This window comes from uncultured Helicobacter sp., assembly GCF_910577135.1.
Lineage (GTDB): Bacteria > Campylobacterota > Campylobacteria > Campylobacterales > Helicobacteraceae > Helicobacter_C > Helicobacter_C mastomyrinus.
This window is the reverse complement of the sequence record NZ_CAJTLL010000007.1, coordinates 1-108,898: the sequence shown is the minus strand read 5'-3', so window position 1 is coordinate 108,898 and position 108,898 is coordinate 1. Positions and strand designations below refer to the sequence as shown.

Below are 108,898 nucleotides of genomic sequence, written 5' to 3'. Positions count from 1 at the left end.
CATAAAGAACTCTCAAAATGCGATTATGAAGAAATAGTCAATGCCTATGATAATACTCTGCGCTATGGAGATTGGGTATTGGCACAAATGATACATATTTTACAAAAAAGCTCTATGCGCTCTATGCTGTGGTATGTGAGCGACCATGGGGAGAGTTTAGGGGAATTGGGGCAGTATATGCACGGGGGCTTAGGCTATAATCTTGCACCAAAATATCAAAAGCATATCCCTTCTATTATGTGGTTTAGCACACAATGGGGACAGCTTCCTAACCTCGCTTTAAACCACATAAATACCACTTTAAACCACGATTATGTATTTCATACATTGTTACATATATTGGGGATACAAACGCAAGATTATGATGAGAATCTTGATATTCTTAAGCCATAGTGTTGGTTTTTGAGCTGGATATTTTGCTCCATATAAAGAGAAATAACAAAAAACCTTGGAAACAACTACAATTAACACAAAAGCATCAGAGGCAAGATACAAGCCTCTTGCTCAAGAAATATCCTTGACAAAAAAATAAGGTTGTATTATAATAGCGCCCTTTTATGTCGGGGCGTAGCGCAGTCTGGTTAGCGCACTTGGTTTGGGACCAAGGGGTCGAAGGTTCGAATCCTTTCGCCCCGACCATTGCTTCTTTTTATATGGTGGGTGTAGCTCAGCTGGTTAGAGCATCAGGTTGTGGCTCTGAGGGTCGTGGGTTCGAACCCCATCACCCACCCCATATTTTATAACTTTTCAAATGCGTTCGTAGCTCAATTGGATAGAGCACCAGACTTCGGATCTGGGGGTTAGGGGTTCGACTCCCTTCGGGCGTGCCACATTATCGCTTAAAATCGCTACTATTACTATCAAAACAATCAATCTATCGGTCAATAAGTCTTTCAAAACCCAAATAAGATTTAAACTTAAATTTTACAAAAGAAATTCTAGCGGATTACAAAACCAAATCTTTAGTATTTATATAAGAGAATATTAAGAAAGGGAATAACCTCCCCTTGTTGCAGAGGAGGAAAAGAAGTTGAATATATCTTAATTAGTTAAGAAGTCTTAAGATATTTTGCTGGATAGCATTTGCTTGAGAAAGTGCATAGCTACCAGATTGAGCAAGAATATTGAGCTTACTAAACTCTGAACTTTCAGCCGCAAAATCTACTTCACGAATGCCAGATTCAGCAGCCTTAACATTCACTTGAGTAATAGTGATGTTGTTTACTGTGCTTACCATTTGCCCTTGAACAGAACCGAGGTCAGCTCTAATCTTATCAAGCATTTTTTGCGCAGATTCTGCAATATCCATTGTTACCATCGCACCCCTAAGACTTGTCACACCAGCGCCAAGGTCTGCACCACCACTTGCGATAACGGCATTGTAGTTTGCGCCTGAAGCAGATTTTATATCAGCGTTAAATACACCAGTTACATCTCTAAGATTCGCTGTTGTTTGAGCAACTTTTGTTTCATCAGTATAACCTGTTGAGCTGATATTTACACCAGAAATCACAATATCTCTTGCATCAGTTCGCACTAATGAAAGGCGTCCATAGTTAGTAGAGCCATTTGTGATACTTTGCCCACCGTTGAGAGTCTGGATAGCCTGATCACCTTGCCCCTGGACTGCACCAGTCGCCCTCAAATCAATACCGCGTCCATCTGTGCTTCGTAAATTTAAGCGTCCAAGGTTGTCTGTGTAAGCTTCCACACCTGTGTGCATTGTAGCTGCGTTGAAAGCCTGCACTAAACGACCATCGCTATCATTTTTCTTAATTCCAATAATATCACCAATTGAGATACCATTAATCATTACGCCTGCTAAACTTCCACTCGCAATAGATACGTCCGAAGTAGTAATCGCATTTGCTGTGGCACGAATACCTGTCTTATCGGAGTTTTTATTGATAACTTCAGTCAAAACACCTAGACCTGTCCCTGCAGATGAAGAAATTTTCACAGATTCTAGAGTTACGTCATTTACACCATCTACATTCTTAAATGTTATAGTAACATCACCAGAAGCTGTCACTAATGCTCCTGTCTCAATACGCACTTGCCCGATTTTATCAGAAGTAGTCGCACCAATAGAAGCTTTAATAGATTGGTTAGAATATGCACCCACTTGAAACTCTTTATTAGAAAATGCACCAGAGAGCAATGCCATACCATTATAAGTAGTTGTATTCCCAATATTATCCAAACCTTCAATCAAACGTTTAATGTCCATTTGAATCATTGAACGTGATTGCGTGCTTTGCCCATCTTGAGCTGCTTGAACAGCTTTAGTTTTGATAGTATCTAGGATTTTGATTTGCTCATCCATCGCTTTATCCGCGATTTGAATAATCCCCATACCATCATTTGTATTTCTAATAGCTTGCCCCAATGCACTTGCTTGAGAACGCAAACTATCAGCAATTGTCATACCTGAAGCATCATCTGCAGCCTTATTAATACGAAGACCTGAACTCAATTTCTCCATTGAATTTTTAAGATTATATTGAGTAAAGGTAGATTGAGCGTGCGCGTTAAGCGCATTAACGTTAGTATTGACTTGAAAAGCCATAGTAACTCCTTTATGTATTTTTTCCTTAGAGGCGTCCCTGCCTTTAGGTTGAAATACATATCGTTCTACAACAAAAAAACTTTAATTATTTTCAGCAATTTTTTCTCTTTTTAGACATTAGATGATACAAAAGCATAGAATTAAGGTTACTTTTATGGACACTAGAGAGATAAAAATAAGCACTCTTACCGTTTATTTACATAAGTAGTAACCTTGTCATCGCATAATAATCTCTTATAAAGTTTAAAATAAAATTATCTTTTTTGGAGGATACAAACACATGGAAGACATCTTCGACCCCAAATGCTTAACAATGAGTGTGCTTGCCTCACCAAGTATGGCAAACTTTAGCGGAGTAATGCACGGAGGAGAGCTAATGAAGCTCCTCGACCAAGTCGCTTATGCGTGTGCTACGCGATATTGTGGCTGTGGTGTGGTAACTATCGGTGTAGATGGTATGGTGTTTAAGAATCCTATTCCTATTGGTTCTTTAGTGATTTTCCTCGCTTCTGTGAATTATGTAGGGAGTAGTAGCTGTGAAGTAGGGATCAAAGTGATTAGTGAAGATATTAAAAATCGCTTTGTGACACATTGCAATAGTTGCTATTTCACAATGGTAGCCATTGATAGCAATGGCAAAAAGGTGCAGATTCCCCCACTTAACCCCACTACTGAAAACGAAAAAAGACGTTTTGAAGAAGCAAAAAAACGCAAAGAATTTAGAATGAAAATCAAAACAAACGCATAAATATTACTTACAAGACCTAGGCGTTGCTCTTTTAATAATTTCATTTGCCTCATTAGGTAAAAGGCGATTGTTTAGATATGTCTGCATATGAGGGAAAAATGTAAGTAGCACAGGTAATATCTCCCCTGTATTATCTGCTTGCTTTAACGCACTCAGTGCATTTTCATCATTATGAAAAAGAAATTGATTAAGATTCATATCGGCCACTTTTAAGCGATAGTAAATATTGCCATCGGCTGTTTGCTCTAAGACTCGAGAGGGTAGAATATCATCAACCACGAATCCGTTTTCTTTATCAAAATACAAATTATATCCACAAATCTGCTCCTTTGCCTCAAGCACAGCCAAACGCTCACTCACATCTAATTCCTGCGCATAACATTGCTTATCAGCCACGCCCAAAACCATAAAAGTATCAAAATCGATTAAATGCCTTGAAAGCGGTAATTGGCGGAATTGCTCTATATCAAAAACTTCATCAAGCCGAATTTGAAACATTTCTGGGGCAACACCCTCAAAACCTTGCATTTTGTAAGCTTGGTATGTCAAAGCCAGCATAAAACTTATATCGCTTGGATTAAGACATACATCTTTGTGCTCCTCTGCGGTATTTTTCTCTTTAGACATAATACTTCTAATATGTGCATTTTCTTGCGGAGAAAGTACAAGTGGGATTTTTACATAACCTTCTTCTTCCTTTGGTCTATTATCCACAAATGTAATGGCTAGAAACTTACTCTTATCAGTTTGTCCTAAGATAAAAAGCGCATCTTGATATAACTCCTTATCCTTTTCACTCATTACATCATTATATTGTGATATTTCAGCTCGAATAAGACGCAATAACTCTTCAAAATAAACCTGATCTTTATACGTTTGAGACAAAAAATACGCACCTATAAATATCGAAGATATATAGTTTTGGAATAAAGCTGCATCAAACCGATGTTGCGTAATTTGATAGGATTTAAAATCTTTTTGCAAATAGTCTAGCGCTAAAGGAATATTGCTCTGCCCATTATCATCTAAAAACATTAAACTCAAATAATCAAGCCCATAAAGGTAATTTGCTATCAATGTGTTGCTATACACATTCTTCAAAGGATTTTGTGCAATGCTGATGATATCTTGGACTTGGGGGCTATTAAAGCTATGCGTTTTAAATATCTCATAAGCATTTTTTAAATGCTCAATATGTGAATATATATCATCATTGTCCGTTAAGGATGTATTTAAGGATTGTGGATACTCAAGGAGTTTTGCCAAGATTCTATCCATAGGGGCTTGTTGTTTGAGAATCTCTTCCTTAAGAAGAGAAAAAGCCTTTTGATATACATCAAAATGTTCTTTTAAAATAAAATCTTTATATTGCTCTAGGTCTGATTCTAGGCTCACACGTACCTGATGCGTGGCTAAATGCTCCATATTTTGATTGATTGCATCTAAATGATATAAGCCATAAAGGGCTAAAAGTCGTGCTTGGATTTGGGATTCTATAATCGTGCTTAATGTACCGCTTCCCTTGGCGCTTTGATATTGCTGCTTAAGTAGTTTATCAAATTCACTACTATCACCCTTATTGTCATTCAAAAACAAAAGACTAAGAGCAAGGACTATATCTGTATCTAAACGTTCTAAAGAAGGGATTTCCATATAAGGCTGTGCTGAAGTGGATAGCACATTCCATTCTCTCTGTGTGCCCAAAACACTCTCAAGCAAAGCGCTCTCTATATAATGAGCCCGATTCTCCTTATATGCTTCATAAAGAAGATGGTAAATTTTATTGCGTTGTTCATCTATGGGTGTAAATTGTGTGCTATCGGCTTGTATCTCTCTAGTATCAAAAAAGTGCGTATTTCCGCTTAAAGGTGCATACTGCATAAGAATTTTATCCATAAGGGCATCCAAATTCTCATTGCCTTGGAGTTTAAAGGGTATTTGCCCTTGCTCCTGTGTAGATGAATGCTCCTCTTGGGTTTTACTCTCACCACAAGCCATAAAGCATAAACTCACAATTATGCCTCCTAACATATACATAGCAAATGTTTTCATCGTTTCTTTCCTACTTCACAATCTCTAAAGTAAAACTATGTTCCTCATCACCCACGCGAACGCGTATATCAACCTCTCCTGCCTGCAATACCGAAGGTGAATATATCACAAATCCTCCTCGTGGCATACCTTTAGGTTCTAACGTATTTTTTTGCAATGCGCTTGAGATAATGATAGCACGTTTAGCCCTTTGCCCCTCAAGCTCTATTCGCCGCTGCATTCTCTCACGCGCAGAAAAAACCATATCATTATAAATATAGAATCCTCCTCCCCAATACCCACGATAAATAAAGGGCGAGGCTATCACAACAGATTGGCTTGGTACAGGAGCAGGCGGGATATAAAGATGATAAGATTCTATAATATAGCTATAATCAAAACTGCCACTTTTTATCTCCTCATTGCTTAAAGATGGTAAAAGTTTGCCATTTTGATAGAGCAATACATTGTTTCTATCAAAAATTACTGATTGAGCAGAAAGATTAGCAGCAGATACAAAAAGCGCTAAGGGTATGCTACTAGCACTTCCCACTTTATGCTGCCCTACTTCAAGGCGCACTTTGCTTTTTGTCTTTATGGAATCCACTATCTGCACCCCCTCATTATACAAGGATACATTTGAAACTTCGAGTTTATAAGTCGCACAGGCACTAAAAGCAACACCACACAAACTAAGCAGAGAAAAAAAGGTTATCCTGCATAATGTGTGCTTCATATACCGCCTTTTATCTAGTAATCACTCTCTTTAGCCTTCGCCCCGCCTATACAAAGTAAAATCATAGAAAATAGATTTGCCACCGCCGCACCTACAACAAGTGCTGTAGCGATTTCAATATCCCCAAAAACTTGCAGAAAAATAAAAGCAGGTATGAGATGAAAGTCTGCCACAAGTGAACTAGCAAAAAGCTCAGCTGAAAGGCTATTTTTCACCCCTATACGCAAAGTTGTAGCGATAAAATTAATCGCTGTGGCAATAAAAAGTATAATGATATTATTCTCATACAAAAAACCAAGTGTGAAAGTCAAACTCATCAAGCTAAAAAAGACAAAAAATACCCTACCCCAATCCATACCTTACTCCTTTATAGACGACCTTGCTCATACATCGCACGTAATCGCTTCTTTTCCTCTTGCTTTTTAAGCTTATTAGCTTCTTTTTGATAATACTCATCTAAATTAAATCCAAAGAGCAATGCCAAACGTGGCGCAACAAACATAGAGCTACAAGTAGCCACTATCACGCCCACCAGCATAGGCAGCGAGAATCCTACGATGATTTCACCACCAAAAAGATAAAGTGTAAGCACCACAAAAAACACTGTGAGAGATGTAAGCAATGTCCTTGAAAGCGTGCAAGAAACCGCCTCATTAATCACATATTTCATATCTTTTTGACGCTTAATAAGCATTTGCTCACGAATTCTATCAAAGATAATAATCGTATCATTAATAGAATAGCCAATAATCGTAAGCAGTGCGGCCAAAACATCAAGATTAAAATCCACATTTGCCAATATCACCGCACCAGAGACAATAATCACATCATGCACGAGTGCTAACACACCAGCAAGTGAGAATCTCCACTCATAGCGAAATGAAATATAAACCATCATCGCCACAAGCGCGAGTGTCAAGACAATAATACCATTTTTCTTTAATTCATCGCCCACTTTAGGACCTACAGAATCCACCCTACGTAGTTCAAAACTCCCACTTGGCTCTAAAAGGGTTACAATATCCTTAGAAATATCCTCATTGGCTTCACTTGGGGTATAAGGGATTTTAAGCAACACCTCCTCCTTAGAACCAAATTCACTTACTTGAGAATTTTTAAATCGCTCATCTTGGGTGAGTAATTCGCGGATTTGTGGCAATGGCGCAGCCCGTGTGTATTGCAACTGCACGATAGAGCCTCCAGCAAAGTCAATGCCTAAATTAAAGCCCTTCAAGCCAAGTAGCACAAATGAAACAATAATCAAAATGCTTGATATAACTAGCCCATAGGAGCTATATTTGACAAAGTCATATACTTTTACTTTCTTAAAAATCTCCATTATTTGCTCCTTAAAGGTGCTTGTGCACTATCTTTAGGAGGGAGTGTAATCCCAAACCACAAAGGGATATTCCCACTCTTTGTAATCCAACCCAAAATAGCCTGATAAATGCCGTGTGTGCCGATAATAGCTGTTAAAATAGACGCGCTTATACCTATGCCCATAGTGATAGCAAAGCCCTTTATCGCTCCACTTCCAAAGCCATAGAGCAGCACAGCGGCAATAAGCGTAGTGAGATTAGAATCAAAAATCGCCCTTGAAGCATTCGCATAACCCATTTCTATGGATTTTGCTATACCAAAGCCCCCGCGTAATGCCTCGCGGATTCTTTCATTGATAATAATATTTGCATCAACTGCCATACCCACCGTTAAGACGATGCCTGCCATACCCGGCAATGTCAAACTCGCACCAAAACACGCCATTACAGCAATAATCAGCACAATATTCACAAATAAGGCAATTACAGCAATCACTCCTGCAAGTGCATAATACATCATCATAAAGACAACCACTAATGCAAATCCGCTAATAAGCGCAATCATTGACGCCCGAATAGAATCTTCGCCCAAGCTTGGTCCCACACTTCGCTTTTCAAGCACTTCCATTGGCGCAGGTAATGCTCCACTTTTAAGCGCAATGGCTAAATCGCTCGCTTCCTCTATGCTAAAACCTCCACTAATTTGTCCGCTTCCTCCGCCGATTCTCTCACGTATCACAGGTGCAGAATACACCTTGCCATCAAGCACAATCGCCATACGCTTGCCTACATTCGCCCCGGAAAATTCGCCAAAAATCTTTGCGCCTTTCGCATCAAGGCTAAAGCTCACAATGGATTGATTATTGTGGTCAAAAGCTGCACGTGCGTCTGTAATCATCGAGCCATCAAGTATAGGCACAGCTTTGAGTAGAATCACTTGATTAGATTGTGCTTTTTTAACACGCACATCATATTCAAGCGATTCTATTTGTGCTTCAAGATTCATATATTGCGTATTGTCCTGTGTGCGAGAATGTGTGGGAATACTTGCCATTTCCTCTTTAAACATAAGAAGCTGCTTTTCAAGCTTTTGCAACTCACTTGTATTAACAAAGGGCAAAATCACATCATTATATTTTTGCGCCTCTAGCTCACTCATCGTGCTTACTCGTGCATTACGCTCCTCATCTACTGCCATCATTTGCAAATGCGCGGGCTTAGCAATCAAATCCCTTGCCCTCTGTTCTTCTTCTATTGTCTTAATACCGGGGAGCTGCACAAGTATATTCTCTTTGCCTTGCTGCGTTACGCTTGGTTCACTCAAGCCAAACTCATCAAGGCGATTGCGAATCGTGCCAATAGCTTGAGCTATGGCACTACTTTGAATCTCCTCTTCATATTCAGGTGTGAAAGTGATAAAATACCTACCCTCTCGCTCATTGATATATAGCCCATTAATTCGAGAGAGAATGTCATCAAGCTTAGGTTTTTCATCAATATCAAAAAGCTCAAAGCTCACGCTATCCTCACTTGCCTTAAGATTATCAATGAGAATCTTCTCACGTTTTGTATCAAAATCAATCTGTGAAGCGAGGGAGGCAAATCGCGCTTTAATTGCCTCTTGTGTTTTCACACCCAAAAGGAGGTTTAGCCCACCTTGCAAATCAAGCCCTAAAGAGATTTTACGTCCGCTCATATCGGTAAAAGAGGGCAGAGAAAAAAAAATCCCAAGTAATGCAGCAATTATAAGTGCTAAAAACCTATAATTGAAGCTCTTTTGAGTCGTATGAGAGGGCTGGATATGTTGCTTTGCCATTTACTATGATTCTTGGGTTGTATCGCTCTCATCAAGCTTATAAGCGATGAACTCACGAGAGAGACGAACAATAGTATCATCATTTAAGCGCACACTAAAAAATGTCTTTTCAGGCTTCACAATCTCACAAATCAATCCCCCTGTGGTAATAATCTTATCACCCTTTTGCAATGCGTTAATCATCTCTTGATGTTTTTTTCTTTTCACATTTGCCGGGCGAATAAGAAGTAGATAGAAAATCGCTATAAAAAATACGATAGGAAGTAATGACATTAAAGTCTCTTGCATTCCACCTTGACCTTGCATAAGTAATCCTTTGAGATTAAAATAAAGAGGCTGATTCTATCTTAGAATAGTTAAGATTTAGCTTTGTTTGTGATGAAATGATTTACTACCAAATACAGAGAGCCTAAGATTCCAGCTATACTTGAGGCAAGTAAAATGGCTATTTTTGCCACATTGGCAGATTCTATTTCATCAAAGGCAAGGTTTGAAACAAACATAGACATTGTAAAGCCAATACCAGCAAGCATTCCTGCGCCAAAAATATGACTCCACGATACACCGTGAGGACGAGCGGCGATTTTACATTTTTCGCATAAAAATGTAAGGGCTAAAATCCCCACAGGCTTACCCACAACAAGCCCAAACATAATGCCTAGCATAATATGGTCGATGTGGAAATTCACCTCCCCGCGAATATCTACACCTGCATTAGCAAAGGCAAAAAGCGGCATAATAACAAACGCACATATAGGCTGTAAGGCATGTTCTAAACGCAAAAGCGGATTTTGCACCTTGCTAAAATCTCTTCCCGCCTCATCAATAGCACTCATTTGCTGTGTATCAAGCAAAATATTTTTGCGCTCTTTGTCCTTACTCTCAAAAATCTTTATCATTTGCTGCACGACTTCAATAAACTCTTTACTTTCGATTTTAGGCTTCACGGGAATACAAAATGCTAACGCCACTGCCGCGATAGTAGCGTGAATCCCACTATGATGCACACAAAACCACAATATAATCCCTATACCGATATACACGCCTAAATGACGCACACCGATATGATTCATAAAGCTCAGAATGACAATAATCACTACGGCTAAACCTAAATACATCAAATGCAAACCTTCAGGCGAGGGATAAAATATTGCAATCACAGCGATAGCGCCCAAGTCATCGGCCACAGCAAGTGTTACCAAAAATACTTTGAGGGCTAAAGGCACTCGTTTGCCAAGTAGTAAAATCACGCCTAAAGCAAAGGCGATATCTGTCGCCATAGGGATTCCAAAGCCGTGATAAGAGGGCGTTCCCATATTAAGGGCATAATAAATAATACCGGGTGCGACCATACCACCTATTGCCCCAATAACCGGAAAAGCCGCCTTTTGAAACCCGGATAAATCTCCAAAGAGTATTTCACGTTTGATTTCTAGCCCCACCATAAGGAAGAAAACTGACATTAACACATCATTAATCCAATCGTGAATGCTAAAGCCATAGAATCCTCCAGCAAAACTAAAGCCAAAGGGCTGCTCCCAAAATGTGTGATACAAATGCGATAAGGGAGAGTTTGCCACAATCATTGCACTCACAGCACAGAAAAAGAGAAAAATACCACTAAAAGATTCTGCACGAATAAAACTACTTAAGGCTTGTGAAATTCTATTTTGTTTAGGTTTCATCTTTACTCCTTTATTGTAGGCTTAAATGACACTTTGCGTATCTCTAAGCTTTTGAATCTCATCTTCAATTTTTTGATTTTTATTCTCCTCTATATATTCCTCTTGCTCTTGCTGATTTCTCGTGCTAACATATACTGCCAAAAGCCCAAGTATAGCCGCTATTGAACTTGCTACTAAAATAGAGATTTTAGACATATCAATACTCATCATATCATCTTTATAAGCGAGATTTGCGACAAACATAGACATCGTAAAGCCAATGCCAGAAATCATACCTACTGACAAAATATGCCCATAATTTAGATCTTTTGGACGTGTAGCGAGATTGAGTTTTTCTCCTAAAAAGCAAAATAGAAGTACACCTATGGGCTTGCCTACTACTAAACCTAAAATTGTGCCTAACATCACACTATTAAGACTAATATCAATGCCACTATGGAGTGATACTCCTGCATTAGCAAAGGCAAAAAGCGGTACAAAAAAATATGCACATAAAGGCTGCAATGCCATTTCAAGCCGTATAAGTGGATTTTGCGCATAGCGCGAGTAAGTACCTATGGTATCAAGCATATGCACTAATTGTGAAGTTTTTGCCATATCAATCTTTTTTTCCACATCTTGAGCGAATATAAAATTTTTAATATTTTTTAAGCTTCCTTTCCAAAAACCCATTTTTTCAACTTCTTTAGCGTGAAGAATATCGTCCCAGCCATTTGTGGCTACTTTCATCTTATCGAACTCTTTTAGCATATTGATAAAATATCGTCTATTCACACGTGTTCTTCCCGGGATTGCCATAGCTAAAATCACCGCAGCAATAGTTACGTGAATCCCACTATGATGCACACAAATCCACAACAAAATACCTACTAAAAAATACAGAGATAGATATTTGGTATCACGATAATTAAGATAAATAAGCACCCCTATAAGCAACAATGAAAGATAAATCCACTGCATACTAATATTATCAGAATAAAAAATAGCAATTACAGAAATTGCCCCTAAGTCATCAGCCACAGCAAGCGTTACAAGAAAAATTTTGAGAATCTTAGGCACTTTATCGCCAAGCAACATAATAAGCCCGAGTGCAAAGGCAGTATCCGTGCTCATAGCCACGCCAAAGCCGTGCTGATAGGCTGTGTCACTATTAAAATACAAATAAATCATTACCGGACAAACAATGCCACCAAATGCCGCAAGAAAAGAAAAACTCACTTTTTTGAATCCCGCAAGTTCCCCATAGAGCATTTCACGTTTCATTTCTAATCCCACAAGCAAAAAGAAAAAAGACATCAACACATCATTGATAAATTCCTGCAAACTCATTTTAAAGACAGAATCACCAAAAAATGCCCCAAACTCACTACGAAAAAATTCAAAATACAAATCAGCATAAGAGGAATTTGCTACAAGCATTGCGGCTATCACACAAAAAGCGAGTAGAATCCCCCCGAACGACTCGTGTGTAATAAAGCGATTTAAGCCCTCTTGCAACTTGTCTTTTACATACGAATGTCGGCTGGGCGTAATGGTTGCCTCTAGCATAGAGCAAACTCCTTTAGTTTTATAGTTTAAGAGATGATAATTGTGTGTAATCAATAATTATTTGAGCACATAAAAATTAGAAAAAAGTATACTAAAAAATACATTAAATTTTAGCACAAGCTTTTAAAAAATAGTATGTTTTTTGACAAAACTGCCTAGTGCATTTTTACCTAGTAATATTTCAAATTTCTTTTATAACAAAATAAACTAACAAGAACAAAGAGATGCTCCTAGCTACTTGAATTACGCTGCCTCATAATTTTAGCAAACCTAACTGCTTTTCTTGTTAGCTATCATTTAGTATAAAGAATGTTAAAAACAGGGTTTTACTAGATTTTTACTCACTTCCACCGATGTTATGAAACAAAGTAAATAGGCATCTAAACAAACTGCTTTCTTACAATAGTCTCACTATCAAACCTCAACAAGAGAGTATCTAATTCCTTATAAAATTAAGCATTTGCTAGGTATGCTTTTTTCGCATTGCTTAGCATAAGTTTTATGCGGTTTTCTTGATTAACTTTTGTCGCGCCCGGATCATAGTCAATAGATACAATATTGCTTTGAGGATTGCCCTCTTTGATAACCTTCATCATACCACGTCCCACAATGTGATTAGGCAGACAACCAAAAGGCTGAGTGCAAACGATATTTTCTACTCCTTGTTCAATAAGTTCGAGCATTTCAGCAGTGAGTAGCCACCCCTCACCCATACTCATTGCTTGAGATACATAGCCATCAGCAAGTTTCTTAGTATGCTTGAAAGGCGCAGGAGCTCTAAATACGCCGTGCTTCTTAATAATCTTAATCATATCTAATTGCTTATTGGCAAAGAACCAATACACCACGCGGTAAATGAGAGACTCTACAAAAGTGCCACCATACATTTTATTTCCCACAATCGTATCATTCACGCAATAGAGGCAAAAATCTAAGAATCCAGGTATTACGACCTCACAATCCTCATTCAAAAGGAAGTCTTCCAAATTATTATTTCCTAGTGGAGAAAATTTAATATAAATCTCACCTACAATACCTACACGTACCTTTTGCTTAGAATCCCTAGGAATTGAGGCAAAATCATCTAAAATAAGCTTTAAATCTTTTTTTAAAACACTATATTTTTTTAAACCCTCATTCGTGCCCTCTGTGGTAATACGACGCACCCATTTATCCACCATCGCATCCGTATCGCCTTTATTTTTCTCATAAGCCCGTGTTTGATTAGCAATATGCATTAACAAATCCCCATATAAAATAGCATTGAGGAAGTTTTGCAACATAGGACGGGTAACGCTAAAACCTTGATTGGATTCTAACCCGCTAAAATTAAGTGAAATCACAGGGATATTACCAAACCCAGCTTTGTTGAGTGCCTTACGCAATAAATAAATATAATTACTTGCTCGACAACCTCCACCTGTTTGCGTGATAAGCAAAGCGACCTTATCCAAATCCCATTTACCACTTTTAAGTGCGTCAATCATCTGCCCAATAACAAGCAAGGCAGGATAGCAAGTATCATTATGCACATTGCGTAATCCCTCATCTACTACGCCTTTTCCATCGTTATGTAGCAATTCAGCCTTATATCCGTGCAAATGCAAGATATTTACAAGTAATTGAAAATGTATGGGCAACATCATAGGCACTAATATCGTGTGTGTTTCCTTCATCTCCGCGGTGAAGGGGACGCGTTTAAGTTCTCTTTTATTTTCTGGCTTAATGATGAGCGATTGAGTATCAGGGCTTTGCCAAGAATTGATATGTGGTGTCATTTTTTGTGTCATAGACTATCCTTTGAAATTAAATTAGGCATTTTCAAGTATGTGGTGTGAACCAAGCAAGACCTTTGCTTTCTTTTGAGCCTGCTTTTCTTCCATAGCACCAAGCAAAGAGCGGATTCTGATCTTTACCGCACCTAGATTACTGATTTCATCGATTTTAAGCTGTGTGTAGAATTTTCCGTGAGATTCTAAAATCTCACGCACTTCATCAGTAGTGATGGAATCTATCCCACAGCCAAAGCTCACTAACTGCACTAACTCTAAATTATCATCACAGCTCACAAAGGCAGCAGCATTATAAAGTCGTGAATGATAGCTCCATTGATTAAGAATGTGAAGTTCTCCCGCTTCTGCTAAATGCCCTACACTATCCTCACTTAGCACGACAAGCCCCAAAGAGTTAATAAGCTTATCAATGCCGTGATTGATTTCTGGGTCAATGTGATATGGACGTCCGCATAGCACAATAGCTTTAAGCTTATTTGCTCGGGCAAACTGCAATGCCTTTTCCCCCTGCTCTTTAATATCACTCAACCATTCATCGCGCACCTCATAGGCTTTATTAACCGCTTGTAAGAATGCTTTTTTATCAACGTTTAGATCTTTTTTGAAAAATTCAAAGCCTTTTTTCTTAAACTCCTCTTTTTTATGTAAACCAAAATATGGATAGAAAAATTGCACTTCACGTAATTTATCGACATTGGCATTCAAAAGCTCGGGATAATACGCAACTACAGGGCAGTTGTAGCTATTTGTACTAGTATCTTTATGCTTCTCATCACCTGCAAAACTATAACTCATACAGGGATAAAAGATTTTATCCACGCCTTTTTTGAGGAGGTTTTCAATATGTCCGTGCAATAATTTAGCAGGATAGCACACCGTATCACTAGGAATAGTATGCTGCCCTATGGCAAAGGTTTTACGTGTGCTAACATCAGAAACCACCACTTCATAGCCTAGCTCACTAAGCAAAGTATGCCAAAATGGGAGATTCTCATACATATTAAGCCCTAAAGGAATGCCAATTTTTCCCTTTGTAAGATGTGATTTATCCATATTTTCATACGCACAGAGAGATTTGAGTTTATTGAGCTTGTAATCATAGAGATTAGGCAAGAAAAGCAATTTTTTGAATCCCAAAGGCTTATCACAGCGATTGCCCGAAATAAACTTTTTACCCTCGCCAAAGCGATTAATGGTTAGTTGGCAGTTATTACCACAAATCTTGCACACACTTGCTGTTGCAGTATGCTTAAATGACGATAGTTCTTCTTTATTCATCGTAGTAGAATGCTCTAAGCCCAAAGCCTTAGCGTATAATGCCGCGCCAAATGCACCCATTAAGCCACTAATCTTAGGACGCACCACTTCCCTACCGATTTCTTTCTCAAAGCTCCTTAACACCGCGTTATTGAGGAATGTCCCACCTTGCACAACAATTTGCTTCCCTAAATCATCTGCATCACGAGCGCGTATCACTTTATAGATGGCGTTTTTTACCACACTCATAGATAGCCCTGCGCTAATATCCTCAATACTTGCGCCCTCTTTTTGCGCTTCTTTAACCGAGCTATTCATAAACACCGTACAACGACTGCCTAGCTCCACAGGGTGCTTAGATTCCAATCCTAACTTTGAAAAAGTCTGTATATCATATCCCATTGATTTTGCAAACGTCTCAATGAAGCTCCCGCATCCAGAGCTACACGCTTCATTAAGCATAATAGAATCAATAGTTTGATTTTTGATATAAAAGCATTTCATATCCTGTCCGCCAATATCGATGATAAAATCTACCTTAGGATTAAAATGCTTAGCAGCCTTTAAATGCGCCATTGTCTCCACAAGCCCTGAATCAAGGGTAAATGCAGCCTTTATAAGCTCTTCCCCATAGCCTGTAACCGCACTGCCTTTAATGTGAATCTTATCACCAAAATGCGTATAAATGTAGTTGAGTTGAGAGGAAATCACTTCTACGGGATTGCCCTTATTAGAATTGTAGTATTGATACACAATTGCATTGTTATTATCGAGCATTACAAGCTTTGTTGTTGTGCTACCACAATCTATGCCAATATAAACATCAATTTTTTGATAATTATTTGCCTCATAGGCTTTCTCAATGTCTATTTCCTCTACATTTGCACTCTCGTGTCGCGCGATAAAAGCATCATAATCGGCACTTGAAGCAAAAAGAGGTTCAAGATATTTATTTGTCGAAGCAGCCTTTTTACTTGACTCTAATGCTGCAATCAGTGAGGCGCAAGTATAAGTTTTCTCTAAATTGCGCGCTTCAAGCGAAACGCCAATGGCTACTGCATATTGTGCGAAATCAGGGAAAATGGCGTGCTCTTCATCAAGTTTAAGCGTTTTGGCAAATCGCTCCTGCAAACCTTTATAATAAAAGAGTGGTCCTCCAAGGAACAGAATCTTGCCCTCAATCTTGCGCCCTTGCGCTAATCCTGTGATAGTTTGATCCACTACCGCTTGAAAGATACTCGCGCTAATATCCTCTTTATTCACACCTTGATTCAAAAGTGGTTGCACATCAGTTTTGGCAAACACACCACAACGTGAAGCCACAGGATAGATTTTTTGGCATTGAAGCGAGAGAGCGTCAAACTCTTGTGGGGTAACTGCTAGAAGCGTTACCATTTGGTCGATAAACGCACCTGTCCCACCTGCACACGAGCCATTCATACGTTCCTCTGTGCCACCTGTGAGAAATATAATCTTTGCATCTTCTCCGCCTAGCTCAATTACCGCATCGGCATCAGACACAAGATGCTTGACTGCTGTAGCAGTGGCAAAGACCTCTTGCACAAAATCAATCCCACTTGCTTTGCAAATACCAAATCCAGCAGAACCAGAAATGGCTACTTTAAGCTCCCTATCACCGACTATATCAGTGATTTTTTGCACGATCTCTATGCTTTTTTCACGCACTTTTGAATAATGCCTCTCATAAGATTGAAAGATAATTTCATCATTATCCATTAGCGCGACTTTTGCTGTTGTGCTTCCTATATCAATACCTAATGTTAAGCTCATAAATCCTGCCTGAGTGAAATCTTAAAAGGTCCCATAATACAAGAAAAAAATTAACAACAGCAGATTTTGAGAATCCCCTTATTAATGTGTATCCATACTGAAGAATCAATATCGATAAAACTTTTACATTTGTAGCAAAGGAGATTGGCATTTTGCAAAGCGATAAGTTCTTTTTGTCTAATAGAGGCATTAGATTCTAAAAGCTCTAACCACTGGTGAGAAAACACATAAACACTCAATGTGCTATTAATCACCTCTCCTTCACGCATTTGTTGTAAAATATACTTACACATTGGGCAAAGTTCAAGCGGATAATCATTATAAAATGCTACTTCACTCATACCCTGCTTAATGCTTACATTAAAAGCATTTTTCTTAGCTATCTTAGCGATATAGTGGCGGTTTGAGAGTGTTTGAGCTCTATTTACTAGATTAAAATTATTTTGTATCTCATCACACATACAAAAATGCAGTTTGGGTAACCCATAGGCTTGCGACTGCTTATAGCTAATACAATTTTCATATAAAAATACAGGTGTGAGGATACCATCGCTTAAAAGCGTATAAATAAAATAATGTCCAAAGACTATATCTAAAAGTCTCGTGTGAATGCCAGATTCATAAAGTGCATCTTGCAAAGTCTCTTTAATAACTGCTTTTTGAGTGTTTTGCAAAGTATGCAATGTCTTAGGGAGGAGCATTATGCCCCTCTACTCATACAATTGCGTTCGATAATATCACATAAAATATGTATGACTAAAATATGTAACTCTTGGATTCTGGGCGTATCATTATCAGGCATAATAAGATTAATATCACTCATATCATTAAGCTTCCCTCCATCGCGTCCGCTTAATCCTATAATGGCACAACCCATATTACGTGCTACTTGTGCAGCATTTAACACATTAGCGGAATTACCACTTGTAGAAATACCAAAAAAAACATCGCCCTTTTGCGCGAGGGCTTCTACTTGACGTGAAAATACATATTCAAAGCCATAGTCATTGCCAATAGCCGTAAGCGCGGAAGTATCCACACTTAGCGCGATACCCGCCAAGCCTTTGCGTTCTTGTTTATAGCGTCCTGTAAGCTCTGCAGCAAAATGCTGTGCATCAGCGGCAGACCCACCATTGCCACAGATGAGAATCTTCCCGCCTTTTTCTAAACATTGCGTAAGTAATGTAGCGGCTTTTTGCAACTCTGCTGTGAGAGAAAAAATTTTTTGTGCGCTTTGTAAATGTGCGTTAAATTCGGCTTCTATGAGTTTTTGCATAATGCACTCCTTTGTATGGATTCTATAATATTTGTTGTAGAATAGCCCTCTACAAAATCTATCAGCACGACTTCTTTAGCATATTCTTTGCCTACCACTTCTTTATTATGATAATCGCCACCTTTAACAAGCACATCGGGCTTAATGGCTTTGATAAGTTCTAAAGGCGTCTCCTCGCTAAAGCTCACCACACAATCCACACATTCAAGCGCAGCTAACATAAAGGCGCGATTTTCTAGGGTATTAATAGGGCGGGATTCACCTTTGAGGGCTTTTACAGAGCTATCATCATTAATCCCCACAATCAGCATATCACCTAGCCCACGTGCGCGGTCAAGGTAAGCCAAATGCCCCCTATGCAAAATATCAAAGCAACCATTGGTAAAGACGATTTTGCTTTGTTTCAAACCTTTTAATATATCGATGAGTTGGGCTTTAGAGACAATTTTTGAGGCTATATGCTGTCGTAAATTGGTAGATTGGGTATGGAGATAGGTCATAATCTCACTATGAGTAGCCACAGCACTACCTACCTTACCTACTACCACCGCAGCAGCAGTATTAGCAAACTCACACGCCTTTAATATATCACACCCACTGCTTAAAGCAAAGCCAAGAGCGGCGATTACCGTATCTCCCGCACCTGTTACATCATACACTTCTTTTGCCTTTGTAGGTATGCGCTCCATCGCATTATCTGCAAATACACCTATACCATCTTCACTTAGGGTAATTATTGAATGCGTGAGATTGCATATCTCTTTAAGCGCCATTCCTGCGTGGATAAGGGTAGATTGATCAGTGATATTTATGCCTGTGGCAAGTTGGGCTTCTTTTTTATTAGGAGTGAGCAGTGTCGCGCCACTATATTTACGATAATCCTGTCCCTTAGGGTCGCATAGCACGAGTTTAGATTTACTCTTTGCATAGTTGATAATAAATTGTGTCAGTTCCTCACTCAATAAGCCCTTATTATAATCGGAGATAATCACGCAATCCACCATATCAAGCACCGCGTGAAGCCGCTGCATAATATTATTTTGAATCTCATCATCAATAGGCTTTTTGCTTTCCCTATCCACACGTAGTACTTGTTGATTAGCGATGATAATGCGCGTCTTTTTGGTCGTAGGACGTGTGGTATCTACAAAGAGATATGAAATATCCACCCCCATAGATTCTAGCTTGTCCCCTAGCCATAACCCTGCATCATCACTTCCTACTACACCACATACAAATACCTTTGCATTGAGCGCATTCAAATTATGTGCGACATTACACGCCCCACCTAAGCGATTGCTCTCATCTTTGACATCTACCACTTGCACAGGGGCTTCGGGCGAGATTCTTTCGCAATTCCCCCACACATAATGATCAATCATCAAATCACCCACAACAAGGATTTTAGGACTTTTAGATTCTAAATGAAACATCAACTTACCGCCTTAGAGTTGCAAAAATATTTTGAATCTCCTTCATATATGCTTCAATCCCTTGCTCTAGGTTAAATCGTGGCGTATAAGAGAGATGTTCTTTTGTAGCACTTATATCTGCTTCTGTGTGCGTTTGGAAAAAGCTATAAGGATTCTCAAAATATTCTATTTCAAAATCCCCCAAATGCTCTTTAAGACAAGCCACAATATCATTAAAGCTTCTCGCCTCGCCACTGCCGACATTATAAATACCACTTTTAGCAGATTCTAGGGCTTTGACATTAGCTTGGACTACATCTTTGATAAATACAAAATCACGTTTTTGTTCGCCGTGCTTAAAAAGCCGCACTTTCTTATGCTCTAAGGCTTGGAGGGAAAGCTGCAAAATCATAGAGGCTGTTTTACCTTTATGAAATTCTCTATTTCCATAAACATTAAAATAACGCAAGCCTATAATAGGGCAAGAAGGGTCGCTCTCAAGGATTTTTCTCACATAATTATCCATACAAAGCTTAGAATAGCCATAGACATTTTCGGGTATTTCACCGCTACCTACGATATTTGGCGCGGGAGAATTACCATAAGTCCCCGCAGATGAGGCATAAATCATCATCGCTTGAGAGCTATTAGCAAGCTCAAGCAAATGCAAGAATGCCTCATAATTTGCCTTCATCACTAGCTCTTGATTCTGCACGGTAGTATCAGATATAGCAGCCTGATGAAAAATCACATCAAAATCATAATCTTTTAGCTTTTGCAAATCTCGCGTATTAGTAATATCCCCTACGATGATATTGCCTTTAAATTTAATAAGATTCTTAAAATGTCCTAGAGATGTAGGATTCCCACTAGGGAATAGCTCACCATCACGGAATTTATCAAACACATAAACTTGAGCATTGGGGTGGTGCTTTTGAAAATACATCGCAAGATTACTCCCGATGAATCCAGCCCCACCGGTAATAAGGATCTTCTTTTCTGCTAAATCATCATAAATATATTTCATACCTGCTACCTTTAGAGCGAATTTTGTGCTTTTATTATACTATGGAGTTCTTGCAAAGTGGCAACCTTTTGGATATTTTTGAGTGAATTATCCCCTATATCTTCTGTGCCTAGTAGAAATTTCCCATTGATATGGGCATTTTGCGCACATTGCATATCTGTGATTTTATCTCCTATAAAAAAAGATTGCGCCAAATTAATGGAGAAATCCCTACAAGCGGCTTCAATCATACCAATTTTAGGTTTGCGACAGGCGCAATTTGCCTCCGGTGAGTGCGGACAAAAATAGATTCTATCAAAGCCAAAGCCAATCTTTTCTATCAAGCATTGCTGCATATACTGATGGAGTCTCTCTAACTGCTCTTGCGTATAGTAACCTCGCGCGATGCCGGATTGATTAGTCATCACAAGCAAGAGATAGCCCTGTGCCTTAAGCGTAGAGAGAAGCTCAAAGATTCCATCACAAAAGATAAAATCCGTCTGCTTATACACATAGCCTAAGTCTTTATTAATCACACCATCTCTATCAAAAAACGCACATTTTTGCATCATTATCTCCTACACTCTACTCTTCTATCATTTTTTGCTACTGCGATTTTCACCGCGTTTGCAAAGTGAGTTTCAAAGGTTAGCTTCTCTATTTCTATACTATTATAACCAAAACACCGCATTACGCTAAGCGAATCCAAATTGCTATTTAAAAATGTTATATTGCTCAATTTAGACATTTAATAAGACGATGGGTTTTTAGCAAATGACAAAAACCATATAAATCTCTGCTTGCTGCCTTTATGTTTGCAAACTTAACAACACCCATAAAAACCCTTATTCCCTCAATGTAGTGCGCAAAAAGCCATAAAGAGCATTTTGCAATACAAAAATGGAATGCACAATAAGATAAATATCACTCTCTTTGAGTAAAAACCTCTCGTCTTCATCAGTTTTGAAATAATACGGTTTAGAATCAAGCATAGAACAAAGCATTTCATAGCGCACACGCAAAGCTTTCAAATCATTTTTCAAAAGCACATCGCACATATTCGCCTTAGGAGCAAAACTTTCACATAATAAAAATGTCAGTTCTTTGAGTTGAGAAAAATTATCTTGCAAGGTAGCAAATCCCTGCAAAATATGCTCTGTATAGCGTCTCTTGTCTTCCTTGCTTTGTCTAATAAGTATAAAAAGCTCATCAAGCTGCCGCACAAGCTGATTTTGATGGACTAGAATTTGGCTTTGGGATTGCTCTAAATCTATCATCAAAGCAGTAAAAGACTTTAGACATAGTATCGTTTGAGGGAGTAGCTCATCAGCACTATATCGCGGATAAAGTATCTTAGAAGCAAAAAAAGCAAATAAAAATCCTAGCAAAATATCACCAAATCGATATACAATAAGCGTAATAAAATCACTATCCACAAAGGCAAACATTAACACAAACTCGAGCATTAACACAAGCGACCATAGCACAAAAGGATAAGTCTTAAAATACACGACCAAAAAAAGATTAACGATAAAAATACCCAAGAGCAAAGGAGATTCCCACAATGTCAATACCAATATCACACCAAGTATTAAGCCACATAAGCTTCCTAAAATAGAATCTTTGCCCACTGTCTTAATCGTGCTGATATTAGGATGCATCATAGATACTACCCCAAGGGCAATCCACGCCCCGTGAGTGATATGAAAAAACTGTGCACAAAACATCGCACCACCTATTGCCCCCGCATAGCGAATCCCATAAAAAAATGGCATAGGGTTATCTTTAAGGGATTCATACATCTCTTTAAGGCTCTTGGGTGTAGTATTTTCTACAAAGGCAAGAGATTGCAAAGATGAAAGCTGTGTAAAGGATTCTATTTTAGAATAAAAGATTTTTAGCGCGTCAATCCATTGGGAGTTGGCATTATGCTTAAGCGCATATTGAAGTGAATGCTTGGTAATCATAGGTTTTTTGCCATAAAAGATATGTGAGAGTTCTTTAAGATTATAAGCCATTTCTTCTTGTGCCATTTTTAATGCTGTTTTATCTTTTAATACTACCTCATCGTGCAAAAAATAATAATTCATTAAATCTAGCACATAATACACACTTTCTAATTTATAAATATAAAAAAGGGCACGTTTGTGGTTTTTGATAAGATGAGCGTCTTTAATTTTAGCAGAAGTGGAAGTGAGCTTTGATTTAAGCAAAGAAATATGATTGATTGATTGCGTTTTGAGCGTTTCATAATTATCTGTACCAAGATTCTCACACATCATAGAGAGTTCAAAGAGTTGAGCGACAAATTGCGTTTGGACAAATCTCCCATACTGCCCAAAGGATATAAAAAGTCGCACACCAATGCTTACGCTCCCACCTATAAGGGCAGCAGTGATACACTGCCATAATGGTACTTCAGGGTGTGAGCCTACAAAGATGATAGCCACAAGTGCATTAATGAGAGCTAAAGTAAGCACCTTAGGCAAATCGCTATCATACACTTCACTTATACCAATACTAAAAGCAAGGAGCATAGAGGGCAAGATAAGCCATAAACTATCCTCCCATATACCAAAAATCGGTATAAGTCCACAGACAAAAAGCACAAACAACACAAGATATTTCCAATCCATATCTTTGTTGCTCTTAAATCCATTGAGAAAAAATACATACATTGCCATCATCACTGCCCAAATCAGCACATCGCTTCCTAGCAAGATATAGCAAAATCCTCCACTTATGCAAATAGCAATCATCGCCTTAAGGGCATAAAAGAGGCTAAAAAACCCCGCATCATAGACATAAATAAAACGTCTAAAGATGAGTTTGTAAAAAGCAGCAAGCATTATTTTTTGTAATAATCCCCACTTGCACTCACGCACTGCTGCGTGCATTCATTAGCATTGCAAATTGTGTGGCATTCTACACTTTGAAAATTACCAATGGGCTTCTTTTTGCCACTACATGCACTAAAAAATACAGCCAAAAACGCCACACATACGCCAATATATAAAGCTTTCATCACTTCCTCCTTATCAATTTCAAATACTTAAATTATAAGCAAGCTTAATTCCTAAAATATATTGTAATGCCATAGAGTTATAAATTTACAAATATATTTATTACGGCAAGGCTACTGCTTTGATTTTTCCCGCTTAGAAAATAATCCCCCCCCCCCCCCCTTTTTTTTTCCACAAACAAGGAAAAAGAAATAATATAAGCACTACAGGGAAGAGAGGGAGACTAAATCCACACAAGAAGTCTTAGCCTCCTTTTTCCATATTCTATATTATTGCTCGTGTATTCTTATTTTTAGAGTATTCCAATTTACACCCTGATTCATTGATATGACTATGTAATTTAAGCAAAAATATTTTATGATATATATTTTGCAATGGTTTTATAAAGGATATTTTATGAAAAAGGCGCTTATTACAGGTATCACAGGGCAAGATGGAGCATATTTAGCCGAATTTCTCCTTAAAAAAGGCTATGAGGTGCATGGAATTAAAAGACGAAGTTCACTTTTTAATACCGATAGAATCGACCATCTCTACCAAGACCCCCACGTTAATAATCGTAATTTCTTTTTACACTATGGTGATTTAACAGATTCTATGAACCTTACACGAATTATCGCTGATGTGAAACCTGACGAAATCTATAACCTTGCGGCAATGAGCCATGTAGCCGTAAGCTTTGATACGCCTGAATATACTGCTAATGCCGATGGCTTAGGCACGCTTAGAATCTTAGAAGCCGTGCGACTTTTAGGCCTAATAGAAAAAACCAAGATCTATCAAGCCTCTACAAGTGAGCTTTATGGATTGGTGCAGGAAGTGCCTCAAAGTGAAAAAACGCCCTTTTATCCTCGCTCACCTTATGCGTGTGCAAAGCTCTATGCCTATTGGATCACAATCAATTATAGAGAGGCTTACAATATATTTGCAAGCAATGGCATTTTATTCAACCACGAAAGCCCCATACGTGGGGAAACTTTTGTAACGCGTAAAATCACACGTGCTGTGGCTAAAATCGCTCTAGGATTACAAGATAAGCTCTATTTGGGGAATCTCTCTGCAAAACGTGATTGGGGACACGCAAAAGACTATGTGCGTATGATGTGGCTTATTTTACAAGCGCAAAAAGCTGAAGATTGGGTTATCGCCACGGGGGTAACCACAGAGGTAAGGGAATTTGTCAAAATGGCATTTGATGAGCTTGGCATTGAAGTGGGTTTTGAGGGTGAAGGCGTCAATGAAAAGGGCTATATCATAGCGTGTCACGGGAATTTTAAACTTAAAAAAGACACAGAAGTAGTTAGCGTAGATTCTCGATATTTTCGCCCTACGGAAGTGGATTTGCTTATTGGCGATGCGAGCAAAGCACGAGAGAAGCTAGGCTGGGTGCCAGAATATGACTTAAAAGCATTGGTAAAAGATATGGTGCAAAGCGATTTAAAACTTATGCAAAAAGACAAATATCTTCAAGATGGCGGCTATAAGATTCTAAGCTATTTTGAATAAAATCTTAAACACAAAATGAAAGGAGAGTATTATGCTTAGTCATATCAAATCAAAGCTTATACCTAGCAAATAGCACTTCAAGCAGCTTCCGTATATATTAAGAAAGCTCTATAAATATCGCAATCAATGGGCGTTTTTGGGCTTATCGTATGCTCAATATCTACAAGAGTGTTTGTTATCAATTACTATCATCAAAAGCCTAAAAAAGCACAATATACGTTTATTGATATTGGTGCAAATGATGGCATAAGCTTTAGCAATACCTATCTTTTAGAGACTTTTCCTAAAACACATGGAGCATATCAAAATTGGCAAGGTATCCTTATAGAGGAAAGCTTCTTCTTAATCGTCAAGGTAAGAAAAATACAAAATATAATGTCGCCTTGTGTGATAGAGACGAGGAAGTAGAGTTTTTGCAAGTAGAAGGGGCGGCACAAATGTTAAGCGGTATTGTGGGCGAATATGATGCAAAACATCTCTCCCGTATAGAGAGTGAAATAAAAGCTAGGGGGGGGGGAGCAATATTATAAAATACAGGGTATGCGATTTGACACCCTTATGGCAAAGCACCATGATACAACTGAAATTGACTATCTCTCTATTGATGTGGAGGGGGGGGCATAAAATCCTAGAATCGATTGATTTTAAGACATATCGTATCAATCTCATTGGGGTAGAGGATAATTATCCGCATACATCGGGCATTAGTGCCTTTTTACGCAAATGTAGATATAAAGAAATCGCCCATATTGGCTCTGATAGATTTTTTGAACGCACAAATAATTTATAAAAGAGGTGCTTTTAAATACCCTAAACTCTGCCTCAATACGATATATTGAGTTAAGCAAAAAGTAAAATTATAAAAGATTCCATCTTGGGGTTCATAGGCTAAAATATCGCCTCGCATAAAAATTAAACCATCTCATTATATTAGCTCCTTAGAGTATAATTACACTCCTAGCTAAGATAGGAGCAAAAGTTGCTTCTTAAAATGAGACAAAAACTTTCTACCTTATAGAAAATTCGTATTTTTACAAGTAGAAAACACCTCAACCATAACAAAAGCAGCAAATCTTACAAAGAAAAAATATATTTTTAATTTTAGCTTCAAAATCTACAAATGGCACTTTTGCTTTCTTGCAGAAGCAAGATTCTGTTTATTAGGCTACTTTAAGTTGATTAGCAAGAATAGTAAGTTTTGCAATCCTATGCTAACGCTTTTTAGTCTTACCCATAAGATGTGCGATTGAGCCCGCATAGGTGATATTTTCCACAGGGATAGAATCATCATTAAGAAACTCACACACGCCATCACTATTAGTTTGAAGTCGTGCATTTAATTCCTCTTCTTGATAGGCATAGTGCATATTCGCGCTTACCACACCTGCTAAAGATTCTAAATGTTTATTAATCGCCATTTCCTCCTCTGTGCTTGGGGCTTCTAGCACCACTATGAGCTGCGCTGTTGCTTCATCTTCGATATAAATCTCACAGCCCTTTATCTCCCTGATACTTGCTTTGACTGCGTTAAAACTATCTTTTGTCGTTTTTACCACAATGCTTGAGATATTCATCTTTGCTCCTTTAAGACTAGCTAATCAAGCGTCCAAATAATGAAATTTTTATCATCATTGCCTGAAATAATCGTCTTTTCATCATAAAAAATAATGCTATTAATAAGCGAGGTCGCACCTTTAAGTATATATTTTTCCTCTAATGTGGGAAGATGGATAAGGCTTATATCATTTTGCTCATTCTTGCTAAATGCCGCTAAAGTCGCTTGAGGTGAGATACCCACTGCATAGACAAGAAAATCACTCTTAACGCTCCTGGCACTTTTTAGGCTAAAGGTTGGCTTTGTATTTTGCGAGTTACTTTGTGAAGTGGTGGAAACGGGAGTATCAAAAGTATAAATTCCCATTTTTCTATCCACACCGGCTGTAAGAATAACATTTTGCGAAGAGGCAACTTGATAGTTATTGTCCTTGTTGATATTATCAAGCCGCGCGAGAATCTTGCCATTTGCCACATCTAACACATTTACCACACCCGATTCATCGGTGCTAAAAATAAAGGGCGCATTCACGCATAAGTTAGAAAAACCAGCTTGACTAGGCTGAGTAGTGTAGATAAAAGCAGCACTATCAATATCAAAAAGCCCGATTTCATTACTCAAAAATCCAACAACAAGCTTATTTTTATCAAAGGCAACGATACGTTTGGGCGAGGTTGTCGTAGTTAAAATCACTTGCATATCGCCCATAACAGAGAGCTTAAGTATCTGCCTACCTCCACGCGAAGATTCACTTAACACAAAAAGATTATTGCCATCAAAAGTTGTAATATCAAACACACGTGGCGCATACATATTGCCAAAATAATCTTCAATTAATGGCAATGTAAGTGTAGCCTTCTTTTGTGCCTTTTTTGCATTATCCATCTCATAGATATGCACCTCGCCCGAAGCATTGCCAACATAAATGAGATTCTTAAATATGCTAATATACGTGATAATACCATCAGTATGTATCACTTGTGCGTTTTTACTCTCAATAGTAACAGGCGCTGCCCATAAGGGCAAAGCCACCACGCATAGCACATATACAAAATAACGCATATAAGGCAATAATAAGCCTTTCATAAGCCTACTTTACGCCCTCATTAAGAACATCAAGGAGATTTGATGAGCTTTTAGCATCTTGTGTGCGGAATGTAGGGGTAAAGGTATTTGCAACCGCAGGGGCTACATCTGCTTGTGGCGTATGACACAATACACAATTAAATCGTGCAGCGGCCACCTCGCCTAAATCTTTGTTTGTCCGCAAGTCATAGGTATGTGAAGCAGGCACAGGTATTGCACCCAAATCAGCGGCAAAAGCAGGGTCGTGGCACATAAGACATTGATTGTTATCTTGTGTGATAGGCAGCATACCCTCCGTGCTATGTGGAATCATAGGCGGTGCATTCTCGTAGGAGCGCTCAATCCTCGTGCTTTCACCCGCCATAGCCTCACTATATCCATATTGAAGCAATGCCACATCTTGCTCATTTTGCAAATCCACTTTCCTTAAGCCAATTTCACTATCTTTAAGTGCTTTCTCATTAGAATCTCCACAAGCAGCAAACACCAATCCAAGCAATCCAACAATAAAAATTCGTATATATGTTTTCATTTTCTCTCCTTATGTGTGAAGTTTAAAATACTAAAATGCAGTGCATTATCATCGCACACCTCGATACATCTCCCACAGCGCAAACAAGTCATTGTTTTAAATGCACCATCTTCCTTGCCAACAGGCTTTAACACATCAGGCTCAGGGCATACTCGCACACATTGCATACATTTTGTGCAGTTTGCAAGTGTATGCTTCACACGCAAAAGTGCAAATTTGCCAATAAGACTATAAGTCGCCCCAAGCGGACAGATATGCCCACAAAAGCCATTTTTAACCACAAGCAAATCAAATAAAAATACCGCCAAAATAGCAAAAATACCAAATCCCATACCAAAAACTAAGCCACGATGTAACATAGAGATGGGGCTAATAAGCTCAAATGCCGCTACACCAAACAATGCGCTTAAGATTAAGCTTAAGGCTAAAATCACAAAGCGGCTTGAGCGTGAGAGGAAAACCATACGTTGGGTACGATTAAACCCTAGTTTAGCGCGTAAGAAATTTGCCAAATCGGTTATGAGATTGATAGGGCATACGAAGGCGCAATACGCTCTTCCCAAAAATACGCCATAAAGAGCCACTACGAGCAAAACACCCAGCCACACATCAAGCGCTAACCCACCACCAGCAAAGAATATTTGCAACGCAGCCAAAGGGTCGCTAAGTGGGAAGATTCCAAACCATTGCGCATAGCTTAGATTCCCCTGTGTGATATGGCTAAACACACTTGATTGCTTTGCTACTACCGAGCTAGAATCTCCAAGCAAAGATTCAACATTACCACCAAAGATAGCCACCTCTTCTTTGCTTTGCACGTTTTTAAGTATGCCAATAGAGTAATTACCTAGCACAAAGAGCGCGAGAATAAGTAATTGAGCCAAACGTCTAAGAAGCAGGAATCTCATTTTAAAAAGCTTCATTACAAATCTCCAAATGAACTATTAAGATAGTCCAAAGTCTCATTAGGCAAGGCTTTAGGCTTATTTTTTTGCTCTTTTAACTCAAAAAGCCGATTTTCATCGAGCTTATCCCAACCTTTGATATAGTTTGTCCCCATCTTGCCTAACGCCACACTACGAGGCAAAACAATGATGGTAGGCAACTCCGTCACACAAGCCTTTTCGCATTTACCACAGCCCGTGCAATAATCACTATCTACCACAGGTAACAAGAATCCGTGCTTTCCTGTACGCTCATTACGTTTATATTCCAACACAATAGCTTTATCTATAAGCGGGCAAGCGCGATAGCACGCATCACATTGAATCCCCGCATAAGCCACACAATGTTTAGAATCCACCACCGCCACACCCATAGTCGCATTATTAATGCTAGGCTCTGTGTATGCCACTCCAACCTCTGGCTTTTTAGGCTCATAAAGCCGCTTTATATCAAGCGCACTGGTAGGACAAGCTGCCGCACACGGAATATCCTCACACATATAGCAAGGCACTTTACGTGGCTCAAATAATGGTGTGCCAAGCGTAGTTTCATCATTTGATGTTGCTAGTCTTAATGTGTAAAATGGGCAAGATTCTACGCAAAGTCCGCATTTAATGCAATTAGCAATAAACTCCGCATCATTTTTACTCGCACCCGGTGGACGCAAAATATTGGCATTCCCGGCTTTAGCGACATTAATATATGCTCCCCATAAAAGCGCACCAAATAGGGCAAAACCAGTATTTTGCCCTATCTTTAGGAGAGTTTCTCGTCTTTTGGGATTGAGCGGTTCTTGCATTTTATTTGACACATTCTATCCTTATGCTTTATAGACTTTCACGGCACATTTTTTAAAGTCTGTTTGCTTTGAAAGCGGACAAGTCGCATCAAGACAGACTTTATTGATAAACACATTTTCATCAAACCAAGGCACATAGATAAGTCCTTTTGGTGGGCGATTTCTACCTCTTAAATCAAGCTTTGCTTTTACTTTACCCCGTCTTGATTCTACCCATACGATTTGATTTTGCTCTAGATTCTGTGCTTGAGCATCTTCGGGGTGCATATAGCAAAGTGCTTCAGGCACAGCACGATAGAGTTCAGGCACACGCATAGTCATCGTGCCAGAATGCCAATGCTCTAACACACGTCCGGTGCAAAGCCACATAGGATACTTCTCATCAGGCATTTCGCAAGGATCCATATAAGGACGGAGGAAAATTTTTGCCTTATTGTCAATACTCACCTTATCCTCATTAGGTGCTTTTAAATCACCGCCGGAGATACTCTTGCCCTTATTCCCATAGAATGCAAAAGCTTTGCCACTACCAAGTTTTTGTGCATAGAAGTCATATTTAGCATTAAAACGCCATTGCGTCTCTTTGCCATTGACCACAGGCCAACGCAAACCTCTCACACGATGATAGGTATCAAAGTCAGCCAAATCGTGTGCGTGTCCTAAGCCAAATTGACGATACTCCTCCCAAAGATATTTTTGGATAAAGAATCCATAGCCCTCAAACACCTCATCATTGCCACCCTTGACATTACGATAATCACCAAGAACTTCTGTATTTAGCTCATTTTTAAGCATTGAATCCTCTACGCTAAAGGCTTTTGCACGTTCATTAGCATAAAGCACATCATAGAGCGTATCACTCTCTTTGTAGCCCATCGTCTTAGCCGCCTCCAAAACGGGCTTAAGATTGAGCTTGTCATATTCTTTATTCCACACTTCAGCTAGAGTGAAACGTTTGGCAAATTCTGCCATTTGCCAAATATCAGGCATAGCCTCGCCGGGTGCTACAACTTGCTGTTTCCAATGCTGTGTACGTCTCTCTGCATTACCATACGCGCCCCATTTTTCATAAATCATCGCTGTAGGTAAAATAAGATCTGCAACTTTAGCACTCACGCCCGGATAACATTCACTCACTACGATGAAATTATCTTGCTCTCTTGCTGCGGCAATCCAATGGTTCGCATTAGCCGTATTTTGCCACGGATTATTTACTTGCACCCACGCCCATTTGATATTACCATCTTCTAAATCACGCATAATTTTCAAATAAGGTGAGCCAAGATTGCCATTGAGTGTTCCAGCGGGGAGATTCCATATTTTTTCTGTTGTTTCACGATGTTTAGGATTACCCACAACCATATCCGCAGGAAGCCTATGTGTGAATGTCCCTACCTCACGCGCTGTTCCGCACGCACTAGGCTGTCCTGTGAGCGAGAACGCACCGCTACCGGGCTTACTTTGCTTACCAAGTAGCATATGCACCATATAGCTTTGCTCATTCACCCAAGTGCCCCTTTGATGTTGATTCATCCCCATCGTCCAAAAGCTCACTATCTTACGATTTTTTTCAATATAATAATCGGCTAAGGCTTGAAGCTTTTGCTTGAAAGATTCTAAGCTTTCATCGACATTGCCCTTAGCAAGTTTTGCAACAAAATCAAGATTATAAGGCTCTAAGCCCTTTTTGAAATCCTCAAAGCCAATACTCCAATGATTCCCCGCAACAGCGGCTTTATCCATTTTCATCTCATCACCTGCCCTGATACCTAAGTATTGCAGGGTAACGCCCTCATCATCACTCACCACCTTTGATACTTCTTTTGCCACAGTATCGCGTTCCTCTGGTAAGAATTTAGGGTGATTGGGATTATTCCTCATACCATAGCCAATATTCACAAAGCCCGTAGTAAATACGCAATTTTCTCGCACAAAAGCCTCATCAACGGCATTGCACTTAATGATTTCTCTTGCAATGAAGTTCCAAATAGCCAAATCCGTGTTAGGCTTAAAGATGATTTCAATATCTGCTAAATCTGAAGTGCGGTTTGCATAAGTAGAGAGATTGATAATTTTTACATTACTATTGCTTAGCTTTCTATCAGTTACGCGACTCCATAGCACGGGGTGCATTTCAGCCATATTCGCACCCCAGGTCACAAAAGTATCGGTAAGTTCAATATCATCATAGCAGCCCGCTGGCTCATCAATACCAAAAGTTTCTATAAACGCAACCACCGCACTTGCCATACAATGCCGCGCATTAGGGTCAATATTATTACTTCTAAAGCCACCCTTGATAAGCTTTACTGCCGCATAGCCTTCTTGCACAGTGTATTGCCCCGAGCCAAACACAGCTATGCCTGTTGGTCCTAGTTCATTATAAGCTTTCTTAAAATGTTTTTCCATTTCATCAAAGGCTCTTTTCCAGCTAACAGGCACGAATTTGCCTTTTTTGTCAAACTCACCTTTATCATTGACACGCAAAAGAGGCTTGGTTAGTCTGTCTGCTCCATACATAATTTTTGCACAAAAATATCCTTTAATGCAATTCAATCCTCGATTCACAGGTGCTTCAGGGTCGCCCTTAACAGCCACGATTTTAGCGTGCCCATTGCTATCCTTTTGCGTAGCTACCATAATACCGCAGCCCGTCCCGCAGAATCTACATACAGATTTGTCCCATTTCCAAAGCTTTTGTGCATCTTGTGCCTCCGCACTCATCGCACTTGGAATGCTTAAGCCTACACTTGCCGCTGCTGAAGCTGCTGCTGCACTCTTCAAAAAGTCTCTACGCGAAAGTGTGGATTTATTTTCTTGCATTTTGCTTGTCATAAAACCTCCTTAAAATATCACTCACATTTGGGAATCTACATAGAAATCCAAATGATTGGATAGATTCTATCGTTGATTCTCATTTTAGGACATTGATAAAAATCAATCATAGTTAAAGATTCTCTTACTTTTCTACCCGATACCTCTATATATATTTATATATAATTTGACATCAAAAATAATCATATTGTTTTTAAGTGCCTGTTTTAGACTAGAGAATCTCTACCTTAAAAACTAACTTGATGAATGCGTAAGCAGTCATAAGTGTATCCTTTTGTCCTCGTAGCTTCGCTACTGCGAGATTTGTCCTTTTTTTGCAAAAGGACTGCATAGCGCATACGAGAGGCTTTGCCTTAAGCGTGCAAGACCTTTGCGAGGGCTTTAGCCCTGATAGCAAAGACATAGATAGTAAGGGTTGTTTAAAGTTGCAAAGAATATTTTGTGTTAATAGAGGATATACCTCACTCACACATCAAATAAGAAAATGATTAAAAATCAAAGCGGATTTCTGCTCTTGTCTTCCCATAAGTAACATCACCTAAATATTGCGCATAGAAGAAATTAGCCTTAAGTTTATTATTAAATGCATAGCTTAAAGATGGGGCTAATTCAAAGAATTTAATACCCTTAGCATTTGTAGCTAAATCAGGGATTTTTGCTACATCAAGATAGGCATAATTGTTATCCCCAGCTACATAACTTAAATCAAATCCTATTTTTAGAGGCTCTGTAACCTTTAATTCTGCGGCTGCATAGCCAACCATAATACTCGTCCCTTCTCTTCCACCAGAGCCCAGAACACTAAAGCCTTCGCTTGAGAAATTAAGATTATTATTCCAAATCTTGCCCGCGATATTAAGCCCTGCCTTAGAGGCTAAAAGCACTCCATACCCATCACCAAAGCTTCCTAAATAGCCTAGCTTCGCACTAAATCCTCCAAGTTTTGCGCCAATTTGGACATTATATATCCCTCTATTTTTTGCAAAATCAGTATTGTTATTGAATCCACCATAGGTAGGGAAAGTTCCAGTATTCTCCCACTGGCTTATGCTTGTAGAGCTCCTTTGAGCTGTTGAACCTATTTGCCAATAAGAGGTAGAGTCAAGCTTCGCTCCTGCTCCTTGAACCAAAATATATACCTTATCCCAATCAAGCTTTACCTCCCCAAATGCCAAAACATCAAAAAGCCCAATAGCATTCCCTACGCTTATATCCAAACTCATCACATCAGCAATTTTATTGTTTTTTGGGGTTTTGAGATTGACAATTGTTAGGTTATTCCCCATTCCCCAAGACGCACTTGCAGGAGCAGAAGTTCCAATAGGTCTATCAGTAGTTCTTGCATTTAAGGCATAGGCAAAGTTATTTGTCGCCCAGCTATCATAAAAGGCAATGCCAAACTCTACACTAGAAAACTTCATATTCCCTCTAGCTCCTAAGCCCACATCGGTAGCCCTTTCTGTAAATGATGTAATAAGATTCATTCTTCCCACATCTGCGGAAAACTTCATAGAATCCGTAGTGATATTCTTACTCGCATAGAGTTGAGCTATCGCAAATCTATCGGGGAATTGATTATGTGCGGCGATGGCTTGGCTTCCTTGTATGTCTCCGTGTGTTTTAGAATCAAGCCTTGGCGTGCTTGAGCCTTGATTGAGAAACAAACCAGCCGTTAATGAATATCCATTCATCTCCTCACTTCTAGCGTCAATCTTTGCGCGATATTGGTATCTATCGCCATAGCCTTGCGCTCCGCTTACGTCAGAATATCGAGCATAAGCAAAGCCCTTGAACTCTATCCCCTCAAACCAGCTTTTTACTTCATCGACAGCAAAAGCACTCGTTGTAAGTATCAAAACAAAACCTATTTTTTTATTTTTTCTCCTTAAGAACATTTTGTCGCTTTCAACACATTGCAGTGTAAGAAAGTGATGTAAAATTGCGCAAAGAACAAAGTAAAAACGATGTAAAGTCAATATTTATATAACTTGTTTTTACTCCTACTGAAACCAAGTTATATATTATCATATATAACTAAAACTGCCTTTAAGCGTTGATAGCCTCCCCCTTATAAACACGGCATTAATGCTTATTCTTGACAAGGGCATAAAAATTATATATAATCTCAGGCTTTAAAATATTCCGGATTAGCTCAGCGGTAGAGTAGGTGGCTGTTAACCACTTGGTCGCAGGTTCGAATCCTGCATCCGGAGCCACTTAGCTTCAATCTCTTTTTATATCTAGTCCTGTCTAAAATCAAACTTTTTTTACAAAATCTTTTGTTACAATTATTTGTTACAATTATGCGATTACATTTTTAGCTTCAAGGATTTTCTATATGCTTTATTTGAGAGTTTTAATATATCAAGTGCTTTTACTGAGTGTTGCGCTGTTTTTATGCTGTGCTATTGCTCGTGGTGTGATGGTAGCACACTATCTGCCCTCCTCTTTATGGCAGGAACACTTCAGCGATTTTAGCGCAATGTGGGTTGTGGGTGCAAAACTTGATATGCGCTCTATTGGTATTACTATGCTTATTTTTATGGCTATATCATACATCGCTTATTTATTTTCATATCTTTTAAGGCGATTAAGTGATATTAGGGGGGGGGGTAAGATACTCTTGTAATATTTACCTTAAACTTCTTGCATACATTCCCGCATATTATACCTTTTTATGTGGCTTTACCTTTATGGTTGCTGCGATTGTGAATTTCTACTATTTCCGCACTTATGGGAACAAAATCGATGTTTTTATTTTTGGGTTAAAAGATGATGATACCCTTGCTATCCTCTCTATTATGTGGCAGGATTACCCGCTTGTGATAGGCATTATATGCGCTTTGATTTTTGGAATCTTCTGCTCCTATCTCTATAAGATTCCATACAAAATATATCTCAAGAATATACTTAGAATTACCCCTCATCGTTTTTATATTATACGTCAAATGAGCGGACAGCTTTTATTGATTATCTTGCTTGTTATTGCAGCTCGTGGCTCACTAGGGACGTTTCCTCTTAAAGAAGATAATTACTCTATCTCTCCCTTACCTATTTTCAATCACTTAGCGGCAAATCCACTTATGGCGTTTGCTTGGGCTATGAGCAACTACGAACAAGATTCAACCTTCACACCACCCTCACTTACCCAAGGAGAATCCTTACAACAAAAACTTTTTCCATTACTGCGTGTAAGCGCAGATTCTGCTATTGTGCGCGATAATCCTCCCCATATAGTGCTTAATCTTATGGAGAGTTTTGGCACAAACTTACTTGTCTATGATGATAAGGAAAATAATGATTTGCTAGGAGCCTTAAGGCAGCATTTTGAAGAGGATTTTGTCTTTTATCGCTTTTTAAGTGGGGCTAATGGCACGGCTGGCTCATTTGCCGCTCTCTTTTTTGATAGCCCCACAGCACAAATTGCATTAGGCAAATACAAAACTACAGCCCTTGCGCTTAATCCCTTTAAGCTCTATGCTAATGCAGGATACGAAGTTATATATATCACATCAGGTTATGCCTCATGGCAGGGTTTTGGGGCGTTTATCTCACTGCAAGGAGCGCATCATATCTATGATGCGACCTATCTTATGAAGCATTTTCCACAAAGTAAGGCAGATAAAAGCGCATATGGTGTGAGCGATGAGTATATCTATAAACTTGCCTTAGAGATTCTAAATAATGCTACAAAACCTACTTTTATTGCTATGCTTACTACGAGCAATCACCCACCTTTCCACCTCCCACGCACTTATGTGCCAAAGCCTATAACACTTCCAGATACGCTTCTCTTCCTCCGTACTTATGAATCCCAAGAGAAAATGAAAACTGCCGCCTTACTCTATCAATATGCTAATGACACTTTTGGGTATTTTATGAATATGCTAAAAGCCTCTCCTCTTGCTCAAAATACCATTGTAGCAGCAAGTGGCGACCATCGCCTAAGAGACTTTAATAGCAATACAAGCACGGATAAAGCCCTCTACTATGCTGTACCTCTCTATATGTATGTGCCACCACGTTATACCTCCCAAATACATTATGACTCTTCACGTGTAGGCTCACATAAGGATATATTGCCCACACTTTATGATTTAAGTTTGCCTCATACGACTTACATTAGTATAGGAGGACGCAATATCTTAAGCAAAGATGATGATGAGCGATATGCCTTTGGTTTCAATCAGCTTGTGTGGATTGATAAAGATGGGATTTATCCTATCCCTACCGAAGTAGGCTATAAGTGGGCAGATTCTGCACAAAGTTTTGGACTTTTATCCACTAATGAAAGTTTTATCCTTAATGAAAAGAAAAAGCAATTTGCGCAAGAATACAAAGAACTTTTTGATTACAGCATACGATGGCGCATTTTTGATATGCAGGATTCAAGCTTTGAGTAGCCTCAAAAAATGCCAAAGTGCGTTACAATCCTCGCCTTTTTAAGGCACCTACTCACGCACTAAATTCAAGGGCGAAGTTAATAAAGCTCATCGCCTCCCACTGCATAGATTCTAACCCCCGAAGCGACACTCTACCCCTACCCTCAAAATCAAAGGTAATCACATAAATCCGTGGGTAGCTCGTGCGAAAATGTGCGAGTTTAGATTCTATACTCTCACGTGTGGCAAATGGGAGGAATATAAACACCCCAAGATCGCATATAAACTCCCCCATATCGCCATAGCTCACCGCCTCACTCACGCCATATCGCTCACAAAAGTTCAAAATCTCTAAAAGTAGCATATTTTCTAGTATGGCTTGAAGATGCTTATGGTTACTCACGCATAAGGGCAAAGTAAAATCATAGAAATAGAGCTTTTTATGCTTTTGTTTACTATGTGGCACGAGATAAATCATACCTCGCTCTTCAAGTGAGTGCAAAAGCGGGTAGATTCTATCTTTTGAAATTTTATGCGTTTTTTTCAATATGGTGTAGATATGGTGAATACTTAGCTTTTGGGCTTGAAAATGCAGTAATGCACTAAAAAGGTGAAAATCATTTTGCAAGGCAAGTTTAAGAATCTCCTGTTTGCGTGGGATTTTATGACTAGGAGAAAGCGATAAGATTTGCACAAGATTCCCATCTTTAAGAAAGCTATTAAAAAGATGTTGAATAGAGAAATTTTTATTATCAAAACTCACATATTCCTCAAAGCTTAAAGCACGTATGTGTTTAGGCACAAAACCCTCCGGGCAATGTGCAGGAGAAGAGGCAATAAGAATGATATGTGGGAGATTTGGCAGAGAAATATGCGGTGTATAATTATCCACGATTAAAAGCTCAATAGTGCGCTCAAGATAGGATTTAAGAATGAGCTTATTGGCAGATTCTGTATCAGTGCGACAATCCACACAATTAATATAAAGGCATTTTTTGTATGCCTTACTATGTAAAAGCGCGATAGCACTCTTACCTACACTTGGTGCGCCATAGAGAAAGCTTTTACCCACCTTGAGCCCATATCGGCGAGGTAAAATCCCCGCCACATCATCAAGGTAAGTTTTAGATAATTCTTGCATAAAATATTCTTATGACTTCAAAGGTTTAATGGCGAGTTTAAGAATCTTTATAGATTCTAAGCTACTTCACACCGCAAAAATCTCTAATCGCTGCTACCTTATCGGTTTTTTCCCAACTAAAATCAGGCAATTCACGTCCAAAATGCCCATAAGCCGCCGTTTGACGATAAATAGGGCGCAATAAATCTAAAGATTCTATAATACCCTTAGGTGTCAAGCGGAATATATGCTTCACGCATTCTGTGAGTTTAGAATCTTCGACTTTACCTGTCCCGTGCGTTTCTACCAAGATTGAAACAGGCTCTACCACGCCGATAGCATAGGCTACTTGCACGGTGGCTTTATCACATACACCACTTGCCACAAGATTCTTTGCTACATAACGTGCTGCATACGCTGCGCTTCTATCGACTTTGCTTGGGTCTTTCCCGCTAAATGCCCCGCCGCCGTGAGGACAACTACCCCCATACGTATCTACGATGATTTTGCGTCCTGTAAGCCCTGCATCGCCTTGAGGTCCGCCTATAACAAACTTCCCTGTGGGATTGACAAAATAGCGGATATTATCATTTAAATATTGTTTAGGCAACACTTTTTGCACGATTTCTTCAATCACAGCGTCTTTTAAATACGTTTGCTGTGTCTCTGGGCTATGCTGAGTAGAAATCACAATCGTATCAATCGCCACAGGCGCACCATTTTCATAGCGCACAGTAACTTGCGACTTCCCATCAGGGCGCAAAAATGGCAATGTACCATCCTTTCTTTTCGCGGCCAAACCCTCTGTGAGACGATGAGAGAGCCAAATAGGCAGAGGCATAAGAGAGGGTGTTTCCTTACACGCATAGCCAAACATCAGCCCTTGGTCGCCCGCTCCTATCTCACCATCCTCTCTATCTACGCCCTGATTAATATCGGGGCTTTGCTCTCCAATACCATTTAGCACAGCAGCGGAACGATAATCAAAGCCATAGAGTGCGTCTGTGTAGCCGATTTCTTGCACAACTTTACGCGCGATATCTTGCATAGGTGCGTAGATATGTGTCTTTAACTCCCCTGCAATCACGCAAAAGCCATTGCTTACAAGCGTTTCACACGCTACACGCGCCTTTTTATCGCGCTCGATAATGTAATCAAGCACCGCATCACTAATTTGGTCAGCCATTTTATCAGGGTGTCCTTCTGTAACAGATTCCGAAGTGAAAAGAAACGAATTTTTCATAAACTCACCTTGTAATTTAAATTTTGCGTAAAATTTTAGCAAAAAAATTTAAACTACATATTGTATTTTAATTTTTTTGCTAAAGTTAAATATTTTTAGCCACTACACAAACTTTAAATTATGCAAACAATATTACTTATAAGCATAAAGAGATTAAACTAAGTAATAATGTCTTTTTAGGATTGCAACGCATTATGCAAGATGTGGAATCTAAGTTTAAAGCAAACAATCTGCATTTTTCTATCTATGGCGCTATGCACAAGTATGAAAAGCAAATGCTTCAAGCTAAGAGCGCAAGGGATACACTAAAACATAATCATTTTAAGGGCTTAGATAATCTCAAAAATGCTATAACAAGCACACACCTTACAGCAAAAAAGCAGGTAAGAATAGAGATTCTAACCTTAGAATCTCACTTGATAACCAAATGAAGTGCGGTTATAAATGTATCCTTTAGGCGCACACGAGAGGCTTTGCCTTAAGTGTGTAAGACCTTTTGCAAGTGTGGATTAGCACTTCGTGCGAATGCGATGCTTTAGCTGCGGTAGCAAAGGCATAATAAACTAGAGAAACTTTATGAAAATGTTACATCAGTATCACCTCAATGTAGCTTAGAATAGCAATATTACATTTTTTGCTAATGCAATAGCTTTTAGCCTCAAAGACAAAACAAAATCATTTAAAGAGAAACAATGAAACACAAAGTTGTAATGAGCCTTTTGCTTATGCTTAGATTATAAAGCGGAATAGAACCTAGAATCTGTGTTTTGATGAACAAGTTAGTCCCCATCCTTTTTACTTAGAGAACTACAAGAAGCCTATAATGCTTGTATTTGCCTGAGAGTATTCTTTATGATAGAATCTCATATAAGGGAACCATAAACGGAGTGTTAAGTATCAATGAATCGATACCAAAAGCACACATAGAGTTTCAAAATTTTACAAATGAGATAATGAATATAATGTCGAAATAGAATAGAGGCAAAAGCTTTACAAATTGACAATTTAAGGATAAAAATGATTGGATACAATCCCGATTTTTAGACAAAACAAGCTTTTTAAGCAAAGTCTAAAGCGATAATTTACTAGACATAGGTGCAGATATAAACTTAAATGAGTTGATTACAAATATAGGAAATCATAAATCCATTGCCTATAAGTTATACTTTGATTTTGTCTATACTTCCGCTATTATCGAGGGAATACCTATACAAGAGGAGAGGCGGAGACATTATTTGAAACACACCTCCCAATAAGCTCAAAGAGTGTAGATGATCAAATGCTACTCAACATCAAATCCGCCCTTGATTATATCCTGCAAGAAAAGCTTATCATTACAAAGCACAGCATAAGAGAAATACATCAATTTTTATCTCAAGGATTATTGCCAAAAAAGGCACAAGGCAGTGTAAGAGAGTTAGCTGTAGCAAGGCGATAGATAACCTCATAAAGACAAACAATGAAACACAATACAAAAAGCAAAATCGACTAAATACAAAATTAGGATCTAGCCAAAAGGCAAAAGCGTTTATGCACACTGCTTCAAATACCAAAGATACCGAAGATTCATTACGCGATAGAAAGAACTTTACATTCTATCTAAGTCAAAGCCTTTGATTGCAAATAGAGCCATTCCTTGGATGATTTGTTTTTTTTTGGGGGGGGGGGGGGACAAGGGAGTAAAACACAAAATGCGCAAAGTGGATCGCTTTTTCAACAATAACTTTTAAAATAAATGAGATGTGATAAAAACTTCTTGCTTTGCAATGTAAATTTTGCAAAGCAGATAAACACAATGCCTAGAAAACTATTTGAAAAAAGGCATATCACTCTCTATAAAACAAAATCCGCACAATGCAAAGATACACAATATGCTAATCTGGTTTCATTCACTCAAATGATTGTAAACATTAACGGCACATTACTTATAAGAAAAGAAATAAAAGGCTAAGTCATAATACGAGAACATAGCCCAACTAGATTATATATTAAGCACCTTAACACTCAAGCACGCGGGGATTTCCTCAAGCTGCTTGATAGCTACTTCAGGTAGTTGTGAATCTACAAGTATAACCGCCATTGCTTCTTTATTTTGACGTGCGAGACGAAAATCAGCAATATTCACTTGATGATTCCCTAATGTGCTACCCACAAGCCCAATCACACCCGGCACATCGGTATTTCTAAAGAATATGATTCTACCCTTTGGCTCAATATCAAATTGAAAATGATTTATCGAAGTAAGGCGCAGATGTCTATCTTCAAAAACCGTCCCACTTAAGCTAATACTCTCATTTTGTGTGCTTAAAGTGATATAGATATGATTCTTATAGGTATCACTTACTTGCTTTATGGAAGTTTTCACCTCTATGCCTCGCTCTTTAGCGACAAAAGGTGCATTTACATAATTAATCTTATCGCCCAAACTCGCATTGAGCGCACCCACAAGCGCAAAAGTTTTAAGAGAATCCACATAAGCGCCAATCTCGCCTTGCGCTTCTATATGAATGGAGGTAATCACGCCCTTATTTGCCTGTACAGCCAAAAATCCTAGTTTTTGCATTAATTCAAGATAAGGCTTTACCACACTTGGCAATTCGGATTCTTTCACGGGGAGATTGAGGGCGTTAGCATAGCTTGAGCCACGAGCAGCCTCGATAGCCGCCTGCGCAGCTTGAATGGCGATTTGCTCTTGAGATTCTAATGTATTTGCCCCGATGTGCGGCGTTACATAGACATTTGGCAAATCAAGCAGCGCATCATCAATAGCTGGCTCTTTATTAAACACATCAATCCCCGCCCACTTGATTTTGCCACTTTGAAGCCCATCATATAAGTCTTTTTCATTATACAAACCCCCACGTGCGCAGTTAATAAGTATCACGCCATCTTTCATTTTAGCAATCTCTTTAGCGGTAATCATATCCTTTGTTTCAGTGTTTTTAGGCGTGTGAATCGTAATAATATCGCAAGAGAGAATCTCATCAAAATTGCTTGTGTAGGCGATTTCTAAATCTGTCGCCTTAGATGGCAGGATATAAGGGTCATAGACTAATACGTCCATTTCAAAAGCTTTAGCGCGGATTCCCACGCGTGAGCCGATATTACCAAAGCCAATAATACCAAGCTTTTTACCCTTTAGCTCAATGCCATACCAATCTTCACGTTTCCATTTACGCTCATTTTTGAGTTGTGCATTTGCACTGGGGAAATTCCGCACGGCATTGATAAGATGTGCCATTGTAAGCTCAACTGCGGCAATAGTATTGGCTGTGGGGACATTCATCACTACAATACCCTTGCGAGAGCAGCCATCAATATCGACATTATCTACCCCCACGCCTGCACGCACTACCGCACGTATTTGGCCTGAAGATTCTAAGAATCTCTCATCGACATTGGTCGAGCTTCGCGTAATCACCACATCGGCATTAGCGATTTTACTAAGCAATTCATCTTTAGGTAAGGAAGCGAGATTCTCCATTTCTATATCATTTTGCGCTCTAAGCAAGTCTAAGCCGCTTTGATGAATGTGGTCGCATACGATGACTTTGTATTTCATATCTTCTCCTTTTTGTAATTTATTGCACACTAAATTGCAAACGATAATATTTCAAATCTGCTAAAAGCTTCTCATACATTGCCTCATCATCAACAAATACCATAAGCTTTAACACATCACCTAACCTGTAATATGCTGTTTCAATATTATTTTGTGCTAAGACCTGTTTCACACAGGCAAACTTATATTCATCAAGCCCATCAATACTAATAGTTGATGGAGCTATGGGCTTAGAATCTTCAGTGAGAAAGTCAAATCGCACACTAAGCTCTGTTGCTGGATAAGCATAGGGTAACTCATTGCTATCAGGGACAAAGCTGAGCCAAGTTTCCTCTTTATGCTCTACCGCCCCATTGATTTGGGGAATCTCCATAGGCTGAATATGGAATGGAGGTGCATTTGATATTCTATCCATATAAATCACACCATAAATTGCTCCACCTATCACTACCAAAAGCCCTGCAAGAAATATGAGCTTTTTCATTATTTATTAATATTCTCCTATAAGCGATTTTTAAGCTTATCACCAAGCGTCATTTTTTCTTCAGTATTAAAAGATTTAAGAGTTTCTTTTTCCTTTTGGCGCTCTAGCCTCCTAATAGAAGCTCTTATCTTATTGTTTTCCTCATCGATATGAGCTATCACGCATTCAATGTCATCACCTACTTTTATTTCTTCTTTTTTGAGTGGATAAACATCTTCATTGCGAATAAGTGCCTCCATCTCATCGATTTTAACAAAAATGCCAAAATCTTTTATATCTATCACCTTGCTATGCACCACATCATCAACTTTATGCATTTTTGCAAATTCTTTTGCAGGAGATTGCTTAAGCACTTTGTGTGATAGAGAAATTCGTTCGTTTTCTCTATCAACTTTGATGATTTTTACCTCTATTTCATCACCTATTTTAAAACCATCTTTACATTTAAGATTTTTATCCCAATACGCATCTTCATTATGGAGTAGTCCATCAACCCCGCCAAGATTCACAAATGCTCCAAAATCTGTTAAAGTAGCTATCTTGCCCCTAACAACACTACCAACTTGATGTGTTTTAGCAAAATGCGCAAATGGTTTGTCAAGCAACTTTTTTAATGATACACGCAATTTTTTATTCCGTGTATCAATCTCTATAATCTCTACATCAATCTCCTGCCCTACGCTCAAATAATGTGAGGGGTGCTTGATATTTTTATCCCAAGAGATTTCTGAAATATGTAAGAATCCCTCAATATCATTGCCCAAATCTACAAAAGCCCCATAAGGCTCAATATTGCTTACACTTACTTTAATAGCATAGCCTACTTCAAGCTCTTTTTCAATCTCTGCCCACGGGTCATCGCCAAGTGCTTTCATAGAAAGAGAAAGTCTGCGCTTTTTCTCATCATATCCTAGCACTTTTACCATCACCTCATCGCCCTCTTTAAATTTCTTGGCTGGATTAATAGGTCCTTTATGGCTAAGCTCTGTATAATGCACAAGTCCTTCTACACCACCCACATCGACAAAGATTCCAAAAGGTGCTATTTTCTTTATAAGACCTGTTTGTGCCTCATCATTTTGTAAAAACTTGCCACTTAATGCTTTACGTTGCTTATCATCAATCTCAAAGAATCGTTTGCGCGATACGATGATTGAGTTATTTTCCTTATCAATATTAACAATGACTACCTTGTAGATTCTACCCATAGCCTTGTCATCTTCACGTATTGCAGAATCTCTACGTGGCAAGAATATATCTACACCATCATACTCCATTACATAGCCGCCTTTATTTCTTTTAATCACCTTTGCTTCTATGATTTTATCTTGATAGTCATCTGCTAACTGGGCAATTTTCTCAACAATTTTTTTCATCTTTTGTGCTTTTGTATATGACGCACTTGGTCCTCCTCGACCATATGTTACAAATACTTCAATCTTATCATTCTTGTTAAATAGCACATTGCCTTTTTCATCAGTAATCTCAGATACTTTTAATTTTGCTTCGCTTTTTTCATTTGCAATAGCTACCATTGCATATTCATCATTGATTTCTACGATTTCGCCCGTTTGAATCGCGCCTGTGGCAGCCTTTTTCTCACTTGCTTCTAACAAACTTGCAAAATCTTCTTCATCATTTAAAAAGTCATCATGATCTAAATTGACTAACATCAATACCCTTTATGTATTAAGATTAAATTCTTAAGATTCTAGCAAAGCAAACCTTGCCATAGCTTAAAGAACAACATACATACATAAAAATCTCCTAAATTTGTTCTATTTCTGCCTTCACACCCTCTATAATCCAATCGGGAGTAGAAGCTCCCGCTGTAATCCCACATAACTTTTTATCCCTAAACCATTGCTTTTGTAATTCATTTTTATCTTCCACTAAATAACTATCATTGCAGTGCGTTTGGGCAATCTTTAAAAGCTGCTTGGTATTTGAAGAGTTTTTTCCCCCTACGATAATCATTATATCCACCTCTTGGCTTAATTCAAGGGCTGCCCTTTGATTCTCAAATGTGGCGTTGCAAATAGTATTAAACACGCGCAGCTCATTAACCCTTGAGGCAAGGAATGCAGCAATTTTGCCAAATTGTTCGGGCTGTTTGGTCGTTTGAGAAACAAGCGCTATCTTCTTTCGCAACTTGCATTTGGTTATTTCTTCAACACTTGCCACAATCACCACATTTTCACCATAGCTCGCCACCCCCTTCACTTCGGGGTGATCCTTATCGCCAAAAATAATGATTTGATAGCCCTCTTTAGACATTTTCTCTACAATATTTTGCGGCTTGGTTACAAAAGGGCAAGTAGCATCTATGATCTTTGTCTTACGCTCTCGTAAAGATTCCAAATCCCCTTTTGTAATCCCGTGTGTGCGCACAATCACACTTTGAGAATCTTGAGCTTGCTGCAAAGTCTCGCTTAAACTCACGCCAAAGTCCCTTTGCAGTCGCTCAATTTCCTTTACATTATGTATAAGCGGGCCAAAAGTTGTGGCATTACGATTACCCTCGGCAATATGAATAGCCCTTTTCACTCCAAAGCAAAAGCCATATTTCTCTGCAAGTTTAACCCTCATTTGCATTCTCCACAGATGTAATATGCGATAAATATGCAAGGAATTGCGGGAAAGACACATCAATACAAGCACTATCTGCTATCTCTCCCCCGCACACAAGCTGTGCGATAGCAAAGCTCATAGCAATACGATGGTCGCCAAAAGATGATACCCTAGCCCTTTTTAACTCTCCTCCGCATACGCTAAATCCATCTTCAAACTCATCACATACAATCCCCATACTGCGTAGATTGCTCACAACCGCACGGATTCTATCACTCTCTTTAACGCGCAATTCTTTAGCATTGCAAACGCGTGATGTGCCTTTTGCCACTGCAAAACAAATACTTAAAGCCGGAATCTCATCAATAAGCCAAGCGATATTATCAGTTACCTCAATCGCCCTTAGGCTTTTACCATATACTTCAATATCGCCCACCTCCTCATAAAGCGAGTGATGACGATGATAGGTCACCTCCGCACCCATAGATTCTAATATCTTAAATGCTTCAATGCGCGTTTTGTTTAAAAGCACATTTTTAAGCTTTACTTTAGATTCTAACACACACGCAGCGACAGCAAAATAAAACGCACTTGATGGATCAGCAGGTATTTTAATATGAAAAGATTTTAACTTTTTATAAGGCTGCCCCTCAAAACACACTTCATACCCACCATTTTCATTTTCCTTGCTTTGTATTTGCACACCCATACCGCGTAGCATATTTTCCGTATGATTGCGGCTTAAAAATGGCTCATAGAATCTTGAACGACCTTGAGAGCGCAATCCTGCAAGTATCATCGCACTTTTTACTTGCGCAGAGGCAATAGGACTTGTATAATCAAAAGCTTGTAAATGCCCTCCTACAATGCTTAAAGGTGCATAGGCATTATTATTCCTCCCTCTAATGCACGCCCCAATGCTATTTAAAGGCTCAACGATCCGCCTCATAGGACGTGCATTAAGATACTCATCACCACTTAACACAAAATGCCCCTTCACACCGCTTAATAATCCTGCAAATAGCCGCATTCCCGTCCCGGCATTACCGCAGTCAAGCACTTTGTGCGGCTCATTGATATGATGAGGCGGGATAAGCTTTAGGGTATTTGTGCTCTGCTCTACCACAAGTCCTAACTCACGTGCGATTTGCAATGTATGGAGCGTATCCTCACCCATAAGGTAGCCCTCCACTTCACAAGGAGAATCTGCCAAAAGCGCAAACATGGCCGAACGATGCGAAATAGACTTATCCGTGGCAATATCATCAAATTCACATTCAAAACATTTGGCGGGAGTAATTTTTGTAATACGCATTTTGTCTCCTTAAACAAATCGTGCTAACCCATCTCATAAACTCTGCATTATAGCAGTATAGACCTAGCTTTTAGCAATCCTTACATAAAAAATTTTAGATTCCATACTATCTTCAAGCGAAATAGAACCATTATGTGCGGTGATAATCTGCTGACACAATGCCAAGCCCAAGCCATTACCCTTTAACTTGGTAGTTTTAAATGGCTCAAATAGCATATTTTTATCCGCAATGGCTTGTCCATTATCGCTAAATATAAAACACCAAGATGTATTATCGCTTGCAAAATTTACATTGATTAGCCCCTCTTCACACTCGCCCTCCTCAATCGCGTCAATAGCATTAGAGAGAAAATTTTGCAGCACAATGCTTAACAAATCAAAATCCGCGAGAATCTGCTCCTCTCCCCCTCCCTGTAAATCAAAGACAAAATTAATAGGCTTAGAATAAGTATAATGCCCCACAATTTCGTGCAGCTCATTTTCTAAATCGCTCAAAGCACATAATGCGCGATTCGCTTTGACGCCCTTAGTCCAAAACAAAGTCGTATTAATCAGTCGCTCCACACGCCAAAGCGCCTTTTTAATCTCTAAAACAACACTTTCAATTTGCGGCTCACCACGTCTTAAGAGCGTTGAGGTAAGCAAAGATATAGAGCCTATGGGATTGCGTATTTCGTGTGCTAAATGTGCGGAAATCTGTCCCATAGAGGCTAATCGCTCCTGCCGTTTTTGATTGGTGATATTAGTCGCACTCACCACTTTTTTATCGTTTTTAATACTCACTTGCAAAAGGTAGTTTTGCTCCTCATATTCCACTTGGTGCTCCCCCTCTTGTAAATGCGCAATATCCTTAAACACATCTGCGATTTGACTGGCTTTAACATTTTGGTAAAACACATTTCCATCGGATTCTATCACGCAAATCGCTTGGGGGATAAGCTCAAGCACCCACTCATAGAGTGCTTTAAGGCTATTAAAATCATTTTGTAGTTTTTTAAATTCTTGCTCCGTGCCATAAGTGCTTTGTATAAGTGTATCTAAAGCCTCTAGCAAAATGCCTTTATCACTACTGCTAAGATGTGCTAAAATCTCGGGGTTAATAAAGCTATTTTGATTGTCCATACGGATTTTTTATTCCCCTATGTGCAAGATTCTTAGTAGTTTTCTCCATATTTTGTTGCTCTTTTAGAAAATTAAAAAGCAATTCGCTATACCCAAAACCACCGCTTAGCTCTTGGCTTAATTGATCAATATACATTGAATGATATATATCACTTCCGGGCTGCTTAGGATAGAGTGTATCATCATTTTTAATCGCCTTTTCAAGCATAAATTTAAGCAAAATAGATTCAAATTGGTCTGTTTGCTCTCTAAGTGCTGCGTCTGTCTTCTGCTCTTCAAGTCGTGCTTTGGCTATGCTATTTTCTTTTGTATTGTAAAAATTCATCATTGCCATAGATGTATCAATATTCATTTTGCGCTCCTAGAATCTTATATTCAAATCTCATTTTTACATTACCTCAATCTCTGCTCGTAATGCACCCGATCTTTTCATACTCTCTAGTATAAGTATAACATTACGTGGGCTAGCACCCAGTTTTTGTAATGCTTTCACTACACTTGAAACGGTGGGCTTTGTGCCATTTGTACTGCTAATTGTGCCTTGGGATTGGCTTAAAACTGCACTATCATCAATCACTAATGCATTGGCATCTTCAACCATTTCATTAGAAACCTTAATTGTAATATCCCCGTGTGTAATAACCACAGGCTCAATAGTAATCCCCACACCTGCGATAATCGTGCCAGACTTCTCATCAATAACGATTTTTTCTTTATGAGAATAATCTATCTCCACTTCCTCAACCAAAGCTAAAAATTCTACCATACTTAAGTTGTCAGGCTTACTTAGTCTAATAGTGCGTGCATCGACAGCCACCGCCACCGCGTCGGCAAAAACACTATTCAAAGCCTGCTGAATCTTAATGGCATTCTGTAAATCTGATGTTTTAAGACTAAGTGTTGCATTTTTTTGATTATAGAGGTTATAGCTTACTTCACGTTCTACAATCGCCCCATCTATAATGCTTCCAGATAATGTGCTTGCCCCCTCACCTGAGGTAATACTTCCTTGCGCAAGGGCATAAATATTGCCATCAACCCCAGTTAATGGGGTCATAATAAGTGTTCCGCCACGAATAGATTTCGCATCGCCAATAGAAGATACTAAAATATCAAGCTTATCACCCTGCCTTGCAAATGGAGGCAAGCTTGCTGTTACCATTACAGCTGCAATATTTTTAGACTTAATATCATTTGCAGACAGCTTTACATTCACGCTCTCTAGCATATTGGCCACACTCTGCATAGTGAATTTTGAGCCGCTCTTATCGCCTGTGCCATTTAGCCCTATAACTAATCCATAGCCCACGAGACTATTTTCTCTAATACCTACAATTTGAGCTACTTCACTTAATTTTTGCCCATAAAGACAAGTTATGCTAAGCCATATCCATATAGCCCCAAAGATATATCTATTTAATACTTTCATAATGCTTTCCTTGGCTTTCATATCACAACACAACTAAGCAAAGCAATTTGCATTCCCAAAGAAAGCTAGAGTATGTTACTAAAATTCGCTATAATACCACCCTTTTAAGAAGGCGGAGTATAGCGCAGCCTGATTAGCGCGCACCCTTGGGGTGGGTGAGGTCGTGGGTTTGAATCCCGCTACTCCGACCATTTATGCTTACCTTCCACAAACCCTTTAGTATTAAAACTCTTCATAAAAATTATTTTTAAATTTTAATTATACTAAATATATTTATCGAATAAATTAATGATATATTAAATTTAAAATATTAATTTTATATTTTTTTAAATTTTATTTGACTTTTTTTAAATAAATATTGCTTTCTTTAAAGATCTAGATTCTTTATTATTTTTTACAAAAATTGAGGGGGGGGGGGTAAAAATGAGTTTATTGTATTCGCTTCCTCTCCAGATATCAATAGATTCTTGCTATTTCTGCATTTACAAATCATCTTTATTCTGTATCATAAATCCATTTAAAGATGATAGTCTAATATCATCTTTGCCCATCACACTGCCGCCGCGCACAATGCCACTCTCATAATTATACACCCTTAGTCCTGCACGATAAGCATTTTGGCGGATAGCCTTGCTTTGAGAATAGGTAGTAATAATGCCTTGTGAGTGCAAAAGTTTATATAAACTACAAAAATATGTTTCGCTCCATAGGGCAGGATTCTTCTTTGGACTAAAGGCATCTTGAAAAATGATATGAAACGCTTCTTGCGGGAGGGAATTTAACATATCTAACGCATCGCCCTTGTAAATATACATTTCACATTCCATATCCTCTATTTTAAAAGCATACATACTTATCACATTACAGGGGCTTTGGGCAAAAAAGCAAAGAATCTTATCTATCTCATTGTGGTATGCGCTCATCAATGGCGGATATGCAAAATCACGCAATGCGCTAAATATCGCACTATCTTGCTCGGGAGAGTAGATTCTCAGCTTACCCTTATAGCCTCTCTGTGCTAAAGTCGCTATAAGAGCAAAGCTGTTATACCCTAAGCCAAAGCATATATCAAGCGCACATAATATATGTGGCAGCTCTAAAAAAACTGATTGGATATGCTGCAATGCAGGATAAACATGCTTATAAAGGCTTTCATTCAGTGCGCCATCTCTCAAGCTATGATAGCATTCGCCAAATGCTTCATTATACGCGCTCAAGCTCCCATCGCTACTCTCACGTAGCCAATGATTTTTATCCACTCTTAAGGTATCTCTTTAACTTCATAACCATTTTTGAGAATCCACCAGCTCAATGCTGTGGCTTGTTGGAGCTTTTTATAGAGTGCTTGTGCGCTCTGTTTATCATTATTGCGTGCTGTGCCATCGTGAAAATACTCTATCGTGCCATCCTTATTATAAATAAACCTATCCGTGGCTATGGCAAAATATCCCAATGCACTATTTTTCTCGCTCAGTGCGATATTATCATTACTCACAAGCGGTGTACCAAAACTATGATATGTATAATTATGCGGTGCAACAAGCTCCACTATACTTGGCGTAATATCAATATGTGAGCCGACATTGGTATTCTTTTTTATCTCAAGCATAGGCGAATAGATAATAAACGGCACAGCATTGCTTACTTTGATTGCCAAACCTTGTTTTGGATATTCCCTATCATAATGATCGCCTGTAATGACAAAAAGCGAATTAGGTAGCACACGAGAAATCTCACGGATAAATTGTGTGATAGCCTTATCTTCATACCAAATATGCCCAATTAATCGCGCACTTTTGTCTTTATACTTAGCATTATGGGCAAAGAACTGCTCGATTCTATCAAGCGGCACACCAAACTGCTCCAAAGGCACATCATAAGGAGGGTGATTAGAAGTAGTGAGAATCATATTGAAACTAGGGACGTTGCGCTCTTTAAAGACATTATCCTTTATAAATGCAAAAAGATGATGATCATACGCCCCCCATAACCCCTCATAAGGAGAGGAATAATCATTTAGCTTTGCATTATTAATAATGTGAGTGCTGTAATACATTTTTTCAAAGCCCTGTGAAGAGCTGTATTGGTCAAGCTTCTGCCAAATGCCACTCCCACCATAATAAAAGTTATTCTTATATCCTAAATCCTTCATAATCTCGCCGGGTGCGGTGATAAAAGGTTGCAATGTGCCAAGCATAGAATTGACAGGAATCTCTGTTTGGAAAAGCCCTGTGAGATGCACGTCCATACTTTTAATCGTAGAACCCGCATTTTCCAAAAATATGCCAATCTTCACACCGTGATTGCCATCTACCAAAGACTTTAGCCCCGATGTCAAACCAATCTCATCAAAATCCTCATCAAAGTGCCACTCGCTTAAAGATTCTGCTATGATATAGAATATATAATCTATCTTTTTCCCGCCGGTAGTATTATTCACCTTTTTTGCAAGTAAGTCTTTAAGGTTATAAGAAGGCTCTTTAGAATCAAGCCCAAAGTATTCCCTCACCACTTCTAATGGACTTTGAGTAGTGTAATCGCTAAATTTAGAATTAGAAATTTTTGTATATCCATTATATACAAGATATAAATCTCTTAAAGCTCCAGGCGAGGCTTTACGTAAAAAGTTATTTTCAACAGGTTTGATAACTTGGTCTAAACTCACACCCTTAAAGCTTAAGGCAGAATTGATACAAATCATCATAAATAAGCCAAATATGACAAAGAGCACCCCACACACAAGATAAGATTCTTTCCTATAAGAGCGAGAGCGGATAGAACTTAGCGGGTCGTTTCCATATTCACGTGCAATCGAGCCAAAAATCTTTGTATAAGCCCACATAAAGATCAAACTAAGCAAAAGCCATACTATAACCTTAAATGTGATTCCATACTGCCCACTGATACCCGTATGGAAAATAGCCTTTTGGTCATCAAAAATTAAGCCCAAAAGATTAGCATTAAACACATCATCAAAAATCTCATAAAATACAATCTCTGCAATGCCTATAAAAATACTCACAACACTCACAAGAAAGGCATAAATCCATAGCACGAAATAACGTACATTACTCCAAAAAAAGACTAAACCCACTAGAAAATATGTAATGCTAAAAGCCGCGATATTGCGAGAGTCGTATCGCAAACCATTAATAAAGGTATTAATATATTCTCCAAAATGCTTTACTTCCCCTATGGCATTATGATACACGCCACTATACAGCACAAAGCAAAGCTTTAGCACAAAAAACAAGACAAATAAAAATATAGCGAAACAAATGGATTGGACGAGCAATTTTTCAAGCCATTTATCTTTCATTCTTTCCTCCGTAATGTTTAATCAAAAGCTTACAAATGCGTATTAAAACTGCTAGAATACACCCTACCCACAAAAAAGGGTCAATGTAATAATAAACAATATGTATATCCCCTAAAATCTCTAATTGATACGCCACCATACAGAAAATTAATCCATACGCACTCAATGGGGATACGCTATAAACAATAACGCCCAAAATACAAAGAATAAAAACCAAAATTTTAAACTCTAAATGGTAAATATCCACACCCCAAAAGCCCAAAAAACCCATATAAAGCACGATACCGAAAATAATCCATACGCACTGCACAAAAGGAGGAAAGATTCTCATATTTGCCAATCTCTCATATCTATGGCTTTGAATCTTTAGAGATTGCCACATAAAGCCTACAAGCCACCATAGACTTATAAGTACAAGCATAACGCTTGGCACATCAAAAAGTGCATAGACATAATCGCACATACTCCATTCATATAATGGCATATTAAATAGCACAAGCCACACAAGGACTAAGGCATATCGCACACTAGGCTTTAGATTCACAAAGCAGGAGAAATACATCACGCCACAAAGAGTGACGATATTTATCGCCACACATACAGCAAGATTCATTGCATAGCCTCACTTGCTATTTTTAGCTTTGCTTTAAGCATACTCTTTGGCACAAAGCTCACGCGGATATGTTTGCGCCCATACGTATAAGCAATATAGGCAAAATCCCTATCTAATGCCACACTAGGATAAGACACCTCGCTATCAAGCAACACATCAAGGCGCAGAAGAGGTATAAAGTCAATAGATTCGCTCTCTTGGCTTTGCCTATCAAACATATATAGCCATAGCTCCTCGCGTTTATTGCCCTGTGGGCGAGAGCTTTGATTGTGCAGTAAAAATGTAGAATCTAGGGCATTAAATAGCACAGATGAGGCGTCATAGTTGCGCAAATTGCTTGGCTTTGAATGCTTACACAAAGGCGCACACTCAATCACTTGCATCACATCATTTAGCACTTTATGATTCCTATAAACCCCTATGGTTGAATGGCTATCTAGCGGGACAAAGCTCGGCTGAAGCTGGGAGAGATTCTGCGGTGGGAGGATAAAGATAGAATCTATATCTAAATGATGATTAAAATCAAGCAAAAGCGGATATTTACGCGCTAACTCGTGGTAGATTGGCAAGATAAATCCGCCATCATCTTTGAGCATAGCAGGCGTGCGAACAAGGTGAGAGAAATTCAAAAATGGACTTAAATGCAATTCTCTAAGGTATTGCAAACTAGAAAGATTATCTTTAAACATAAGGTGATAGATTTTGCTTGTCGCCCACCCGCCCATACTCACGCCAACAACAAAAAGATGTGTCCGCCCTTGCGTATCTACAAAGGTTACAGGATTCCCTAGCTTTTTAATAAATTTACCACTAAGATTTGAAAGCAAAGGCGCATCTAAAATCTTTTGAGGCTCACTCCATTTGCCGATTTGCGAATCTTGTTCTTTTACATTTTTGTTATTTTTATTAAAGGTAAAAAAACTTTGATAAATCCCCACATCTCTAGCCCCCTCTCTACTCCCAGCAAAATAGAGCAACATCAAATACTTATCGCTTACATTGCTTACATTTGCTATCGCACTTGCGTGAGCAGAAGCCTCACTATTTGGAATATCAAAATATATAATGTCGTTATAAACATTATAAGGGCTAGTATCGGGTAAATGCAAAGTATGCTTTGAGAAATCAATATGTGGGCTTGGGGTATTATCACTATCGATGCACCACCACGCACATACACAAAGTGCTAAAAGAAATATACTTGTCTGAAAAATATGCTTTAGCACTTTGAAGATTCTTTATTTAAAAAGTGCTTTGACAAATTGTTCTATGCGAGCAATACCCTCTTCAAGCTCCTCTAAGCTACAAGCAAAGGATAATCGCACAAAGCCTTCCATTCCAAAAGCACAGCCGGGCACAAGTGCTACGCCTTGCTCCTTAAGCAATGCCTTGCAAAACCCCATAGAATCTGCGCCATATTGAGGCAATGCAGAGATATTAATAAACAAATAAAATGCACCTTGAGGTTGGCGGACATTAAGACTTTGAATATTATTAATCGCATCACAAGCAAAGCGCATACGTTCCTCAAATGCAGTGCGCATATCCTCTATATCATTATCTACCTCGCCTTTCAAGGCTATTGCTGAAGCCTTTTGTGTAATGGAATTGATATTGGAGGTACATTGACTTTGTAAATTATCCATAAACTTTATAAGTTTTTTATCCTTACAAGCTAGATAGCCTATGCGCCACCCTGTCATCGCTACTGATTTGCTTAAGCCATTAATGGTAATCGTGCGTTGCAGCATATCCTCACTTACCGCCGCAGCGGAGAAAAACTTCACACTATATACGAGCTTTTCATACATCTCATCGCTTACTACCCATATATTTGTATCTTTTAGCACCTCTGCAAGAGATTCTAACTCCTCCTTGCTATACACCATACCTGTGGGATTTGATGGGGTATTAAGAACAAATATCTTTGTTTTAGATGTGATAGCCTCTTTTAGCTCCTTGGCTGTAATTTTAAAGTTATTTGCCTCTGTTGTTTGCACAATCACGGGCTTCCCACCGCTAAAGGTTACAAGCTCAGGATAAGTAACCCAATATGGAGAGGGGATAATCACCTCATCACCATTATTAATGAGAGCTTGAAATACATTAAAAAGTGAGTGTTTTGCGCCATTGCTTACAATGATTTCATTGCTCTCATATTGTAGATTATTTTCACGTAAAAGCTTCCCTCGAATAGACTCTATCAATTCTGGAATCCCCACTACCGCAGTATATTTTGTAAAGCCACTCTTTAGCGCCCTAATGGCTTCATTTTTAATCATCTCAGGCGTATCAAAGTCTGGCTCACCAGCTGAAAGACTAAGCACATCTTGCCCACTCGCTTTTAACTCGCGTGCTAGGGTGCTAATAGCAATAGTTGTGGATTCTTGTAAGAGTTCTACTCGCTTTGCATAAGTGGGTTTTTTCATAATACTCTCCTTGAAGATTTATGTATCATAGCACATCTCTCTCAAACTACTCTTTAATATCTGCAAGTTTAAGTGTAAATTCAACCTCGCCCTTGCTTAAACGCATTTCCTTAGCAATCGCATCAATGCTCCACCCATCACGAAACATATTGACAATGCGCTTCTCGTTGATATTTGTATTTGATGTGGGAAACAAACTAAATTCTCGAATCCTCTCTTCAAGACTCACAATTTTTTCCTCGATATAATCCCGCTCCTTATTGACTTGTGCCTCTAAAATCTCTACTTGGCGATACACACCTACTAATGCGTTATTTACCGCATCAATGCTTTCAGTTTTGATTTTTGTATTAAGGGCAGTGCTGCTTAGCTGACTTTCAAGCTCATTGTCTTTAATCCATTTGTGAATCTTAAATATCTCATTATTAATATCTTCCATACCCTTTTCGAAACGTCTAATTCGCTTTGCCATATCAAGGTTGCGTGTATAGTTTAAAAAAGTAACATAACACACTATACCTATGGATATTAAAGAAAATATGATACTCATACTGCCTACTGATATGCCAAACATTACCTTACTCCTTCGACAAACTTTTAGAATCTAAAATCATTAAACGTTCCATTTGCACAACAAAACTATCAAAATCTACCAAATCATTATGCCCAATCTGCTCAAAAACCAACACTTGAGGTGCAATAGCTCGAGCAAAAATCCCTATATAACGTTGCGGAAATACAGGCAAAAAAATACGCAAATAATACTTTTCTCCTGCTTCAAATATGCTTGAAGAGGTGCATAATACGTTATGCCCCACAAAATGAGCGACACCCTCACCTGCCAAACGCAGATATTGTGTAGCCCTATTATTAAGAATCTGCTCAATATTTTCCACTTTTTGATAGAGTTCCACAAGTAATTCTAATAATACCTCATCAGTATCTTCTGTGCGATTTTTAGACTTAATCTTGTTAAGCCATTGAGTAATAGAACCATAGCGATTTTGAGAGAGCGCAATATATTCCTTTTTAAACATTTCTTCGTTACTCGTATTAAGCTGCTCAAATGCGATTTGAATTTCACAAGGAACAAGACGCGTTTGTATGCCATTTTGTACTAGAATGCTCTTAAAATCCATATGCTTCCCTTATAGAATCTGCCAAAATACATACAAAAAATATAATCCCCAAATAGCCATTAGTAACAAAAAAAGCCTTAGGAATATGCTTTAAATGCAGTTTTACAAGATATTGCTCATAGCAAAGCATAAGGGCGGATATAGCTACACCTATTTGGGCGATAAGCCCTAGCTGTGCCTCATATACAAAAGCTATCCAAAACCCCACGGCAAAGATATGGCATAGGCGCGAAATCCACAAGGTTTTTTCAACACCAAAATAAGCCGGAACAGAATGGAGCTTGTGAATCTTATCAAATTCTATATCCTGTATGGAATAAAGCAAGTCAAATCCAGCCACCCAAAACAGCACACCTATGGAGAGAAATACACTCCATAATGGAATCTCCCCCATCACAGCAATCACCCCAGCAATAGGTGCCAAGCCTAAACACACCCCAAGCACCCAATGCGCTATCGCGCTAAAACGTTTGGTATAGGAATAAAAGGCTAAAATGAGCAAAAACGGCACACTCAAGGCAAAAGCAAGAGGATTTACAAAGTAAGAGATAAACACAAAAAGTAGCGCATTAAAGACATTAAAGCACACAAGCCCCATAAGGCTAATACGCCCATCGACACTAGGGCGGCTACTTGTGCGGGGATTATCCTTATCTATATCCCTATCTCTAAAGCGATTAAATCCCATAGCGAAATTACGTGCGCTAATAAGAGCCAAAATACATAGCACAAACGTCTCCCATCCACACCACGGAATGCTATATACCTGCATACTTCCCACAACCATTGTGATGAGAATGAAACTGCTTGAAAAAATAGTATGCTCAAAGCTAACAAGTTCGCTAAAATTTTTTATTTTCTTCACTAATAGTTTCAAAATACCCATCTTGCCCCATTCCTTGCGAGTTTGCATTCCCTATATCATCTAAATAAAACGCAGGATTCTAGACTACCTTACCAAAAAATAAGCTAAAACTCTTGCAAAATAATGCAAAATCGTTTAATATATCGTTATCTTAATACCTAATAAAAACCAAGGTTCTCAACATCTTGGAGAATTATCACACATTCTTTGAATATCTTACCCTTAGAGATATTAAGATGACATTTTGAGGCAATTTATGAGCTATCCAAGGGTTTGCCTCCATATAAAGTTTAAGAGTAAGTAAAACATTATCTCTACTGAACGATATTTTTAAGGAAGCAAAATCTAAACTGCATACGAAAAGCGCTCAAAATAGTTTTGAATTTTAAAGGATTACCGCAAATGGATACATTGAGCTATATTGACATAGGAATCTTAGTTTTACTTATCTTGCTTTCAATCAAAGGGTTTTGGCAAGGTATCATACGTGGGTTAGCAAGCTTACTAGGCATTTTACTCGGTATATTTTTTGCTTCACGATTCTATGATAATGTAGGGCAATGGTTTGCACAAACTATCTATGACCTCAATGCTCCAGAACTCAATGCGCTTGTAGGCTTTCTTATCCTTATGGTTTGTATTTGGCTTGCATTCCTTCTTATTGGGGAAACTCTCTTCCGTATACTTAAAATCACTCCTTTAGCTCTCCTTGATGGTATATTAGGTTTAGTTTTTGCCTTTATTAAAGCTTTTTTACTTATTTCTATTATTGTTTTTGGGATTACTCAAATAGGTTGGCTAAATAATCTGTCTCAAAGCATTGAACGTGATAGTTCACTTTTACCCATAATGAAAAATCTTGCCGTACGCATTATGAATCTTGAAGAAGTTCAAGAAATCAAAGAAAATCTTAATAATATTCATACACAACACTCATCAAAAGAAGACTTAGAAGCAAAAGAAACAGAAGAAAAACATACAGAAGATATCAAAAACATAGATGAGGGGGAATCTCAAGCAACAGATGGTTCTATACATTCCAACGACACAACCGCCTCGGAGCAATAAAAGTATGTTTTCAAATTTCTATATCCAACAACGTATCAAAAAAAAGGAACTTATGCAAGAAGCAGGGCTTAATCCTTATACCAACAAAGCTACGCGGACTTTAAGCAATAAGGCATTTTTAGATAAATATCAATATCTTAAATTGCAAGATATTGCAGAATCTTCATCCAAAAACTCTGAAAATGAAAGTATTGTAGGACGCGTGAGATTTATCCGCCTGATGGGCAAGGCGTGTTTTATTAAGATTCAAGATGAGAGTGCTTTACTCCAAGCCTATATTTCAAAAGACGATGTGGGAGAGGATTTTGCACACATTAAGAAAATCCTTGAAGTAGGAGATATTATCAATGTGCAAGGCTATGCCTTTATAACCAAAACAGGAGAGTTAAGCATACACGCGCGTTCTTTTCAAATTCTTACTAAAAGCATTGTGCCACTGCCTGAAAAGTTCCACGGGCTTAGCGATGTGGAGCTTCGCTATCGTCAGCGCTATGTGGATTTGATTGCCAATGAAGAGGTAAAAGAGACTTTCAAAATGCGTAGTCAAATTATCTCCTGTGTGAGGGCTTTCTTTGAGAAAAAGGGCTTTTTAGAGGTAGAAACACCTATGCTTCACCCTATTCCGGGTGGGGCGAATGCACGTCCTTTTATCACTCATCATAATGCCCTTGATGTGGATAGATATTTGCGTATCGCACCTGAGCTCTATCTCAAAAGGCTTATTGTAGGGGGATTTGAAGCCGTATTTGAACTTAATCGCAACTTTCGCAATGAAGGTATGGACCACTCTCATAATCCCGAGTTTAGTATGATTGAATTTTATTGGGCATATAAAACCTATGAGGATTTAATCACTCTCACTAAAGAACTTTTTGACTTTCTTTTTAACTCCCTCAAACTCCCTAAAATTCTAACTTACAATCAAGATAACATTGATTTTAACCAATGGAGCATTATGAGTTATAAAGACGCACTCATAAATATAGGCGGCTTAGATGAAAAGATTATAAATGATAAAAATGCACTCTTAGCCCACCTCCAAGCAAAACATCTCAAAGTCGATACATCTATGGGCTATGGCAAACTTTTAGCCGAGGCTTTTGATGAGTTTGTAGAGCATAAACTTATCAATCCTACTTTTATTACACAATACCCCATTGACATTAGCCCCCTCGCAAGACGTAATGATGAGAATCCTTTGATCGCAGATAGATTCGAACTTTTTATCGGTGGGAGAGAAATCGCCAATGGATTTAGTGAACTCAACGACCCTCTAGACCAGCTAGAACGTTTTAAAGAGCAGGTTAAGGCAAAGGATGCAGGTGATGAAGAGGCTCAATATATGGACGAAGACTATGTATGGGCATTAGCACACGGTATGCCACCCACAGCGGGAGAGGGTATAGGCATTGATAGATTGGTAATGCTTTTATGCAATGCAAAAACAATTAAAGATGTAATTTTATTTCCTGCATTAAAGCCAACTAAGCCAAACTTTGATATAATATCCTCAAAAGATACCCAAACCAACATCATAGAGCATAAGGAGGGCAAATGAGTTATTTAATCCAAGACCAAGATAGTGAGATATTTGAGCTAATAGAAAAAGAATTACAACGACAAAATGACCATCTAGAGATGATTGCGAGTGAAAATTTCACATTTCCTAGCGTTATGGAGGCTATGGGAAGCATTCTTACCAATAAATATGCTGAGGGCTATCCATCCAAACGCTATTATGGAGGTTGCGAGTTTGTCGATAAAATCGAGGAGATTGCCATTGAGAGGGCTAAAAAGCTCTTTGGTGCCGCTTTTGCTAATGTGCAACCTCATTCAGGTTCACAGGCAAATGCAGCAGTGTATGCAGCACTCTTAAAGCCTTATGATAAGATTCTAGGTATGGATTTAAGCCACGGAGGGCATCTCACACACGGGGCGAAGGTAAGCACTTCAGGGCAACTTTATCAAAGTTTTTTCTATGGCGTGGAGCTTAATGGATATATTGATTATGACAAACTCGCTCTTCAAGCCCAAGTAGTGAAGCCAAATATTTTAGTATGCGGCTTTTCTGCCTATACACGTGAGCTTGATTTTAAACGATTGCGTGAAATCGCAGATTCTGTAGGGGCCTACCTTATGGGAGATATTGCCCACGTTGCTGGATTAGTCGTAGCGGGAGAATATCCTAATCCCTTCCCACATTGCCACATCGTTACTACAACCACACATAAGACCTTGCGAGGACCAAGGGGCGGAATGATTCTCACCAACGATGAGGAGCTAATAGCCAAAATCAATAAGGCTGTCTTTCCCGGGATTCAGGGCGGACCACTTATGCACGTAATCGCGGGTAAGGCAGTAGGTTTCAAAGAAAATCTCAAGCCCGAATGGAAAGTGTATGCAAAGCAAGTCAAAGCAAATATCCAAGCACTTGCAAAAATCCTCATTAAGCGTAAATACAACCTTGTAAGTGGCGGAAGCGATAATCACCTTGTGCTAATGAGCTTCTTAAATAACGATTTTAGCGGCAAAGACGCGGATTTAGCCTTAGGCAATGCCGGAATCACAATTAATAAAAACACTGTTCCGGGTGAGACCCGCTCTCCTTTTGTTACAAGCGGTATAAGGATAGGTTCTCCTGCTCTTACCGCAAGAGGTATGAAAGAAAAAGAGTTTGAATGGATTGCAGAGAGGATAGCAGATATACTTGATGATATTCACAATACCAACTTACAGACAACAATTAAATCTCAAGTCAAAGATTTTGCCAAAGATTTTAGAATCTATGAACGACCAATTTTTTAGGGGGTAAGTCGTGACAGAAATGGATCTTAAGCTCATCAAGATGGACACATCGCATTATTACAGACGCGTTAATGGGTTAGGGAGCAAAGTCAATCATATGGGGCGGATTCTATATGATAAGTATGAGAGAGTTGATGCAATGCTTACCTCTATGCTCATTGGCAAACATTTTCGTAAAGAGCTTATAGTAGCCCATTCTCTGCTTTTGGCTAAAGGTAAAAAAGTAGAGAATATCGTATTTGATTATAACGGGCGTAATCCAGAGAGATTCTATCATCGTGCTCAACTGCTTTTGCGCGAAGAAGGATTTTTAAACTTTACTGCATTTTGTTCCAAAACGCCCGGACATCTCCATTTATATGTGCATAAAGGACATACTGAACTCAATGAAGGTAAACGTTTGGCTAAAACACTTTCGTTAAAATTATCTCAACATTGCCCTAAAGAATGGAGAGTATTTCCCAATGATGAAATGCCCTCTAATTTCAATATTCTCGCTCTACCTTATGACGTCTATGCTAAGGAGCGTGGATCGTCTTGGGCAAGGCATATGTAACTACTTTAAAGGAGTAAAAATGGAAACAAAACGAGAACTCAATGACATTTTAATCAATGATGATGATTTGCAAAGAGAAAATAAAACTAAAAAACTTATGATGATGATTGCGATGGCATTAGTTTTTTTGTGCATCGTAATTGGTGTAAGCATCTTTTTTGCTTCTGAAGATACAACACATGAAAAACACACAGCGGCAAATAATGGCTTAACACCCATTAGAGATCCTCTAGATTCAAGTTTTGAGAATGTCCCACTTGGTAATAATCCTTCAGGGGAAATTGATGAATTTCAACAAATACTTGATGATATTCGCAAACGTGAGCAAGGAGATACTCATCCTCAAATAGCGCAAAACACACAACCCACACCTCAATCGCCACAGCCTGCTCCAACACCTAAACCCGCACAGAATCCACAACCTGCTCAGGCTCCAAAACCAGCTGCACAGCCAGTGCTTCCAGCTAAACCTACTGCACAGCCAACACCAAAGCCAGCCGCACAACCAGCCAAGCCACCACAGAATCCTACAACACCTACCAAGCCTACTGCACCTGCTAAGCCAGCTTCGACAAACCAAAAGAGCATTCCTAATATTTTTGAAGACGTTTCCACTCCGCGTATGGACACATCTAAAAATGGGCAAGTAGCAGAAAAAGGATTCTATGTGCAAGTAGGTTCGTTTGCTAATAAACCAAGTGCAGAGTTTTTAAAGCAAATCAGCAATTATAGCTATCGCGTTTATGCAGGCACTTCAAATGGACAGCCTACCACAAAATACCTCATTGGGCCTTATACCTCCCGCACAGAAGCAAGTAGAGATTTGCCTAATTTTAAAACTCTTGTTCCAGACCCTGTGCATTTTGAGGTAAAATAGCCTCATATTACTATGAGTAAAACTTTTGGGCTTATTGGCGTTGGGGGCTTTATCGCTCCTAGACATCTCAAAGCCATCAAGGCAAACAATGGCACACTTATTTGTGCTATTGATACGCACGATTCAGTAGGTATACTCGATAGCTACTTTCCTCAAGCGGATTTTTTTACACAAGGCGAGCGATTTGAGAGGTATCTCTATAAGCTTAAATGTAATAACACACCGCTAGATTATATCAGCATTTGCTCCCCTAATCACCTGCACGATACGCATATCCGTCTTGCCTTACGTAATGAATCTTACGCCATTTGTGAAAAGCCCATCGTGCTAAATCCGTGGAATCTTGACGCCCTACTCCAAGCCCAAAAAGAAAGCGGAAAGCGTATTTATACCATCTTACAGCTTCGCCTGCACCCAAGTATCATTGCCCTTAGAGATCACATTCAAAGCCTTTTAAAGCAAGATTCACAAAAGGTACTTAATATTGATTTAAGCTATATTAGCGCTAGGGGCAAATGGTATACGCACTCGTGGAAGGGTGATGAGAGTAAAAGTGGCGGAATAGCGACAAATATCGGGGTGCATTTTTTTGATATGCTTCTGTGGATTTTTGGCACACTCAAGGAGAGTATCGTGCATACCTATAATGAATCTAGTGCGAGTGGATTTCTAGTCTTAGAACACGCTAGAGTGCGATGGTTTCTCTCCATTGATGAGCAACACCTGCCCGATGAATGCCGAGCAAAGCAAAAAAGAGTGTATCGCTCCTTGCATTTAGAGGGAGAGGAATTTGCCTTTAGCGAAGGCTTCGAGGATTTACACACAAAAAGCTATGCAAATATTCTAAATGGCAAAGGCTTTAGCCTACTTGATACAAAAGCAGCCATTGAGCTTATCCATCAAATCCGCCACGCTACGCCCATTGGCTTAAAGGGCGAATATCACCCCTTAAGCGCAAGGTTTCTATAATGGCATATTTTATCCACCCTACAAGCATAGTCGATGAGGGCGTGAGTATCGGGGAAGGTAGCAAAATATGGCATTTTTGCCATATTCTAAGCGGTAGCGTGATTGGACAAAACTGCTCCTTTGGGCAAAATTGTATGATTGGACCAAATGTAAGTATTGGCAATAACCTCAAGGCACAAAACAACATCAGCATTTATGAAGGAGTAGAGATTGGTGATGATGTGTTTTTAGGACCAAGCGTTGTTTTTACTAATGTCATCAATCCTCGCGCTTTCATCTCCCGCAAAAGCGAGTTTAAGCGCACTCTTATCAAACTTGGCGCTTCTATTGGCGCAAATAGCACGATTATATGCGGTGTGGAGATTGGTGAATATGCTTTTGTAGGTGCAGGAAGTGTCGTTACAAAAAATATCCCAGATTTTGCCCTCTATGTGGGGAATCCCGCTAAGCATATTGGTTGGGTAGATAAGGCAGGAAAATGTCTTATCTTTGATGATACACTCATTGCACACGATAGCTACGATAACAGCGTATATCGCCTTCTTGGCGATAGAATTGAGAGACTATAATGTTAGCTCCACTACCGCAGTTAGATACTATCCGCATTGCCGTGATTGGCTTAGGCTATGTAGGGTTGCCACTGCTTATCGCATTTAGTAAACGTTATAATGCCATTGGATTTGATATTAATCCCACTCGTATAGAATCCTTGCAAAAAGGCATTGATGAGACAAAGCAAGTCTCTAAGGAAGAGATTCTCCGCTCTCATTGCACCTTTAGCAGCACACTTTGTGATATTGTAGAAGCAAATGTCTATATTATTTGTGTGCCTACGCCCATTGATGAATACAAAGTCCCCGACCTCTCCGCGCTTTTGGGCGCAAGTGAAATGGTAGGTAAAGTTTTGCAAAGAGGCAATATCGTTATTTATGAATCCACCACCTACCCCACCTGCACGGAAAATGAATGCAGAGCTATGCTTGAGCTTACCTCATCACTTCATCTTAATAGCGATTTTTATCTTGGCTACTCACCCGAGCGGATAAATCCTAGCGATAGCATACACACCCTAAGCAATATCCGCAAAATTACTTCAGGTAGCAACGATGAAGCAGCGGCATTTGTAGATACCCTTTATGCCTCAATCATCACAGCTGGAACACATCGCGTCTCATCAATCAAAACCGCTGAAATGACAAAAATCATCGAAAACGCTCAACGTGACCTAAACATCGCCTTTGTCAATGAAATGTGTATTATCTGTGATTATTTGGATATTGACGCCCTAGAGGTGCTTGAAGCGGCAAAGACAAAGTGGAATTTCCTGCCATTCACACCGGGATTAGTAGGAGGGCATTGCATCAGCATTGATCCCTATTATCTTACGCACAAAATGAATGCGATTGGTTATGTGCCGCAAGTAATCAGCTCAGGGAGACTCATCAATGACACTATGCCGCATTTTATCGCACAGAAAATCATTAAATTAATGATAAAACAGCATATTGCCATACTTGGGGCGAAGATTCTCATACTTGGGGTAACTTTCAAGCAAAACTGCCCCGATATACGCAACTCCAAAGTCCCACTTGTCAAAAAAGAGCTTGAGGAATTTGGGGTAGAGGTAAGCGTATATGACCCTATCGCTAATGCGCCTGATGTACAAGAGCAATACCATATCTCACTCCTACCCTCACTCCCTTCAAGGCAATTTGACGTTATTTTTCTTGCTATAGCCCACAATGAATTTCTCTCCCTCTCATTTAAAAATTTAGCAAAGCAAAACGCCATCTATTACACCCTCACCCCCCACAAGCTGGATTTGTAGCTTCTCTAGTCTATTATGCCTTTGCTGCTGCGATGTAATCGCCACATTCGCACGGAGTGCTAATCCACACTTGCAAAAGGTCTTGCTCGTGTAGAATGAATCCATGCTCCGCGCCTAAAGAATATACTTGTAACCGCGCTTCATTTGGTGATTATACGCACGAAGTGTTTGTTGGATTACCCTCTCACTCCACCCCTGTAAAGAGAGATTCTAGGTTTAGATTCTCTTGTGTCCCCACTTGTATCAAATCAATTACACGATAGTGCCAACCCATAAAAGCGCCCTAAGAATGGTGAGCTGGTAATCTAGTGAACGATATATAAGGGGAGCGAGGCATATTCGCCGAGCCAGTCTCGTGCTTGCGCTTTAGCACCAGCCCACACTTGTAAAGCAAAGTTTTTTAAAAAGTCAAGTTTTGTGGGGTAAAGCACAACAGCATAGAATAATAAAAGAGATTCTACTTAAATCCACGCTTTGAGGTATACCTTAAGATTCTGTACAACGTTGCTCCATTCATACATCTTGCTTTGTGTGAAGCACACAACATTTTGATACCACGGCGTAGAAATACCATTCCCCCAACGCCAATCATAACGTTTATTCAGCAACACAAGCGTGTGTTTCCCCATACTCGCGCTCAAATGCGCTACTGATGTGTCAATGCTAATCACCATATCCATATCATCAATAATCGCATAAGTATCTGCAAAGTCATTCATCTCTTTTTGGATAATACTATGCTTTCCTAACTCCTCGCATTGAGGCTTATTAAGCGAGTAGATTTCAATCTCCTTATGGTCTTGCAATGCACTCATTAGTACATCAAGCGGGATACTTTTATTGTTTGCTTCGCTAAATTGTGAATCTGTGCTAAAGCAAATGCCGATTTTTTTGACTTTATGGGGCGCTTGGGGCTTTTCACACATAAAGGGCATTATGGCTAAATCATCAGTATGTTCCACCCCTAACGCTAAAGGCAGTGACAAAAGAGAGATGGCTATATCGTATTTTCCTACTTCGCTAAGACTTGAGACACATTTAAAAGGCAGTTTTGTAAAAAGTGGCACAAGCGGAACTTGAGTAATAACACAAATATCCTTTGTATGCTTTGCTAAAAGGGATAAAAATCGTGCAAACATAATGCTATCGCCAAGCCCCTGCTCGTGATAGACAAGCACCTTTTTGCCTTTAAATTTACTTTTTTTACTTTCATCATAATGCCAAATATTTGTAATCCTCCTAGGTAACATATTGGGGAGTTTTTTACGCTCTTCATAGATTCGGAAACCATCTTTAAGGCGCAAGGAGCGGAGTAGGAAATGTGCATAGTTGATATAATAGCTTATATTATTAGGATTAAGCGCGATGGCTTTCCCGTATAGTGCCTGTGTGTGCTGTATATCTTCATTAGCATAAGCAAGGGCATTAGCATAGTTAAAATTAAAATCGCTATCCTCTGCATAATGCGTATATATCGCGCTATATACTTGCAGTGCCTCACTAAAGCACCCTAATTGCACATAGGTATTAGCGAGATTCACACCTGCATCAAGATAACCCTTACTCAAGGCATTAAGATAAAGCTCTATGGCTTCGCCAAAATTTTTGAGTTTCACTTGTGCGTTAGCGAGGTTAAACATCGCTCCTAAATCATTAGGGTCAAGCTTAATAGCAATCGTGTAATGCTTGATTGAATGATTAGAATCTCCTATATCCGAATAGGCTTTTGCGAGGTTAAAATGGAGATTAGAATTATTTTGTGCTGCTGTATTTTGTCTAAGAAGCATTTTAATCTCTGCGATACATCGCTCAGGATTCCCACTGCGACGGTAGGCTTCCGCACAATTAATGGTGTGATTAGGCTGTGTGGGTTCATATTGCATAGCTTGAGAGAAATATGCTATTGCCCTCTCAAATGATTTAAGCTCAAGCATTACCATACCCGCTAAGCTCCATACTTGTGCTTGCGTATAGTCAATCCCTAATATTTGAATACATATATCTATGCACTCGTGGTAACGTTGTGATTGGTAGAGCTGATGTGCCATCTGCACGGCTGAAGTGATATCAAAATTTTGTCTAGACACTTATCCCCCTTGGTTTTTCCAAAGGGTTTAAGCAAAAATGATACCACTTTTATGCAAGTAGTGACAGAGAGGAAAATATACTAGAAAACTACGCCAAAAATAATAGAAAATCGCTGATAGTTATCTCTAAAATCTTTTGTACGCACAGAATCTGTATTAATACTAGCACCAGCTGTGCGACTAGAACTTGTCAATTCTCCCATCACATAGCGCAATCCCACACTAAAGACATTAGAAAATTTCAATCCAGCTCCAACACCATAGGTAAGCCCGTGATATATATTTTCAAGCGATGTATCATTTTGTGTTTCGCTTACATAAAAATTATCAGTAATGCTATGATATGAATATCCTACCATACCTTGAATATAAAATGAACCCATTTGCACACCCACAATCACGGGCACTTGTATACCCCAGCCATTAAAGCCTAGATCAGTCATTACCTTTGAGCCACCGGGCAACCCTATCTCTTTATCATCATAAAATGCATTAGAGTTACCTAAGGATTTAAGATAAATAGGCACGGTGATTTCTGTCCCTACATACGGACGTATGCCACTTGCTGCTTTAATAGAAGTAATATAAATAGAGTACCCCACATCGGCAGAATGGAGATTCAAATTCCCAAGTTTGCTATATGAATATCCTAAATGCCCTTCGTTAAAAAGATACCAGCGCTGAACACTTCCAGCCTGAGAAGAGCCGCTAAGAATAGAGCCACTTGCAAAATTACCTAAAAGTTGTTTTTTTGTGTTGCTTAAACTTGAATTGTTTGTAGCGCCAAATGCTGCACTACCTGCAATAATAAGCCCTAACACTATATGTTTAAAAGAAATCATTTTTCCTCCTTTAGTAAATTAAAATTGCGTATCATATCACAATAAACTAATATCGGCTTTAAAGCACATTTTTTTAGATTCCATTATGCCTTTACTATCGCGATGTATTGCGGTAAAGGTCTTACACGATCGGGATTTTATATCGCGTGAAGTAAGACTACGCGCTAGCTTTAGCTATAGCAGCGTAGCCATAATAAACTAGAGATTCTAAAAGCTAGGGTGTAATGATAGCGTGGGATGAGCGATTAGTCGCGTGAAAAATCACGCTATTGTGCAATCGCGCATAATATTTCATTAAATTTTTTTGCAAAATTGGCTCAATGCTTGGCACAAACCACGCATTATTGCTCGTTACAATCACATATCGCGGATTATCTTTATAGAATCCTCGATTTGTCCCCTCATAGCAAATCGCATTCTTAAGGCGCACACCCTTTATGTCAAAATACCCAAATTCCTCTCCTGCGCTAAATCCTCCAATGCCCTGAAAAAAGATATTTGCAAGAGGTAATAAAAATGAGGGGATATACTCCCCAAAAGGCACAAGCAGCACCTTATCATAAAAGCTCACTTCTCCCTTATCAAACTTAAATGTGCTATTAAAATATAAAAGAGTGTTATCATTATCGCGCTCCACACGCAATGCTCCTGTGAGTATAACTATTTCCTCACTCAATGCCAAAAGATTCTCATAATATGAAGGCATAACATCAAAAGGCACATAAAATGCGCTCTCTGGCAGCACAACCATATCATAACCTGCATTTTTTGCCTGTGCAATATCCTCAATATGCTGCATAAAAATAGAATCTACTTGCTCCATACGATAGGTAAAATCCTGACTTACATCACTTTGGATTAGCTTCATCTTTAGAGGAATTGTTGCTGTATGTGGTGTGTTAAAAATATGGCTATCAAGGGCAAAGGTAAGGCATACTACACCTATTAATCGCCACCATAATGTATACTTCACAAGTAGCCATAATCCTAATATAATGAGGGCAAAGCTTAGCTTATCCACCCCAAAATAGCTATATGCAAACACACTCTCAAGCACAATCCAATCAAAACCAAGCGGAGTAAAAAAACTCAAAAGCAGTAAAAATATAAAACGAAGCAGCAGACATTCGCACCACAGCACAATATAAAATACAAATCCCATAAAGATTCCCACTGCTACAACAATAAGGGGAACAAGAAAGCTCATATCAAAATATCTCACCCCCAATGAAATCCAATAAAACCATAGCACACCGATAAAGAATCCCACGCTAAAGCGACGATTTGCAGGGGTAAAAAGCACACTTGCAACGCTTAAGATGCCCAAAAATGAAGCCAATAATGGAGAAATATCCCTAGAAGTGTATTGCTCCAAAAGCCACTGCATATAAAAAGGCAAAACGCAGATAAAAGCAAAGCCAAAAGATATAGCTAACCACACTAATGTAGGTTTATAGGTCTGTGGATTGCGCCACATAAATGGCGTGCAGGGTATATTAATAGCTTTAAAACATAGCCCTTTTAAAGTCTGCAATGGAGGAGAATGCACAGAAAACATATTTATTTAAAAGTCGTGCCACCATCAATCACTATTGTTTGCCCAGTGAGCCACGCACTTTGTGTAGAATCACATAGGAAAAACGCTGCTCCCGCTAAATCTTCAGGTGTCCCCATACGATTAAGCGGAGACTCTTCCTCGACTTTAGCCTTTACTTGTGCATAGTCTGGGAATGCCTTTAACGCGTCTGTATCAATTGGTCCTCCACTCACTGCATTGACACGTATACCCCATTCGCCAAGCTCGGTAGCAGCGTATTTTACCATCGTTTCCACTGCATTTTTTGAATTACCGTGCCCTGCGTAATTTGGCATATACACGAGATTCCCTGTGGAGCTAAGCGATACAATCGCCCCGCCACCTACCTCTTTCATTCTCTTAGCTGCTTCTTGTGTGCCTACGACAAAGGCAAGCACGGTAGCTGTGTAGATATTATTTAACCCACGAGGCTTTAAACGCATAAATGGCGCAAATCCTCCCGCAACGCTCTTGCCATAAATGATAGCATTAGAGATAAAAAAATCAACCCGTAAAAAATCTTCATCAATTTTCTTAAAAAGTTCAATATACTGCTCTGGCTCCAGCACATTAAGCGGATAAAATCTTGCCTTAATGCCATATTTGCCCTCCACATCTTGAGCGATATTACACGCTTCTTCCTCATTTTTATTATAGGTAAAAGCGACATTCACACCATTCTGTGCGAATTTATACAAAATAGCCTTGCCAATCCCCCGCGTAGCCCCACTAATAACAAGCGTTTTACCTTTCATAAAATCCCTTGTGTTTGCTAGATTCATAATTGCACCTCATATTGTTCTAAGATTTTTTGTATTTTAGCCATATTTTCCTTAGAAGGTGGCACTAATGGCAGACGATATTCTAAATTTTGCAATAATCCCGCTAGAAACATAGCTGCCTTGATGGGTATGGGATTGCTCTCGCAAAAGAGAATCTTATTTATCTCATAAAGATTCGTATTGATTTCATAGCTTTTTTGCATATCTCCATTGAGTGCAAAATGTGTTAAATCAGCGATTTCTTTAGGCATAAGATTGCCTGTTACAGAGATAACGCCCTTGCCATTATTCGCAAGTATGGGAAAGTTAATCATATCCTCCCCACTAAAAACAGCGAGGTTTGGGGCTTCCGCGCCAAAAGCTACGATTCTATCCATTAGCCCCGCTGCCTCCTTGATAGCATAAATATTCGCACAATCTTTGTGCAATGCCTTTGCTGTTTCTATCTCAATGCCTACACCTGTGCGAGAAGGCACATTGTAGAGCATTACGGGGATTTCTATTGCGTCAGCCACAGCCTTATAATGCTCGTATAACCCCTCCTGTGTTGGCTTATTATAATAAGGCGTAACGCATAAAATCGCATCAGCCCCGCATTTTTGTGCGAATTGTGCTAATTCTATGGCTTCACTTGTGGCGTTACTTCCCGCACCTGCGACTACTTTTACACCACTTCCTTTGCATATGCTTACTGCAGATTCTATACATTCCATATGTTCTTTGTGTGAAAGTGTGGCAGATTCACCCGTTGTGCCTACAGGCACACAAGCGTCCATACCATAGCGGATTTGCCGCTTAATCAATGCTTCATAAGCCTCAAAATCCACTCTATTGTGCTTAAAAGGAGTTACTAATGCACTCATTGCACCAAAAATCATTCTTGTGCCTCGCTTTTATCTTTATCTCTTAAAATCACTACATTTAATGAATCTTCCACAAAATACTTATTTGCTACCTCTTTAATCTTATCTATGCTCAAGGCATTAATATCTCGCTCATAAGAAAGCAAAGGCGAAATATCTCCTCGCACCAAATAGCTCCCAAAAAGCCCAGCCACTGACGAAGCATTCTCAAGCCCATAAATAAAACTCGCCCTTGTATTGATTTTCACTTTTTCAAGCTCTTCTTGCGTGATTTTACCCTGCTTAAGATTCTCTAATACCTTATATACTTCCTTTTCAATACTCTCTGCCTTTATGCCCTGCTTTGCTGTTGCCATAATCAAAAACACACCATCATCTTTAAGCTCCATATTATAGGCATACACGCTACTTGCTATTTGCTGCTTATCGACAAGCTCTTTTGACAATATGCTTGACTTTCCACCGCTCAAAATATCGCCTATCGCACTTAAAGCCACTTGATCTTTGCTTAAAAAATTGGGAATCTTATAGCCCATTGCTAAAAATTCTACTTGCGAATCTTTTTTCACAATGCTTCGTCTTATGCCATCTTGCCTTGGCTCTTTAGTCTTGACTTCAGGGATAGGTACAGTATTTTTCAGCGGGGCAAAATGCTTAGTAGCACTCTCAAAGACTTCATTAGGATTCACATCGCCACTCACTAATATTATAGCATTTTGCGGCTGATAATATGTGTGATAAAAGGAAGCAATATCTGCGATTTGCCAACTTTGAATATCCTCCATAAAACCAATAGGTGTCCAATGATAAGGATGATACACAAAAGCGGTATTAAAAAAACGGAAATACAAATAGCCCATAGGGGAATTATCTGTCCGCCATAATCGTTCCTCTGCTACGACATTGCGCTCGGGCAAGAACTCATCTTCTTTAAGCAAGAGATTGCTCATAAGCTCGGCAAAAAGTGCTAAAGATTTGTCAAGATTCTCTGTGCTTGATTTGATGAAATAACGTGTGTAATCAAAGCTTGTAGAGGCGTTATTCACTCCGCCAAATCCCTTAACAATCTCATCAAACTCCCCTGCCTTAAGATTCTTTGTAGATTTGAAGCTTAAATGCTCGAGCATATGGGCAATACCGCTTTTACCCATCACTTCATTGCGACTACCTACCTTATAAAAAACATTGGTTTCAATCACATTGCTTTGATTATTAAGCGACACCACCACGATTTGTAATCCATTTTCAAGCGTCTTTGTATAATACTTAGGCAAGGCACTAGGTGTAAATACACTTAAAGACGAGGGCGAATTAAATATATGAGAGATACTCATCAATACTCCTATAATAAGAAACTTCACGGCTTACTCTTTGATAGAATCATCTTTGTCTTGGATTGTCTTAGTAGCTTCATTGGCAGGATTCTCTATATTGACTTTGTTTGCTGTGGAAGTAGTATTTTTTGGCTTTTGTGCCGTGCTTGTTCTCCCACGTCTCTTGGCTGCTTGGGTGTCTTTTGTAGAATCTTGTGCTTTTGTTTTGCTTACACTTGCCTTTTGAGATTTTTTTACACTTGATTTGGCGTTTTTAGTCATATTTGAAGCTTCTGCTGATTCCGCTGATTCTGCTGTCTTAGGCTTTCTACCACGTCTCTTAGACTCAACAGCTTGTATTTTTCCCTCTATCACCTCTATTTCATCACTCTTAGACTTCCTCCCACGCTTCTTAGGCTTATTAAGAATATCATGACCTATCGCTTCTTGCACATTTGCAAACCCATCTTGTGCTAATAGTTCTAAAATCCCCTCATTGATTGCCCTACACAATCTTGGACCCTGAAAGATTAAACCGCTATATACTTGTAACAATGATGCACCTAACTTAATGCGTTTATATGCCTCAAGTGCATTGCTAATACCGCCCACAGAAATTAATGTCGTTTTACCAAAGAATGCTTCGCTTAAAATCTTTAACACAGCTTTTGACTTTTCTCTCAATGCCTCTCCGCTCACTCCGCCGCTTTCTTTAGGATTTTGCACTACGCTATAATCAATAGTTGTATTTGTAGCGATAATGCCACTCGCACCGCATTTGATGCTCATTTCTACCACTTTGAGCATTTCATCTTTATCCATATCAGGCGAAATTTTTAGAAAAAGTGGCTTTTGTGTCCGTGTGCGCGCCATCTTAAATAATTCTTGCACAAAAGTTACATTTTGTAAATCACGTAATTTAGGCGTATTAGGCGAAGAGAGATTAAACACGAAATAATCGCCTACCTCTAAGCAATCTAGCAATACGTTTTCATAATTTTTTAGTGAATCGCTTTGCATAATATTTTTATTTTTGCCTACATTAATACCTAATGGAATACTATAAGGGTAAAGATTTTTAAGACGTTTGGCAATTTCAAGCGATCCTTGATTATTAAAACCCATAGCATTTTGCAAACTCTTCTCTTCCTCATAGCGAAAAAGACGAGGCTTTGCATTGCCAATTTGAGGAGCTTGAGTAACCGTCCCAAGCTCCAAAAACCCAAATCCTAAAGCAGACAATCCCCGCACCATAGTTGCATTTTTATCAAATCCCGCGGCTAATCCCACAGGATTATAGAATCTTATACCTGCCACTTCTACATTAAGCCTCTCATCAAAAACACAATGTTGGGAAACAACAAAATCCTGCACTAAAGGTAAAGGTACAATATGCTTAAGCGCCCATTCTACTAAATTGTGAGCTCTTTCGGAATCAAGTTTAAAAAGATAGGGGGAAAGCATTTGATATAACGACATAATGACACCTCTATGAAAGTTTAAAGCAAAAACAGAAGTGTTATTGTAGCAAAAAAAATAAACTTATATTCTTACTCTTTAGGCAATGCTTTTAAAATTACTGCTAAATCTCATAATAATTAATCCATATTGTTATACTCTTAAAATCAAGGTTTTATGAATAAGTTATAATTTCATTTTTCAAGCTATATCATAGATGCAATTTCAACGTTGAACACTGACTTTTAATAACACAAAACCTGACCCAGAGTCTGTTTCATCAAACACTAAAATTGTCTTTATTTGGTAGATTCTGTAAGGTCAGTGGGGATATATTCTGCTCACTCTAGCCTAGCTTTACGAATCTTGTTTGAAGTCAGCTTAAGATTCTGTTAAGACTCTTAAATCATAAATATTGCTACTCGGTCCTAAAGCTCCCATTTTATACACAAAATGTGATAGCTTCTTGATGAAATATGAGATGATATAAAAAATTACGTTTATTCAAGGAGACAATATGCCAAAATGCATTGTATTTAGCGGAGCGGGATTAAGTGCGGAATCAGGCTTAGAGACATTTAGGGATAATGGCGGTTTGTTGGCGCAGTATAATCCTATGGAAGTGTGAAATTATGGAAATTGGCGGGAAAATTTTGACCTCGTGCATAGATTCTATAACTTAAGGCGCGTGGAGCTAGGCAGTGTCAAGCCTAATGCAATGCACCAGTTTCTCGCCTCTTTGCCTACACTTTTAAACCCTAAAGCAAACAAAAAGCGCACAGAATCTATCGAAGTATATCACACAAAATGTCGATGGCCTGCTTGAACGCGCTGGGGCGCAGAATGTCATTCATTTGCACGGAGAGCTAAGTAAAATCATTTGCCCTCATTGTGAGCATATCCTTGATATAGGTTATAAGGTATTTACCCCTCGCGCTTGCAAACATTGCGGATATGAGCAACTGAAGCCTTTTGTTGTCTTTTTTGGTGAGCGCGCACCCAAATATATGCAGATGTATAAGATTTTTGAGGGGCTTTCTTTTAAGGATTATATGGTGGTGATTGGCACAAGTGGCAATGTCGTGGATATTAGTTCTATTATCGGGCGATGTGAATGGAAGTGCAAAATGGGCTTAAAAATTCTTAATAATCTTGAACCTAGCTCTCACATCGCCGAATCTGTCTTTGATAACATTTACTATAAACCCGCTACGCAAGCTATTTGGGAGATTAAAACAGATTTGCTGCAGTTTTTCCATAGATAACTTTAATATTAGAAATGATTAAGCCTCAAAGAATAAGCCTTTATTCTAGGCTTTATCAGCCTTATGCGCTTTTTGATGCGCAATCCATTGCTTAATTTTACTAAAACATTCTTCAAACAGATTCGTATATGGCTCACTCTCTACTCCAAAGCTCTTTTCTAGCTGTTCTACAAGGGCTTTTTGCTCTGCGTTGAGCTTAGGGGGATAAGTGATTTTAATCTGTGCGATGAATTTGCCCCTATACGCGCTATTGACATCTTTAATCCCCTCATTATCAAAGATAAATTGCTCTTTATCGCGCGTATTTGGGGGGATTTTAAGCTCTAGCTCCCCGCGTAAAGATGGAATCTTTAGTGTCGCCCCAAGCACAATAGAAGTAAAAAACACAGGCACTTCAATATAGACATTATTCCCATCACGCACGAAGTTTTCATCTTCGCTCACACTCACAGCGATATACAAATCGCCTCTTTTACCGTTTTTATCAGCATTCCCTCGCCCACTGATACGGATTCTATTCCCATCATCAATACCCTCAGGAATACTGACTTCAAAGCTCTCCTCACTGATCTCAAAGCCTTTGCCTTTACACTTAGGACATTTCTCTTTTGCGCTATTTCCCTCGCCCTTGCAAGTAGGGCAAGTCTGTGCAAATGTCATAAAGCCCTGTCGCATATAGACTTGTCCCTTGCCTTGACAATCATTGCAAGTCTCTAGTTTGCCATCTTTTGCCCCGCTGCCATAGCAATGCGAACAAGCCTTTTTAAAGCTATTATGTATCTCTTTTTTACAGCCAAAAATAGCTTCTTTAAAGCTTAGCTCTAAGCCAATAAGTTCATCAAGGTTGTATTTCCCACTGCTACGTTTTTGCCCCCCAAAGCCAAAGTTTGCTCCAAAGGCAGATTCAAAAATGCTTCCCAAATCGCCAAAAATATCGCTAAAATCGCGTCCGCTAAAGCCACTAAAGCCGGAATTTTGTAAGCCCTCTTTGCCATATTTATCATAGATTTGTCGCTTAGAATCATCGCTAAGCACCTCATAAGCTTCATTTATACGTTTGAATTGCTCTTCAGCTGCTTTATCATCGGGATTCCTATCAGGGTGATATTTGAGCGCCATTTTACGATAAGCTTTTTTAATCGTCTCTTTATCGCTTATGCGTGTGATTTCTAGAACTTCATAATAATCAAATGTCTCCAAAATCTGCTCCTAGTCTTTTGTAATGTTCTTAATTTTAAAGTGAGAGTGAGATTGTAGCGAAATTTTATAAGGCAAAGTTAAATTCTTTCAGCTAAGATTGCGCTATTCAATACTACATCAAAGGCTTTGTGCTATGAATCATTACAAGAGCAGTCTTAAGGCATTTTATGAGCTTATTCTAGCACTTGAAAAGCTCCCTGCCATTGGCAAAAAAAGCGCACAGAAAATGGCGTATGCACTTTGTGTAGAAGATAAATTTTTAGGGCTAAATATCGCTCACGCGATAGAGAATGCTGCCCTTGTAGTGCAGAGATGTCAAAAATGCTTTTGTGTGAGCGAAAGCGAGGAGTGTGAGATTTGCACATCGTTAGAGCGGGAAAATGGGGAATTATGTATCGTAGCAAAGGCACAAGATGTGCTGACAATCGAGGAGATGGGGGAGTATCAAGGGCGATATTTTGTGCTAAGTGCGGAGCTAGAGCAAATAGATTTTACATTGCTTAATCGTAGAATCCATAGGGAATCTATTAAAGAGGTAATTTTTGCCCTCTCTCCAAGCCTCGCTAATGAGGCGATTATGCTCTATATCGAGGATAAAATCAAGAGCCCTGTGCATTTTAGCAAAATCGCTCAAGGTGTGCCAACTGGCATTGGGCTAGATTCTATCGATCAGCTTTCACTCTCACGTGCCATAAGCGCACGTGTAAAGATTTAGTTTTCATTTAAGGAAATTATTAAGTTTTGGTTTGTAGAATCTCATTGTTGATTAATCTTAAAACAACGAAAGGATTGAACTATGAAAAAGTTGCTTTTTCTCACTATTTTGGGTCTTTTTAGTTTCACGTATGCTGACCAACCTGCAGTATTTAAAAAATGTATTGCTTGTCATGGGCCTGATGCGAAGAAAGTTGCTCCCGGTAGCAAAGGTGGTGTAACAATCGCTGGTATGCCAAAGGCTGATTTGCTTAAAAAACTCAAAGGTTATAAGGCAAAAACAGAAGATAATGGTGGTGCAAAGGCTATTATGTATGGACAAATGGCGACCGTAAGTGATGAAGATATTGAGGCATTAGCGGATTATATCTCCAAACTTCCTAAATAATCATTGATAGCTTAATTGATATTATGATGAAATATGCAGACCTTGTGTCTGCATAGGCAGAGCAATGGCAGAAATCACTCTCTCTTCTCAAGCATACAAACATAACTTTCAACTTCTCTCTTCACATATTGGCACAGATATAGAACTCGCAGCAGTCTTAAAAGATAACGCCTATGGGCACGGCTTAGAGCAAATAAGCACACTCGCGAAGCAATGTGGTGTAAAAAGCGTGTTTGTCAAAAATTATGCTGAAGCTATACGAATAAGTGAAATTTTTCCGCATATCACAGCACTTTATGGTATGCCAGAAGGTGATTTCCCCCCGCATATCGCTTTTGTAGTGCATCAAAAGGCGCATATTGAATCCTTACCCAAAGGCACGAAAGTAGAGCTAAAAGTCAATGCTGGTATGAATCGCAATGGCATACAACCTGATGAGTTAGAATCCTACATCAAAGCCATTCTTGATCGGGGCTTGGAGCTTATAGGGGTATTTACCCATAATGGCTATGGCGATGATATAGATGAAGGCTTTATGCGCACACAAGAGTGCTTTAGAACTATTAAGGAACAAGTGAGGGCGTTATCTCAAAAATATGGCTTCAAGTTGTCAAGATTCCATTCTCTAAGCTCTTCTGGAGCTGTGCGTGTGGCAAGTGAGGGCAAAATAGATGATGATTTGGTGCGTGTGGGTATCGCGCTGTATGGATACCTCGATGTCGCCTTTGCTAATCCCATCAGTGCGAAACTACAAAAGGTCGCTACATTATACGCAGATAAAGTCGCTACTCGCTTTTTGCCACAAGGGGCGCGTATAGGGTATAGTGGCTGCACAACTTTAGAATCTCAAAGCTGCATTAGCACCTATGATATTGGCTATGGCGATGGGTTTTTCCGCGTGAGTGAGCGGCACAAAATCTATACTGCAGAGGGTTATCAAATCCTCCCTCGCTCCTCAATGGACTGCTTTTCCTGCTTATGCGATAAATCTCGCATTTGTGTTTTTAATGATGTGAGCGCACTTGCACAGGCTTTTGGGACGATTAGTTATGAGATTCTTACACATCTCTCCCCACATATCAAACGTACTCTTATTTAGCCTATGCCCGATATTGCACCCATTCGTAGAATTTACCCTTTTACACATAGTGCTTGTGATGGCTATTTTAAGCCCTCTTCTCGCGATTTTGTGGTGAGAGAAATCCCCCTTTATGAGCCAAGCGGAAGCGGGGAGCATTGCCTCCTCTATGTGCGTAAAAAGGGTTTAAGTACCTTTGAGCTTTTATATCTCCTCTCTCAAATACTTGGCTGCAAAGTGCGTGATATAGGCTATGCAGGGCTTAAAGACAAAGCAGCGACAACATACCAATACATTAGCATTCACCACTCTTTGCTTCCTCGTTTAGAATCTGCCCGTGCGACTTTAGAAGAAAAACAAGTAAAAATTCTAAACATTACCTTTCATCATAATAAGCTTAAAATCGGGCATCTTAAGGGTAATGCTTTCTTTATGCGACTTAAAAAATGCAGTCCCACAAATGCTAAAAAACTAGAATCCATCTTGCAATCCCTCACACAGAGCGGATTCCCAAACTATTTTGGCAATCAGCGATTTGGCAATGAGGGCGATAATTTTCAAAGTGGCAGAGAATTAGCACATAATGCTATGGAAATGAAAAACAAAAAGATAAACAAGTTTCTTATCTCAAGCTATCAAAGCTATTTGTTTAATGCGTGGCTTTCCTGCCGCATCACACTCTCTCAAATCCTACATCATTTTAGTCCAAATGAAGCTATGAATGCTCTGCAAAGCTCATCACTCCCTGCCCTACAACATCTTAATACACAATGTAACCCACAAATGCTAAAAATATGGCAAGCCCAAAAGCAGCCTTTTGTGCTGCTAAAAGGCGATGTGATGTGCCATTATCCCTTTGGCAAGACATTTTTATGCGAAGATGAAAATATAGAATCTGCACGTTTTATGCAAAGATATATCGCTCCCACTGGTGCACTTTATGGCACAAAGTGCATAAACGCCCAAGATATGGCTTTGGTGTGCGAAGCAGCATATAAAGATAAGATTAGCGCGAGTGGTTCAAGGCGGTATGCGTGGGTATGGGCGGAAGATGTAGAGAGCAAATACAAGCCCCAAGAAGCACATTTTGAGCTGCGATTCACCCTACCAAAGGGGAGCTATGCGACTATTTTCCTTGAATCTTTACTTGGTAAAAGCTTAGAAATCTGTAGAAATGACTAAGCGTCTTTTTGATAAGATTATCATTTGCATTTTTGTTGTATGCTGTAAATAGCCAATACTACCAACTTGATGAATGATTTATGCGATTGGCTTTCATCGTTTAGATTCTAAAAAACATCGAATACCTGCGTAACCGCCTAATCCTAATGTTTTGAGAATAGGGATATGGGTGTGATTAATGCCCCCAAGTGCAATAACACGTGAACGTATAGTATATGGAATCTTATTGAGTGTTTCTAAGCCTAGCGGGGTGCCTTTATTTGGTGTAGGGAAGATGGGGCTTAAGGTGCAATAATCCGCTCCCAATGCTAAAGCAGATTCTACTTCTGCGATACTATGTGCGCTATAACCGATAATTTTTTGTTCTGCAAATTCCTCCAAATAAGCATTTTTAAGTGGGGTTATATAGTTCATTAAGTGAGACTTTAAATGCACGCCTTGAAAAGAAGCAGAAAGAGATATGGTTTCTAATAGGCTATTAAAAGGCAGGTTAAGTAAGAGTATTTTACTTAAGGGAGAGATATGTTTGACAAATTCATTGAGCCATTTTTTATTTTGAGTGCGACATATAATCCCATCTACGGCTATTGTAGGTAAATACAAGGCAAGTGTGCTTATATATCTCTCATCAATATGAGGGGTAATAAGCCACGCCCTCAAAGCTATTAATGCTCTTCATCCACAACTATTGCGCCGTGAATATACACATAAGTAAGAATCATAAATACAAAAGCTTGAAGCAAAGCCATAAAGGCAAGAATAGCAAACGGAACAACAGGCACAACATAATGAGTAAGCATAAGCATAACAAGCAAAAACATATCATCACCCTTGATATTCCCAAAAAGACGGAAAGAGAGTGAAACAATGCGTGAGAGATGTGAAATAATCTCGATAGGGAACATAAGCGGGGCAAGCCACCACACAGGACCCATAAAATGCTTGAAGTATTTGAACACGCCCTGTGCGCGAATACCTTCAAAATGATAATAAAAAAATACCACAAGTGCCAATACAAGAGTAAAACTCCAACTTGATGTAGGAGATTCAAAACCGGGTATGATACCAATAGCATTTCCAAAAAATACTAAAAAGCCAATAGTAGCTGCTAATGGAAAGTATTTACGTGCGACCTCTTCACCTACAATATCTTTTGAGAACGAAATAATTCCAGAAATGACAAATTCAAAAACATTTTGTATGCCACCGGGAATAACTTGCATTTTATGTGTTGCATAACGTGCAAAAATAAGCATAAGCACTGCTACAAGCAGTGTATGAAATCCAATAATGAAATCATGATTGGCATTAATCAACCCTGCAAAGGTAAAAACTCTATCGTCCATAATAACCCCTTGTGTTGTAAGTGCAATGATTATGCCTTGTTTTTTGTTAGTTTTGCTTTAAAATGTTCATTTTTATGAAAACTTTTGATTTAAATATCGAATATGCCACAAAAATATAACAAATAAGATTCCCATAGGGAACAATAAACCTATTTCAGGATATACAAGCCCTGCGACACTAAGCTGTGAAAGAGAGAAGAATAATCCCCAAATGGCTAATGCAGCAATAATACTTACAAAGCTAATGAGCGTGAGATTGCCATAGCGAGGCAATGAGGGGATATAATAAGCGATAATAGCAATGCAAAGTGGGACAAAAAAGGGCACGATGAGTAGCCCATAGAGGATTCCACGTATTTTATCCGAGCTAACACCCTGCTTATAGGCAATATGAAGTGAGGCAAACGCATCAATAATTGAAGCTGTAGGCTTATCTTGCGCAATTGTTTCAAGTACTTTAGAGCTAAAGCCCTTAAGTGTGGCTAATTCCTCATTTATATTTATCTGCAAAGCTTTTTCTCCAAGTATCAAATTGGGCACAATCCCTAAGCTTTTTGCATTTTTTAAAATCCACTCATTGTTTTCAAAAAATGCTTCTTTTGCCTCGTGGTAGCCCACAAGTCTATGCTCCTCATCAAGCACAAAAATTTTAATGCCTTCTGCTCTTGCCTCACCATTAAGCAAAGGGTAGAGTTTGTGGAGAAAAATGTATTGGTTGTCGCTTTTTAAAAGTAGGTTTTCACGCACATTTTGTGTATTTTGGTAAATAATGCTTTCTGCATATTCTCGTGCGTATGCAAATGGCGTAGCGTTTAAGCCAATGAAGCTAAAAATAAAGATACTTGAAATAAAAATCAATGGAAAAAGAATCTGCAACTTTGAATATCCTAACGCCATCAGCGCTGTTAATTGTGAGCTTTTAAGAAATGCCATATAGAATAAAACTGAACACAAAACAAGCGAAATAGGCAAGGTATAAGTCAAGGCAAATACGCCGTCATAAAATAAAAACAAAATCAATAAATTAGCAGAATCGGGCAATTCATCAACATATTTCAATGTATCAATAGCGAGAAAAAACCCCTCTAGTCCTAAAAAAATAATGAAAAAATATTTTAAATAATAAAATCCCACAAAACGAAAAATCATCTTTTGTCCCTTATGTTTTGCTTTGTGATATTTATAGAATCTTTATTGGGCTTTTGTGATTTATTTCTTAATGTAAAGCGATTTTGTAAGTGAGCGAGTATATCCTCTATGCTACCTTGCATAGTGTAAAAATATGCAATGGCAAATTGGATAAAAGGCAAAGTTTGTGTTATTTGCGCTATTTCTTGAGTATTAAAATCACTCAATACATAATCTATCACATTGCCTTGCGTGTCCCTACCTATGCCAAAACGAAGTCTCAAGTATTTATCCCCCATAGCTTTATCAATAGATTTTAAGCCATTATGCCCACCGCTTGAGCCACCATATTTAAAGCGAATATCACCAAAGGCAATATCAATATCATCGTGTATTATCAGTGTATGAGCAATATCAAAATATCGAGCAAATGGGGCAATAGACTCGCCAGAGAGATTCATAAAAGTAAGAGGTTTAAGAAAAAATACTTTATGAGAATCTGTGTGTAATGTGCCCACTTCTGCGTTAAATTTTTTATCAAAATGAAATGTAAAATTTAAGGTTTTTGATAAAAAATCAAGCACCATAAAGCCAACATTATGCCGAGTATTTTGATATTTGACACCCGGATTGCCAAGCCCTGCAACAAGAAGGCAGGACATTATTTAGCTTTAATCACTCCAACTACTGCCACAGATGGGCGATTGATGATAGTTACACCTTGAATCTGTGGTAAATCACGTACAAGGATAGAATCTCCCACATCTAAATCACTCACATCAAGTTCATAGGTATTGGGGAGATGTTCCGCGCTGCATTTGACACTAATACGTTTTGTGGAAATAAACAAAACACCCTTATTCTTTAAGCCCTTAGCACTGCCTTTAACACTTACGGGCACTTTATATTTGCTCACTACACCTTTTTGTGCCATAAGCAAATCCACGTGGACAATAGTGTTTGTTACGGGATCTTTCTGGTATTCTTGAACTACCACATCTAGGGTCTTGCTACCTACTTTTACAGGGAAAATCAAGGTATTTTTATGCTTAAGTGCCTTAATGAAATCATTAAGCTTAAAAGCACAATGGATATTCTCCTGTCCCTTGCCATAGATATTTGCAATTAGATAACCATCATTCCTCAAAGCCTTTGCTTGAGATTTTGAAATACTCTCTCTAATTTGTCCTTCTAGCATTCTTTTGTCCTTTAGTAAAATTTAAGGACATTATTATAGCGAAAAACCCTTAAATACACTTAAGCTATTTTCCTATATATACTTGACGTGGTCGAGTAATCCTTGCTGTTGGATCTTTAATATGCTCTAGTAGCTGTGCGCACCAGCCCGGCATTCGTCCAATAACAAAAATAGGTGTAAAGAGCGATACAGGAATTTTAAGCGCAGAAAGAATAATACCAGAGTAGAAATCCACATTTGGATAGAGATTTCTCTCTACAAAATAGCTATCACTCAAGGCTATTTCTTCGACTTTATGGGCTAAATCACTCAAACGTGAATCCATCTTAATACCCTTAGTATCTAAGTCATCTTTGAGTTTTTTAAGAATCTTAGCGCGAGGGTCATAATTCTTATACACACGATGCCCAAAGCCCATTAGTCTGAATGGATCATTTTTATCCTTCGCTTTAGCGATGAATTTATCGACATTTTTTGCATCGCCAATTTCATTAAGCATATCAAGCACTTTTTCATTTGCCCCACCGTGTGCAGCACCCCACAAAGCGTTAATTCCAGCACTTAATGCCGCATAAGGGTGTGCTCCTGTGGAAGCCACATTGCGCACAGTAGTGGTAGAGGCATTTTGCCCGTGGTCTGCGTGGAGGATAAAGATTTTATCAAGTGCCTCTACTTCTAGTGGTGTAATCTCACTTGCTCCATTGGCAGTTTGCTTCATTTTGCCACCCGGATAAGCACGAAGCATATAGAGGAAATTCTCTACATAGCCTCGTTCTACATCGGGATAAATATAGGGAATACCCAAAGAATGTCGATAAGCGAAAGCTACAAGTGTAGTAATCTTGGCAATAGCGCGTCTCGCCATCACTTGTCGCTCTGCCTCATTACTCATATCCAAATGATGAAAATGGAATGTTGAGAGTGCTGAAAGTGCAGCGGATAAATTTGCCATAGGGTGAGCTGTATCAGGGAATGCGTTAAAAATATTAATCAACCCTTCGTGCAAAAAACTGCGATGCATAAGTTCAATTTCAAATTCTTTAGATTCTGTGTCATTAGTGGGCGCTTCACCTGTAATAAGGAGCTTGCATATATCTGTAAAATGATATTTTTCCACAAGTTCAGCCAAAGGCATACCTTTGTATAAAAGCTCCCCTTCTTTACCATTAATATAACTAATAGTAGATTTGCATCCAGCTGTTGAGCCATAGCCCGGGTCATAAGAAAAAATATTAGTGCGTTCAAAAAGCTTAGAAAAATCTACTGCCTTAGGCCCTCTTGTGCATTCGATGAGTTCAAAATCAAAGCTTTCTTTTGTTTCGTTATTGGTTAGCGTAATTGTTGCCATGCCTCTCTCCTTTTGAAATATATAAAATCATATTTTCAATTATTACACAAAATTTTTATTAAAGTCAAAAAAAAATTAAATTTTATACAAAATTTGTGCCAAAAGTGCTAAATGATACATTTATGAATTTCGTATGCTAACTTATAAATATTTCTATTTAAAGGTTTTTGGGAATTTTTTGTATAATATATAAGCTGAATTTATGAAAAATGAAGGAGGAAGGATGTTAGAGCAGAACACAAAACATAAGATTATTTTAACAGCACAGGACAGGAAAGAACTTGCCCCATTGTTACATATTACTCAGGCTGAGTGAGAGCTTATGCCACAAGAAGTATTAGAAAAGCTTGAAATCCTCGAGGAAGAGCAGAAGAAAGGAGATTTTAAAGATCTTGAGCAAATTGTTGAGGAATCTATACACCTTATAGAATCTCTTGCACCCAGTCATACGACTCTCAAGCGAAGACATCTTAAAGACTATTTATGGTGGGAGACAAATTACCGCATTTTCTTGGCACAGCGTAAAGCACAACGAGCTAGACGCAAGAGTAATAAAAAGAAGTCTTAAATTATTTTAATTGTGTAAAAATGGGTAAAGATTCTCATAAAGTGGGGCAAAATCAGTAATGATATGCCCTCCTTGCAAATGCACTATTTTGGCATAATGCTGCCAATAGGCTTGTGAAATGCTCCCATCAATGAGTTCATCACTTTCACTTAAACACACCACTCCGTTTATATTTGATATGGTATTTGGTATAGGCAGGCGCAGGGCGAAGGCATAACTTTCCCAATGCTTATCACAGAGGGTGAAATGCTGCTGCGTGGTGCTATTTATTTGTGGCTTATCTATATATTTTTTCAATTGTCCTAATGGCTCAAATACAGGATTAAAAAATATAAAAACACAAGGGAGAGGCACATTAAGCGTATCAGCATAAAGCATAAGCTGCCATAGGTAAAATGCTCCCAAAGAATTGCCAATCAACCCAAAAGGCATAGTGGGCTTATATACCATTAGCTGCTCTTTGCAGCTTTGCAGATTTGTCCTAAAGTCCCCGCCATTATCATAAACAAGTTGTAAAGGCTTTAAGTGTAAGCCCTCGCATATTCGCTGATACGCTAGAGAATCTTTTGATGAATGGAATCCGTGTGAATAAAAAAACTGCATTACAAATGCTCCATTTGTAACTCTTGAGGGACAGGCGAGATAAATTCATAATCTAAAAGCGCAATTTTATGGGCGTGAAGCATAAGCCTGGGGGCATTATCTGCTATGCCATAGATTCTATCACCATATATGGGGTATTTGATACTTTGAGTATGCACGCGAATTTGATGTGTGCGCCCTGTGGTAATCACTGCTTGAACCAATGTCTTTTTACCCACTATGGCTAATGGCGTAAGCTGTGTATGCGCCTCTAAGCCATTTTTATCAATATATGATTTAGCAAAGCCCTTTTTTATAGTGAGTATGGGCTTCTCTATCTGGATAGAATCCATAAGTCGTCCGTGTAAGAGGGCTATATATTCCTTATATACCTCCTTATCTTTAAATGCCCTTTTTGCCCTCTTGTGAAAAGCACTATTTTCCTTAATCAGCAAGATAACACCGCTTGTCTCCCTATCTAGCCGATGGAGCAAAGACCAGCCCTCAAACATCGCACATAAATCATAAGATTCTATAAAGGGTGGCTTAGCAAGGGCTAAAATGTTTTCATCGCTAAATAGCACTTGAGGTTTTTTAACTCTTAATATTTCAAAAGTCGCACTATAAGGTACTTCCGCCCGAGCAAGAGTGAGCTTCTGACCTCCCAATCGCACCAAACCTTTATCAATCAAAGCCTTAGCCTGTTTATGCGAAAGCTGATGATTATGCGCTAGGACTTTGTATGCCTTATCTTTGAGCATTAGTGAATCTTTTGCAAAAGTATATTGAGCTTATCGTGTGAATTTGTCTTAATGGCACTCTTAGGGAGCAATTCCCATCTAGAAAGTGTATCACTAAGGCTTTGAGGAGGGATAAGCACATAATTTTCCACTGATTCAAAAAGTGCATATTGGTTAAAGATATGCTCCCCGCTAATAAGTCTTGTGCCAAAAAATGCCGGTTCAAGCGGATTATGACCGCCCACATTTGTAGTAAAGCTCCCGCCAAGTATCACTACATCGCTTATCGCATAGAGATTATTCAGCTCCCCTAATGTATCAATGACTATCACATCATACTGCTCACAAGATTCTAAATGTGTCTGTGAAAATAATGCCGTGCGAGAAAAAAAGCTCATACTTAAATCATAAGCTTCTTTAAAACGTTCAGGGTGGCGAGGAGCAAGGAGCAAAAGTGTTGTAGGGGATTGTTCTTTAAAGGTTTTAAAGGATTCTAAAATCAATCTCTCCTCCCCTCTATGTGTGCTTGCCCCGATGAAAAGTGGCATAGAGGGCTTTGTATAATGTGTGCTAACACAGGGGGTATTAAGCGTCTTAAGATTCCCAAAAACTTCAATATGAGTAGCGCCTAAGGCTTCAAGGCGTCGTTTATCGATATGACTTTGAGCCAATACCTCATCAATGAGGGCAAAAATCCCCTGATAAAACCACACAAACCGCTCATAGTTCTTGTATGAACGTTGCGAAATACGTGCGTTAATAAGTAAAGTGTGTGCGTTATGAGATTTAGCCATAAAAAAAAGTATTTTCCACATCTCTGCTTCTGTCACAACTAATGTTTTAAGCCCCTTGCATTGCTTACTCCACAGAGGCAAAAAGATTTCAAAAGGGAGATAGCGCACGATAATATGTGCCTTAGAATCTGCTTTATTTCCATACAAACGTTTTGCCTCATTAAAGCCTGTATGCGTGATAGTGGTGATTAAAATATTTACAGATTTATTGTAAAAGGCATTAATGAGCGGCTCGAGTGATTTTACCTCGCCAAAGGAGCAGGCGTGAAACCAATAGTGTGGCTCATATTCAAGCTTTTTGATAAAAAAAGGGAAAAATCGTGCCGGTATAGAATCTTTATGCTTTAAGCGAAAACTGCTTGCAATCAAAAAGGGAAGCGCGATAATATACAGCAGCACACATAAGCAGTAATAACCAAGAGGAAAAGGAAAGGAGACTTTTTGTGTGTGTTTTAAGGTATCCACATTATGTATCCAACGACGTCTAAGGATTATGCCTTAGCTTTTTTCTTGGGCTTTGCCTCTGCTTTTACAGATTCTTGGGCAGATGCCTTTGCTTGAGAATCTGCATAGAGTATTCTTCCGCAATGAGGGCAGTTAATAATATCATTGCCTTTTAAAATCTCATTATAAATCGTATCATTAAGCTTGATAAAGCAGCCGCCACAGGCTTGTTTAAACACAGGCACTACGCTTGTATTGAGTGCCCATCGTCTAATTTTGGCATAAAAACTAATGACTTTATTGTCCATTTTTGCTACCAAAGATTCTTTTTCTTCAAAAAGATCTTGTTGAGCTTGTTTGATTTCTTGCACCTGCTTTTGTGTTTGTGTTTCAAGGGCTTCAATTTCGCTTTTTAGCTGCTCGAGTTTAGGTGTGTAGGATTGCTTTTCTTTGTTTTTCTTCTCTTTGAGTGCTTCAAGTCGCTCTATTTCAGCATTAGAATGTGTCATATTCTCTTTGGCAATATCTGTTTCCACATCAAGTGCGCGCATTTCCTTTTCTGTTTTGACCTCTTTTTGCTTTTTAGTAATTTGCTCTAATTTTGCGGAAGATTCTTGAATATTGCGGTCGTGTCGGGCAATCTCGAGTTCGATATTTCGTGTTTCTTCATTGAGGGATTCTATATCTTTTAATGTTTGCCTTTCTTGCTTAATTTTTTCATTAAGCTCGTGTCGCACTTGGGCAATTTTGGGCTCTAAATCATCGATTTGCTTATCAAAATGGGCTACTTGTATGAGCTCTTGTAAATGCTTATTCATCACTTGTCCTTTGAATGAGGGTTAATCTCTTGACTTATTTAAGCAGAGAGAGAATGGATTTTCACAATCTGCAATTATAACGTTATATCCTGTATTTTGCAAAATAGAATCAAAAATTTCTACAAAATATTTCTCACTTTCATAATGCCCCATATCAATGAGGCTAATCCCCATACTCTTAGCTATCATCGCATCGTGGTGCTTCACATCGCTTGTAATAAAGCAAGTACTGGGAGATGGTGGGATGCAAGAGAGCAGAGAGCAACCGCTGCCACAGACAATATATACATCGCTAATACTATGCTCCTTTATAGATTCTACATCGCCCTGTATGTATTGCATATAGTCTGTTTGCAGTGATTTGCATACATATTGCGCGAGATTTGGCAGTGATATAGGTGCTATGCTCCCATACATAAACAATCCTTGCGCGACAAAATGCTCCCATTGCAGCACTTTATGGGTAAGATAGGTATTAAGATGAGATTTATCAAAATTGGTATGCAAACTTATCACACAGCAATGCTTCTGTAATAGAATCTGCGCGATATTGGCAGGATACCTATCTGTGCAAAAGGCATTTAAAGGCTGAAAAAACAAAGGATGGTGGGTGATAAGCAATGTCTTTGGTTGAAGTGCTTGTGCGATATTTAGATTGACCTCTAAGCATACGAGTATATGCTCAAATGTATCATTCATACTTCCTAGATTTAGCCCACTCTTATCCCAAGATTCTTGCGTATCAAAGGGCGATATATGATGACATAGTTCATATATATCCTTTACTTTATTGTATTGCATATCTTTCCTTAAAAACATAGAACTTCAAAATCATAATTAAAGCAAAAATAATAGATTCTAAACCTTAAAAACTAACCCGATACAATGCAAATCAGCTATAAAGTTAATTTTTAAGCGCAAGTGGGAGATTTTGCCTTATCTTATCACTCTCTTTGTAGAGTAATTTTGCAAACTTTGGCTAAAATTTGCTTTGTTTTTATTAATTAAGGAGATGTTATGGTAGAGCGATATGCGCGTGAGGAGATGAAAAAACTATGGGATATAAATGCTAAATATTCCGCGTGGTTGGCGGTAGAAAAGGCATTAGTGCGCGGGTGGAATAAGCTAGGTGTCGTGCCTGATGAAGATTGTGAGAAAATTTGCAAAAATGCAAGGTTTGATATTGCACGTATTGATGAAATAGAGAGTGTTACAAAGCACGATTTGATAGCCTTTACTACAAGTGTGGCAGAAAGCTTAGGAGAGGAGAGCCGCTTTGTGCATTATGGAATCACAAGTAGCGATTGTATCGATACGGCTGTGGCATTGCAAATGCGAGATTCTCTGCATATTATCTTACACGATATAGAAGAGCTAAGAACTGTGATTAAAACGCGCTCCTTTGAGCATAAGGATACACTTATGGTTGGGCGCTCCCACGGGATTCACGGAGAGCCTATCACCTTTGGACTAGTCTTAGCGATTTGGTATGATGAGCTAGGGCGGCATTATGAGGCGTTGCAATCTACGCTAGAAGTCATCTCCGTGGGGCAGCTAAGTGGTGCAATGGGGAATCTCGCCCATACGCCCATTGAGCTGGAAGAGCTTGTATGTGCGGATTTAGGCTTAAAGGCAGCAAGAGTGAGCAATCAAGTCATTCAACGTGATAGATATGCAAGACTAATGAGCGATTTAGCCCTTTTGGCTAGTAGCTGTGAGAAAATCGCAGTAGAAATCCGCCATTTGCAACGCACAGAAGTCTATGAGGCAGAGGAATATTTCGAGGAAGGGCAAAAGGGCAGCTCGGCTATGCCGCATAAACGCAATCCTGTGTTAAGTGAGAATATCACAGGGCTTTGCAGAATGATACGAAGCTTTGCACTTCCAGCGATGGAAAATGTCGCATTATGGCACGAGCGCGATATTAGCCATTCAAGCGTAGAACGATTTATCCTACCTGATGGCTTTATCACTACGGATTTTATGCTGTTTCGCTTGAAAGGATTGCTTGAAAAGCTCGTGGTGTATCCTAAGAATATGATGAGAAATCTTGAGCTTACCGGCGGACTTGTATTCTCTCAGCGAATCTTGCTCGAACTCCCTAAGAAAGGTATCTCACGTGAAGAATCTTATAAAATCGTCCAACGCAATGCAATGAAAGTGTGGCGAGATTTACAAAATGGTGGAAATGCGATGAATGCCAAAGGCGAGAGCCTCTATCTACGATATCTCTTAGCAGATAGGGAGTTAGTAAGCCTCATTGGTGAGCAAACCATTAGAGAATGCTTTGATTATGGCTACTATACGAAAAATGTCGATGCCATTTTTAAACGTGTATTTGGTGAAAACTAGCGCATTTCTAAACTTCTAAAACGGGACAAAAGGCTAAAATAATGGAATATATTTTTCACATCTTTATTTCGAACTAAGCGTAAAAAATTGCAAAATGAGCTTAAACAATTAGAGCTTATAAAGATAGGCCACAAGATGGGAGCGAAACGGTATACAAAGCTTATAAAAAGGCTTCAAGGGGAAGCAGTCCTACAAGAGTGGACTTATGCACATACCAAAGTACTACTTTGTAAGCAGGTCTTGCATTTACCTAGGCAGTATATGAGGGCTTAGACATAAAGGTATTGAGAAAGATAAATAAATGCCGATGTAGCACGTAGCCATAAGGAGAAAATGATGTTACGATATATAATAATGTGTTTAGGCTTGGCTAGCGTGTGCGTAGGGATTGACCTAGAAATACGGACAATCACTAAAAATACGGCTGGTGAGATACTGCAGGGCAAAATAAGCTATATCAAAGGCACGGAAATTAAGCACGGGCGCGAGGCGTGGTACGATAAAGATGGGCATTTAATAGAACAAATGCACTTTATCAATGGGCGCAAAGAAGGGCGAGAACTAAAATATTCGCACGAGGGCGAAGTGATTTATGATGCAAACTACAAAAACAATAAACTTCAGGGTATCGCCCTAGCCTATTACCCTAATAATATTCTTAAAAGTGAAATTTATTATGATGAGGGCAAAATCATTGGTAAGGCAAGGTGGTATCACGAGAATGGCGCACTTGCTAAAGAGGCAAACTATAATGATGATATATTAGAGGGAAAACTCATAGAGTATCATACAAATGGCAAAGTTTCACGGCAATATAATTACAGAAATGGTAAGATAGAAGGTGTAGTAAAAGCCTACTTCCCTAATGGCAAAATTGCACAAATGAGCACATATACAAATGGTGTGCAAAATGGTGAGAACAAGCAATATGATGAAAGTGGTATTGTGCGCTTAGAATCTCACTTTGCCAATGGAGACAAGATAGGAGCCGAGCGAAGTTACGATAAAAATGGCGCACTGATCACAGAGCGAGTATATAACACAGGAATACCTAAAGAAGTAAAAGTTAGCTGGTTTTATCCTAATGGGAAACTTAAAATGCAAATGCTCTATGAGGACAATCAAGCATTGTGGCAGAAAGCCTATAACGAACAAGGGGAGGTGAATGCTAAGCTTGATTGCAAGGCAGAAAATTGCCTCGCTGGTTTGGGCGAAATAAGCACACATAGTGGTTTTGCAGAATAAACCATATATGCTACAATTTTAGACATCTTTACCACCTAAGGATATGATATGAATATTGCTCTTTTGCAGCTTTTACCACTTGAGCCCAATAATGGGCGATTAAAAAAATATCTCCAAAGTTGCAAAAAACAAAAAGTGCAGATTGCGGCATTTAGCGAATATATATTTCAGCCTTTTTATAAAGAAATTACTAAAGATTCTAAAGATTTTGCAAAATCTTGTGCAAAACTCCTCTCACATTTGCATAAACTCTCTGTAAGCTATCATCTTGATATAGTCGCACCTATATTGCTTTGTGAAAAAGGTAAAGTATATAAAAGTATTGCGCTTATACAGGGTGAGAGGGTGCAATTTTATCATCAGCAAAGGCTCATAGGCTATTCGCATTGGAATGAAAGGGCATTTTTTGATAATGTCTTACCAAATTCGCCTAAAACACCCCTTGTATTTGAAAAAGAGGGTATAAAAATAGGCATTATTGCAGGATTTGAAATACATTTTGATGAAATATGGCTTAAACTAAAATCTGCAAAAGTTGATGTGGTAATAATGCCTTGTAGCAATACATTTGATTCTAAAGAACGTTGGCGTATTTTATGTCAAGCACGTGCTTTTAACAGCAGTATGGTAATTTTACGTCTTAATGCTATTAATAGCCTCTCTTATGATGGAGTAATTTGGCAATTTTATGGCGATAGTATGTTTGTCAATGCAGATGGACGTATTAAGGATAGTCTTGATAATCGAGAAGGTGTAATGCTCGTAGAGCTAGAAAAATTATATATTGAGACTATACAAAAAGAATGGGGATTTCGATAGGGCTATATCCTACAAACAAAGCAAAATATATCAAATAGCATATAAAAATATTCATTAAGTCTTTAGGATAGAATTTGGGCAATCTCTTTAGAGTGATAGCTAATAATAATGTCCGCTCCGGCTCGTTTAAAGCCTGTAAGCGTCTCAAGTAGCACTCGTTCATAATCAATAAGCCCTGCTTTTTGCGCACATTTTAGCATAGCATACTCGCCACTCACATTATACACAGCTAAGGGAAGCAAGGTATGCTCGCGTATATCGCGGACAATATCTAAATATGCAAGGGCGGGTTTCACCATTAAAATATCCGCTCCCTCCGCTTCATCAGTAAGGCTTTCTAAAATTGCCTCTCTACGATTAGCGCCATCTTGCTGATAAGAATGTCTATCGCCAAAGCTCGGTGCAGAATTAGCCACATCGCGAAATGGTCCATAATAGCCACTTGCAAATTTTGTAGAATAGCTCATAATGGGGATATGTGTGAATCCGCCTTTGTCTAAATAAGCGCGGATAGTAGCCACCATACCATCCATCATCGCACTAGGGGCTATCATATCGCCCCCGCAGCTTGCAAGTACAAGGGCTTGCTGCCCTAGAATCTCTAAGGTAGCGTCATTATCAACACTATTAAGATTCTTATCAATTATGCCACAATGCCCGTGGTCCGTATATTCGCAAAAGCATAAATCAAGCGCAACAATCATTTGAGGAAAATGCTTTTTAATAGCCTTAATAGCTTTAGCAATAATACCTTTATCGCTTAGAGCCTCGCTCCCGCAGGAATCTTTATGACTTGGCAAACCAAAAAGGATTATATGATATATGCCAAGCTTCAAAAGCTCTTCACATTCTTTAAGAATATTATCAACACTCATTTGATATACATCAGGCATAGAGGGAATGGCATTTTTGATATGCTCACCCTCTATGACAAATAGCGGATAGATAAAATCATCCTTGCGCAAATACGTCTCTCGCACTAAAGCTCTCATCGGGGCTTTGAGACGAGTGCGTTTGAATCTTCTAAACATTATTCTTCCTTTTTAAGGGGCTTGGCTTCTTGTCAATAAGACAATAGTTTTCTACCACACAATGATGAATAATAAATATATTATAGCCATTTTCGTGCTTATAGCTGAGGTTAAAATCCTGATTATCAAGGGTGTTTTTAATAATATACATACCCAATCCAAATCCTTGTGATGACGCTTTTTTAGCGTCTTTGAAATAGGGCTTGAAATAAGCTTCTAGTGGGTGGGTGAGCGGGTCCCCTTTTGAACTTGTGTAAAGGCGGTCATTTTTTGTATATACTCTTACTTTGCCATCTTTGCTGTATTTGATAGCATTGTCAAGAAGATTTTTAAGTGCAATCGCAAACAAATCAAAATCAGCCTTAATAAGTGAATCGGGCGAATCAACTGCAATAGGGCTATTGGCGTCAATAAGTAGCATATCTTCAGCATGGACAATTAAATCAGCAAGGAGAAATTCTTGCTTGTTGATATGGTAGTTTTGGGAATTGATTTGCTCAAGCTTTGCAAATTCATTAATCAACTCATTAAGACGTGTGAAGCTGGAGGAAAGCTGCTCCCTTTGTGTAGGGTTTTCTACCATTTCAGCGACAATGCGTCCTTTTGTAATGGGGGTTTTAAGCTCGTGCATAATGGAGCGCAAAAGGAGACTGCGAGATTCATTGAGAGATTTAATTTTATTTGAGGCTTTGTAAAACTCGCGATAGAGCTCACCAATCTCATCTTTAGAAGTATTTTCTTCATCTTGTGTGCCAAAGTTACCTTCTGCAAATTGCTCTATTTGTCCTTTGAGAATCTTAAGAGGCATAAGACTTTTAAGCACAATAAAAAATACAAAAGTCAGCAGCATAATGCCAATAAGTGTGATTATATAAAAATCTTCATAAGTTTTACGTGAATTGTCTTTATAGAGTGTTGTTTCATCATTGGTTTCTAGGAGGATATAGATACCATCTCGAGTATTGATAGCTTTAGCAAAAATACCATCAAAGCCGTAAGGAATCTTATTGATTTCTTGTAAAACCTTCTTAATCTCCTCTTCTTCTACGGGGATAAATTGTATATTTTCTAAATATTGTTTAATCGTGTTGAGATTGCCCCCATATTGCATGATTTCGTTAATGGTGGCTGTAAATTGTTTATAGCGGAGCTCAGAACGGAGATTTTCATTCTCAATATGATCTTCAATAAAATAATATGAGATAGCAAAAAAGCTAAGTAAAGCACATAAAAATAAAACAATAATTTTAAAAAAAATAGAATGTCGAATTTTCAGCATAAGATGCCTTATGCTTCAAGTTTGTAGCCTACACCACGCACAGAGATAATGTATTGTGGTTGCTTGGGGTTTTCCTCTATCTTAGAGCGCAAACGCCCAATGATAACATCAATGCTCTTATTGGAGCTTTCTGGATTGATTGATTCAGATTCTATGGCGATTGCTTCACGTGAGAATACGTGTCCCTTTTTACTAATAAGCAATGTGAGAATCTCATATTCTGCGCGAGTTAATTCAAGTTTTTTGTCTTTAAAGAAAACTTGACGACTATACTTATCGATTTTAAACACACTATCTTTTTCTTTGTCTTGTTCTTTGACATTTTTCTTATTGTAGCGTCTAAGGAGAGATTGGATTCTCGCTACAAGCTCCTTTGGGTCATAGGGCTTTGAGATATAATCATCGGCTCCGGATTTAAGTGCCTCGACCTTATCATCTACATCACTTCTTGCAGAAGAGACAATAATAGGGATACTATTTTGCTTTGCTATTCTTTTACACACTTCAAGCCCATCAAGATTAGGTAATGTCAAATCGAGGAGTAAAATGTCAAAGTGTTTGGCATTTACTGCGCTCATACCTGTGTAGGGTTCATCATAATTAGTAACATTCATATCATATTGCTTAAGATAACCTGTGATAATTTCTGCTAATTCTACATCATCTTCAATCATTAAAACTTCTAGCATAATCCAAAACCTTTAATTGAGTAAGTATAAAGTAAGCGGAAATTGTATAACAAAACACTTTTTAGATAGCTTAAGGGAAATACGCCTCATATAAAGCAAGACAGAAAGGAATTATAGGAGATTGAAAAAAGGAAGCTGCTCAAGTGGGGGTCTTGAGCAGCTCCATAAAGGTTTGGTTGTTTAATGTGAGTATCTAAAAACAAGGAGGAAGCTGGAGGGGGATAACCTCCTTGTTTTTGAGATGACACCCACAATGGGTTAATCCATCACCTTGCCCTATCTCATTCGGGTCAAAGGATAAGAAGGATTGTAAGTGATATTGGCAAATGTAAATTTAACAAGATTATTTTCTTAAATCATTTAATCGTTCAGCAATAATGCTAAGTTGGTATTCAAGGAAGTTAATAGTAAGGCTAAGCTTTGTTTGTAAATTATGATTCTGTGGAGCATTTAAACCTTCAAAAAGCACCAATAAACGCTCTTGGAGCATTTCTAAAAATTCATATTCCTCACGTAAAGATTCATTTGTTTTTGGAATATTTGGAATATTTTGAGGATATGCTGGAGTAGAGATAGGTGTAGTATGTATGGAGATATTTTTTTGTAAATCCATAGAATTTTCATTGGGTTGGGAGAGTTCATTAAGTGTTTCAAGTATTAAATCTTTGAGTTCCATTGCAGTAGCCACCTTTGAAATTGAAGTATATCCTCTTGTGTAGACAGCTCCATAAATATATGTTTTTGTTCTTCATTGACAGGAGGGAAATGCTTTTGTACAAGCATAAGACGTTTAATTGCTATTTGGGCTTCTTTGTTTTCTGGGCGTTCTAAGAGAATCTCCCGATATATCTTAAGCGCATCTTCTTTGAGTCCCATCATTTCATAAATTCGTGCAAGAGAAAGTGTTTTGATACTATTTGCCATATATGTCCTTTGATGGATTGCAAAAAGTATTATATAATGTTTTTATTTGCAAAGACTTTAAAAGAGCTGTATTCTATTTTGATTATCCATAACGCTCTCGCTTAGCCTTTTCGAGAAAAAATTTGGGTGGGAGATATGAAATCTTTATTTATGCTTGTAGGTTCAATTAGCAGAGAGAGAATAAGGACAGCGAGTGATTAACTTAGTGGTAAATATTACTTTATCCATCAAGCAAATCTTGAAAAATAATATGATGTTATAGGATATAGCTGAAGCTATCCAAAATGTGAGAGATAAATATATTGATAGGGTTGGTTTTTGTATTTCCAACGAATTAGATTTATTTTTAGCACTATGCGAAAAGCAGATGAAAATGGTGGAGTGTAGGGGGGTCGAACCCCTGACCTCAACGCTGCCAGCGTTGCGCTCTCCCAACTGAGCTAACACCCCGTGTTTAAAAGCCTTGATTGTGCCTATTTCTCTCTTAAAGCCTCCTTATTTAACTCATTATAATGCTTGATATATACCTCATGCATTGAATCTCGTAATTTTTCATACCATTGCTCATCTTCAAAGTTTGGCATAAAGGCGTCCATAAGCACTACTCTTGCCTTATTGGTTTGTGTTTCCATAGGAGAGCTATTGTAGAGCTTGCGGGTATTAATAAGCACGGCTGGTTGGATTCTAAGCTTGAGCTTTGAAGCGAGAATCTTCGCCCCAGGCTTAAAGGGTAAAAACTCTTCCTCACCCTTACTTCTTGTCCCTTCAGGAAAAATGGCTATTGTGCGATGATTGCTAAGATGCCTTTTTGCTTCTTTAAGCAAAAAGACAATGCCATTTTTATCCTCTCTGTCAATAAGTATCATATCAGGGGCTTTAAGAGCGTGTCCATAAATTGGTATCTCACCTAGCTGTTTCTTGGCTACCCAGCATAGATTGGCTGGGTGAAATGCCTCAAAATAGATAATATCTGTTACGCTTTGATGATTGACTACCAAAAGTTGCGCGTCTTTGTCATATTCTCCTATGCGCTCTACATTTAAACCATTAAGACTAAAAAACCAGCGACATTGCTGCCTCGCCCATCTACCATTTGCCCTATTGCGCGTAATGTAAATCTGGACAATCATGATGGGTAAATAAATCGCGATTGAGAGAGTGGCAAAGAGTGCCTTAATTTTTGCTAACATATTCTTTCCTTATCCAACCAACTTTAGATTCTATAACGACTTTGTAGTAATCCTCATACTCCCCGATAATACTTACTTGTGTAGGGACTTTTACCACTTCCATAATAGTAGAATTATGTGTGGGGATAATGCTTATATTTGCTCCCACTCGTGCTATACCTGAAGTAGCACTAAAAAATATATTATAAGCTAGAATAAGTATAAGTAGAATAAGTATAGTTAAACTTATTTTGCGGATTTTTTTAAACACTATGCAAATAAGCCCAACAAATAAAATTGCCGCACCTATAAATAGATTTTTAAATATTAAAAACGTATTACGTGGTTTAATGTCCCCACCCTCATCGATTGTATTTCGCACGAGCTGAATGGGCAATGTTATATTGATAAACTGCCGTTGTGCTAAATTAAAATACTCAAAAGAGAGAGAGCGAATAGACTTATCAAGTACTACATAATAAATACCATAAGTGATGCCATCAACCACCTTGCTATTTTCTAAGCCCTGTTTAGGATACTGCGCAATTTTCATATGGCTAAGGTTGGCATTTTTGCTCTCAAATTGAAAGATAATAATATTATTTGCCTCGTCATACTCTTTCACACGATAGTCCACTACTTCCATCATATCAGCGATAACGTGATTATAATTGGGATTGTTTGAGAGTTCAATGGCTTGAAAAGTGGCACCCTGAGATACAACCTCTTCCTCATAGCTTCCATCACCTGATATAGCCTTTATGCGCAAAGGAGGGATTATTACATTTTTACCTGTAATATTATATGTATAGATATTTACTAATGTCCCATTATCGCCTGTTCTCCAATCTGGGTTTTTATTTTTTAATACTATATTGTTCTTAGAGGTGAAATCCACCAAGTCTGTGCTTACAAGCTTTGCCCCTGAAAGCAAGGTAAGAGTATATTTCACCTCAATATGTTGTCCTACATATAGGCTTGTATCTGCATTAGGAAACTGCACATTAAGGTAGGCAATCTTTGGCTTTGTATCTGCAAAAACACTCCCTATACATAGCAGCATAACTAAAATGGTATATTGTAACTTTTGTGGCATTTTATCCCTCTAATGGAATCTGCAATAAATTATCAAGCATTGCCACACCATCGCAACTGCCAAGTATAGCCTCAATGGCTCTTTCAGGGTGAGGCATAAGCCCAAAGACATTTTTATTTTCATTACACACTCCCGCGATAGCCTCTACTGAGCCATTGGGGTTACCTGTATATGTAAGCAAAATTTGTCCGTTTGCTTTAAGTTTTTCTAATCCCACTTCATCAATAAAGTAATTTCCATCAGCGTGGGCTATAGGGAGCTTAAGCTCTTGATTCTTAGAATAAGAGCGTAAAAATACATTATTTTGATTAGCGACTTTTAATTTTTGCATTTTTGAAATAAAATGCAGATTCTCATTACGTATTAACGCACCGGGTAATAGCCCCGCCTCACAGAGAATTTGAAAGCCATTGCAAATCCCTAGCACATAGCCACCAGAATCTGCATAATGCTTAATAGCCTGCATAATGGGCGAAAACTGCGCGATTGCCCCACATCGCAAATAATCCCCATAACTAAAGCCTCCCGGAACTACGACAAGCTGTGCATTATCGGGCAAACTTTCATCTTTATGCCACACAATAGATACATTTGCCCCAAGTTTAGCAAAGGCATATTGCGTATCAAATTCACAATTTGTGCCCGGAAAGCGGATAACAGCTACATTCATTATAGAATCTCAATAGCATAATTTTCAATAACCACATTAGCAAGTAGCTCCTCGCACATATTTTGCACGATTTTATAAGCTTTTTGCGCATCGCTTTCATCTAAATCCAAAATAATTTCTTTTGAGAGTTTTACATTTTGCAAAGATTCAAAGCCGTGTACATACAAAGCGTGTGCAATAGCCTTTGCCTGTGGGTCAAGCACTCCCTCTTTAAGCGAAATAAGCACTTTTGCTTTCATATCCCATTCCTTATTTAGTTTCTAACATACGTCGCAAAACTTCCTCATAGGCGACTTTCACATTGCCTAAATCCTGTCTAAACCTATCCTTGTCAAGCTTTTGATTAGTAGCCTTATCCCATAAGCGACAGCTATCGGGGCTAATTTCATCGGCTAGGATAATCTCACCCTTATTATCACGTCCAAACTCAAGCTTAAAATCAACAAGTTTTAAATCCCTTTTATCAAAAAATGTCTTTAACACTTCATTAACTTTACGTGCTTGGGTTTTAAGAATCTCCAAATCACTTTGATTTTCAACCAAACCTAAGATTCTACAATGCTCATCATTAATGAGTGGGTCGCCTAACGCGTCATCTTTGTAATAAAACTCCACAAGTGTATGAGGAATCACTTTGCCATCTTCAATACCCAAACGTTTGGTGAGTGAGCCTGTGGCAATATTACGCACTACCACTTCTATGGGGATAATGGATACTTTCTTGCAAAGCATTTCATTTTCACTGAGTTGCTCTACAAAATGCGTCTTTATACCTGCTTGTTCTAAGAGTGTGAAAAGCAAAGTGCTAATGCGGCAGTTCAATGCACCTTTGCCAGATTCTGTGCCCTTTTTTTCGGCATTAAATGCAGTCAAATCATCTTTAAAAACAGCAATCACATTATTTACATCATTTGTAGCAAACAACTTCTTGCCCTTCCCCTCATAAAGCATAGTTTGTTTTTCCATCACTACTCCTTATTTACTTGGATTAAAAGTGCCTATTACATTCCACGCTTTTAATACATCAATGGCAGTCTTTAGCTGAATATCTTGGTAAATCATCGTTTGAGTAATGAGCTTTTTATCTTCATTAGCAGTTTCTGTCTTAAGATTCTGTGCGTTGATTTTATCAAGCTCTCCTTGCAAATGCCTTTTTAAATCAGATTCCTTAATGCTAAAGCTATTTTCATTCTCTGGTGCAACCCCCGGATATACGACAATATCAGGCGTTACCCCTACCGCTTGAATCGTCCGCCCACTAGGGAGATAATATTTTGCAGTAGTGAGCTTTAGTCCCTCATTTTGGTCTAGCTGCATAACTGTCTGCACACTACCTTTGCCAAATGTCTGCTCTCCTATAAGGACGGCTCGTTTATGGTCTTGCAATGCACCCGCTACAATCTCGCTTGCACTCGCACTCCCACCATTAATAAGCACTACTACGGGTATGTCTGCATAAGGCGCACTCTTCGCCTTATATTCAATATTTTCACCTTTTGTGCGTCCCCTTTGAGTAACAATCAAACCACTTTTTATAAACAATCGACTTAAATCTACTGCTTGATCAAGCACACCACCGGGATTATTGCGTAAATCAAGGACAATACCTTTCAACTTACCGATTTGCCTTAGCTCACTTGATACATTACGTGTTACATTCTTATCAAATGAGGATATGCGCACATATACAAAATCACTATTTTGAATCTTACGCACCTTCACAGAATCTATTTTGATAATATCACGCACGATATTAAACACAAGTGGCTTTGCCTCACCTTTACGCACAATAGTGAGTTCAACCTTTGTCTTAGGCGCTCCACGCATAAGATTCACCGCATCATCAATACTCATATCAATCGTGCTTTTATCATTTACTCTTATGATAACATCACCGCTTTTTAGCCCTGCTTTATCCCCGGGTGTGCCATCAACAGGTGCGATAATGCTTAAAGCCCCATCTTTTAACCCCACGGTAATACCAATCCCGCCAAACTCGCCATCTGTGTTAGCGCGTAAGTCATCAAATTTCTTTTTGTTAAGATAATTTGAATGTGCATCAAGATTGCTTAATAACCCATCAATAGCCTTATCTACAATCTCATCAAAGCTTAATTCATCAACATAATTTTCCTCCACTATCCCCATAATACGGCGTAATTTCTTGAAGGATTCTAATTTATTGGCTTCCTGTACTTTGGGCTTGGCTTTTTGTGCTTCATCAGCCCATAATCCTACAAATAATGCCGAACTTACAAACAATGAGATAATAATACCCGCTAAAACCACTCGTGACTTATTCATTAATAAACCTTACCTTTAAGATTGTAAATTTTTATGTAGCAAAATCAAAGGGTATATTCTACCTAAAAAATTATATATTTATCTAAATTAAAAGCCAAAGTTATAGTTTAGATAAAAGCATAGAATACTCACCATTAGTAAAAATTTGTAAAGAAACGTTGCCGTTTAGAACCAAGTTTTTGACAGGATTTTTGCACAAAATTTTCATTAATGATGCCTTTATCTTGCACATCACATAAAAAATCTTGTATGACATTACGACTGACAAAAACAGGCACATAGCCCACCACTGTTCTGCTCATGATCCCCAAAAAAACACCTTTTTCATCATAAAATGCCCTACCATAGGTAAATTCTTCATAAGATTCGTGCTCTAATTCAAAGCCATACGCACGTTCTTTTTTTTGTGCAAAATCGTAATATGTAGCAGGTTTGTTAAGCTTGATACTTTGAGGGATAAATACAAATGTATTGTCCAAATAAGGATAGTATGCTTGTGTTTGGGGTGCAATAGCTGCATTTGAAGCAAACACATCAATCCCAAAACGTTTGTAGATTCTATCTTGATAATAGCTCTTAGCGCGAACTTGACAAAAGCTATCTACAAATTGTGAGACTTTCAGTAAAGCAAGTCCTGTATCTAAATCAAGTACTTTAAGTTTTAGACTTGCTACACACATCATATTTTCATTAAAATCATCTTGCATTTTAGCATACACTTTTCTAGGCACAATATCACCATTGTAGAGAATCTCCGCTGATGTGATATAAAAGCCATTTTTGAGCAATGTCCCTAGTCCTCTCTTAAATGAGCCATCAGTAAAAGAAACTTCTATGATGGCAGTGCTATAAATCCATTGTGTAGGAGCTGTGGGTTGTATGGTTTTAGAATCTAAAGCGATTTGAGAGGGAGCTTGTGCAGTGTTTATGGCGCGAGATTGTTCTTGTTTAAAGGCAGGACTTTCATTTGTATGTATTGTATCAAGATTGCTAAAAAGTTTTTGCGGGCTTTCATAGCCTTCCATTACCGCCTCTACGGAATCTTCAGAAGCATTAAGCACTCCTGCAAAACCCAAATAAATCAAACATATTATAGTCCATATAAGCATGTGAGCCATATTTTGCTTTAGCACTCCTGTGCTCCTTCATTCAAAAATGATTAAACTAATATCGGTAGAATCCGCCAACTTTTTTATGCCACACAATAATAAAAGGAGAGGAAATGCAAAGAGAAGAATTAAAAGTTTTTGACATCAAAGAAGAGGAGTTATCAAAGTGTAATTACGCCCTTATTGAAGTAGCTAGTCCCAATGGTGAAGTATATGGCACAATGACATTAAAGCTTTTTCAAGATGTGCCACAAAGTGTTACAAACTTCGCCACACTAGCACAAAGCGGATTCTATAATGGGCTTACTTTTCATCGTGTGATACCTAGTTTTGTCGCTCAAGGTGGCTGCCCTGTGGGTAATGGCACAGGGGGTCCGGGCTATCGTATCAAATGCGAAGTAGCAAATAACAAACACAGGCACGTAAAAGGTGCCCTTTCTATAGCTCACGCTGGGCGTGATACGGGCGGGAGTCAGTTTTTTATCTGCCTTGCTCCACAGCCTCATCTTGATGGAGAACATACGGTTTTTGGCGGTATCGATAGAAAAGATTCTCAAAGTTTTGATGTGCTTGATAAGATGAAGCAAGGTGATATTATCAAATCTATCACTATTTGCGAAACTCTCTAATCGCCCTTAAAGGCAAATATAATGATGAAACATCTGCTTCCTCTGACGCTCATTGCGAGTTTGCGATTTTTTGGGCTTTTTATTGTGCTGCCTATTATTGGGCTTTATGCTGATGAATTTCACACGACTGCCTTTCTTGCGGGATTAGCAGCGGGTGGCTATGCGCTCACACAGATTATATTTCAAACGCCTTTTGGAATCTTAAGTGATAAATACAATCGCAAACATATCATTGGCATTGGTTTATTGATTTTTCTGCTTGGCTCTTTAGTGTGTGCGTTTGCTAATGATATTACTATGCTTATTATTGGGCGATTCTTACAGGGTGTTGGGGCTATTGGCGGTGTGGTGAGCGCACAAGTGGCTGATTTAGTGCGCGAGGAGGAACGCAATAAGGCTATGGCGGTGATGGGCGCGGGAATCTTTATGAGTTTTGTGCTTGCTATGTTTTTAAGCCCTATTATTGCAAGTCATTTTGGCTCCAATATGCTCTTTCTTATCACTAGCGTTTTGTGCGTGTTTTCATTGATTGTATTGTATTGGAAAGTGCCTAATACACCTAATGTCAAATATCATTTTAATGATAGCAAGATTCATGATCTCCTTACCGATAAGAATCTGCTGATTATGTATCTTAGCGCATTTTTGCAAAAGTTCTTAATGATTCTTACCTTTGTGTGTGTAAGTTTCGCTCTCATCCATCATTTTTTACTAGATGAAGACGAATTATGGCTTATCTACACTCCTTCGGCGATCATAGGCACTTTAGCTATGGGTCCTGCATCAATTTTTGCGCAAAAAAAGGGGCAATTTAAAGCCGTTATGCTTTTTGGTATTTGTGCATTTGTGCTTTCATACTTTCTTATGGCTTATGCAGTCAAAGAGAGTGAAAAATGGCTTATATTGTTGATGATGATAGTGTTTTTTATGGGTTTTGCCGTGCTTGAGCCGATTATGCAATCTCTAGCTAGTCGCTATCCTAAGGCACATCAAAAGGGAGCGGCACTTGGTATTTTTACTACGCTTGGCTATGTGGGTTCAGCACTTGGGGGTATGTGCGGAGGGTGGCTCTATGAGGCGGTAGGGGTCTTTAGTCTTTCTCTTATCGTCGCAGTAATATGTATTATATGGGCTATACTCTTAATCCTCTTTTTAAGCAATCCTAAAAATCATAAAAATGTATATCTTAAACTTGAGGGGAATATCGCCTCTAGACTTAATAAGCTTGATACTTTGCAGGGCATTATTGAGTGGTATATTAACCAAAATGAGCATATTGCTATTATCAAGTACGATGCTACTTTGATTCAAGAAGCGGCTATTTTGTGGGTATTTAAGGGGGCATAATGGAACTATATGAAAAAATCATTATTGCTAGTGCGATGGGGCTATATTTATGTTTTTTAATCTATCGTAATAGAAATTACTTCACCCGCAATAAAGATAATGAAAATGAGTCCAGAAAATAATCTATTAGAATCTAGCACCTCCCCCACGATAAGCAAAAAAATTACTCGCATAGTGGGCAAGACAAATGCGCAATATAACCTTATCAAAGCAGGTGATAAAGTGCTACTTGGCTTAAGCGGGGGCAAAGATTCTATCCTACTTGCCACACTCCTTGCCTATATGCAAAAACACGCGCCCTTTAAATTTACTTTCAAAGCCTTAACGGTAGATTACGGCAGAGGCGGGGAATATGAATATATTTTTGAATATTGTCAAAAACTTGGAATCCCTTACGAACTCTACCGCACGGATATTTACCAAATCTTAGAGCAAAACAAAAGAGAGGGGACAATTTATTGCAGCTTTTGCTCACGTATGCGGCGAGGAGCATTATATAGCAAGGCTTTAGAGGGAGGGTATAATAAACTCGCCCTAGCACATCATCTTGATGATGCTGCGGAGAGCTTTTTTATGAATCTTACTTATAATGGTGCAATGCGCTCTATGCCACCTATTTATCGTGCAGAAAATGGCCTAGAGGTGATACGTCCGCTGATTTTCGTGCGGGAGAGGCAGATTATTGACTTCATCGCGCATAATCACATCTACATCGCACCAGATTGTAACTGCCCTATTAATTGGCTAGATTCTGATAAAAAGCCTTTCGCGCGTGAGGCGACAAAGCAATTTCTTAAAAATATGGAGGAGCAAAATCCCCAATTTTTCAAATCGCTCAAAAATGCCTTTAGCAATATCCACGCAGGAAGCTTTTGCGATACACGTTACATTCATCAATAAAAAGATATCTTTATCTTGATGTTTTTGGTTTCTTTTTATCGCAAAAAGATGTAATCCTGCAAGACAGAAGAATCAAGCTTCCGCTTTTTTACCCTAAAGGAATCAAGGCTTTGCCCGTATAGCCTTTACAGGATTACATCTTTTTCGACAAACATTGCAAAATACCAACACAGGGAGCATAACTAACGTAAGTAACACAGGGACGATCACCACCCTTACTAACGAAAATACCATCACTACATTAAGCAACAACACAAACGGCACAATCACAACTTTAAATAATAACAGCACCATAAGCACTCTTACCAATGCTGCCAATGCCAATATTGGGACATTGAATAATAATGGGACGGTAACCAATAACTTTGCCAATCAAGGCACAATAGATGCATTAAATAATCAAGCAAATGGGAGCCTTGTAAGGATTACAAACTCTGCGACAGGACGCATCAATACGCTAACTAATGAAGGCAATATGACTGGGGGGATTACTAATCAAAGGGGTGGGACAATAGGCACTATCACAAACAGGACAGTCCTCACAGGTTGGATTGTCAATCACGGCAATATCACCACAGGTATCATTAATGAAAATAATGGAAGCATAGATTTTGTTCTTAATAATAACACGATGGGGAATATTATTAATCGTAATGG

General features: G+C 38.7%; 106 protein-coding genes, 6 tRNA genes and 1 pseudogene. 38 read left to right on the top strand and 75 right to left on the bottom strand.

Annotated elements, in window-relative coordinates:
* From QZ289_RS05430 to QZ289_RS05415, 4 genes are all read left to right on the top strand, one after another.
* On the top strand, nt 1-393 hold a 393-nt coding region (locus tag QZ289_RS05430; RefSeq protein WP_295700123.1), incomplete at its 5' end, for a sulfatase-like hydrolase/transferase.
* A gap of 168 nt (nt 394-561) precedes the next feature.
* Nucleotides 562-639: transfer RNA gene (locus QZ289_RS05425), tRNA-Pro, on the top strand.
* A 17-nt stretch (nt 640-656) separates the two neighbouring features.
* Nucleotides 657-733, top strand: a tRNA-His gene (locus QZ289_RS05420).
* A 20-nt stretch (nt 734-753) separates the two neighbouring features.
* Nucleotides 754-830, top strand: a tRNA-Arg gene (locus QZ289_RS05415).
* Between the two features lie 215 nt (nt 831-1,045).
* Here the strand turns inward: QZ289_RS05415 and QZ289_RS05410 are convergent.
* Nucleotides 1,046-2,569, bottom strand: a complete 1,524-nt coding sequence (locus QZ289_RS05410; RefSeq protein WP_295700120.1) for a flagellin A — start codon at nt 2,567-2,569, stop codon at nt 1,046-1,048.
* 280 nt (nt 2,570-2,849) lie between these two features.
* On the opposite strand from QZ289_RS05410, the gene QZ289_RS05405 reads away from it, so the two are divergent.
* Nucleotides 2,850-3,317: an acyl-CoA thioesterase gene (locus QZ289_RS05405; RefSeq protein ID WP_295700117.1), complete on the top strand. Its 468-nt coding sequence runs from the start codon at nt 2,850-2,852 to the stop codon at nt 3,315-3,317.
* Between the two features lie 3 nt (nt 3,318-3,320).
* On the opposite strand, the gene QZ289_RS05400 is transcribed toward QZ289_RS05405, so the two are convergent.
* From QZ289_RS05400 to QZ289_RS05320, 17 genes are all read right to left on the bottom strand, one after another.
* Nucleotides 3,321-5,369: a hypothetical protein gene (locus QZ289_RS05400; protein WP_295700115.1), complete on the bottom strand. Its 2,049-nt coding sequence runs from the start codon at nt 5,367-5,369 to the stop codon at nt 3,321-3,323.
* A 10-nt stretch (nt 5,370-5,379) separates the two neighbouring features.
* A complete protein-coding gene (locus tag QZ289_RS05395) occupies nt 5,380-6,084 on the bottom strand; it encodes a hypothetical protein (RefSeq protein WP_295700114.1) in 705 nt (234 codons plus the stop codon).
* A gap of 14 nt (nt 6,085-6,098) precedes the next feature.
* Entirely contained in the window at nt 6,099-6,440 is a 342-nt protein-coding gene (locus QZ289_RS05390; RefSeq protein WP_295700112.1) for a DUF6394 family protein, read from the bottom strand.
* Between the two features lie 11 nt (nt 6,441-6,451).
* Nucleotides 6,452-7,423, bottom strand: coding sequence for a protein translocase subunit SecF (gene secF / locus QZ289_RS05385; protein ID WP_295700110.1), 972 nt, complete (start codon nt 7,421-7,423; stop codon nt 6,452-6,454).
* Nucleotides 7,423-9,219 (bottom strand): protein translocase subunit SecD, encoded by a 1,797-nt coding sequence (secD, locus tag QZ289_RS05380; RefSeq protein WP_295700108.1) that lies wholly within the window; start codon nt 9,217-9,219, stop codon nt 7,423-7,425. Before secD ends, secF begins: the two co-directional genes overlap by 1 nt.
* A 3-nt stretch (nt 9,220-9,222) precedes the next feature.
* A complete protein-coding gene (gene yajC, locus QZ289_RS05375) occupies nt 9,223-9,525 on the bottom strand; it encodes a preprotein translocase subunit YajC (RefSeq protein WP_295700106.1) in 303 nt (100 codons plus the stop codon).
* Between the two features lie 50 nt (nt 9,526-9,575).
* Nucleotides 9,576-10,904 carry a sodium/proton antiporter NhaA gene (nhaA, locus tag QZ289_RS05370; protein WP_295700103.1) on the bottom strand — a complete coding sequence of 443 codons (1,329 nt, stop codon included), beginning with the start codon at nt 10,902-10,904 and terminating at the stop codon, nt 9,576-9,578.
* A 21-nt stretch (nt 10,905-10,925) separates the two neighbouring features.
* Nucleotides 10,926-12,452: a Na+/H+ antiporter NhaA gene (gene nhaA, locus QZ289_RS05365; protein ID WP_295700101.1), complete on the bottom strand. Its 1,527-nt coding sequence runs from the start codon at nt 12,450-12,452 to the stop codon at nt 10,926-10,928.
* A 452-nt stretch (nt 12,453-12,904) separates the two neighbouring features.
* Nucleotides 12,905-14,242, bottom strand: coding sequence for a 2-hydroxyacyl-CoA dehydratase (locus tag QZ289_RS05360; RefSeq protein ID WP_295700098.1), 1,338 nt, complete (start codon nt 14,240-14,242; stop codon nt 12,905-12,907).
* A gap of 21 nt (nt 14,243-14,263) precedes the next feature.
* Nucleotides 14,264-17,293, bottom strand: a complete 3,030-nt coding sequence (locus QZ289_RS05355) for an acyl-CoA dehydratase activase (RefSeq protein WP_295700096.1) — start codon at nt 17,291-17,293, stop codon at nt 14,264-14,266.
* A 50-nt stretch (nt 17,294-17,343) separates the two neighbouring features.
* Entirely contained in the window at nt 17,344-17,994 is a 651-nt protein-coding gene (locus QZ289_RS05350; protein ID WP_295700094.1) for a hypothetical protein, read from the bottom strand.
* Nucleotides 17,994-18,569 (bottom strand): D-sedoheptulose 7-phosphate isomerase, encoded by a 576-nt coding sequence (gene gmhA / locus QZ289_RS05345; protein ID WP_295700091.1) that lies wholly within the window; start codon nt 18,567-18,569, stop codon nt 17,994-17,996. The genes QZ289_RS05350 and gmhA overlap by 1 nt, the downstream gene beginning before the upstream one ends.
* On the bottom strand, nt 18,554-20,002 hold the full coding sequence (gene rfaE1, locus QZ289_RS05340) for a D-glycero-beta-D-manno-heptose-7-phosphate kinase (protein ID WP_295700088.1): 1,449 nt from the start codon (nt 20,000-20,002) through the stop codon (nt 18,554-18,556). Before rfaE1 ends, gmhA begins: the two co-directional genes overlap by 16 nt.
* Before the next feature lie 4 nt (nt 20,003-20,006).
* Nucleotides 20,007-21,008 (bottom strand): ADP-glyceromanno-heptose 6-epimerase, encoded by a 1,002-nt coding sequence (gene rfaD / locus QZ289_RS05335; protein ID WP_295700085.1) that lies wholly within the window; start codon nt 21,006-21,008, stop codon nt 20,007-20,009.
* Between the two features lie 11 nt (nt 21,009-21,019).
* Nucleotides 21,020-21,556: an HAD family hydrolase gene (locus QZ289_RS05330; RefSeq protein ID WP_295700083.1), complete on the bottom strand. Its 537-nt coding sequence runs from the start codon at nt 21,554-21,556 to the stop codon at nt 21,020-21,022.
* Nucleotides 21,557-21,832: 276 nt separating this feature from the next.
* Nucleotides 21,833-23,884: an FUSC family protein gene (locus tag QZ289_RS05325; protein WP_295700081.1), complete on the bottom strand. Its 2,052-nt coding sequence runs from the start codon at nt 23,882-23,884 to the stop codon at nt 21,833-21,835.
* Nucleotides 23,836-24,012, bottom strand: coding sequence for a hypothetical protein (locus QZ289_RS05320; RefSeq protein ID WP_295700079.1), 177 nt, complete (start codon nt 24,010-24,012; stop codon nt 23,836-23,838). Before QZ289_RS05320 ends, QZ289_RS05325 begins: the two co-directional genes overlap by 49 nt.
* Before the next feature lie 394 nt (nt 24,013-24,406).
* On the opposite strand from QZ289_RS05320, the gene gmd reads away from it, so the two are divergent.
* The 3 genes from gmd (at nt 24,407) to QZ289_RS05305 (ending at nt 26,306) form a co-directional block, all read left to right on the top strand.
* A complete protein-coding gene (gene gmd / locus QZ289_RS05315; protein ID WP_295700077.1) occupies nt 24,407-25,516 on the top strand; it encodes a GDP-mannose 4,6-dehydratase in 1,110 nt (369 codons plus the stop codon).
* Between the two features lie 308 nt (nt 25,517-25,824).
* Nucleotides 25,825-26,046 (top strand): hypothetical protein, encoded by a 222-nt coding sequence (locus QZ289_RS05310; RefSeq protein WP_295700075.1) that lies wholly within the window; start codon nt 25,825-25,827, stop codon nt 26,044-26,046.
* Nucleotides 26,047-26,087: 41 nt separating this feature from the next.
* The gene (locus QZ289_RS05305) at nt 26,088-26,306 is read left to right on the top strand and encodes a hypothetical protein (RefSeq protein ID WP_295700072.1); all 219 of its coding nucleotides are present in this window, start codon (nt 26,088-26,090) and stop codon (nt 26,304-26,306) included.
* Nucleotides 26,307-26,727: 421 nt separating this feature from the next.
* Here QZ289_RS05305 and QZ289_RS05300 read toward each other — a convergent pair whose 3' ends face one another.
* The 7 genes from QZ289_RS05300 to QZ289_RS05270 all read right to left on the bottom strand — a co-directional run bounded on the left by QZ289_RS05300 (nt 26,728) and on the right by QZ289_RS05270 (nt 35,124).
* Nucleotides 26,728-27,090 (bottom strand): chaperone NapD, encoded by a 363-nt coding sequence (locus QZ289_RS05300; RefSeq protein ID WP_295700069.1) that lies wholly within the window; start codon nt 27,088-27,090, stop codon nt 26,728-26,730.
* Between the two features lie 20 nt (nt 27,091-27,110).
* A complete protein-coding gene (locus QZ289_RS05295) occupies nt 27,111-28,157 on the bottom strand; it encodes a WD40 repeat domain-containing protein (RefSeq protein WP_295700068.1) in 1,047 nt (348 codons plus the stop codon).
* 4 nt (nt 28,158-28,161) lie between these two features.
* On the bottom strand, nt 28,162-28,689 hold the full coding sequence (locus tag QZ289_RS05290) for a nitrate reductase cytochrome c-type subunit (RefSeq protein WP_295700065.1): 528 nt from the start codon (nt 28,687-28,689) through the stop codon (nt 28,162-28,164).
* Nucleotides 28,686-29,612 (bottom strand): quinol dehydrogenase ferredoxin subunit NapH, encoded by a 927-nt coding sequence (gene napH / locus QZ289_RS05285; protein WP_295700063.1) that lies wholly within the window; start codon nt 29,610-29,612, stop codon nt 28,686-28,688. Before napH ends, QZ289_RS05290 begins: the two co-directional genes overlap by 4 nt.
* Nucleotides 29,612-30,433, bottom strand: coding sequence for a ferredoxin-type protein NapG (gene napG / locus QZ289_RS05280; RefSeq protein ID WP_295700130.1), 822 nt, complete (start codon nt 30,431-30,433; stop codon nt 29,612-29,614). The genes napH and napG overlap by 1 nt, the downstream gene beginning before the upstream one ends.
* 21 nt (nt 30,434-30,454) lie before the next feature.
* On the bottom strand, nt 30,455-33,268 hold the full coding sequence (gene napA, locus QZ289_RS05275; protein ID WP_295700061.1) for a nitrate reductase catalytic subunit NapA: 2,814 nt from the start codon (nt 33,266-33,268) through the stop codon (nt 30,455-30,457).
* Between the two features lie 488 nt (nt 33,269-33,756).
* Complete coding sequence (locus QZ289_RS05270; RefSeq protein ID WP_295700059.1) at nt 33,757-35,124, bottom strand: hypothetical protein; 1,368 nt, start codon at nt 35,122-35,124, stop codon at nt 33,757-33,759.
* A gap of 285 nt (nt 35,125-35,409) precedes the next feature.
* Here QZ289_RS05270 and QZ289_RS05265 point away from each other — a divergent pair.
* The 3 genes from QZ289_RS05265 to QZ289_RS05255 all read left to right on the top strand — a co-directional run bounded on the left by QZ289_RS05265 (nt 35,410) and on the right by QZ289_RS05255 (nt 37,671).
* Nucleotides 35,410-35,484: transfer RNA gene (locus tag QZ289_RS05265), tRNA-Asn, on the top strand.
* 122 nt (nt 35,485-35,606) lie between these two features.
* A complete protein-coding gene (locus QZ289_RS05260) occupies nt 35,607-35,897 on the top strand; it encodes a hypothetical protein (protein ID WP_295700057.1) in 291 nt (96 codons plus the stop codon).
* A complete protein-coding gene (locus QZ289_RS05255) occupies nt 35,863-37,671 on the top strand; it encodes an LTA synthase family protein (protein ID WP_295700055.1) in 1,809 nt (602 codons plus the stop codon). The genes QZ289_RS05260 and QZ289_RS05255 overlap by 35 nt, the downstream gene beginning before the upstream one ends.
* Nucleotides 37,672-37,723: 52 nt before the next feature.
* Here QZ289_RS05255 and QZ289_RS05250 read toward each other — a convergent pair whose 3' ends face one another.
* Nucleotides 37,724-38,791, bottom strand: a complete 1,068-nt coding sequence (locus QZ289_RS05250; protein ID WP_295700053.1) for an ATP-binding protein — start codon at nt 38,789-38,791, stop codon at nt 37,724-37,726.
* A 61-nt stretch (nt 38,792-38,852) separates the two neighbouring features.
* Nucleotides 38,853-40,013, bottom strand: coding sequence for a methionine adenosyltransferase (gene metK, locus QZ289_RS05245; protein WP_295700050.1), 1,161 nt, complete (start codon nt 40,011-40,013; stop codon nt 38,853-38,855).
* A 194-nt stretch (nt 40,014-40,207) separates the two neighbouring features.
* On the opposite strand from metK, the gene QZ289_RS05240 reads away from it, so the two are divergent.
* Together QZ289_RS05240 and QZ289_RS05235 are read left to right on the top strand one after the other, a co-directional pair.
* Complete coding sequence (locus tag QZ289_RS05240; RefSeq protein WP_295700049.1) at nt 40,208-40,444, top strand: hypothetical protein; 237 nt, start codon at nt 40,208-40,210, stop codon at nt 40,442-40,444.
* Between the two features lie 848 nt (nt 40,445-41,292).
* Entirely contained in the window at nt 41,293-41,451 is a 159-nt protein-coding gene (locus QZ289_RS05235) for a hypothetical protein (RefSeq protein WP_295700046.1), read from the top strand.
* Nucleotides 41,452-41,994: 543 nt separating this feature from the next.
* On the opposite strand, the gene serA is transcribed toward QZ289_RS05235, so the two are convergent.
* The 8 genes from serA to QZ289_RS05195 form a co-directional block, all read right to left on the bottom strand.
* Nucleotides 41,995-43,575, bottom strand: coding sequence for a phosphoglycerate dehydrogenase (gene serA, locus QZ289_RS05230; RefSeq protein ID WP_295700044.1), 1,581 nt, complete (start codon nt 43,573-43,575; stop codon nt 41,995-41,997).
* A gap of 19 nt (nt 43,576-43,594) precedes the next feature.
* Nucleotides 43,595-44,059 (bottom strand): hypothetical protein, encoded by a 465-nt coding sequence (locus QZ289_RS05225; protein ID WP_295700042.1) that lies wholly within the window; start codon nt 44,057-44,059, stop codon nt 43,595-43,597.
* Between the two features lie 17 nt (nt 44,060-44,076).
* Nucleotides 44,077-45,732 carry a 30S ribosomal protein S1 gene (locus QZ289_RS05220; protein WP_295700039.1) on the bottom strand — a complete coding sequence of 552 codons (1,656 nt, stop codon included), beginning with the start codon at nt 45,730-45,732 and terminating at the stop codon, nt 44,077-44,079.
* Between the two features lie 94 nt (nt 45,733-45,826).
* Entirely contained in the window at nt 45,827-46,648 is an 822-nt protein-coding gene (locus QZ289_RS05215) for a 4-hydroxy-3-methylbut-2-enyl diphosphate reductase (RefSeq protein ID WP_295700036.1), read from the bottom strand.
* Nucleotides 46,638-47,945 carry a 3-phosphoshikimate 1-carboxyvinyltransferase gene (gene aroA, locus QZ289_RS05210; protein ID WP_295700034.1) on the bottom strand — a complete coding sequence of 436 codons (1,308 nt, stop codon included), beginning with the start codon at nt 47,943-47,945 and terminating at the stop codon, nt 46,638-46,640. The genes QZ289_RS05215 and aroA overlap by 11 nt, the downstream gene beginning before the upstream one ends.
* A 63-nt stretch (nt 47,946-48,008) precedes the next feature.
* Nucleotides 48,009-49,067 carry a PAS domain-containing sensor histidine kinase gene (locus tag QZ289_RS05205; protein ID WP_295700031.1) on the bottom strand — a complete coding sequence of 353 codons (1,059 nt, stop codon included), beginning with the start codon at nt 49,065-49,067 and terminating at the stop codon, nt 48,009-48,011.
* Nucleotides 49,051-49,419: a rod-binding protein gene (locus tag QZ289_RS05200; protein ID WP_295700028.1), complete on the bottom strand. Its 369-nt coding sequence runs from the start codon at nt 49,417-49,419 to the stop codon at nt 49,051-49,053. The genes QZ289_RS05205 and QZ289_RS05200 overlap by 17 nt, the downstream gene beginning before the upstream one ends.
* Nucleotides 49,420-49,455: 36 nt before the next feature.
* A complete protein-coding gene (locus QZ289_RS05195; protein WP_295700026.1) occupies nt 49,456-50,496 on the bottom strand; it encodes a flagellar basal body P-ring protein FlgI in 1,041 nt (346 codons plus the stop codon).
* A 113-nt stretch (nt 50,497-50,609) separates the two neighbouring features.
* Here QZ289_RS05195 and QZ289_RS05190 point away from each other — a divergent pair.
* Nucleotides 50,610-50,687: transfer RNA gene (locus tag QZ289_RS05190), tRNA-Pro, on the top strand.
* Nucleotides 50,688-50,978: 291 nt separating this feature from the next.
* Here QZ289_RS05190 and QZ289_RS05185 read toward each other — a convergent pair.
* Genes QZ289_RS05185 through mqnP form a run of 8 tightly spaced genes read right to left on the bottom strand, consistent with a single transcriptional unit; the run spans nt 50,979 to nt 58,876 of the window.
* Entirely contained in the window at nt 50,979-51,755 is a 777-nt protein-coding gene (locus QZ289_RS05185) for an MnmC family methyltransferase (protein WP_295700025.1), read from the bottom strand.
* Nucleotides 51,756-51,757: 2 nt separating this feature from the next.
* Nucleotides 51,758-53,815: an LTA synthase family protein gene (locus QZ289_RS05180; protein WP_295700023.1), complete on the bottom strand. Its 2,058-nt coding sequence runs from the start codon at nt 53,813-53,815 to the stop codon at nt 51,758-51,760.
* Nucleotides 53,805-54,428 (bottom strand): hypothetical protein, encoded by a 624-nt coding sequence (locus QZ289_RS05175; RefSeq protein WP_295700020.1) that lies wholly within the window; start codon nt 54,426-54,428, stop codon nt 53,805-53,807. Before QZ289_RS05175 ends, QZ289_RS05180 begins: the two co-directional genes overlap by 11 nt.
* Nucleotides 54,425-55,654 (bottom strand): sialidase family protein, encoded by a 1,230-nt coding sequence (locus QZ289_RS05170; protein WP_295700017.1) that lies wholly within the window; start codon nt 55,652-55,654, stop codon nt 54,425-54,427. Before QZ289_RS05170 ends, QZ289_RS05175 begins: the two co-directional genes overlap by 4 nt.
* A gap of 12 nt (nt 55,655-55,666) precedes the next feature.
* Nucleotides 55,667-56,857, bottom strand: coding sequence for a pyridoxal phosphate-dependent aminotransferase (locus QZ289_RS05165; RefSeq protein ID WP_295700014.1), 1,191 nt, complete (start codon nt 56,855-56,857; stop codon nt 55,667-55,669).
* Nucleotides 56,858-56,903: 46 nt separating this feature from the next.
* A complete protein-coding gene (locus tag QZ289_RS05160) occupies nt 56,904-57,431 on the bottom strand; it encodes a hypothetical protein (RefSeq protein WP_295700012.1) in 528 nt (175 codons plus the stop codon).
* 4 nt (nt 57,432-57,435) lie between these two features.
* Nucleotides 57,436-57,996 carry a hypothetical protein gene (locus tag QZ289_RS05155; RefSeq protein ID WP_295700010.1) on the bottom strand — a complete coding sequence of 187 codons (561 nt, stop codon included), beginning with the start codon at nt 57,994-57,996 and terminating at the stop codon, nt 57,436-57,438.
* Nucleotides 57,986-58,876, bottom strand: a complete 891-nt coding sequence (mqnP, locus tag QZ289_RS05150) for a menaquinone biosynthesis prenyltransferase MqnP (protein WP_295700127.1) — start codon at nt 58,874-58,876, stop codon at nt 57,986-57,988. Before mqnP ends, QZ289_RS05155 begins: the two co-directional genes overlap by 11 nt.
* 387 nt (nt 58,877-59,263) lie before the next feature.
* Here mqnP and QZ289_RS05145 point away from each other — a divergent pair, with 387 nt between their 5' ends.
* The 8 genes from QZ289_RS05145 to QZ289_RS05110 are packed head-to-tail and all read left to right on the top strand — an operon-like array spanning nt 59,264 to nt 66,964.
* Nucleotides 59,264-59,929: a CvpA family protein gene (locus QZ289_RS05145; protein ID WP_295700008.1), complete on the top strand. Its 666-nt coding sequence runs from the start codon at nt 59,264-59,266 to the stop codon at nt 59,927-59,929.
* Between the two features lie 4 nt (nt 59,930-59,933).
* Nucleotides 59,934-61,487, top strand: coding sequence for a lysine--tRNA ligase (gene lysS / locus QZ289_RS05140; RefSeq protein ID WP_295700005.1), 1,554 nt, complete (start codon nt 59,934-59,936; stop codon nt 61,485-61,487).
* On the top strand, nt 61,484-62,734 hold the full coding sequence (locus tag QZ289_RS05135) for a serine hydroxymethyltransferase (RefSeq protein ID WP_295700001.1): 1,251 nt from the start codon (nt 61,484-61,486) through the stop codon (nt 62,732-62,734). The genes lysS and QZ289_RS05135 overlap by 4 nt, the downstream gene beginning before the upstream one ends.
* 10 nt (nt 62,735-62,744) lie before the next feature.
* Nucleotides 62,745-63,290, top strand: coding sequence for a DUF1882 domain-containing protein (locus QZ289_RS05130; protein WP_295699998.1), 546 nt, complete (start codon nt 62,745-62,747; stop codon nt 63,288-63,290).
* Between the two features lie 19 nt (nt 63,291-63,309).
* Nucleotides 63,310-64,167 carry an SPOR domain-containing protein gene (locus QZ289_RS05125; protein ID WP_295699995.1) on the top strand — a complete coding sequence of 286 codons (858 nt, stop codon included), beginning with the start codon at nt 63,310-63,312 and terminating at the stop codon, nt 64,165-64,167.
* Nucleotides 64,168-64,179: 12 nt separating this feature from the next.
* Nucleotides 64,180-65,136 (top strand): Gfo/Idh/MocA family oxidoreductase, encoded by a 957-nt coding sequence (locus QZ289_RS05120; RefSeq protein WP_295699992.1) that lies wholly within the window; start codon nt 64,180-64,182, stop codon nt 65,134-65,136.
* Nucleotides 65,136-65,705 carry an acyltransferase gene (locus tag QZ289_RS05115; RefSeq protein WP_295699990.1) on the top strand — a complete coding sequence of 190 codons (570 nt, stop codon included), beginning with the start codon at nt 65,136-65,138 and terminating at the stop codon, nt 65,703-65,705. The genes QZ289_RS05120 and QZ289_RS05115 overlap by 1 nt, the downstream gene beginning before the upstream one ends.
* Complete coding sequence (locus QZ289_RS05110) at nt 65,705-66,964, top strand: nucleotide sugar dehydrogenase (protein ID WP_295699987.1); 1,260 nt, start codon at nt 65,705-65,707, stop codon at nt 66,962-66,964. Before QZ289_RS05115 ends, QZ289_RS05110 begins: the two co-directional genes overlap by 1 nt.
* 461 nt (nt 66,965-67,425) lie before the next feature.
* Here QZ289_RS05110 and QZ289_RS05105 read toward each other — a convergent pair whose 3' ends face one another.
* The 7 genes and pseudogenes from QZ289_RS05105 to QZ289_RS05075 form a co-directional block, all read right to left on the bottom strand.
* Entirely contained in the window at nt 67,426-69,051 is a 1,626-nt protein-coding gene (locus QZ289_RS05105; RefSeq protein WP_295699985.1) for a tetratricopeptide repeat protein, read from the bottom strand.
* A gap of 80 nt (nt 69,052-69,131) precedes the next feature.
* The gene (locus tag QZ289_RS05100) at nt 69,132-69,893 is read right to left on the bottom strand and encodes a hypothetical protein (RefSeq protein ID WP_295699983.1); all 762 of its coding nucleotides are present in this window, start codon (nt 69,891-69,893) and stop codon (nt 69,132-69,134) included.
* A gap of 214 nt (nt 69,894-70,107) precedes the next feature.
* Nucleotides 70,108-71,451 carry an apolipoprotein N-acyltransferase gene (locus QZ289_RS05095; RefSeq protein ID WP_295699981.1) on the bottom strand — a complete coding sequence of 448 codons (1,344 nt, stop codon included), beginning with the start codon at nt 71,449-71,451 and terminating at the stop codon, nt 70,108-70,110.
* Between the two features lie 2 nt (nt 71,452-71,453).
* On the bottom strand, nt 71,454-72,251 hold the full coding sequence (locus tag QZ289_RS05090) for an enoyl-ACP reductase (RefSeq protein ID WP_295699979.1): 798 nt from the start codon (nt 72,249-72,251) through the stop codon (nt 71,454-71,456).
* Nucleotides 72,248-73,129: a 4-hydroxy-tetrahydrodipicolinate synthase gene (gene dapA / locus QZ289_RS05085; RefSeq protein ID WP_295699975.1), complete on the bottom strand. Its 882-nt coding sequence runs from the start codon at nt 73,127-73,129 to the stop codon at nt 72,248-72,250. Before dapA ends, QZ289_RS05090 begins: the two co-directional genes overlap by 4 nt.
* The gene (locus QZ289_RS05080) at nt 73,126-74,448 is read right to left on the bottom strand and encodes a pitrilysin family protein (RefSeq protein ID WP_295699974.1); all 1,323 of its coding nucleotides are present in this window, start codon (nt 74,446-74,448) and stop codon (nt 73,126-73,128) included. Before QZ289_RS05080 ends, dapA begins: the two co-directional genes overlap by 4 nt.
* A 405-nt stretch (nt 74,449-74,853) precedes the next feature.
* Nucleotides 74,854-75,906, bottom strand: a pseudogene (locus QZ289_RS05075) (quinone-dependent dihydroorotate dehydrogenase); the annotation flags it as partial.
* Nucleotides 75,907-76,402: 496 nt separating this feature from the next.
* Here QZ289_RS05075 and QZ289_RS05070 point away from each other — a divergent pair.
* Genes QZ289_RS05070 through QZ289_RS05060 form a run of 3 tightly spaced genes read left to right on the top strand, consistent with a single transcriptional unit; the run spans nt 76,403 to nt 77,150 of the window.
* Nucleotides 76,403-76,513: a Sir2 family NAD-dependent protein deacetylase gene (locus QZ289_RS05070; RefSeq protein WP_295699971.1), complete on the top strand. Its 111-nt coding sequence runs from the start codon at nt 76,403-76,405 to the stop codon at nt 76,511-76,513.
* 60 nt (nt 76,514-76,573) lie between these two features.
* Entirely contained in the window at nt 76,574-76,711 is a 138-nt protein-coding gene (locus QZ289_RS05065; RefSeq protein WP_295699969.1) for a hypothetical protein, read from the top strand.
* Nucleotides 76,683-77,150: a Sir2 family NAD-dependent protein deacetylase gene (locus QZ289_RS05060; protein WP_363322670.1), complete on the top strand. Its 468-nt coding sequence runs from the start codon at nt 76,683-76,685 to the stop codon at nt 77,148-77,150. The genes QZ289_RS05065 and QZ289_RS05060 overlap by 29 nt, the downstream gene beginning before the upstream one ends.
* Before the next feature lie 45 nt (nt 77,151-77,195).
* Here the strand turns inward: QZ289_RS05060 and dnaJ are convergent, their stop codons facing one another.
* Nucleotides 77,196-78,350, bottom strand: a complete 1,155-nt coding sequence (gene dnaJ, locus QZ289_RS05055) for a molecular chaperone DnaJ (RefSeq protein ID WP_295699967.1) — start codon at nt 78,348-78,350, stop codon at nt 77,196-77,198.
* Between the two features lie 133 nt (nt 78,351-78,483).
* Here dnaJ and recR point away from each other — a divergent pair, with 133 nt between their 5' ends.
* The 4 genes from recR to truD all read left to right on the top strand — a co-directional run bounded on the left by recR (nt 78,484) and on the right by truD (nt 81,712).
* Nucleotides 78,484-79,065, top strand: a complete 582-nt coding sequence (recR, locus tag QZ289_RS05050; RefSeq protein ID WP_295699964.1) for a recombination mediator RecR — start codon at nt 78,484-78,486, stop codon at nt 79,063-79,065.
* Between the two features lie 81 nt (nt 79,066-79,146).
* Nucleotides 79,147-79,452 carry a c-type cytochrome gene (locus QZ289_RS05045; RefSeq protein WP_295699961.1) on the top strand — a complete coding sequence of 102 codons (306 nt, stop codon included), beginning with the start codon at nt 79,147-79,149 and terminating at the stop codon, nt 79,450-79,452.
* Between the two features lie 64 nt (nt 79,453-79,516).
* Entirely contained in the window at nt 79,517-80,551 is a 1,035-nt protein-coding gene (locus QZ289_RS05040; RefSeq protein WP_295699958.1) for an alanine racemase, read from the top strand.
* 3 nt (nt 80,552-80,554) lie between these two features.
* Nucleotides 80,555-81,712, top strand: coding sequence for a tRNA pseudouridine(13) synthase TruD (gene truD, locus QZ289_RS05035; protein ID WP_295699955.1), 1,158 nt, complete (start codon nt 80,555-80,557; stop codon nt 81,710-81,712).
* A gap of 93 nt (nt 81,713-81,805) precedes the next feature.
* Here truD and QZ289_RS05030 read toward each other — a convergent pair whose 3' ends face one another.
* From QZ289_RS05030 to QZ289_RS05005, 6 genes are all read right to left on the bottom strand, one after another.
* Nucleotides 81,806-82,372, bottom strand: coding sequence for a thiamine phosphate synthase (locus QZ289_RS05030; protein WP_295699952.1), 567 nt, complete (start codon nt 82,370-82,372; stop codon nt 81,806-81,808).
* A 5-nt stretch (nt 82,373-82,377) separates the two neighbouring features.
* Nucleotides 82,378-83,058, bottom strand: a complete 681-nt coding sequence (locus QZ289_RS05025) for a F0F1 ATP synthase subunit A (RefSeq protein WP_295699949.1) — start codon at nt 83,056-83,058, stop codon at nt 82,378-82,380.
* Between the two features lie 72 nt (nt 83,059-83,130).
* Nucleotides 83,131-84,207 (bottom strand): LptF/LptG family permease, encoded by a 1,077-nt coding sequence (locus QZ289_RS05020; RefSeq protein ID WP_295699947.1) that lies wholly within the window; start codon nt 84,205-84,207, stop codon nt 83,131-83,133.
* The gene (gene pth / locus QZ289_RS05015; RefSeq protein WP_295699944.1) at nt 84,204-84,848 is read right to left on the bottom strand and encodes an aminoacyl-tRNA hydrolase; all 645 of its coding nucleotides are present in this window, start codon (nt 84,846-84,848) and stop codon (nt 84,204-84,206) included. Before pth ends, QZ289_RS05020 begins: the two co-directional genes overlap by 4 nt.
* On the bottom strand, nt 84,848-85,384 hold the full coding sequence (locus tag QZ289_RS05010) for a 50S ribosomal protein L25/general stress protein Ctc (RefSeq protein ID WP_295699941.1): 537 nt from the start codon (nt 85,382-85,384) through the stop codon (nt 84,848-84,850). Before QZ289_RS05010 ends, pth begins: the two co-directional genes overlap by 1 nt.
* Before the next feature lie 64 nt (nt 85,385-85,448).
* Nucleotides 85,449-86,732 (bottom strand): citrate synthase, encoded by a 1,284-nt coding sequence (locus QZ289_RS05005; RefSeq protein WP_295699939.1) that lies wholly within the window; start codon nt 86,730-86,732, stop codon nt 85,449-85,451.
* Between the two features lie 322 nt (nt 86,733-87,054).
* Between QZ289_RS05005 and QZ289_RS05000 the strand changes: the two genes are divergently transcribed.
* Nucleotides 87,055-87,300, top strand: a complete 246-nt coding sequence (locus tag QZ289_RS05000) for a hypothetical protein (protein WP_295699936.1) — start codon at nt 87,055-87,057, stop codon at nt 87,298-87,300.
* A 6-nt stretch (nt 87,301-87,306) separates the two neighbouring features.
* Here the strand turns inward: QZ289_RS05000 and QZ289_RS04995 are convergent, their stop codons facing one another.
* The 5 genes from QZ289_RS04995 to QZ289_RS04975 are packed head-to-tail and all read right to left on the bottom strand — an operon-like array spanning nt 87,307 to nt 91,479.
* Nucleotides 87,307-87,903 carry a YqiA/YcfP family alpha/beta fold hydrolase gene (locus QZ289_RS04995; protein ID WP_295699933.1) on the bottom strand — a complete coding sequence of 199 codons (597 nt, stop codon included), beginning with the start codon at nt 87,901-87,903 and terminating at the stop codon, nt 87,307-87,309.
* On the bottom strand, nt 87,903-88,643 hold the full coding sequence (locus QZ289_RS04990) for an RluA family pseudouridine synthase (RefSeq protein ID WP_295699930.1): 741 nt from the start codon (nt 88,641-88,643) through the stop codon (nt 87,903-87,905). The genes QZ289_RS04995 and QZ289_RS04990 overlap by 1 nt, the downstream gene beginning before the upstream one ends.
* On the bottom strand, nt 88,643-89,881 hold the full coding sequence (gene waaA, locus QZ289_RS04985; RefSeq protein ID WP_295699927.1) for a lipid IV(A) 3-deoxy-D-manno-octulosonic acid transferase: 1,239 nt from the start codon (nt 89,879-89,881) through the stop codon (nt 88,643-88,645). The genes QZ289_RS04990 and waaA overlap by 1 nt, the downstream gene beginning before the upstream one ends.
* 26 nt (nt 89,882-89,907) lie before the next feature.
* Entirely contained in the window at nt 89,908-90,678 is a 771-nt protein-coding gene (locus QZ289_RS04980) for a C4-type zinc ribbon domain-containing protein (protein WP_295699923.1), read from the bottom strand.
* Between the two features lie 21 nt (nt 90,679-90,699).
* Nucleotides 90,700-91,479: a Nif3-like dinuclear metal center hexameric protein gene (locus QZ289_RS04975; RefSeq protein WP_295699922.1), complete on the bottom strand. Its 780-nt coding sequence runs from the start codon at nt 91,477-91,479 to the stop codon at nt 90,700-90,702.
* 216 nt (nt 91,480-91,695) lie between these two features.
* Between QZ289_RS04975 and purB the strand changes: the two genes are divergently transcribed.
* From purB to QZ289_RS04960, 3 genes are all read left to right on the top strand, one after another.
* The gene (purB, locus tag QZ289_RS04970; RefSeq protein WP_295699920.1) at nt 91,696-93,030 is read left to right on the top strand and encodes an adenylosuccinate lyase; all 1,335 of its coding nucleotides are present in this window, start codon (nt 91,696-91,698) and stop codon (nt 93,028-93,030) included.
* Nucleotides 93,031-93,366: 336 nt separating this feature from the next.
* Nucleotides 93,367-94,275 carry a toxin-antitoxin system YwqK family antitoxin gene (locus QZ289_RS04965; RefSeq protein WP_295699918.1) on the top strand — a complete coding sequence of 303 codons (909 nt, stop codon included), beginning with the start codon at nt 93,367-93,369 and terminating at the stop codon, nt 94,273-94,275.
* A gap of 48 nt (nt 94,276-94,323) precedes the next feature.
* Nucleotides 94,324-95,094, top strand: a complete 771-nt coding sequence (locus QZ289_RS04960; RefSeq protein WP_295699915.1) for a carbon-nitrogen hydrolase family protein — start codon at nt 94,324-94,326, stop codon at nt 95,092-95,094.
* Between the two features lie 62 nt (nt 95,095-95,156).
* Here the strand turns inward: QZ289_RS04960 and hemB are convergent, their stop codons facing one another.
* The 13 genes from hemB to QZ289_RS04895 all read right to left on the bottom strand — a co-directional run bounded on the left by hemB (nt 95,157) and on the right by QZ289_RS04895 (nt 105,389).
* Complete coding sequence (gene hemB / locus QZ289_RS04955; protein WP_295699913.1) at nt 95,157-96,125, bottom strand: porphobilinogen synthase; 969 nt, start codon at nt 96,123-96,125, stop codon at nt 95,157-95,159.
* Nucleotides 96,118-97,404, bottom strand: coding sequence for an ArsS family sensor histidine kinase (locus tag QZ289_RS04950; protein ID WP_295699911.1), 1,287 nt, complete (start codon nt 97,402-97,404; stop codon nt 96,118-96,120). Before QZ289_RS04950 ends, hemB begins: the two co-directional genes overlap by 8 nt.
* An 8-nt stretch (nt 97,405-97,412) precedes the next feature.
* Complete coding sequence (locus QZ289_RS04945) at nt 97,413-98,093, bottom strand: response regulator transcription factor (RefSeq protein ID WP_295699909.1); 681 nt, start codon at nt 98,091-98,093, stop codon at nt 97,413-97,415.
* Nucleotides 98,094-98,436: 343 nt separating this feature from the next.
* On the bottom strand, nt 98,437-98,769 hold the full coding sequence (locus QZ289_RS04940; RefSeq protein WP_295699907.1) for a hypothetical protein: 333 nt from the start codon (nt 98,767-98,769) through the stop codon (nt 98,437-98,439).
* Nucleotides 98,751-99,017, bottom strand: a complete 267-nt coding sequence (locus QZ289_RS04935) for a hypothetical protein (protein ID WP_295699906.1) — start codon at nt 99,015-99,017, stop codon at nt 98,751-98,753. Before QZ289_RS04935 ends, QZ289_RS04940 begins: the two co-directional genes overlap by 19 nt.
* A 374-nt stretch (nt 99,018-99,391) precedes the next feature.
* Nucleotides 99,392-99,467, bottom strand: a tRNA-Ala gene (locus QZ289_RS04930).
* Between the two features lie 23 nt (nt 99,468-99,490).
* Nucleotides 99,491-100,207 carry a 1-acylglycerol-3-phosphate O-acyltransferase gene (locus QZ289_RS04925; RefSeq protein WP_295699903.1) on the bottom strand — a complete coding sequence of 239 codons (717 nt, stop codon included), beginning with the start codon at nt 100,205-100,207 and terminating at the stop codon, nt 99,491-99,493.
* Nucleotides 100,191-101,282, bottom strand: coding sequence for a hypothetical protein (locus tag QZ289_RS04920; protein ID WP_295699901.1), 1,092 nt, complete (start codon nt 101,280-101,282; stop codon nt 100,191-100,193). The genes QZ289_RS04925 and QZ289_RS04920 overlap by 17 nt, the downstream gene beginning before the upstream one ends.
* 1 nt (nt 101,283) lies before the next feature.
* Entirely contained in the window at nt 101,284-101,952 is a 669-nt protein-coding gene (gene purQ / locus QZ289_RS04915; RefSeq protein WP_295699898.1) for a phosphoribosylformylglycinamidine synthase subunit PurQ, read from the bottom strand.
* Nucleotides 101,952-102,191 (bottom strand): phosphoribosylformylglycinamidine synthase subunit PurS, encoded by a 240-nt coding sequence (gene purS, locus QZ289_RS04910; protein WP_295699895.1) that lies wholly within the window; start codon nt 102,189-102,191, stop codon nt 101,952-101,954. Before purS ends, purQ begins: the two co-directional genes overlap by 1 nt.
* Nucleotides 102,192-102,201: 10 nt before the next feature.
* A complete protein-coding gene (gene purC, locus QZ289_RS04905) occupies nt 102,202-102,918 on the bottom strand; it encodes a phosphoribosylaminoimidazolesuccinocarboxamide synthase (RefSeq protein WP_295699892.1) in 717 nt (238 codons plus the stop codon).
* Nucleotides 102,919-102,927: 9 nt separating this feature from the next.
* On the bottom strand, nt 102,928-104,256 hold the full coding sequence (locus tag QZ289_RS04900) for a S41 family peptidase (RefSeq protein WP_295699890.1): 1,329 nt from the start codon (nt 104,254-104,256) through the stop codon (nt 102,928-102,930).
* Between the two features lie 134 nt (nt 104,257-104,390).
* Nucleotides 104,391-105,389 (bottom strand): hypothetical protein, encoded by a 999-nt coding sequence (locus QZ289_RS04895; protein WP_295699887.1) that lies wholly within the window; start codon nt 105,387-105,389, stop codon nt 104,391-104,393.
* 89 nt (nt 105,390-105,478) lie between these two features.
* Between QZ289_RS04895 and QZ289_RS04890 the strand changes: the two genes are divergently transcribed.
* From QZ289_RS04890 to QZ289_RS04870, 5 genes are all read left to right on the top strand, one after another.
* On the top strand, nt 105,479-105,994 hold the full coding sequence (locus QZ289_RS04890) for a peptidylprolyl isomerase (protein WP_295699884.1): 516 nt from the start codon (nt 105,479-105,481) through the stop codon (nt 105,992-105,994).
* Between the two features lie 21 nt (nt 105,995-106,015).
* Complete coding sequence (locus QZ289_RS04885; RefSeq protein WP_295699881.1) at nt 106,016-107,341, top strand: MFS transporter; 1,326 nt, start codon at nt 106,016-106,018, stop codon at nt 107,339-107,341.
* Nucleotides 107,341-107,463 carry a hypothetical protein gene (locus tag QZ289_RS04880; RefSeq protein ID WP_295699878.1) on the top strand — a complete coding sequence of 41 codons (123 nt, stop codon included), beginning with the start codon at nt 107,341-107,343 and terminating at the stop codon, nt 107,461-107,463. The genes QZ289_RS04885 and QZ289_RS04880 overlap by 1 nt, the downstream gene beginning before the upstream one ends.
* Nucleotides 107,447-108,241, top strand: a complete 795-nt coding sequence (locus QZ289_RS04875; RefSeq protein WP_295699877.1) for an ATP-binding protein — start codon at nt 107,447-107,449, stop codon at nt 108,239-108,241. Before QZ289_RS04880 ends, QZ289_RS04875 begins: the two co-directional genes overlap by 17 nt.
* Nucleotides 108,242-108,395: 154 nt before the next feature.
* Nucleotides 108,396-108,898: hypothetical protein (locus QZ289_RS04870; RefSeq protein WP_295699875.1), on the top strand; the 503-nt coding region annotated here is incomplete at its 3' end.

What these genes read in the sequence shown, in the direction of transcription:
- QZ289_RS05410 (WP_295700120.1), bottom strand. Translation starts at nt 2,569, where the DNA reads ATGGCTTTTCAAGTCAATACTAACGTTAATGCGCTTAACGCGCACGCT.
- QZ289_RS05405 (WP_295700117.1), top strand. Translation starts at nt 2,850, where the DNA reads ATGGAAGACATCTTCGACCCCAAATGCTTAACAATGAGTGTGCTTGCC.
- QZ289_RS05400 (WP_295700115.1), bottom strand. Translation starts at nt 5,369, where the DNA reads ATGAAAACATTTGCTATGTATATGTTAGGAGGCATAATTGTGAGTTTA.
- QZ289_RS05395 (WP_295700114.1), bottom strand. Translation starts at nt 6,084, where the DNA reads ATGAAGCACACATTATGCAGGATAACCTTTTTTTCTCTGCTTAGTTTG.
- QZ289_RS05390 (WP_295700112.1), bottom strand. Translation starts at nt 6,440, where the DNA reads ATGGATTGGGGTAGGGTATTTTTTGTCTTTTTTAGCTTGATGAGTTTG.
- secF (WP_295700110.1), bottom strand. Translation starts at nt 7,423, where the DNA reads ATGGAGATTTTTAAGAAAGTAAAAGTATATGACTTTGTCAAATATAGC.
- secD (WP_295700108.1), bottom strand. Translation starts at nt 9,219, where the DNA reads ATGGCAAAGCAACATATCCAGCCCTCTCATACGACTCAAAAGAGCTTC.
- yajC (WP_295700106.1), bottom strand. Translation starts at nt 9,525, where the DNA reads ATGCAAGGTCAAGGTGGAATGCAAGAGACTTTAATGTCATTACTTCCT.
- nhaA (WP_295700103.1), bottom strand. Translation starts at nt 10,904, where the DNA reads ATGAAACCTAAACAAAATAGAATTTCACAAGCCTTAAGTAGTTTTATT.
- nhaA (WP_295700101.1), bottom strand. Translation starts at nt 12,452, where the DNA reads ATGCTAGAGGCAACCATTACGCCCAGCCGACATTCGTATGTAAAAGAC.
- QZ289_RS05360 (WP_295700098.1), bottom strand. Translation starts at nt 14,242, where the DNA reads ATGACACAAAAAATGACACCACATATCAATTCTTGGCAAAGCCCTGAT.
- QZ289_RS05355 (WP_295700096.1), bottom strand. Translation starts at nt 17,293, where the DNA reads ATGAGCTTAACATTAGGTATTGATATAGGAAGCACAACAGCAAAAGTC.
- QZ289_RS05350 (WP_295700094.1), bottom strand. Translation starts at nt 17,994, where the DNA reads ATGCTCCTCCCTAAGACATTGCATACTTTGCAAAACACTCAAAAAGCA.
- gmhA (WP_295700091.1), bottom strand. Translation starts at nt 18,569, where the DNA reads ATGCAAAAACTCATAGAAGCCGAATTTAACGCACATTTACAAAGCGCA.
- rfaE1 (WP_295700088.1), bottom strand. Translation starts at nt 20,002, where the DNA reads ATGTTTCATTTAGAATCTAAAAGTCCTAAAATCCTTGTTGTGGGTGAT.
- rfaD (WP_295700085.1), bottom strand. Translation starts at nt 21,008, where the DNA reads ATGAAATATATTTATGATGATTTAGCAGAAAAGAAGATCCTTATTACC.
- QZ289_RS05330 (WP_295700083.1), bottom strand. Translation starts at nt 21,556, where the DNA reads ATGCAAAAATGTGCGTTTTTTGATAGAGATGGTGTGATTAATAAAGAC.
- QZ289_RS05325 (WP_295700081.1), bottom strand. Translation starts at nt 23,884, where the DNA reads ATGCACGCAGCAGTGCGTGAGTGCAAGTGGGGATTATTACAAAAAATA.
- QZ289_RS05320 (WP_295700079.1), bottom strand. Translation starts at nt 24,012, where the DNA reads ATGAAAGCTTTATATATTGGCGTATGTGTGGCGTTTTTGGCTGTATTT.
- gmd (WP_295700077.1), top strand. Translation starts at nt 24,407, where the DNA reads ATGAAAAAGGCGCTTATTACAGGTATCACAGGGCAAGATGGAGCATAT.
- QZ289_RS05305 (WP_295700072.1), top strand. Translation starts at nt 26,088, where the DNA reads ATGATACAACTGAAATTGACTATCTCTCTATTGATGTGGAGGGGGGGG.
- QZ289_RS05300 (WP_295700069.1), bottom strand. Translation starts at nt 27,090, where the DNA reads ATGAATATCTCAAGCATTGTGGTAAAAACGACAAAAGATAGTTTTAAC.
- QZ289_RS05295 (WP_295700068.1), bottom strand. Translation starts at nt 28,157, where the DNA reads ATGAAAGGCTTATTATTGCCTTATATGCGTTATTTTGTATATGTGCTA.
- QZ289_RS05290 (WP_295700065.1), bottom strand. Translation starts at nt 28,689, where the DNA reads ATGAAAACATATATACGAATTTTTATTGTTGGATTGCTTGGATTGGTG.
- napH (WP_295700063.1), bottom strand. Translation starts at nt 29,612, where the DNA reads ATGAAGCTTTTTAAAATGAGATTCCTGCTTCTTAGACGTTTGGCTCAA.
- napG (WP_295700130.1), bottom strand. Translation starts at nt 30,433, where the DNA reads ATGCAAGAACCGCTCAATCCCAAAAGACGAGAAACTCTCCTAAAGATA.
- napA (WP_295700061.1), bottom strand. Translation starts at nt 33,268, where the DNA reads ATGACAAGCAAAATGCAAGAAAATAAATCCACACTTTCGCGTAGAGAC.
- QZ289_RS05260 (WP_295700057.1), top strand. Translation starts at nt 35,607, where the DNA reads ATGCTTTATTTGAGAGTTTTAATATATCAAGTGCTTTTACTGAGTGTT.
- QZ289_RS05250 (WP_295700053.1), bottom strand. Translation starts at nt 38,791, where the DNA reads ATGCAAGAATTATCTAAAACTTACCTTGATGATGTGGCGGGGATTTTA.
- metK (WP_295700050.1), bottom strand. Translation starts at nt 40,013, where the DNA reads ATGAAAAATTCGTTTCTTTTCACTTCGGAATCTGTTACAGAAGGACAC.
- QZ289_RS05240 (WP_295700049.1), top strand. Translation starts at nt 40,208, where the DNA reads ATGCAAGATGTGGAATCTAAGTTTAAAGCAAACAATCTGCATTTTTCT.
- QZ289_RS05235 (WP_295700046.1), top strand. Translation starts at nt 41,293, where the DNA reads ATGCTACTCAACATCAAATCCGCCCTTGATTATATCCTGCAAGAAAAG.
- serA (WP_295700044.1), bottom strand. Translation starts at nt 43,575, where the DNA reads ATGAAATACAAAGTCATCGTATGCGACCACATTCATCAAAGCGGCTTA.
- QZ289_RS05225 (WP_295700042.1), bottom strand. Translation starts at nt 44,059, where the DNA reads ATGAAAAAGCTCATATTTCTTGCAGGGCTTTTGGTAGTGATAGGTGGA.
- QZ289_RS05220 (WP_295700039.1), bottom strand. Translation starts at nt 45,732, where the DNA reads ATGTTAGTCAATTTAGATCATGATGACTTTTTAAATGATGAAGAAGAT.
- QZ289_RS05215 (WP_295700036.1), bottom strand. Translation starts at nt 46,648, where the DNA reads ATGAGGGTTAAACTTGCAGAGAAATATGGCTTTTGCTTTGGAGTGAAA.
- aroA (WP_295700034.1), bottom strand. Translation starts at nt 47,945, where the DNA reads ATGCGTATTACAAAAATTACTCCCGCCAAATGTTTTGAATGTGAATTT.
- QZ289_RS05205 (WP_295700031.1), bottom strand. Translation starts at nt 49,067, where the DNA reads ATGGACAATCAAAATAGCTTTATTAACCCCGAGATTTTAGCACATCTT.
- QZ289_RS05200 (WP_295700028.1), bottom strand. Translation starts at nt 49,419, where the DNA reads ATGAATATTGATACATCTATGGCAATGATGAATTTTTACAATACAAAA.
- QZ289_RS05195 (WP_295700026.1), bottom strand. Translation starts at nt 50,496, where the DNA reads ATGAAAGTATTAAATAGATATATCTTTGGGGCTATATGGATATGGCTT.
- QZ289_RS05180 (WP_295700023.1), bottom strand. Translation starts at nt 53,815, where the DNA reads ATGAAAGATAAATGGCTTGAAAAATTGCTCGTCCAATCCATTTGTTTC.
- QZ289_RS05175 (WP_295700020.1), bottom strand. Translation starts at nt 54,428, where the DNA reads ATGAATCTTGCTGTATGTGTGGCGATAAATATCGTCACTCTTTGTGGC.
- QZ289_RS05165 (WP_295700014.1), bottom strand. Translation starts at nt 56,857, where the DNA reads ATGAAAAAACCCACTTATGCAAAGCGAGTAGAACTCTTACAAGAATCC.
- QZ289_RS05160 (WP_295700012.1), bottom strand. Translation starts at nt 57,431, where the DNA reads ATGTTTGGCATATCAGTAGGCAGTATGAGTATCATATTTTCTTTAATA.
- QZ289_RS05155 (WP_295700010.1), bottom strand. Translation starts at nt 57,996, where the DNA reads ATGGATTTTAAGAGCATTCTAGTACAAAATGGCATACAAACGCGTCTT.
- QZ289_RS05145 (WP_295700008.1), top strand. Translation starts at nt 59,264, where the DNA reads ATGGATACATTGAGCTATATTGACATAGGAATCTTAGTTTTACTTATC.
- lysS (WP_295700005.1), top strand. Translation starts at nt 59,934, where the DNA reads ATGTTTTCAAATTTCTATATCCAACAACGTATCAAAAAAAAGGAACTT.
- QZ289_RS05135 (WP_295700001.1), top strand. Translation starts at nt 61,484, where the DNA reads ATGAGTTATTTAATCCAAGACCAAGATAGTGAGATATTTGAGCTAATA.
- QZ289_RS05125 (WP_295699995.1), top strand. Translation starts at nt 63,310, where the DNA reads ATGGAAACAAAACGAGAACTCAATGACATTTTAATCAATGATGATGAT.
- QZ289_RS05120 (WP_295699992.1), top strand. Translation starts at nt 64,180, where the DNA reads ATGAGTAAAACTTTTGGGCTTATTGGCGTTGGGGGCTTTATCGCTCCT.
- QZ289_RS05115 (WP_295699990.1), top strand. Translation starts at nt 65,136, where the DNA reads ATGGCATATTTTATCCACCCTACAAGCATAGTCGATGAGGGCGTGAGT.
- QZ289_RS05110 (WP_295699987.1), top strand. Translation starts at nt 65,705, where the DNA reads ATGTTAGCTCCACTACCGCAGTTAGATACTATCCGCATTGCCGTGATT.
- QZ289_RS05100 (WP_295699983.1), bottom strand. Translation starts at nt 69,893, where the DNA reads ATGATTTCTTTTAAACATATAGTGTTAGGGCTTATTATTGCAGGTAGT.
- QZ289_RS05095 (WP_295699981.1), bottom strand. Translation starts at nt 71,451, where the DNA reads ATGTTTTCTGTGCATTCTCCTCCATTGCAGACTTTAAAAGGGCTATGT.
- QZ289_RS05090 (WP_295699979.1), bottom strand. Translation starts at nt 72,251, where the DNA reads ATGAATCTAGCAAACACAAGGGATTTTATGAAAGGTAAAACGCTTGTT.
- dapA (WP_295699975.1), bottom strand. Translation starts at nt 73,129, where the DNA reads ATGATTTTTGGTGCAATGAGTGCATTAGTAACTCCTTTTAAGCACAAT.
- QZ289_RS05080 (WP_295699974.1), bottom strand. Translation starts at nt 74,448, where the DNA reads ATGAGTATCTCTCATATATTTAATTCGCCCTCGTCTTTAAGTGTATTT.
- QZ289_RS05070 (WP_295699971.1), top strand. Translation starts at nt 76,403, where the DNA reads ATGCCAAAATGCATTGTATTTAGCGGAGCGGGATTAAGTGCGGAATCA.
- recR (WP_295699964.1), top strand. Translation starts at nt 78,484, where the DNA reads ATGAATCATTACAAGAGCAGTCTTAAGGCATTTTATGAGCTTATTCTA.
- QZ289_RS05045 (WP_295699961.1), top strand. Translation starts at nt 79,147, where the DNA reads ATGAAAAAGTTGCTTTTTCTCACTATTTTGGGTCTTTTTAGTTTCACG.
- QZ289_RS05040 (WP_295699958.1), top strand. Translation starts at nt 79,517, where the DNA reads ATGGCAGAAATCACTCTCTCTTCTCAAGCATACAAACATAACTTTCAA.
- truD (WP_295699955.1), top strand. Translation starts at nt 80,555, where the DNA reads ATGCCCGATATTGCACCCATTCGTAGAATTTACCCTTTTACACATAGT.
- QZ289_RS05025 (WP_295699949.1), bottom strand. Translation starts at nt 83,058, where the DNA reads ATGGACGATAGAGTTTTTACCTTTGCAGGGTTGATTAATGCCAATCAT.
- QZ289_RS05020 (WP_295699947.1), bottom strand. Translation starts at nt 84,207, where the DNA reads ATGATTTTTCGTTTTGTGGGATTTTATTATTTAAAATATTTTTTCATT.
- pth (WP_295699944.1), bottom strand. Translation starts at nt 84,848, where the DNA reads ATGTCCTGCCTTCTTGTTGCAGGGCTTGGCAATCCGGGTGTCAAATAT.
- QZ289_RS05010 (WP_295699941.1), bottom strand. Translation starts at nt 85,384, where the DNA reads ATGCTAGAAGGACAAATTAGAGAGAGTATTTCAAAATCTCAAGCAAAG.
- QZ289_RS05005 (WP_295699939.1), bottom strand. Translation starts at nt 86,732, where the DNA reads ATGGCAACAATTACGCTAACCAATAACGAAACAAAAGAAAGCTTTGAT.
- QZ289_RS05000 (WP_295699936.1), top strand. Translation starts at nt 87,055, where the DNA reads ATGCCACAAGAAGTATTAGAAAAGCTTGAAATCCTCGAGGAAGAGCAG.
- QZ289_RS04995 (WP_295699933.1), bottom strand. Translation starts at nt 87,903, where the DNA reads ATGCAGTTTTTTTATTCACACGGATTCCATTCATCAAAAGATTCTCTA.
- QZ289_RS04990 (WP_295699930.1), bottom strand. Translation starts at nt 88,643, where the DNA reads ATGCTCAAAGATAAGGCATACAAAGTCCTAGCGCATAATCATCAGCTT.
- QZ289_RS04980 (WP_295699923.1), bottom strand. Translation starts at nt 90,678, where the DNA reads ATGAATAAGCATTTACAAGAGCTCATACAAGTAGCCCATTTTGATAAG.
- QZ289_RS04975 (WP_295699922.1), bottom strand. Translation starts at nt 91,479, where the DNA reads ATGCAATACAATAAAGTAAAGGATATATATGAACTATGTCATCATATA.
- purB (WP_295699920.1), top strand. Translation starts at nt 91,696, where the DNA reads ATGGTAGAGCGATATGCGCGTGAGGAGATGAAAAAACTATGGGATATA.
- QZ289_RS04965 (WP_295699918.1), top strand. Translation starts at nt 93,367, where the DNA reads ATGTTACGATATATAATAATGTGTTTAGGCTTGGCTAGCGTGTGCGTA.
- QZ289_RS04960 (WP_295699915.1), top strand. Translation starts at nt 94,324, where the DNA reads ATGAATATTGCTCTTTTGCAGCTTTTACCACTTGAGCCCAATAATGGG.
- hemB (WP_295699913.1), bottom strand. Translation starts at nt 96,125, where the DNA reads ATGTTTAGAAGATTCAAACGCACTCGTCTCAAAGCCCCGATGAGAGCT.
- QZ289_RS04950 (WP_295699911.1), bottom strand. Translation starts at nt 97,404, where the DNA reads ATGCTGAAAATTCGACATTCTATTTTTTTTAAAATTATTGTTTTATTT.
- QZ289_RS04945 (WP_295699909.1), bottom strand. Translation starts at nt 98,093, where the DNA reads ATGCTAGAAGTTTTAATGATTGAAGATGATGTAGAATTAGCAGAAATT.
- QZ289_RS04940 (WP_295699907.1), bottom strand. Translation starts at nt 98,769, where the DNA reads ATGGAACTCAAAGATTTAATACTTGAAACACTTAATGAACTCTCCCAA.
- QZ289_RS04935 (WP_295699906.1), bottom strand. Translation starts at nt 99,017, where the DNA reads ATGGCAAATAGTATCAAAACACTTTCTCTTGCACGAATTTATGAAATG.
- QZ289_RS04925 (WP_295699903.1), bottom strand. Translation starts at nt 100,207, where the DNA reads ATGTTAGCAAAAATTAAGGCACTCTTTGCCACTCTCTCAATCGCGATT.
- QZ289_RS04920 (WP_295699901.1), bottom strand. Translation starts at nt 101,282, where the DNA reads ATGCCACAAAAGTTACAATATACCATTTTAGTTATGCTGCTATGTATA.
- purQ (WP_295699898.1), bottom strand. Translation starts at nt 101,952, where the DNA reads ATGAATGTAGCTGTTATCCGCTTTCCGGGCACAAATTGTGAATTTGAT.
- purS (WP_295699895.1), bottom strand. Translation starts at nt 102,191, where the DNA reads ATGAAAGCAAAAGTGCTTATTTCGCTTAAAGAGGGAGTGCTTGACCCA.
- purC (WP_295699892.1), bottom strand. Translation starts at nt 102,918, where the DNA reads ATGGAAAAACAAACTATGCTTTATGAGGGGAAGGGCAAGAAGTTGTTT.
- QZ289_RS04900 (WP_295699890.1), bottom strand. Translation starts at nt 104,256, where the DNA reads ATGAATAAGTCACGAGTGGTTTTAGCGGGTATTATTATCTCATTGTTT.
- QZ289_RS04890 (WP_295699884.1), top strand. Translation starts at nt 105,479, where the DNA reads ATGCAAAGAGAAGAATTAAAAGTTTTTGACATCAAAGAAGAGGAGTTA.
- QZ289_RS04885 (WP_295699881.1), top strand. Translation starts at nt 106,016, where the DNA reads ATGATGAAACATCTGCTTCCTCTGACGCTCATTGCGAGTTTGCGATTT.
- QZ289_RS04880 (WP_295699878.1), top strand. Translation starts at nt 107,341, where the DNA reads ATGGAACTATATGAAAAAATCATTATTGCTAGTGCGATGGGGCTATAT.
- QZ289_RS04875 (WP_295699877.1), top strand. Translation starts at nt 107,447, where the DNA reads ATGAGTCCAGAAAATAATCTATTAGAATCTAGCACCTCCCCCACGATA.